Annotated in this window: 107 protein-coding genes, 1 tRNA gene, 1 other RNA gene, 1 pseudogene and 2 other annotated features (1 of these 112 running past the window's edge); of the genes and pseudogenes, 15 read left to right on the top strand and 95 right to left on the bottom strand. The window is 34.4% G+C overall.

Features of this window, described 5'->3' with window-relative positions:
* Together ltaE and T335_RS0100555 are read right to left on the bottom strand one after the other, a co-directional pair.
* Positions 1-81: the beginning of a low-specificity L-threonine aldolase gene (ltaE, locus tag T335_RS0100560; RefSeq protein ID WP_026475800.1), read on the bottom strand. 960 nt of this gene lie to the left of the window's left edge; the window shows 81 of its 1041 coding nt (coding positions 1-81); its start codon is at positions 79-81; its stop codon lies beyond the left edge, outside the window.
* 229 nt (positions 82-310) lie between these two features.
* Positions 311-1225: a hypothetical protein gene (locus T335_RS0100555; protein ID WP_034327365.1), complete on the bottom strand. Its 915-nt coding sequence runs from the start codon at positions 1223-1225 to the stop codon at positions 311-313.
* Between the two features lie 149 nt (positions 1226-1374).
* On the opposite strand from T335_RS0100555, the gene T335_RS0100550 reads away from it, so the two are divergent.
* The gene (locus T335_RS0100550; protein ID WP_026475798.1) at positions 1375-2439 is read left to right on the top strand and encodes a hypothetical protein; all 1065 of its coding nucleotides are present in this window, start codon (positions 1375-1377) and stop codon (positions 2437-2439) included.
* Positions 2411-2929, top strand: a complete 519-nt coding sequence (locus T335_RS0100545) for a hypothetical protein (RefSeq protein WP_026475797.1) — start codon at positions 2411-2413, stop codon at positions 2927-2929. Before T335_RS0100550 ends, T335_RS0100545 begins: the two co-directional genes overlap by 29 nt.
* A gap of 182 nt (positions 2930-3111) precedes the next feature.
* Here the strand turns inward: T335_RS0100545 and T335_RS0100540 are convergent, their stop codons facing one another.
* The 3 genes from T335_RS0100540 to T335_RS0100530 form a co-directional block, all read right to left on the bottom strand.
* The gene (locus T335_RS0100540) at positions 3112-4200 is read right to left on the bottom strand and encodes a hypothetical protein (protein WP_026475796.1); all 1089 of its coding nucleotides are present in this window, start codon (positions 4198-4200) and stop codon (positions 3112-3114) included.
* An 83-nt stretch (positions 4201-4283) separates the two neighbouring features.
* Positions 4284-5168, bottom strand: a complete 885-nt coding sequence (locus T335_RS0100535) for an SPL family radical SAM protein (RefSeq protein WP_026475795.1) — start codon at positions 5166-5168, stop codon at positions 4284-4286.
* Positions 5159-5533 carry a RidA family protein gene (locus T335_RS0100530; protein ID WP_026475794.1) on the bottom strand — a complete coding sequence of 125 codons (375 nt, stop codon included), beginning with the start codon at positions 5531-5533 and terminating at the stop codon, positions 5159-5161. The genes T335_RS0100535 and T335_RS0100530 overlap by 10 nt, the downstream gene beginning before the upstream one ends.
* Before the next feature lie 430 nt (positions 5534-5963).
* Here T335_RS0100530 and T335_RS0100525 point away from each other — a divergent pair, with 430 nt between their 5' ends.
* A complete protein-coding gene (locus tag T335_RS0100525) occupies positions 5964-6761 on the top strand; it encodes a hypothetical protein (RefSeq protein ID WP_026475793.1) in 798 nt (265 codons plus the stop codon).
* A gap of 123 nt (positions 6762-6884) precedes the next feature.
* Here the strand turns inward: T335_RS0100525 and orr are convergent, their stop codons facing one another.
* From orr to T335_RS0100475, 10 genes are all read right to left on the bottom strand, one after another.
* Positions 6885-7949: an ornithine racemase Orr gene (orr, locus tag T335_RS0100520; protein ID WP_026475792.1), complete on the bottom strand. Its 1065-nt coding sequence runs from the start codon at positions 7947-7949 to the stop codon at positions 6885-6887.
* A 12-nt stretch (positions 7950-7961) separates the two neighbouring features.
* The gene (locus T335_RS0100515; RefSeq protein ID WP_026475791.1) at positions 7962-9320 is read right to left on the bottom strand and encodes a GlmL-related ornithine degradation protein; all 1359 of its coding nucleotides are present in this window, start codon (positions 9318-9320) and stop codon (positions 7962-7964) included.
* Positions 9310-11520 (bottom strand): D-ornithine 4,5-aminomutase subunit OraE, encoded by a 2211-nt coding sequence (oraE, locus tag T335_RS0100510; protein WP_026475790.1) that lies wholly within the window; start codon positions 11518-11520, stop codon positions 9310-9312. Before oraE ends, T335_RS0100515 begins: the two co-directional genes overlap by 11 nt.
* Entirely contained in the window at positions 11520-11885 is a 366-nt protein-coding gene (locus tag T335_RS0100505; RefSeq protein ID WP_026475789.1) for an ornithine aminomutase subunit alpha, read from the bottom strand. The genes oraE and T335_RS0100505 overlap by 1 nt, the downstream gene beginning before the upstream one ends.
* A gap of 184 nt (positions 11886-12069) precedes the next feature.
* Positions 12070-13494, bottom strand: coding sequence for a 2-amino-4-oxopentanoate thiolase subunit OrtB (ortB, locus tag T335_RS0100500; protein ID WP_026475788.1), 1425 nt, complete (start codon positions 13492-13494; stop codon positions 12070-12072).
* Complete coding sequence (ortA, locus tag T335_RS0100495) at positions 13487-13795, bottom strand: 2-amino-4-oxopentanoate thiolase subunit OrtA (RefSeq protein ID WP_026475787.1); 309 nt, start codon at positions 13793-13795, stop codon at positions 13487-13489. The genes ortB and ortA overlap by 8 nt, the downstream gene beginning before the upstream one ends.
* Before the next feature lie 23 nt (positions 13796-13818).
* Entirely contained in the window at positions 13819-14865 is a 1047-nt protein-coding gene (gene ord, locus T335_RS0100490; RefSeq protein ID WP_026475786.1) for a 2,4-diaminopentanoate dehydrogenase, read from the bottom strand.
* A gap of 384 nt (positions 14866-15249) precedes the next feature.
* Entirely contained in the window at positions 15250-16656 is a 1407-nt protein-coding gene (locus T335_RS0100485; protein ID WP_026475785.1) for a sigma-54 interaction domain-containing protein, read from the bottom strand.
* Positions 16657-16777: 121 nt separating this feature from the next.
* Positions 16778-17566 (bottom strand): hypothetical protein, encoded by a 789-nt coding sequence (locus tag T335_RS0100480; RefSeq protein WP_026475784.1) that lies wholly within the window; start codon positions 17564-17566, stop codon positions 16778-16780.
* Positions 17567-17769: 203 nt separating this feature from the next.
* Positions 17770-18663, bottom strand: coding sequence for a copper amine oxidase N-terminal domain-containing protein (locus T335_RS0100475; RefSeq protein WP_026475783.1), 894 nt, complete (start codon positions 18661-18663; stop codon positions 17770-17772).
* 252 nt (positions 18664-18915) lie between these two features.
* Between T335_RS0100475 and T335_RS0100470 the strand changes: the two genes are divergently transcribed.
* Positions 18916-20010: a copper amine oxidase N-terminal domain-containing protein gene (locus T335_RS0100470; RefSeq protein WP_026475782.1), complete on the top strand. Its 1095-nt coding sequence runs from the start codon at positions 18916-18918 to the stop codon at positions 20008-20010.
* A gap of 79 nt (positions 20011-20089) precedes the next feature.
* Here T335_RS0100470 and T335_RS0100465 read toward each other — a convergent pair whose 3' ends face one another.
* Positions 20090-21322, bottom strand: coding sequence for a serine hydroxymethyltransferase (locus tag T335_RS0100465; RefSeq protein ID WP_026475781.1), 1233 nt, complete (start codon positions 21320-21322; stop codon positions 20090-20092).
* A 556-nt stretch (positions 21323-21878) separates the two neighbouring features.
* Here T335_RS0100465 and T335_RS0100460 point away from each other — a divergent pair.
* A complete protein-coding gene (locus T335_RS0100460) occupies positions 21879-22667 on the top strand; it encodes a threonine/serine exporter family protein (protein ID WP_026475780.1) in 789 nt (262 codons plus the stop codon).
* A complete protein-coding gene (locus T335_RS0100455) occupies positions 22664-23134 on the top strand; it encodes a threonine/serine exporter family protein (RefSeq protein WP_026475779.1) in 471 nt (156 codons plus the stop codon). Before T335_RS0100460 ends, T335_RS0100455 begins: the two co-directional genes overlap by 4 nt.
* Before the next feature lie 169 nt (positions 23135-23303).
* Here the strand turns inward: T335_RS0100455 and ptsP are convergent, their stop codons facing one another.
* From ptsP to T335_RS0100400, 11 genes are all read right to left on the bottom strand, one after another.
* The gene (gene ptsP / locus T335_RS0100450; RefSeq protein WP_026475778.1) at positions 23304-25013 is read right to left on the bottom strand and encodes a phosphoenolpyruvate--protein phosphotransferase; all 1710 of its coding nucleotides are present in this window, start codon (positions 25011-25013) and stop codon (positions 23304-23306) included.
* A 14-nt stretch (positions 25014-25027) separates the two neighbouring features.
* Positions 25028-25288, bottom strand: coding sequence for an HPr family phosphocarrier protein (locus T335_RS0100445; RefSeq protein ID WP_026475777.1), 261 nt, complete (start codon positions 25286-25288; stop codon positions 25028-25030).
* A gap of 27 nt (positions 25289-25315) precedes the next feature.
* Positions 25316-26116, bottom strand: coding sequence for a PTS sugar transporter subunit IIA (locus T335_RS0100440; RefSeq protein ID WP_169735919.1), 801 nt, complete (start codon positions 26114-26116; stop codon positions 25316-25318).
* A 255-nt stretch (positions 26117-26371) separates the two neighbouring features.
* The gene (locus tag T335_RS0100435) at positions 26372-27208 is read right to left on the bottom strand and encodes a PRD domain-containing protein (protein ID WP_026475775.1); all 837 of its coding nucleotides are present in this window, start codon (positions 27206-27208) and stop codon (positions 26372-26374) included.
* A gap of 30 nt (positions 27209-27238) precedes the next feature.
* Positions 27239-27955: a trehalose operon repressor gene (gene treR, locus T335_RS0100430; RefSeq protein WP_026475774.1), complete on the bottom strand. Its 717-nt coding sequence runs from the start codon at positions 27953-27955 to the stop codon at positions 27239-27241.
* 41 nt (positions 27956-27996) lie between these two features.
* Positions 27997-29667 carry an alpha,alpha-phosphotrehalase gene (gene treC, locus T335_RS0100425; protein ID WP_026475773.1) on the bottom strand — a complete coding sequence of 557 codons (1671 nt, stop codon included), beginning with the start codon at positions 29665-29667 and terminating at the stop codon, positions 27997-27999.
* Between the two features lie 234 nt (positions 29668-29901).
* Positions 29902-31335, bottom strand: coding sequence for a PTS system trehalose-specific EIIBC component (gene treP, locus T335_RS0100420; RefSeq protein WP_026475772.1), 1434 nt, complete (start codon positions 31333-31335; stop codon positions 29902-29904).
* Between the two features lie 435 nt (positions 31336-31770).
* Positions 31771-32217, bottom strand: coding sequence for a SoxR reducing system RseC family protein (locus T335_RS0100415; RefSeq protein WP_026475771.1), 447 nt, complete (start codon positions 32215-32217; stop codon positions 31771-31773).
* A 61-nt stretch (positions 32218-32278) separates the two neighbouring features.
* Entirely contained in the window at positions 32279-33037 is a 759-nt protein-coding gene (locus tag T335_RS0100410) for a tRNA threonylcarbamoyladenosine dehydratase (protein ID WP_026475770.1), read from the bottom strand.
* Positions 33038-33279: 242 nt separating this feature from the next.
* A non-coding RNA gene (gene ssrS / locus T335_RS21855) (6S RNA) lies at positions 33280-33458 on the bottom strand.
* Between the two features lie 37 nt (positions 33459-33495).
* Positions 33496-33804 (bottom strand): DUF2325 domain-containing protein, encoded by a 309-nt coding sequence (locus T335_RS0100400; RefSeq protein ID WP_026475768.1) that lies wholly within the window; start codon positions 33802-33804, stop codon positions 33496-33498.
* A 286-nt stretch (positions 33805-34090) separates the two neighbouring features.
* On the opposite strand from T335_RS0100400, the gene T335_RS0100395 reads away from it, so the two are divergent.
* The gene (locus tag T335_RS0100395; protein WP_026475767.1) at positions 34091-34321 is read left to right on the top strand and encodes a hypothetical protein; all 231 of its coding nucleotides are present in this window, start codon (positions 34091-34093) and stop codon (positions 34319-34321) included.
* A 175-nt stretch (positions 34322-34496) separates the two neighbouring features.
* On the top strand, positions 34497-34994 hold the full coding sequence (locus tag T335_RS0100390; protein ID WP_026475766.1) for a hypothetical protein: 498 nt from the start codon (positions 34497-34499) through the stop codon (positions 34992-34994).
* Positions 34995-35305: 311 nt separating this feature from the next.
* Here the strand turns inward: T335_RS0100390 and aspS are convergent, their stop codons facing one another.
* The 26 genes from aspS to T335_RS0100260 form a co-directional block, all read right to left on the bottom strand.
* Positions 35306-37078: an aspartate--tRNA ligase gene (aspS, locus tag T335_RS0100385; protein WP_026475765.1), complete on the bottom strand. Its 1773-nt coding sequence runs from the start codon at positions 37076-37078 to the stop codon at positions 35306-35308.
* A 170-nt stretch (positions 37079-37248) separates the two neighbouring features.
* Positions 37249-38526, bottom strand: a complete 1278-nt coding sequence (gene hisS / locus T335_RS19505) for a histidine--tRNA ligase (RefSeq protein WP_084280778.1) — start codon at positions 38524-38526, stop codon at positions 37249-37251.
* Positions 38527-38592: 66 nt separating this feature from the next.
* Positions 38593-38821, bottom strand: a binding site (T-box leader).
* A gap of 51 nt (positions 38822-38872) precedes the next feature.
* Positions 38873-40411 carry a coproporphyrinogen dehydrogenase HemZ gene (hemZ, locus tag T335_RS0100375; protein ID WP_026475764.1) on the bottom strand — a complete coding sequence of 513 codons (1539 nt, stop codon included), beginning with the start codon at positions 40409-40411 and terminating at the stop codon, positions 38873-38875.
* 17 nt (positions 40412-40428) lie between these two features.
* Positions 40429-40605: a hypothetical protein gene (locus T335_RS22130; RefSeq protein WP_156943598.1), complete on the bottom strand. Its 177-nt coding sequence runs from the start codon at positions 40603-40605 to the stop codon at positions 40429-40431.
* A gap of 59 nt (positions 40606-40664) precedes the next feature.
* Positions 40665-41285 (bottom strand): MBL fold metallo-hydrolase, encoded by a 621-nt coding sequence (locus tag T335_RS0100365; RefSeq protein WP_026475763.1) that lies wholly within the window; start codon positions 41283-41285, stop codon positions 40665-40667.
* Positions 41286-41299: 14 nt separating this feature from the next.
* A complete protein-coding gene (dtd, locus tag T335_RS0100360; RefSeq protein ID WP_026475762.1) occupies positions 41300-41749 on the bottom strand; it encodes a D-aminoacyl-tRNA deacylase in 450 nt (149 codons plus the stop codon).
* A gap of 14 nt (positions 41750-41763) precedes the next feature.
* Entirely contained in the window at positions 41764-43950 is a 2187-nt protein-coding gene (locus T335_RS0100355; protein ID WP_026475761.1) for a RelA/SpoT family protein, read from the bottom strand.
* A 56-nt stretch (positions 43951-44006) separates the two neighbouring features.
* The gene (locus tag T335_RS0100350; RefSeq protein ID WP_026475760.1) at positions 44007-44522 is read right to left on the bottom strand and encodes an adenine phosphoribosyltransferase; all 516 of its coding nucleotides are present in this window, start codon (positions 44520-44522) and stop codon (positions 44007-44009) included.
* A 255-nt stretch (positions 44523-44777) separates the two neighbouring features.
* Positions 44778-46553 carry a single-stranded-DNA-specific exonuclease RecJ gene (recJ, locus tag T335_RS0100345; RefSeq protein WP_026475759.1) on the bottom strand — a complete coding sequence of 592 codons (1776 nt, stop codon included), beginning with the start codon at positions 46551-46553 and terminating at the stop codon, positions 44778-44780.
* A gap of 136 nt (positions 46554-46689) precedes the next feature.
* On the bottom strand, positions 46690-48363 hold the full coding sequence (locus T335_RS0100340; protein ID WP_026475758.1) for an ABC1 kinase family protein: 1674 nt from the start codon (positions 48361-48363) through the stop codon (positions 46690-46692).
* 509 nt (positions 48364-48872) lie between these two features.
* Positions 48873-49769 carry a protein translocase subunit SecF gene (gene secF, locus T335_RS22460; protein ID WP_026475757.1) on the bottom strand — a complete coding sequence of 299 codons (897 nt, stop codon included), beginning with the start codon at positions 49767-49769 and terminating at the stop codon, positions 48873-48875.
* 13 nt (positions 49770-49782) lie between these two features.
* The gene (gene secD / locus T335_RS22455) at positions 49783-51039 is read right to left on the bottom strand and encodes a protein translocase subunit SecD (RefSeq protein WP_026475756.1); all 1257 of its coding nucleotides are present in this window, start codon (positions 51037-51039) and stop codon (positions 49783-49785) included.
* 105 nt (positions 51040-51144) lie between these two features.
* The gene (locus T335_RS0100325; protein WP_026475755.1) at positions 51145-51648 is read right to left on the bottom strand and encodes a gamma carbonic anhydrase family protein; all 504 of its coding nucleotides are present in this window, start codon (positions 51646-51648) and stop codon (positions 51145-51147) included.
* Positions 51648-53006, bottom strand: a complete 1359-nt coding sequence (gene scfB / locus T335_RS0100320) for a thioether cross-link-forming SCIFF peptide maturase (RefSeq protein ID WP_026475754.1) — start codon at positions 53004-53006, stop codon at positions 51648-51650. The genes T335_RS0100325 and scfB overlap by 1 nt, the downstream gene beginning before the upstream one ends.
* A gap of 124 nt (positions 53007-53130) precedes the next feature.
* Entirely contained in the window at positions 53131-53271 is a 141-nt protein-coding gene (scfA, locus tag T335_RS21845; protein WP_012063474.1) for a six-cysteine ranthipeptide SCIFF, read from the bottom strand.
* A gap of 67 nt (positions 53272-53338) precedes the next feature.
* A complete protein-coding gene (locus tag T335_RS0100310) occupies positions 53339-53740 on the bottom strand; it encodes a TIGR04086 family membrane protein (protein WP_026475753.1) in 402 nt (133 codons plus the stop codon).
* Positions 53741-53911: 171 nt separating this feature from the next.
* Positions 53912-54181, bottom strand: coding sequence for a preprotein translocase subunit YajC (yajC, locus tag T335_RS0100305; RefSeq protein WP_026475752.1), 270 nt, complete (start codon positions 54179-54181; stop codon positions 53912-53914).
* 112 nt (positions 54182-54293) lie between these two features.
* Positions 54294-55412 (bottom strand): tRNA guanosine(34) transglycosylase Tgt, encoded by a 1119-nt coding sequence (gene tgt / locus T335_RS0100300; RefSeq protein ID WP_026475751.1) that lies wholly within the window; start codon positions 55410-55412, stop codon positions 54294-54296.
* A 13-nt stretch (positions 55413-55425) separates the two neighbouring features.
* The gene (gene queA / locus T335_RS0100295) at positions 55426-56451 is read right to left on the bottom strand and encodes a tRNA preQ1(34) S-adenosylmethionine ribosyltransferase-isomerase QueA (protein WP_026475750.1); all 1026 of its coding nucleotides are present in this window, start codon (positions 56449-56451) and stop codon (positions 55426-55428) included.
* Complete coding sequence (locus tag T335_RS0100290) at positions 56451-58091, bottom strand: SpoIID/LytB domain-containing protein (protein ID WP_026475749.1); 1641 nt, start codon at positions 58089-58091, stop codon at positions 56451-56453. Before T335_RS0100290 ends, queA begins: the two co-directional genes overlap by 1 nt.
* Positions 58092-58142: 51 nt before the next feature.
* Positions 58143-58355, bottom strand: a complete 213-nt coding sequence (locus T335_RS0100285) for a DUF2905 domain-containing protein (protein ID WP_026475748.1) — start codon at positions 58353-58355, stop codon at positions 58143-58145.
* Between the two features lie 8 nt (positions 58356-58363).
* Positions 58364-59374 carry a Holliday junction branch migration DNA helicase RuvB gene (gene ruvB / locus T335_RS0100280; RefSeq protein WP_026475747.1) on the bottom strand — a complete coding sequence of 337 codons (1011 nt, stop codon included), beginning with the start codon at positions 59372-59374 and terminating at the stop codon, positions 58364-58366.
* A gap of 13 nt (positions 59375-59387) precedes the next feature.
* A complete protein-coding gene (ruvA, locus tag T335_RS0100275; protein WP_026475746.1) occupies positions 59388-59984 on the bottom strand; it encodes a Holliday junction branch migration protein RuvA in 597 nt (198 codons plus the stop codon).
* A 17-nt stretch (positions 59985-60001) separates the two neighbouring features.
* On the bottom strand, positions 60002-60496 hold the full coding sequence (gene ruvC / locus T335_RS0100270) for a crossover junction endodeoxyribonuclease RuvC (RefSeq protein ID WP_026475745.1): 495 nt from the start codon (positions 60494-60496) through the stop codon (positions 60002-60004).
* Positions 60497-60600: 104 nt separating this feature from the next.
* Positions 60601-61248, bottom strand: coding sequence for a BofC C-terminal domain-containing protein (locus T335_RS0100265; RefSeq protein ID WP_026475744.1), 648 nt, complete (start codon positions 61246-61248; stop codon positions 60601-60603).
* A 76-nt stretch (positions 61249-61324) separates the two neighbouring features.
* Positions 61325-62515 carry a hypothetical protein gene (locus T335_RS0100260; RefSeq protein ID WP_026475743.1) on the bottom strand — a complete coding sequence of 397 codons (1191 nt, stop codon included), beginning with the start codon at positions 62513-62515 and terminating at the stop codon, positions 61325-61327.
* A 572-nt stretch (positions 62516-63087) separates the two neighbouring features.
* Between T335_RS0100260 and T335_RS0100250 the strand changes: the two genes are divergently transcribed.
* On the top strand, positions 63088-63288 hold the full coding sequence (locus tag T335_RS0100250) for a DUF378 domain-containing protein (protein ID WP_026475741.1): 201 nt from the start codon (positions 63088-63090) through the stop codon (positions 63286-63288).
* Positions 63289-63336: 48 nt separating this feature from the next.
* On the opposite strand, the gene T335_RS0100245 is transcribed toward T335_RS0100250, so the two are convergent.
* A complete protein-coding gene (locus tag T335_RS0100245) occupies positions 63337-64359 on the bottom strand; it encodes a homoserine dehydrogenase (RefSeq protein WP_026475740.1) in 1023 nt (340 codons plus the stop codon).
* A 330-nt stretch (positions 64360-64689) separates the two neighbouring features.
* On the opposite strand from T335_RS0100245, the gene T335_RS0100240 reads away from it, so the two are divergent.
* Positions 64690-65262 carry a hypothetical protein gene (locus T335_RS0100240; protein ID WP_026475739.1) on the top strand — a complete coding sequence of 191 codons (573 nt, stop codon included), beginning with the start codon at positions 64690-64692 and terminating at the stop codon, positions 65260-65262.
* Between the two features lie 400 nt (positions 65263-65662).
* Here T335_RS0100240 and T335_RS0100235 read toward each other — a convergent pair.
* The 18 genes from T335_RS0100235 to T335_RS0100150 all read right to left on the bottom strand — a co-directional run bounded on the left by T335_RS0100235 (position 65663) and on the right by T335_RS0100150 (position 85052).
* A tRNA-Sec gene (locus T335_RS0100235) sits at positions 65663-65759 on the bottom strand.
* Positions 65760-65922: 163 nt separating this feature from the next.
* Positions 65923-66795, bottom strand: coding sequence for a VOC family protein (locus T335_RS0100230; protein WP_026475738.1), 873 nt, complete (start codon positions 66793-66795; stop codon positions 65923-65925).
* Between the two features lie 522 nt (positions 66796-67317).
* Positions 67318-68241 (bottom strand): prenyltransferase/squalene oxidase repeat-containing protein, encoded by a 924-nt coding sequence (locus T335_RS0100225; protein WP_026475737.1) that lies wholly within the window; start codon positions 68239-68241, stop codon positions 67318-67320.
* Between the two features lie 14 nt (positions 68242-68255).
* Positions 68256-68525, bottom strand: coding sequence for a sodium ion-translocating decarboxylase subunit beta (locus T335_RS19500; RefSeq protein ID WP_034327360.1), 270 nt, complete (start codon positions 68523-68525; stop codon positions 68256-68258).
* A gap of 24 nt (positions 68526-68549) precedes the next feature.
* Complete coding sequence (locus T335_RS0100215; protein ID WP_026475736.1) at positions 68550-68996, bottom strand: hypothetical protein; 447 nt, start codon at positions 68994-68996, stop codon at positions 68550-68552.
* A gap of 48 nt (positions 68997-69044) precedes the next feature.
* A complete protein-coding gene (locus tag T335_RS0100210) occupies positions 69045-69452 on the bottom strand; it encodes a fosfomycin resistance glutathione transferase (RefSeq protein WP_026475735.1) in 408 nt (135 codons plus the stop codon).
* A gap of 94 nt (positions 69453-69546) precedes the next feature.
* Positions 69547-70800, bottom strand: coding sequence for a DUF418 domain-containing protein (locus tag T335_RS0100205; protein WP_026475734.1), 1254 nt, complete (start codon positions 70798-70800; stop codon positions 69547-69549).
* Between the two features lie 151 nt (positions 70801-70951).
* A complete protein-coding gene (locus tag T335_RS0100200) occupies positions 70952-71875 on the bottom strand; it encodes a DUF4846 domain-containing protein (protein WP_051569046.1) in 924 nt (307 codons plus the stop codon).
* Between the two features lie 124 nt (positions 71876-71999).
* Positions 72000-73925 carry an FAD-dependent oxidoreductase gene (locus T335_RS0100195; protein ID WP_026475732.1) on the bottom strand — a complete coding sequence of 642 codons (1926 nt, stop codon included), beginning with the start codon at positions 73923-73925 and terminating at the stop codon, positions 72000-72002.
* A gap of 141 nt (positions 73926-74066) precedes the next feature.
* A complete protein-coding gene (locus T335_RS0100190; protein ID WP_026475731.1) occupies positions 74067-74861 on the bottom strand; it encodes a MerR family transcriptional regulator in 795 nt (264 codons plus the stop codon).
* A gap of 79 nt (positions 74862-74940) precedes the next feature.
* The gene (locus T335_RS21420) at positions 74941-75816 is read right to left on the bottom strand and encodes a GerMN domain-containing protein (protein ID WP_051569044.1); all 876 of its coding nucleotides are present in this window, start codon (positions 75814-75816) and stop codon (positions 74941-74943) included.
* Between the two features lie 36 nt (positions 75817-75852).
* Entirely contained in the window at positions 75853-77238 is a 1386-nt protein-coding gene (locus T335_RS0100180) for a sensor histidine kinase (protein WP_242837231.1), read from the bottom strand.
* 28 nt (positions 77239-77266) lie between these two features.
* Positions 77267-77956, bottom strand: a complete 690-nt coding sequence (locus T335_RS0100175; protein WP_026475729.1) for a response regulator transcription factor — start codon at positions 77954-77956, stop codon at positions 77267-77269.
* A 196-nt stretch (positions 77957-78152) separates the two neighbouring features.
* Positions 78153-80048: a selenocysteine-specific translation elongation factor gene (gene selB / locus T335_RS0100170; RefSeq protein ID WP_026475728.1), complete on the bottom strand. Its 1896-nt coding sequence runs from the start codon at positions 80046-80048 to the stop codon at positions 78153-78155.
* Positions 80049-80060: 12 nt separating this feature from the next.
* Positions 80061-81464: an L-seryl-tRNA(Sec) selenium transferase gene (selA, locus tag T335_RS0100165; protein WP_026475727.1), complete on the bottom strand. Its 1404-nt coding sequence runs from the start codon at positions 81462-81464 to the stop codon at positions 80061-80063.
* Between the two features lie 197 nt (positions 81465-81661).
* The gene (selD, locus tag T335_RS0100160; protein WP_156943596.1) at positions 81662-82702 is read right to left on the bottom strand and encodes a selenide, water dikinase SelD; all 1041 of its coding nucleotides are present in this window, start codon (positions 82700-82702) and stop codon (positions 81662-81664) included.
* 14 nt (positions 82703-82716) lie between these two features.
* Complete coding sequence (locus tag T335_RS19490) at positions 82717-84381, bottom strand: glycoside hydrolase family 3 protein (RefSeq protein ID WP_051569042.1); 1665 nt, start codon at positions 84379-84381, stop codon at positions 82717-82719.
* Between the two features lie 14 nt (positions 84382-84395).
* Positions 84396-85052, bottom strand: coding sequence for a helix-hairpin-helix domain-containing protein (locus tag T335_RS0100150; protein ID WP_026475725.1), 657 nt, complete (start codon positions 85050-85052; stop codon positions 84396-84398).
* Positions 85053-85220: 168 nt separating this feature from the next.
* On the opposite strand from T335_RS0100150, the gene T335_RS0100145 reads away from it, so the two are divergent.
* The gene (locus T335_RS0100145; protein ID WP_026475724.1) at positions 85221-86531 is read left to right on the top strand and encodes a D-alanyl-D-alanine carboxypeptidase family protein; all 1311 of its coding nucleotides are present in this window, start codon (positions 85221-85223) and stop codon (positions 86529-86531) included.
* An 86-nt stretch (positions 86532-86617) separates the two neighbouring features.
* On the opposite strand, the gene sdaAA is transcribed toward T335_RS0100145, so the two are convergent.
* From sdaAA to nuoE, 7 genes are all read right to left on the bottom strand, one after another.
* Complete coding sequence (gene sdaAA / locus T335_RS0100140; protein WP_026475723.1) at positions 86618-87493, bottom strand: L-serine ammonia-lyase, iron-sulfur-dependent, subunit alpha; 876 nt, start codon at positions 87491-87493, stop codon at positions 86618-86620.
* Between the two features lie 17 nt (positions 87494-87510).
* Positions 87511-88182, bottom strand: coding sequence for an L-serine ammonia-lyase, iron-sulfur-dependent subunit beta (gene sdaAB, locus T335_RS0100135; RefSeq protein WP_026475722.1), 672 nt, complete (start codon positions 88180-88182; stop codon positions 87511-87513).
* A gap of 339 nt (positions 88183-88521) precedes the next feature.
* Positions 88522-91833, bottom strand: coding sequence for a DEAD/DEAH box helicase (locus T335_RS0100130; RefSeq protein ID WP_026475721.1), 3312 nt, complete (start codon positions 91831-91833; stop codon positions 88522-88524).
* A gap of 248 nt (positions 91834-92081) precedes the next feature.
* Entirely contained in the window at positions 92082-93827 is a 1746-nt protein-coding gene (locus T335_RS0100125) for an NADH-dependent [FeFe] hydrogenase, group A6 (RefSeq protein WP_026475720.1), read from the bottom strand.
* A gap of 15 nt (positions 93828-93842) precedes the next feature.
* On the bottom strand, positions 93843-95453 hold the full coding sequence (locus T335_RS19485; protein WP_242837235.1) for an NADH-ubiquinone oxidoreductase-F iron-sulfur binding region domain-containing protein: 1611 nt from the start codon (positions 95451-95453) through the stop codon (positions 93843-93845).
* 50 nt (positions 95454-95503) lie between these two features.
* Positions 95504-95881: a (2Fe-2S) ferredoxin domain-containing protein gene (locus T335_RS0100115; RefSeq protein ID WP_026475719.1), complete on the bottom strand. Its 378-nt coding sequence runs from the start codon at positions 95879-95881 to the stop codon at positions 95504-95506.
* 21 nt (positions 95882-95902) lie between these two features.
* Complete coding sequence (gene nuoE / locus T335_RS0100110; protein WP_026475718.1) at positions 95903-96409, bottom strand: NADH-quinone oxidoreductase subunit NuoE; 507 nt, start codon at positions 96407-96409, stop codon at positions 95903-95905.
* A 168-nt stretch (positions 96410-96577) separates the two neighbouring features.
* Here nuoE and T335_RS0100105 point away from each other — a divergent pair, with 168 nt between their 5' ends.
* Positions 96578-96985: a hypothetical protein gene (locus T335_RS0100105; RefSeq protein ID WP_026475717.1), complete on the top strand. Its 408-nt coding sequence runs from the start codon at positions 96578-96580 to the stop codon at positions 96983-96985.
* A gap of 224 nt (positions 96986-97209) precedes the next feature.
* On the opposite strand, the gene T335_RS0100100 is transcribed toward T335_RS0100105, so the two are convergent.
* A complete protein-coding gene (locus T335_RS0100100; protein ID WP_026475716.1) occupies positions 97210-97638 on the bottom strand; it encodes a ferritin-like domain-containing protein in 429 nt (142 codons plus the stop codon).
* Position 97639: 1 nt separating this feature from the next.
* A complete protein-coding gene (locus T335_RS0100095) occupies positions 97640-98083 on the bottom strand; it encodes a hypothetical protein (RefSeq protein WP_026475715.1) in 444 nt (147 codons plus the stop codon).
* A gap of 638 nt (positions 98084-98721) precedes the next feature.
* On the opposite strand from T335_RS0100095, the gene T335_RS0100085 reads away from it, so the two are divergent.
* The gene (locus T335_RS0100085; RefSeq protein WP_026475713.1) at positions 98722-99156 is read left to right on the top strand and encodes a GNAT family N-acetyltransferase; all 435 of its coding nucleotides are present in this window, start codon (positions 98722-98724) and stop codon (positions 99154-99156) included.
* A gap of 264 nt (positions 99157-99420) precedes the next feature.
* On the opposite strand, the gene T335_RS0100080 is transcribed toward T335_RS0100085, so the two are convergent.
* Entirely contained in the window at positions 99421-100617 is a 1197-nt protein-coding gene (locus tag T335_RS0100080) for a hypothetical protein (protein ID WP_026475712.1), read from the bottom strand.
* Positions 100618-100641: 24 nt separating this feature from the next.
* Positions 100642-102669, bottom strand: a complete 2028-nt coding sequence (locus tag T335_RS21415) for an AAA family ATPase (RefSeq protein ID WP_051569039.1) — start codon at positions 102667-102669, stop codon at positions 100642-100644.
* Between the two features lie 93 nt (positions 102670-102762).
* Between T335_RS21415 and T335_RS21840 the strand changes: the two are divergent.
* A pseudogene (locus tag T335_RS21840) lies at positions 102763-102936 on the top strand (hypothetical protein); the annotation flags it as partial.
* A gap of 52 nt (positions 102937-102988) precedes the next feature.
* Here the strand turns inward: T335_RS21840 and T335_RS0100065 are convergent.
* The 8 genes from T335_RS0100065 to nadD all read right to left on the bottom strand — a co-directional run bounded on the left by T335_RS0100065 (position 102989) and on the right by nadD (position 110912).
* Entirely contained in the window at positions 102989-103378 is a 390-nt protein-coding gene (locus T335_RS0100065; RefSeq protein WP_026475710.1) for a RidA family protein, read from the bottom strand.
* Between the two features lie 11 nt (positions 103379-103389).
* Positions 103390-104037, bottom strand: a complete 648-nt coding sequence (locus tag T335_RS0100060; RefSeq protein WP_026475709.1) for a helix-turn-helix transcriptional regulator — start codon at positions 104035-104037, stop codon at positions 103390-103392.
* 11 nt (positions 104038-104048) lie between these two features.
* The gene (gene leuS, locus T335_RS0100055) at positions 104049-106517 is read right to left on the bottom strand and encodes a leucine--tRNA ligase (RefSeq protein ID WP_026475708.1); all 2469 of its coding nucleotides are present in this window, start codon (positions 106515-106517) and stop codon (positions 104049-104051) included.
* A 188-nt stretch (positions 106518-106705) separates the two neighbouring features.
* Positions 106706-106894 (bottom strand) — a binding site (T-box leader).
* A 46-nt stretch (positions 106895-106940) separates the two neighbouring features.
* A complete protein-coding gene (rsfS, locus tag T335_RS0100050; RefSeq protein WP_026475707.1) occupies positions 106941-107309 on the bottom strand; it encodes a ribosome silencing factor in 369 nt (122 codons plus the stop codon).
* 17 nt (positions 107310-107326) lie between these two features.
* Complete coding sequence (locus T335_RS19475) at positions 107327-108331, bottom strand: calcium/sodium antiporter (protein ID WP_051569037.1); 1005 nt, start codon at positions 108329-108331, stop codon at positions 107327-107329.
* 126 nt (positions 108332-108457) lie between these two features.
* Positions 108458-109672, bottom strand: coding sequence for an LCP family protein (locus T335_RS19470; protein WP_156943595.1), 1215 nt, complete (start codon positions 109670-109672; stop codon positions 108458-108460).
* A 6-nt stretch (positions 109673-109678) separates the two neighbouring features.
* Complete coding sequence (yqeK, locus tag T335_RS0100035; RefSeq protein WP_026475706.1) at positions 109679-110257, bottom strand: bis(5'-nucleosyl)-tetraphosphatase (symmetrical) YqeK; 579 nt, start codon at positions 110255-110257, stop codon at positions 109679-109681.
* A gap of 13 nt (positions 110258-110270) precedes the next feature.
* On the bottom strand, positions 110271-110912 hold the full coding sequence (gene nadD, locus T335_RS0100030; RefSeq protein ID WP_026475705.1) for a nicotinate-nucleotide adenylyltransferase: 642 nt from the start codon (positions 110910-110912) through the stop codon (positions 110271-110273).
* A gap of 165 nt (positions 110913-111077) precedes the next feature.
* On the opposite strand from nadD, the gene T335_RS19465 reads away from it, so the two are divergent.
* Entirely contained in the window at positions 111078-111548 is a 471-nt protein-coding gene (locus T335_RS19465) for a hypothetical protein (RefSeq protein ID WP_034327354.1), read from the top strand.
* A 150-nt stretch (positions 111549-111698) separates the two neighbouring features.
* On the opposite strand, the gene T335_RS19460 is transcribed toward T335_RS19465, so the two are convergent.
* From T335_RS19460 to T335_RS22450, 4 genes are all read right to left on the bottom strand, one after another.
* On the bottom strand, positions 111699-112520 hold the full coding sequence (locus tag T335_RS19460; RefSeq protein WP_051569035.1) for a PP2C family protein-serine/threonine phosphatase: 822 nt from the start codon (positions 112518-112520) through the stop codon (positions 111699-111701).
* Positions 112517-114067 carry a DUF6382 domain-containing protein gene (locus tag T335_RS0100015; RefSeq protein ID WP_026475704.1) on the bottom strand — a complete coding sequence of 517 codons (1551 nt, stop codon included), beginning with the start codon at positions 114065-114067 and terminating at the stop codon, positions 112517-112519. Before T335_RS0100015 ends, T335_RS19460 begins: the two co-directional genes overlap by 4 nt.
* A gap of 229 nt (positions 114068-114296) precedes the next feature.
* Positions 114297-114737, bottom strand: coding sequence for a prepilin peptidase (locus tag T335_RS0100010; RefSeq protein ID WP_026475703.1), 441 nt, complete (start codon positions 114735-114737; stop codon positions 114297-114299).
* Positions 114738-114863: 126 nt separating this feature from the next.
* Positions 114864-115343 (bottom strand): hypothetical protein (locus T335_RS22450; protein ID WP_034327350.1); only part of this gene is annotated, 480 nt, incomplete at its 5' end.

Here is a 115343-nt window from a genome sequence, read left to right as displayed (position 1 = left end):
CTTTACAATTTCCTTAAGCATCTCTTCTGTTGGATGGGTCACTGTATCACTTCTAAAATCAAATATTTGTTGAGTGTTCATAACGCCACTACCTCCTTTTATTTACGCAGTTTCCTAAAACACTATCACTTAACATTTTTTTATCAGTTGTTCTTCTCTTCTTTTATTATAATTGAAAGGGACCTTCATTTCCAATCCTTCTTAGTTATGCTGGGAAATGATATCACATGTCTCTAAACACCTATTCATAGAAAATAAAAATCTGGTATCTAAACACCAGTGTGTCTAGATACCAGATTTTTTAGTTAAGTTAGCAGTCTATTGGCCCAACAAAAGGTTCATTAACCTGTGGTGGGAATAATGATGGGAAGTCATCGCCACAAATCTGTCTAACTCTAGGTCTTTGTTCGCAGAATCCAGTACTTAGTACGCATAATTGAACCGGAACCTTAATTTTCTTTTCGCAAGTAATACATAAAGCTACAATTAGGTTCAGTGTAATTTCACCAGTTACTGGGTTAAAGTTTATGTCTCTTGAAATACTTTGAGTTGCTAATCTAGTAATAAAAGATATGTTGCAGAATTCAGTAAACTGTGGTAAGAATGCTCCAAGGAAAACTGAAGGCATACATAATTCAAAGAAGTTTGTTAGGGTTTGATTAACTGGTACTCTTCCCCTTAGAGTTGCAAACTGAATATTTCCTAATGCATCAATGTATTCAACGTCAACTTCAACTAATACTGAACCAGTAATAGAAATTTCTTGAGACCCAAATATTGGTGTTCCTAAGCCTTCTTCATCACAATCAGATGTATCAGTATAAATTAAATACTGTAGTAATCCAGCAGGACCAGGTACAACTACTGGGCAGCCCTTTTCATCTGTAACAAATTGTGCTCCAGATAGATTAGTTTTAGGCGTTATCGTTAGATTTCTTGTGTCATTTATGTTTTTAGGATTAAAAAACTTTCTACTTCTAATATCCAATACTCTAACTATTCTAGACTTTGGACCACACTTGGATGCTGGTAATGCGCCAAAAGGCACTTTAGAAGCTGGTTGTAATCCTTGTAAGTTAAATGTTACTGAATCATAAACCTTATCAACAAAGATACATTCTCCAACTATATTATCCATTCTTCCATCAAAGTAACAGCCAGTATCGGCTATACAGCATCTATCGTCTATTGCCTCTGGACTAACATCAATAGGTTTTTTAGACATATAATTCAACTCCTTTTTTTATTGATTATAAATTTAAAATTTTGCTATTACTGTAAAATATGTAATCCCCCTCTTATCTGTGCTACTTATGAGTAATTTTTATTTAAAAGTTGCATATATTTTACTAAAATTAGTTAGGAAGTGATCGTATGCCATTATCGGGAAAGCATGAATTTCTAATCCATGATTCCAAAGATAAAATCTATAACTTCTACCTAAATGAAAAAGAAGAAATATCTTGTATATCTTCAAATCACCAAAGAAAATGGACTGACAAAGAAAATGTTTTTGAAAAGCGTTGTAGTAGTCTCGATATAGAAATTGATGATAAAGATCAAATTCATATCGTAAGCTATCATTATGATGGCGATCTATATTACAACTATAAGGCTAAAGAACATTGGAAAAATATCCAACTTACAAAGCTAAAAAGATCAGAAAAAATCTTTTATCCTAAAATAAAAACCATTGGAAAAAAAATTCATATTTTTTATGATTTACAGCAAGGAAATGAAAAAGAAAGATGCGCTCTTTTCCACTATACCTTTGATGAAAAAGAAAAAACATGGATTAGTAACAATGTTTGTACAATGAGATTTAACAAATTTGTTAACCCTTATAAAGTGATGTCCTATCAAAACCAAATTATTATCCTCTACACTTCCATTGTTAATCAAAAGGAAGAGTTATTCATTGTTCATTATGACTCAGCCAATAATCAATGGGGTAAACCTCAACAGTTAACTAATAGTAATGATAGAAAACTCTACTTAGATGGTTTTATAGACTTTAATGGTTATCTACATATGGTTTGGTGCCATTATCAAGAGGAAAACGGCCTAACAGTAAAATATTTAAAATCTGATTTTAAGAATATTAATTTTAGTGAAAAAGATATCGTTACCCTTTCAACCCAATTGAATTGCTCCTTTCCCCATCTAGTCTTTATTAATAAAAAAATTTACTGCATGTGGGTACAATTTAGTCATTTAGCAGTTGTCACCAGTGGCGATTATGGGAAAAATTGGAGCAAACCAGAAGTTGAGAGCAATTCTAAAACAAAATCCTTTAAGCGCTACCGTTATAGTGTTAATAAACCAGACTTTAAAAATAATTTAATTAGCGATTTCTTGTATGGAACTGAATATCCAAGTATTGAATTTCTTGGTTTTGGAGGTGATCAATATGATGAAGTACCAACCAACGAATCATAACTTTGTCCCTAAAAATATTATTGAGAAGAAAGATTCAAAGACAGAAGTTATTGAAAAAAATGATCAAAAGGATAAAAATGACAAAATTGACAAAATCGCTGAAGAAAAGAGTTCACCTGTTAAGATGGAGCCACTACCTGTTAAGGAACCACCTTTAATAAAAAGAGATGTCTTCAAATCGGAAGAAAGTCTAGCCCCTAATATTCAAAATAATGATGTTAATTATCTACGAGAACAGCTTTCCCATTCTGAAAATCAACTGGCTACGCTGGAAATTCGATTACAGGAATCTACCGAAAAGATCCTAGCCTTAGAAGATGAACTAAAAAATTACGAAATGTATAAAAACGATATTACAAAAGTTTCCGATCTTTCAGCTAACCTATCAAAACTTACTTTAGAAAATACTAACTTGAAGACACAATTACAAAATCAAAAAGACCATGTTCAAATGTTATATTTCATTCTAATCATCTTAGCGATTCTATAGATTAATGCCAAATTAGAAATAAAATAAGGGAGACCCTTCTCTAGTTGATGGGCCTCCCTTATTATTAATTTTTAGTTTTAACTATAAATTTTATTTTCCATTTAAACGATGGGTTGAGGAATTTTAAATTTCCATAAGTTGTTAATCAATTTATCGTTATGGTATGGTATTAGGCTATTGCCTCAGTTGTGCATCACTAACTTTCTATACCAAGTTACCTCTGTTGTGGTATCTTCTGTCATTAATTCTCCTATTTCTAAGAGTTCATCTGGCATTGATATTTGAACTTTTCCTCGTTTTTCATTTGTCATCACATTATTCATTTTAGTTAGGTAGATACTTTTTAATGAAACTTCATCAAATAATAATGTAGGCTCTACTAAGACTGTATACTTAGTGTAACCATCTTTTCCCTTATTGATCTTTTCTGAAACGACAATATACTCTAGCTCCTTACCATTTCGTAACATGTTATAAAGAGTAAAGTCTACTTCTTCCTCTTTTTCTAACCATTGCCGATATAAAAAACGAATAGGCACACTACGTCCACTATTTATATAATTTTTATCGATCACTTCCTCCAACTTTATCTTCTGTTGGTTGCACTTCATTACTTCATATTCTTTATTTTTCGTTACCCCTTTAATAATTTGAGCCCTATCAAATTTAATAAAACCCATCTCTTCAAGAATTTTACTATCTATGTTTGTTAATGTACTTGCTATATCAATACTATGACAACTTGATTTTTTAGCAATTGCTTGAAGGAAACCAGCGATGTACTTTGTGTTCTGGCTATTATGATATTTTTTAGATAAATGAAGGCTATAGACAAAAAAGTACTCTCCAAAGGGTAATTCTTCATTTTCAAGGCTTAACCCCATATACCCAACGATTCCTTTCTTATCTAGAATAAAGTAAAAATAATCTTCATTAAACCAACCTCTTATCTTGTAGTGCTGTATGATCTGATCGATGTCTTTAGGTAATGAATGTTTGTACATTTTATAGGAGTAAATTAATACCTTACTGTTTTGTGGATTATCATCACTATTTGATAAGCCCTTAACCTTCTTTAGTAACGTCTCTAATTCTTTAATAATATAATCCTTATATTGAATCAAGTTGTTTTCCCTTAGTTGATCCTTTGCTAGCCCTTCTTTTAAGAGATATTCAATATAGTCATCTACTGTCATTCCTCTTCTTTTAGCTGATTTTTTAAGGGTTTCATAGATTTCATGAGAAAGTTCTAATTCAATTTTTTTATTCATGCTCCCCCCTCCTCTTAATCATCTTATTGAGGAGGAGAGAAATTTAGTACTATAATATCTATAATGGAGAATTTTACTTTGTATTAAAAAAAAGAAATTTGATTTACCTCGTATTTTTCCTTAATAGCCTTGACAATATCCTCCATTCGAAAAAGTAAACCATACCGATTACATTCTTCAACCAAAATTGTATTAAGTCGATTTTTATTAGGTGAAATACATTCATAACGATTACCAAAGGCCTGAATATATTTTGTTTTTAAACCTGGAAACTTCCGATCTAAAGCTTGGTAGAAATATGTTTGTTGGTTCTGTCTAAGGGTAACCCCAAAATAGGGACTAACATATCTTGCCCCAGCCTCTGCACTCATTCTTATCAATTGTCTAATATTTTCCGCTGAATCGTTAATGAAAGGTAATATTGGCCAAATTCTAACCCCTGTAAAAATTCCTACTTCTGAAAGTTTTTTTATAGCTAAAAATCTTTTAGAAGAAACAGTAACATTAGATTCAACTAACTTACAAAGATGATCCTCTGCTGTTGTAATTGTAAAATGTACTACTGCTGGAGAAAATTCTGCAATTTTTTTATATAAATCAATATCCCTTAATACAAGATCTGATTTAGTAGTAACACTAGCACCATAGCCATATTTAGCTAAAAGTTTTAAGGCTCCTCTAGTAAGCTCATACTTCTTTTCTTGCGGATTATAAGGATCACTCATTGCTCCTGTAGCAACGATTCCCTTCTTCTTCTTCGATATTAATTCCATTTCTAAAATAGCAATAGCATTTTCTTTCCCCCGTACTTCATCGAAGTTCTCTATTTGATAGCATTGACTTCTTGAGTCACAATAAATACAACCGTGACTACACCCTTTATAGATATTGAAGTTGTAGTTTGTAGCAAACCAATGATCTCCCTTTTGCCAAGGTGATAGTAATTTCTTTGCACTTATCAATTCCATTTGCCTACACCTGTTTTTTTATATGCAACTCCATCAATCATACAGAGACATGTTGGATTTACAAACTCGGTTGTAATCGTCGTTCTTGCAGGAAAATCACCATCAAAAAACTGGTAAAAGACATCCCTTGCTTTTCTAAAATCTTTAATATCCCTAAGATACAAATTGATTTGTACTAAATCAGTTAAGGTTGCTCCTACCGATTCTAAGGTGCTTTTTAAAGCATTAAAGCTAGCCTCCATTTGATAAACAATGTCCTCCCGATCATGACCTCCTGCATGATGGGCTAAATAAATATACTCTCCAGCAACAACACAAGCAGGGCATGTTTCATCACCACAGTGGCTGTAGGTTCTTTTGATCATCTCAACATCTCCTAACTTTTTAATTTTATTATAATTATAGCTATTATATCGAACTGATGTTCTTTTGTCAATAATTTCTATTTATTCCTTAGCAGATGTTTTTAAGATCATACTTCATCTTTTTAGATTTTACCATTTTATTTATAACTTGATTTATAACTTGATTTATAACTTGATTTATAAATTTATTTCGTAATTTGTTTTGTAATTTGTTTTGTAGTTTATTTTGTAATTTATTTTGTAATTTGTTTTGTAATTTGTTTTACGATTTGTTTTACGATTTGTTTTATGATTTGTTTGATTTATGATTTGATTTATAATCCTATTTGCCAGGTTTTTACTATTTTCAAAGGATTTTTATTATCAATCTAGAATAACTAAAGAAAAGTATAGAAAACTAAATGGTGAGCTTTTTTATAGGAGGGATTTTATGGACTTTCTTTATGAATGCATTGAATTAGTTTTTAGAAAACTACCTATTTCCAAAAATAATTTAAAAATGAAGGAAACCTTATTAACTGAGATTACAGAGAAATATCATCTTTTATTAAGGGAACAGACTCATGAAGAAACGATCAAACTCTTAAACTTGCAGTATGATTGGCTTATAGAAACCAGTAGAATAGACGGATCGTGTGGTTTATATTGGACTGTCGATAACCTGACACTATCCAATGAAGGCCTCCTCTTTGAACCTAGTCTTAAAGAATATCAGTTTGATACAACCTATCAACTTTTGAAAGAAATTTGTGGCCTTAATCTATGCTACGATAAAAAAGATGAAGACTTTATCTTTGAATCATCTAAACTATTTGTTGTTTTTGCTATGGATCAAGATAGAAACTACCTTGGATCTATTGGAGACCATTGTAATTTCTCAGACTTAGACATTCCGATAGGGTATGTTGGCCAAGACGGCTTCTATGGTAGAATTGCCAACAATTTAAAAGAATTTATTCAACTGTCTATATTTTACCCCTTTTGGTACGAGATTGTAAAAGTAGAAGGTAATATTAGCGAAAAGACTTTAACTGAGTTAGAGACAGCCTATACAAAAAACATACCAGATTTTTATGAAAAACAAGAAATATTAGCCGATTCCCTCAAAATTAATAAAAATGAAAATTCTCTTCAGCTCTTATTAAATAATTTAAAACTAGAATCAGACTTCCTCCTTTCTGATTTTAGTAATGGTTGCAGTCCTAAAAAAATAGGTAGAACTACATAACTATTAAAATAATGTAGTCTACCTATCTTTTAGATAAATGAAATTAGATTGTTTAATTCTTCTAAAAGCCATTATGGCATTTTATTTTTCTTTTTAAAAAAATATGAAGTATGGTAACTTGCCTTACTTAATACAATTTTTATAAATATATTCACTGGTCATTAGGGCCAGTAAAGAACCATAGGTTAGGTTAAAAGTTACTTCATCCCCCACCTTATATTCCCTTCGACAATGGGTGAGGTCGATAATTAAATGGTCGCTACTGCCACCTAAAATCTCGATCTCCGTATCTAGTGGAATGATGGAATGGGTGCCAAAATCTTGCTTCCCTACAGCTAGAATTGCTCTTCTTTGCTTTCCTTTGTCTTCAAACTCTGGTACGTTACCAAAGGCATCCCTTCCAATGGTTCCAATTGGAATAGAGGGCTTTTCTTTTATCTCAATAATTTCAGCCACCAGTTGGAAGGCATCATCAAAGGTATTAGGAATTCTTTCTCCATAGGCTGTCTCATAGCCCAATACAATTGATTCTCCTAACCGCAAATGGTTAATTCCTTTAAGCATCCCTTGTTTCTCTAAAAGGTAAATACTACTAGAATTACCTCCACTAATCATTTCAACGGGATATCCTAGTTCAGCTTCAATCAATTTAGCTGTTTCCAGTAACCTACCTAAGTTTTCATCATCGGGAATCACGCCACCATAACAAGTTAAGTTTGTGCCAATGCCAACTACTTTAATATTTTGTAGTTCCTTAATTCGCTTTAATGCCCTATGAAGTTCTTCGTTATCGAAGATCCCTTCCCTCAAATCACCTAAATCCATCATTAGAATTACCTTATGAGGTTGACCCAGCTCTAGAGCTGCATCGTTTAAGGCTTCAATTGTTTCTAATTCAGAGTTTAAGCTAATGTCGGCAAATTGGACGGTTTCCTTCGCTCTACTAATCATGGGAAGTCTCAATAATATTTTCTCTAAAGGAAGCTCCTTCATCTTTGCTAAATTTTCTATACGGGAATCTGCTAAATACTTGACTCCACCCTTTACAATCGTTTCAGCTATTTCTGGTTTACCACAGAAAACCTTTGTAACAGCCGCCACATCAATACCAGCATCATAACATTGTTTTACTAATACTTCTGTGTTATGCTGCAACTTATTTAAGTATACATTGATTTTTGGATTCATTTAACCCTCTCCCTACTTCATCCCTAAACTTTCCTTCATCAGGGCTACGGCCGCTTCTGGGTATCGCTTAGCTAACACTCCTAGTGAGGCCATAATGTAATGATTGTCGATTAATATTTGTGCTTCATCGGTGGGGTATAAAATATTTTGGCGATTTTTACTTAGAATCCCCTTTAATATTTCCTTCCCCTTCGGAAGCCTCGTTAATGCGCCACCTGTTCCAATAATATATTTTACATTAGAGAGGTCTTTTCCTTCTGCGATGGTGGTTTTTCCTCCTGGTCCATATAGATGCCTAATCTTCCCAGCATGTCTTTCTAAGGCAGTTAATACCGCTTCTAGGGTTAAGCGTTCTACAAATTTTATTTCATCAGGAGTCTTAGGAATTGCCCGATATGCTTCCATTAGGGCCTCAATGTTTAAAGAAAGCTCTTTTTCGAGATTTTCTTTACCAATTCTTTCAACAATGTTTCCCATATTGACATATACCCCTAAATCACCTTCTACAGTTCTCTTTGCTAGGGGTTCGGGACTAACGAGAATTCGATTAATCTCCTCGCTTCCCTCCGTTACAGAATGAAGGTCTGTGGTGGCACCACCAACATCAAAGGTAATAAGGTCTCCCACCTCTTCTTTTAGGGTTTTAGATGCCTCCATTACAGCTCCTGGTGTAGGAATAATCGGACCCTTGACCATCTCTCTAACAGCTTTCATACCTGGGGCATGGATAATATGTTCTTCAAAAACCTCTTGTATTACCTTACGGGTGGGCTCAATGTTTAATTGATCTATTTTGGGATATACATTTTCAACACAATAGAGTTTGCTATTGGTTTCTGCAAAAATCTCTTTTATTTCTTCTTGATTCTCGATGTTTCCTGCATAGATAATTGGTACATCCAACCCTAGCTCAGCGATTTTCTCTGCATTATGGATTGCAGTATCCCGCTCGCCATAATCTACCCCTCCAGCTATCAAAATAATATTTGGTTTAATTTCTTTAATCTTTTTTATATCAGTTCTTTTCATCCTGCCTGCTGTTACTTGATGGATAATGGCTCCGGCACCAAGGGCAGCTTCTTTAGCCGCTCTTACGGTCATATCATAGACAAGACCATGTACTGTCATTTTCAGCCCTCCAGCTGCACTACTGGTGGCCAACATTTCATCATACTCTAGTTGGTCTACAGCTAGCCTTTTTCTTAAATCTTCTACTGCTCCCCGTAAACCAATGTTTACATCCCCCTCTAATACTGTGGTGGGGGATTGCCCCTGTCCAATAAACCTTGGACAAGGGCTGTGGATATCTTTAAAGGCATTGACAACCGTAGTTGTACTGCCTATCTCCGCCACTAAAACATTAACCTTCATTTTGCATCTCACTTCTTTTCTTTACCAGAAATGTAGCAACGTGAATTCCCTTTGATCCTCTTCCAAAACCTGCATCTACTCCTTGTTGTACCGCTAGTTCTGGCGTTACTTGAGTCCCTCCGCAGGCGATCATGATTTTATCACGAATTCCCTTTTCTATACAAAGTTCATGGATCTTCTTCATATTCTTATAGTGGATATCGTCATGACTGATTATTGTAGATGCTAGGATTGCATCGGCATTTAATTCGATGGCAGCATCAACTAACTTTTCTAAAGCCACCGATGTACCAAGATAATGACACTCAATACCATATTTCTCAATCCCACCATGCTTAATGTCGATGATCTCCCTTAATCCAACGGAGTGTTCATCTTCTCCAACTGTACCAGCAACAATTTTCATTGGTTGCTTTTCAATTTCTTCTCTTACTTCATCTTCAGACATAACTTCTGGCTCTGGTGGAATCACTAAGTCAGCAGTATCTATGGCAAAGGCAACTCTACCCTTTAACTCGATTCTAGTACCCTCTGATGGATGCATTACTTCCTTATGGATTACTTCTACATCTTCTAAGCCCATTTTCTTACCCATTTCAATAGCTGCAAATTCTGCTACTCTTTTAGGTACTGGCAGGAATAGATTAAGCATTACATAACCGTCTCCCATCCATTCCACTTCAGGCTTAATTTTTGAAGTTTCTCTTAACTCTTTTGTTTCCTCCATACGTACATTAACATTATCAGTTTCATCTAATTCATCAATGTAGACAATTTTTTCTGGCACTTCATAGGTAGACCCCCCTATTAGTTTAGAAGGCTCATTTACAGCAGATGGGTCATATTGCCCTACATTATTATACCCAAAGTGGGCTGTTACAGGTGCCATATAGTCTTCATCTCTTTCAAATACTGTTCCTACACCAATTCCTTGGTCAATTTTCCTTGCAATTCCATCGCCATTTCTTTCTGGATAGTATCCAGAGTCAACAAAGAAACCTTCCTCTACTGCTTTAAAGTACCCACCAACTTCAAGAACTTCTTCCATGAATAGAACAGCTCTTTCCTTTAATTCTCTTACTTTATCCCTTAAGATTCCTTCATCCTTTAACTGGATCATTTCCATTAACCCATCCATACCTACCAATGCTTGTTTTGCCGTATCACATGCCTCCATGTTGTAGATATGCCAAGGTACATTTCTTCCCTCATCTGGTGTGATGGTTGACTGGATGTCTGCCCTCGTTAATCTTGAAACTAATAAGTTTAATACATGGGTAACGGTGGCTTCTCTTGTTGAAGATTCCATATACTTTGTATTCATTTGAGCCCTCATTTTGTATTCATTAAATACTTCCCTTAGGGCAACTGCATAGGGTAAGTCTAATGTCATATTGGGAGCAGGCGGTGCCGTTGGTGGTACTGTTGAAAGACAGATGTTTTCCTTCTTCATTCCCACTTTTACAGAATAAATAGAGTTTAGGGCGTGTTGTACCATTAGCTCTGGCATAACCTTCCAAGCTTCTCTAGCTGTTGCATTGGCATTGTGGGCCCCGTCAATTTGAGCGATATCTGCCCATACCATATTACTTTTTGCCTCAGCTGCATCTACAAAGGAACGAATCATATTAATATTTCTATATAATACATTGTACTGAGGATCTTGGTGGGCGCCATTAACCCCTTCTTCAGCAAACATAACAGCGATTTCTGGCCCTGCAACACCACTTATATAGGAATGGTAGTTAATTGGTCTTCCTACTTCTTCCTCAATTAGATCTAATGCTTTTCTTTGGGCTCTTACTTGTTTTCTAGTGATGGGAATACCACCAATCCCTTGAGGAGTCCCTTCAATAAGCCCGTCGAAGTGACTCTGACCAGCTGTACGAATTACCATGATATGATCGGCTCCATGCCAAGCAGCCATCCTCATTCGACGAATATCGTCTTCAAACCTTCCAGAAGCGATCTCAGTAGTGATTACTGCATCTGGTTGAGGGTCGATATCATTAAAGTATTTTGCCGATGGTAATGGCACGCTATTTTTTAATGGAGCTGAGGCATTTTGGTAGGTGAAGGGCCCCATTTGAAGATTATCTTCCTTCTTTCTCCATGTCCATCCTCTTCGCCTAGGTTTATAACTCTCTAAATCTTGTAGGATATTTTTGATATCTAATTTTTCATTAGGCTTTAGTTCCATTATTTAGCACCCCCTTGAAAAGTTTCTAGGGCTTCATCCCATAAGTTTCCTTCTGCTAATTGAAGTCCTGCTTCACGAATGTCCATTCCTTTTTTCTGAGCTAATCGATAAACTACGTTCCCTGCACCTTTTCCCATTAGTCCTCGATCCATAACACCTTCTACAATAGCCCTAGCCTCCATGCTGGAAAAACCCATACGTAATAGTACAGAACGCTCTATTGATGGTGTTGTATGTTTTTTAGCCATGTCTACCATTGGTTCTACAATTTGTTCTGCCAACTGCCAAAATTTCTGCTCTAGTTCTTGATCTGTTAGGTCTTTTAAATGTACGCTTCTTTGCTGAAAATCATCTGCTCTTTTCATTTAGCACCTCCGTCAATATATATAATCAATCCTCTTATTTTAATTATTAATTTTAATGATTAATTTAAGTACAAACTTAATATTCGATGTTACTTTATAGGGATAATATCAATACTCCCTTCTAACTAATGAAAGCGAGATTTCTACTAAATAGTTGTATAACATAATACTGCCTACAAATAGGTTACTCGATAATTTTTACATTTAAGCTATTTAGTATTGATGTAGCAAATTCTCGAGTCGTTTTACAGTCCTTTATTAAAAAAGCTAAGTCCTCTTCTGTGACTTCAGTTAAATTATTTTGAGTGACACAGTTTTTAATATAGGAGCCACGAAGTTTTTCCATCTCGATTTCTCTAGCCTTTATTAAAGATGGATGGGAAGGTAGAATGATGTTTTCTCCTTGAATTTCATCCTCAGGATTACCAAACTCAATTTTAATTCCGTTTTCCTTAGCAAAGGATAATTGAGGCTGAATATGCTTTCCTGCCCCGGTATATTCGGTTTCCTGCACCACGATAATTTGATCTTGATCCATTTCTTGTGCTAGGGCAAAGGCAGCAGCTAATGATGTATTCCCAGCTGGACCCCTTTCTAAGCCTTCCAATTGGGCTAAGGCTTCTGTCATATAGAAGACTTCCCCTTGGTTAACCAACACATAGCGATCCATATAACGCAATGGTCTTGCAGCTGATCTTGGTACATCAGAACGATCTGGCCATGTTGAGAAGGGTATACCAAAGCCAGTATGACCTGTGGTGAAGGACTTTCTGTTAAAATCTCCATCGCTGGCCATATGTAGTCCCTTTAAATTAACGCTGGCACCAACAATTTTTACTTCATCGGCTCCCGCTTTAATCAATCCTCTGGCTGTCCCTGTCAAATTTCCTCCACCTGCATTAGTGCAAACCACAACATCTGGATCCTTTCCAACCCTTTCTCTAAACTGCATTGCCAGTTCGTAGCCTAGGGTTTCTACCCCTGCAATACCAAAGGGTGTGTATAATGAAGCATTAAAATAACCCGTCTCCTCCAGCATTTTTAAAAAGGTATAAAATAGTTCTGGCCCCACAGTTAGCTGTACAACTTCTGCTCCATAGGCCTCACATTTTCTTGCCTTCTCAATAATTTCAGGTTGACCTTTGCCAGTGCTGTCATAACATTCTTGAATGATAATACATTTTAGCCCTTGCATTGCTGCTTGACTGGCAACAGCCGCCCCATAATTTCCACTGGTGGCAGCGATAACCCCCTTATAACCTAACCTTTTTGCATGATATACTGCATTAGCTGCCCTTCTAGCTTTAAAACTTCCAGAGGGATTAGAAGCTTCATCTTTTATAAAGATTCTTGCCCCCTTCCCCTCTGGTGCTATTTTTCTAGATAAAGCAGTTAAATTTTTTAATTCTAATAAAGGCGTATTCCCAACACCTGTTTCTCCTTGAATTTGTTGCATTTCTTGAAGGGTATAGCCCGTCTCCCTCATGATTTTTTCATAGTCGAAGGCTACCTTCCCATATTCAAATACACTATAATCTATCCCCACAGCTCTTTTCATTATCTCTCCCCGACGAGACATGATGGCTTCATAGGTCATTTCTCTAGTCATGGCCTTCACCTGCCCATAAGATCTCCTTTAACTGAAGACCTATTTCTAATATTTCTGGTACAAATTTTCCGAAGTCATGGTCATAATAGGGATTCGCTTCAAGTAATGTCCCTTCAACGTTTCGACCTGTAATGGTCTTTACCGCCACTCTTTCACCTATCATTGCCTCTTCCAGTAAGAATCCCTTTACCCACATTTCTAATGGAACTTTTTTCGTATCTTCTGGCAGATTAGGGGATCGTTCTTGGGGGCTTAATACAATATCATGTATTCTTACCCATGTACCCTTTTCGATTTTCATTTATGCTCTCCTACCTTTTTATATTATTTCTCTAATAAATCCCTCATGTCTCCCATAATTGCCCTTGGAACTGGTAAATCTAACATTGTTTTTAATCCTGCCCTTGCATTAATTACATGAGGGATCATATTAACACACATTGCGATTGTACCAAGTCCACCTTCTACCTCTGGTTTAATTGACATATTTACTTCTGGAGTTCCTTTTATATTGATATAATCTCCTGTGAAGGTCCCTTCCATTTCTGGTTCAATCTGTTGTGGATGAATCATATTAATCTTAACTTCACCATCTACATAGCCTTGTCCAGTCATATTGACACCAGCAACATCTCCAGCAGCAGCAAATCCATGGGGTGACTTTCTATCTACGGTAGTAACAATAGGCTTCATTTGCTGTTCAAATTTATCTACCTTCCAGCCAATAGCATCGGCGATCATTTGTATTGATTCAGCAAATCCAACGTGACCTGCCATTGTTCCTTCTTCACACCGTCTATTAAACTCATCAACTTTCATTCCTACACCCTGTTCTTCCATAACTGTATGTCCAAATGGTGATAAGCTATTAACACGTTTTGCTTCAATATGTTCTACATCAGTCATACAACCTGTTAAACATACAACCAATAGGTCCATTATTAACCCAGGGTTAATACCTGTGCCTAAAACTGTTACTCCGTTCTCTTTTGCTATTCTATCAAGTTCTGCTGCTAATTCAGGATTTTGTGCCTGAGGATAAGCCATTTCTTCAGCTGTTGAAACTACATTTACTTTTTGCTCTAAACAATATTTTATTCTTGGAAAAGCTGCCTTAGTGAATGAATCTGTTGCAGTTATACAAACATCACAACTTCTTTCCGTTAATACTTCTTCGATATTTGAATTGATTATGACTGGCTTTCGGTTTCCTCTTTCAATCCCTAACACATCATACATATCTTTTCCAACTCTAGCTTCGTTTCGATCACAAACCCCAACAATTTCTACACCCTTCTTTTGCAAAAGCATCTTTGCCATTCCACTACCCATAGCTCCAAAACCCCAAATAATCACTTTAATATTTTCCATTCTATACCCCTCCAGTTATGTATTAATTCCTTCGCCTTTATTCATTGCAATTATTTTGCCAAAACCTTGTTATTTCAATAAAATATTATAGACAAACAGTATATTTTTGTTTATTCACTATTTTCAGTATTTTATACAAATTGAAGAAATTACATTGATTTATTTTCAAAGGGTAGAGTCATTCGTTTATATTCCTATGAATAGATATTCATTTATTATTTCTGTATTTTACCACATTATTATTAACTACCATCTGCCTTATGGCCCTTTATGGCAGAATAGATAAAAAAACGCAAATTATTTTGCATATAATGCAAAATAATTTGCGTTTAATAGCCATTTTAAAACTATTACAAAGAATATAAAAGGCCCTAAGTTTAATAGCTAAATATAACGCTTTAACTTATGCTGTAGAGTTTGTCTTTTTAACCCTAGTTCTTTGGCTGCTTTCGTAATATTACCATTATATTTTTCCATCGTATTAATGATATAAGCTTTTTCTATTTCTTCTAATGTATCCTTTAAGCTACCTGTCTCCTTTAACGTTTCTTGGTTAATCACGATAGATTTAGGATCTTTTTTTTCTCTTTTAAAGAGATAATCTGGAAAGTGCTCTTCTTTTAAAATATGTTCATCCTGCACCATATTCATGGCTCCTTCAATGACATTTTTTAGTTCTCTAACATTACCAGGCCAATGGTATTCTAAAAAATGCTTTCCTATTTCCGAGGCAATCATCCAAACCTGTTTACCTAACTTATGATTAAACTCATTTATAAAAAAATCAGTTAGTAAAAGAATATCCTCTTGTCTATCCTTTAGACTAGGAATCGTTATGTTAACTACACTTAAACGATAATACAAGTCCTTACGAACCCTTCCATTTGAAATAGCTTCATTTGGTTCTTCATTGGTAGTAGCAATGATTCTAACATCTATAGGTATATCCTTTAGCCCCCCTATTCTTCTTACATAACCTTCCTGTAAAACTCGTAAAAGTTTTGCTTGAAGCTGTACTCCCATTGAGTTGATTTCATCTAACAGAATTGTCCCACCATTGGCTTGTTCAAATAATCCTGGGCGATCGACGGCTCCAGTAAAGCCCCCTTTTGTCGTACCAAATAAAATTCCCTCTAATAATGTTTCAGGTAAGGCCGCACAGTTTTGGGCAATAAAAGGTCTATTTTTTCTGTCACTATGGTAGTGAATACTCTGGGCAAAAAGTTCTTTTCCTGTCCCTGTCTCTCCATATAGCAGTACACTTGAGGATGTAGTTGCCGCTCTTCTTGCCCCATTAATGGCTTTTAAAAATCGGCTACTTTTTCCCTTTAAGCTTTCGAAGGTATAGTTTTTCATATCCTTTTTTTGATTGGGCTCAGTACTGCCTAATTGTTGCTGCAGCCTTATAATTTCTTCTGAGAGATTTTTTATTTTTGTAATATTCTTGGCTATTTCTAAAGCCCCGATTTTTTCATTCTGATAATATAAAGGAATTGTGGTATTGATTGTTGTAATTTTATTCCCTTTATTATTTAAATAGGTTTGGGATTGATTAATAATGGCTTTTTCATTCTCAAGAACCTTCAACAATGTACTTGTATCATGGTTGAGGCTAGGAAAAACCTCTAGCAGGGTTTTACCCATGACATCATCAATCTCCATCCCTTCCAACTCTGCCATACTGTTGTTATATAAAATCGTCTGTCCCTCGTTATCGATTACATGGATTCCTTCATCTATGGACTGCAAAATTTTTTGCAGTATGATTGTTAGCATCTTTTTTGACTTCATAAGGGTCCCCCTCTACTGCTTAATCCGTTAACTTTAGTATATCAGTTTTTATAAATTCCTTAAAGATAAAAACTCCCTAGTTTATGGCTAGGGAGTTGTTGAAAATCCATAACTCTAATGTCTAAAATAACCATTTCTTAAGGTCGTAGAACTTAAAGTCAACATATCGATCAGCCTTGTTATCCTCTTCATAATAAATGATCGTGCCTCTGTCATCTTCAAATGTAAAAAAAGTAGTATTTTCCAATTGAAATGCTTTTAGTTTTAGCTCCATTGGTTGTCTAACAATAGCAGGCATTTCAATATTCTTTTCTTCTCCATTAATCTTAGGATGGATCAAATGGTTCACCCATATAAAGTCTGACTCCCCAAGTTTATAGATCATTTCTGTATAGGTAGTGGCATTTTTAACAGTGGCTACAAAGATCGAAGGGTCGTTTGATATCCCCATACTAATTATTTGGTGGGGTCCAAAAAACTGCATTTCTTTAAAGGGAAATAGTTTAAATTGGGGGTGGTCTTCATTGGGCAATCTGACAGCAAACCACTTACCCGTCCACGACCCTTCTTCCTCCGGCTCTGTCCCCACTAATAAAGCCCCATCACTTTTCCATATCTTCCCTTTAGAAGGCTTGTCCCATGTATAAATTACCTGTGGTTCTTTTCCAAAATTTTTGTACAGCAATTGATTTGATTGAATATAGATGGCATAGTCACCATCTCGATAATAGAGTAGTGGCTGACTACTGTCGGTATCAAATATTCCTGTCGCCCGTTCCCATTGAGAAATTTCGTAGGATTCTTGATGGGCTACCTGTATTTCTTCAATTGTTTGAAATTGCCATAGACCTAAGCCCACTAATATACATAGAACAATAACTACTACTATAAACCACCTTTTATCCTTCATTTTAATCCCCCTTATAACATGTAGAAAAATGATATAATTTGAATTTTTTTACATTATTTACCTCAGTATAACAGTTTTTTATCCTTAAATAAAGTACAAATCATTTAGTCATTATTTTATATGTTTTGTTAATGGGTTTGAAAAAAGGCATAGCTCTAAATTAGAACCATGCCTATTTCATTTCTCTTTTAGAGAATATGTATCTAAAATTCAAAATTCAACTCAAAATCTATCTCGCCAGCATATGCTTCATATTCTAAGAAAAAGTGCTCTATTGCCTTCATAAATTCTGATTCCATTTTACTAAGATTTGTTTCTACCCTACCCTGTATTACAAAAAGTTCTGCTTCTTTCCCCTCAATCGCTAAAGCAATTAATTCTTCGGTGTCTGCAATAACAAGATTATAATAGTATAGTACCCTTCTCATATAAAACTGAGATTGCTCAAATACTTTTACATCCTTTATAGCATTAAAATCACTTTGCATTTTTTGACTATTATTTCTAAGTTTTACTAGTTCTTGTTGGATTAAAGTTTCGGATGCGTAGGTTATCATCATTAATGTGTCAATATAGCTTAACAATCCTTCTTCTAAAAGCTCAGTTGTATCTACAAACAATTCAATATAGGCATCTATCGTGGCTTCATCGATCACAACATCTGCAATAACTTTGACAATTCTATTTGCACCATCCCACTCTACAACTGCACCCAAACTCTCGGCAACGAATCTTGTTGGTACAAGAGTTCTACCATTAACAACTTTAGCAGGCACATCCATCTTTACTTCTTTACCATCTACAACTGCTGTCGTATTTCCTACAACTAATTTGATTGTAGAATTCCCTTTTGTCCCTGTAATCGTTTGGTTTGCACTATTCCAATCTACTTGTGCTCCAAGCTCTTCAAAAATTGCCCTTAAGGGTACTAAGGTTCTACCACTTTCCATCACAGGTGGTTGATCTAGTCTTAGGGTTCTACCATTTACAACTATCCCAATATTATTTGATGCAAACACGATCATTGTACTGGCACTAGCAAAAAACATAGTACAGACAATTAAAACTGCAATTAAACTTTTGATATTTTTTTTCATTATGCATTCCTCCTAGTTAATCTATTATACACTATTCAACTTTTATTCTTATTTTCCTCCATATTTTACTATTTTTTTTAAACCCCTACCTTAGCACTAATTTAATTTTACCTTTATATGGATATGATTTTTGGCAAAATATAGAACTAAATAAAGTTGGAACTTTTACTTTCATCCCACGTCTAAATATATAAACAGCTACAAAATGAAAGCTTATGAATAAAAAGGATATATTGAGAAAGGATGATATTTATGAAAAAAAATAAAATTACTGCAGGTCTTTTATCTGCTTCAATCTTAGCTTTATCAGCAGGAACAACTTTTGCATCTGAAGTGGAACTTCTACCACCAGATCAATTACATGTGATTTATGAAGCAGTACCTATTAGTGCACCTCTACATCAATCTCATTTTAATGGTGTGAGGGGAGAGGTTAAAGAGATTAAAGAGCTTAGTCATTTAGAGGATACGCTATTTGCCACTATCCAAGTTTCAGAGGATCAAATAGTCCACATGTATATTCCTAAAAACCTACATGTTATTGGAAGTGATAAAATAGAGGTAGGGGCAATTATTACAGGCTACTATGACGTTAATAAGCCAATGCTGATGATTTATCCTCCCCAATATAATATTGAAGCTGTTCATGTAGAGGGAGCAGCCGATGAGATGATCAACATTAAGGTAGATCTCTTTAATGAAGACTTAGTTAGTGCAGATCATTCTTTAAAAATTATGCCTTCAGATGAGACTGTAATTATCACCCAAGATGGGAATGTCTACGAGGGAGAGCTTATAAACCGACATTTAGCTGTAGTTTATGGTATTTCTACTAAAAGTTTACCTGCTCAAACTGCCCCCACTAAAATTATCGTTTTAACTGAAGAAGAAGTTGAGTTAGAGAATGAAGGTGTAGAACTTATTGACTATCCAGATTCATCTGAACTTATTAGAGATGACATAGCCTATGAAAACCATATACCAATTATGGGTGATGTATCTAAAATGGATTATATCGTAGAAAACAATGAAATTATTCTTCCTTCAGCCTACATTAAGGATGAAAGTACAGTAATGGTTCCTCTTCGTGGCATTGCAGAAGAATTAGGTTTAGATGTAAAATGGGACCCTGCAACAAAATCTATTACAGTAGGTTCTGATATTAATTTATCTATAGGTGGCCAATATACTTCTAATGGAGCAATTGTTGATCTTGGTACTGCACCAGAATTGTTAGATGGAACTACCTATGTTCCTCTAAGCTTCTTTAGAAAAGTGGCTCACTTCAACAATGCTTATGTCTTCGAAGGTCAGATTGTTATCGATAATGGAGAAAAAATGGAATAGATTTTATTTTTAAAAAAATCACTGGGATAATATGCCCAGTGATTTTTACTATTTTTCTCTATTTTTTTATTATATTTTTTTATTCGTATAGCTTAAACTTTGAGGTAAGCTGAGTTACCATCTGACTTGCTTCTTCTAACTTTTCAGGGGCATCAATAATTGTCGCCATGATTTCGGCAATCGTAACCATATCTTCTTCCTTCATTCCTCTTGTTGTAACGGCTGGCGTACCTATTCTAATTCCACTTGTAACAAAAGGACTTTGAGGGTCAAAAGGAATAGTATTTTTATTTACTGTAATACCCACTTCATCTAATAATTTTTCTGCATCTTTACCAGTAATATTCTTATTTCTTAAATCTATTAATAATAAATGATTATCTGTTCCTCCAGAAACTAGCTTAAAGCCCCTATTAACTAATTCTTCGCCTAATCTTTTAGCATTCTTTAGAACTTGCTCTTGATATGACTTAAATTCTGGGCTTAAGGCTTCCTTAAATGCTACAGCCTTTGCAGCGATTACATGCATTAATGGTCCTCCTTGGATCCCAGGGAAGATAGACTTATCAATTTTCTTTGCAAATTCTTCTTTACAAAGGATTGCACCACCCCTTGGTCCTCTAAGGGTTTTATGGGTAGTAGTCGTAACAAAATGGGCGTATTCGCAAGGATTCTGATGCAAACCAGTAGCCACTAACCCTGCAATATGGGCCATATCCACCATTAGATATGCTTCAACTTCATCAGCAATCTCTCTAAACTTTTTAAAGTCTATTGCTCTTGGATAAGCACTTGCACCCGCAACAATTAACTTTGGTTTTACCTCATTAGCAATTCTTCTAACTTCATCGTAGTTAATTTGATGGGTCTCTTCATCTACACCGTATTCAACAAAATTATAATATGTACCAGAAATATTAACAGGGCTTCCATGGGTTAAATGTCCACCGTGGGATAAGTTCATTCCAAGTACTGTATCCCCTGGTTCTAACACTGTAAAGTAGACACCGATATTTGCATTTGAACCAGAATGGGGTTGAACATTTGCATGTTCTGCATTAAATAATTGTTTCATTCTATCACGGGCTAAATTCTCTGCCACGTCTACCTCTTCACAACCACCGTAATATCTTTTTGCTGGATACCCTTCTGCATACTTATTAGTAAGCTGACTACCCATGGCCTCCATTACAGGAATTGATACAAAGTTTTCAGATGCAATTAATTCAATCTTTTCCCTCTGTCTTTTTGTTTCCTTTTGAATTACTTCATAAATCTCAGGATCTGCTTTAATTAATTGTTCAAAGTTCATAGGTCATTCTCCCTTCGCTTTGTCGAAATTTACCATAACTTTATTATAGTTTTTTTATCTTAAATTTACAAGTTTGACAGAAAAATTTTACAAAATATTACCTAGCTTAAACTATTACTTAGGGGCTTATATTATTTCATAATCAATCTTTATCATCTTTATATCTAGTAATGCTGATAAAGATAAAAAATTTTATTTTCAACGATTTTAATATCTTATCATCTAACAGTCTAATGATGTCAATCATGTTATATTATACACATATACCAGTTAAACATACCTAAGACTATTGAAAATAGCATTAGCTCAGTCTACTAAATACTAGTAGCTAATTAAATTAACTCTGCAATTTCCTCAATTATAAAGCTACTATTTCAAAAACGAGAAATAATAATGATAATAATAATATCTTATCGCTGGATATATACCCAATATAACAGAAAAAATATCTCTTTTTAAAAATTATTATTTAAAAATTAATTTTTTTTATTTTCCCCCCTTATATTATTCTCTAACATTTGGTATAGTATAGTAATACCATTTGGGAGGTGTTTAAATGCAACGGGTAAACCAAAAAAAGTTATTGGTTATGGCTCTCTATGCAGGTGAGATTATGCTTAAAAATGGCGGTGAAACCTATCGTGTAGAAGATACCATAATCAGACTATGTAAATCACGAAACTTCCCCTTTGTTGAGTCTTATGTTACCCCAACTGGAATTATTATCTCTGTTGACAATGAAGGTGAAGATCATAATGAAATGATTTCCTATGTTAAGCGAATTAATTCTAGAAGCATTAATTTAAATAAAATTAATGAAGTAAATGATTTCTCTCGTAAATTTGTTGAATCATCAATGTCCCTTGAAGAAGCCATGGCTAAACTTAAAGCTATCGATCAATTACCGGCCTACAACTTAAAAACCAGAGCCTTATTCGGTGGAATTGCCAGTGCTTTCGTTGCTTTATTATTTGGTTGTAATTTTTATGAATTCTTTGCAGCTTTAATGACCAGTATTCTTGTAACCATTTCACTACATCAGCTTCAAAAGAATGGTTTTAATCTATTTATTACCAATATGGCAGGGGGCTCAGTTGCTGCCCTTATGGCTATTTTATTTTCTATTCATCCTGCAATTCATGTTGACATGGTAATTATTGGAGCTATTATGATCATGGTGCCTGGGGTTGCCATAACCAATGCTGTTAGGGATACGATCTCAGGTGACTTAGTTTCCGGATTGGCGAGGGGGGCCGAAGCCTTTTTAATCGCCATATCAATTGCCTTCGGTGTTGGATTCATCTTAAAAACTTGGGTTTTTTTAGCAGGAGGTAACCTAATATGATTAGTCTTCTAGGGAACTTTATCTATGCATTCATTTGTACTATCGGTTTTGCGGTGATTTTTAACGCTCCAAAGAAATCTTTAATAAAATCTGGTATAGCAGGAGGTACAGGGTGGATCATTTACATTTTGTCCAATGAAATTTCACAATCTGCTATTGTTTCAACCTTTATTGCCTCATTAGGAATAGGACTAATTGGTGAGTTTTTTGCCACCTACTACAAAAACCCCATCACAGTATATATTATCCCAGGAATTATTCCGCTTGTTCCTGGTTATGGCCTCTATTATACCATGCTTTCAATTTTAGAGAATGATTTTCAAAAAGCCACCACCTACGGAAGTGATGCTCTTATGGTTGCAATGTCAATATCAGCAGCCTTAACCATCACCCTCTCTATAAACGCCTACAGAAAACGGGCCCTTCAAAGAAAAAAAATGGATAAAAAAGTGGACACCAATAAATAAAGAAATTCATAATTAAAAATTTAAGCCTGTTGAAAAGTCTAGCTAAAGACTTCCCAACAGGCTTGTTATTATGAAGACAATCTATCGACAGAAGAATCAACCTGACTGTATCAAGTCAATTACTCCATATGTGATAACACCATAGTATGAAAACAATATAGTATGTTAACTAAGCATTAAGTTTTAATCTATCAACATATTCTATTATTTCCTCTGAAGTTGACAAGGAGAGCATATTTTCTGCATGTTTTTTCCACTCTTCATAACTTAGAGAACTTATTAATTTCCTAGCAGGTAAGATTGATATCGGGCTCATGCTAAATTCATCTAGCCCCATCCCTAAAAATATCGGAATCAACCTTTGGTCTCCTGCCGATTCTCCACACATACCAACCCAAATCCCTTCTTTATGACCATTTTCAATTACCATTTGTATTAATCTAAGAACAGCAGGATGGAAGGGTTGATATAAATCATGAATTTTTTCATTCATTCGATCTACAGCACAAGTATATTGAATCAAGTCGTTTGTACCGATACTAAAAAAATCTACATGTTTTGCTAGCATATCACTAATGATTGCTGCAGAAGGTACTTCAATCATGATCCCCACTTCTATATCATCAGAAAAACGAATGCCTTCCTGATTAAGTTCCTCCATTACCTCCTGTAAAACTTTTTTAGCCTCTAAAAGTTCCTTTAGATTAGAGATCATCGGGAACATTATTTTTAAATTACCGTAAATACTTGCCCTAAGCATGGCCCTAAGCTGATCTTTAAAGATTTTATTTTCTTTTAAGCACAGACGAATTGCTCGATATCCCAAGAAGGGATTCATCTCTTCATCAATCTTTAAATAGGGAAGATTTTTATCTCCTCCAATGTCCAGGGTTCTAATGACAACAGGTTTAGGATTCATTGCTTCTAAAACCTTCTTATAGGCGCTAAATTGTTCCTCTTCAGTAGGCATCGTATTTCTGTTCATATATAGGAATTCTGTTCTAAATAAGCCTACCCCCTCAGCATCATTTCTTAAAAGACCATTAATATCTTCTGGGGTTCCTATATTCCCACCAAGTTCTACCTGTCTACCATCCTTTGTGATACTTGCCTTCCCCCTCATTGCTTCAAGGTCTTTCCGTTCTTTTTCATAGGCATCCTTTAACCTTTTATATTCTTCTATTTGATCTTGGGATGGGTTGATGTCGATTTTGCCAGTTTCTCCATCTAAAATTATGAAATCTCCATCGTTAATTACAGAAGTGGCATTATTTAAACCTACTACAGCAGGAATTTCTAGGGTTCTTGCCATAATAGCTGTGTGGGAGGTTCGCCCACCAATATTTGTTATAAATCCTAAGATTTTATCCTTATCCATTGTAGCTGTTTCAGATGGGGTCAGGTCGTGGGCTACTATAATTACCTCTTCATCTAAAAGGGATAAGTCAGTGGCCTTTTGGCCTGTTAAATTTCTTAAAATACGGTCAGTAACATCACGTATATCCGCTGCCCTTTCCTTCATGTATTCATTATCCATTCCTTCAAATATGGCTATAAATTCATCGGCTGTTTCCTTTAATGCAAAGGTAGCATTATAGTTGTTCTCTATTTTTTGATGGATGGTCTTTATTAATTCTGGGTCTTCTAGAATCATTAAATGGGCATCAAAAATTGCCGCCTTACTCTCCCCTAAATTAACCAATGCTTTTTCTCTAATTTTTATTATTTCTTCTTTAGATTTCTTTAAAGCTGATGAAAACCTTTCTTTTTCCTCTTCAACATTAGCTACAGTTTCCTTTTCTATCTTTATCGCTTCATTCCTAAGCACAAGGGCTTTCCCTATAGCATAACCTGGGGATGCTGCTGTTCCCTTAAGCATAATCTCACCTTCCTTTACTCACCAAAGCTAGAATTAAACAGTTCTTCAAGGGCCATCATTGCTTCTGCTTCATCTTCACCTGTAATCGTTAACATTGCCTTGTCGCCCTTCTGAAGCCCAGCACTTAAGATATTCATAATCGATTTAGCATTAACCACTTTATCTTTAAATTCAATGAATATTTCCGAAGAAAATTCACCTGCTGTTTTTGAAATAATAGCAGCTGGCCTTGCATGAATTCCAGTCTCATTTAGAATAGTAATTTCTTTTTTCACAAGATATTCCTCCCTTTTATCTTTTATCTATTTTATAATTAATTGGTCTGCCTCTCCCCGCTTTACTTCATTTCCCTCTTGGATGAGTATCTCTTGGCCATCAAAAAGGTTTGTAAAAATGATTGGCGTTATAATCGACTTTCCAGCCTTTTTAATTTTCTCTAGATCAACCTTAAGTAGAGGTTGCCCTGCCTTTATTTCTTCCCCTTCATCTACAAGGAGTTCAAAGCCTTCTCCCTTAAGACTAACAGTATCTATCCCTACATGAATGAGTATTTCCATGTTAAGATCTGATAGTAGGCCGATTGCATGCTTTGTTGCAAATACATTCATTACCTTGCCATTGACTGGTGAAACCACCTCACCATAGGTTGGATCAATTGCAAAGCCATCTCCCATCATTTTGCTTGCAAAAACCCCATCAGGAACATCAGCTAATTTAATAATTGTTCCATCTAAAGGCATAACAAAATTAAGTTTATTTGGCGATTGCTTTTCATCTAACTTTTCCTGTTCCTTATCAACATTGAAATGCTTTAAAATTTCTACCTTTAATTGATTAGATGCTGTGGCAAATACTGCTTGTAGCTCATCTCCAACCTCTAACACCTCTAATGCGCCTAATTCAATTATTGACCTTTGATGGATTTTCTCTTTATCGACAACCCTAATTCTAAGCCTTGTCATGCAGGCATCCACCTTTAGAATATTACCTTGCCCCCCAAGGGCTTCCATGATTAGGATTGCTTGTTCTTCAATTGTGGGTTTTTTTTCTATTTCTTTGCCTTCGTTTTTTGCTTTTCCAAAACCAAATAGCTTTTTTAACATCATTAATCTACTCCTTCCTTAATTTAATCAACAAAAAAAGCATGGGTAAAAGACATTAAGGGGTATAAAACTTACTCCTTAATCATTCTTCACTCATGCCTGATCGAATCAGTAACACGTAAAGTCTTATCAACAATATATTAGGTTAAAAACCTTTTCATTCATTATTAAGGAAATGGCACAATACCATCAATCTGAATTTATATTCGTCTTTACAATAATATAAAATTTAATATAATTATGCAATTTCCTCTATTAAGAAATAATATTTCTTAACTTATGCAGATGGATGGCTGTGTAGCCAATCTCTGCCTTAGGGATGGTAATTTTCATGGTATTTTCTATTATCTTTGAAATATCAAAAGCTAACTTATATTCATAGGCAAGTTCAGCCTTTAGGCTTGTATTAATTGTATCGATAATTTCTTGTTTATTTTCAGCCCTTTTAATGATCCCCCCCAGATGAATTAACAATCTTTTATAATCAAAGGAGTCCTTCTCTAATTTTATTGCTAACTTCTTCTCAATATAATCTATCAGCATATTCATTAGCCTTGAATGCTCCTGTGCTTTCAATTTGTTGTTACTTCCTCTTCCTCCATAGAAATGAAGGGCTAAGAAACCGATTTCCTCCTTTGGTATCGTTACAGCTAGTTCCTCTTCTAAAATAAGGGAAACTCTTTGGGCTAGCCCATACTCTACAGGGTACAATAGCTTTGTTTCATACAAGAATGGATTTACAATTTCAATCCCTTCTCTAATTCTTTTAATAGCAAAATTAACATGATCAATTAATCCTAGATTAATTGAAGAGCTAAAGTTAAGCCCTAATTCTGAAGAAATCATTTCATTAATCTTTTTACAAAGCTCAATAATACGAGGATCAACTGTTTCAAAGAAGGCTTCATACTTTCTATCTTGTAGATCTTTAAAGGATATGAATTTTTCCTCAATCTCTGATAAATTTTCTAATAAGTCCCCTTTTTTACGACCAAAACCTAACCCTTTTCCAACAAAAACAAAACTATTCTGCTCCCCTTTTACTAATATTACATTATTACTTAAAATTTTTGAAATGATATACTTTCCCACAGCAATCCTCCAAAACTATTAGATTTTTCCCTATAAATGTTGTCTTTTGGCAAAATCGATGAATCTAAATTTATCGGGTCGATGCCTTGATTCAGTGAATTGAAATAAGCTGCCGTTGTCTAGATAAATATAGTTTTTAACAACAACAATCATATTATAGTTGTCAAAGTCTAAATACTGCTGGTCTTCTTCTGTAGCTTGCTGAACTGTAATTTCTTTTTTAGCAAAGTTTATTCTTAGCCCAAGGTCATTCTCAATATATTGATAGATGGAATCTTTGCAAATCTCTTCTGTTAAATGGGGTACGAATTCCATATTTAAGTAATCCTTATCTAATATAATTTTTTGCCCCCCTATTTTCCTCACTCGAATCACCTTCCAAACCTTATCTTCCTTAGATACATTAAGGTGCTTCATTAAATAGTCATTGGGGTTGATTAGTGCACATTCCTTAACAATTGTTTCAGACTCTACATTAATTTTTTGTGCTAATTCCTTAAAACTAGTTAAACCAGATACAGGAAATTCAAACTTATTAATATCCAACACAAAGGAGCCCTTCCCCTTAACCTTTAGGATAAAACCATTACGCTCCAACAAATCTAGTGCCTTCCTAATGGTGTCCCTCGATACATGATACTCCTGCATTAATTCATTTTCTGAGGGTAGCTTTTCCTTTGGTTCTAGCATCCCATTCTCTATTTTATTTATGATTTTATTATATATATTAATATATTTGTGGTCCATATCCATCACCTAGATTCGTATTTTTACTTATTTTAGCACTATTAACATCTTTTTTCAAGGTGATATACGATAGATTCGTAGGGCCTAAGCAGTAGTCTATCAAGCCTTTCTGAAGAATTTTCATAATTGGAGATTAAAACTCGACAGTTAAAATCATCTAACTTTAACTGGGCTGGCAACTGAAAAATTGCATTTCTAGGATAAAAATTATTAATAACGATTAGTTTTTCATTTTCATAAGTCCTCATATAAGCATAAATATCTTCATGGTCTTCTAAAAGAGGCATATAATCTCCATAAGCAATAATATCCATATTTTTTCTAAGCTTTATCAGCTTCTGGTAATGATAAAAAACTGAGTTTGAATCCTTTAATGCTTCCTCTACATTGATCTCTTGGTAGTTATTTGCAACAGAAATCCATGGTTTGCTATTTGTAAAGCCAGCATTGTTTCCTTTGTCCCACTGCATAGGTGTTCGAGAATTATCTCGAGATTTTGATTGAAGTATTTGAATAACCTCTTCTTCTTCCATACCTTCCTCTATCAGAATTTTATAATGATTAATAGATTCAATGTCCTTATATTGGTCTATCCTATTGAAGTAGGGATTAGTCATACCAATTTCTTCCCCTTGATAAATATAAGGGGTTCCCCTTAACATATGAATAGCCGTTGCTAACATTTTAGCAGATTCCCTATGATAGGTTTCATCATCCCCAAATCTTGATACGATACGGGGTTGATCGTGATTACACCAAAAAACAGCATTCCATCCATTTCCTTTTTGCATTCCAATTTGCCAATTATTTAAAATATCCTTTAGTAATTTAAAGTCAAAATCCATTACTGTCCACTTATCACCCTTATGGTAATCTACTTTTAAATGATGGAAATTAAAGACCATATTTAGTTCATCTTCCGCTGGGTTAGAATATTTAATGCAATTTTCTATAGATGTAGATGACATTTCTCCAACTGTTACAATCTCTGGGTGTTTACCAAAGGTCTCATTATTTAGCTCCTTTAGATATTGATGTATAAAGGGACCATCGGTATAAAATCTCCTTCCATCCCCTTCATAATCATCTTTAAATTCCTTTGGCTTAGAAATTAAATTGATTACATCAAACCGAAATCCCTTTACCCCTATTTTAATCCAATAATTTACGATTTCAAATATTTCCTTTCGAAGTTCTATGTTATCCCAATTTAGATCAGCTTGGGTAGCATCAAATAAGTGAAGGTAATATTCATTAAAGTCTTTAACATATTCCCAACAGGAGCCTCCAAATTTTGATTGCCAATTGTTTGGCTCTTTTGCTTTACTAGGTTTTTTAAAAATATAGAAATCCTTGTATTTTTCATCACCCTTTAGTGCCTTCTGAAACCATTGGTGTTCTGTTGAAGTGTGATTAAAAACCATATCTAACATAATATCTATTTCTAATGCATTAGCTTGGGTAACTAGTTTTTTAAAGTCCTCCATTGTTCCAAACCTTGGGTCAATTTTACAATAATCCGCAACATCATACCCATTGTCCCTTTGAGGAGATTCATAAAAAGGAGTAAGCCAAATATAGTCGATTCCCAATAGCTTTAAATATTCTAATTTACTAATAACTCCCTGCAAATCGCCAAAACCGTCACCATTAGTATCCATAAATGATTTGGGGTAAATTTGATAAACTACACTTTTTTTAAAGTCCTTCATGATATCTACTCCTTTAGTCAAAACTGTCTTAAGTAAACAACTATATAGTTTAGGAAAATGCATCTTTAATATTAAAATACTATTCGTATAATCAAAAGTAAAAATAGTAATAGTTATAGATAAATACATACCAAGATATTATGCAGTTCCCTGATATATTTACGTTTCCTTATATATTTAAAAAAGAAGGAGCATTTAGTTCCTTCTTTTTTATTAATACCTTTTCAATGAAAATTAAGCAGTCGCCTTTCCCTTTGACTTCAAACTAGTCTTTTTCTTAGAGAATATGATTGTAAGTATGAAGGGTGCCACAACAGCAATCGCCATCGAGATGGCAAATGTCAACATATGCTTAGGTTGAATGGATAGGATTCCAGGTAGTCCCCCTACCCCTATGGAGTTTGCCATTACGCCTGTACCTACTGAGAAAATCGCCGCTAATGCAGACCCTATCATCGCTGCTAAGAAGGGATAAACATATTTTAAGTTAATACCAAACATTGCCGGCTCAGTAACTCCTAAATAACATGAAATAGCCGCTGGGATTGATACTTGCTTTTCTTCTTCATCATCTCGATTTAGATAGATCATTGCAAGAACCGCAGATCCTTGGGCAATATTTGATAAAGCGATCATCGGCCATAGATTGGTACCGCCTAACTCGCTCATCAATTGTAAATCAATGGCATTAGTCATATGATGTAACCCAGTAATTACTAGGGGTGCATATGCAAAGCCAAATATAGATGCAAATAACCAACCAAAGGATGATGTTAACCCTGAATAAACCACATTAGAAATTGCCGACCCTATAGTCCATCCTATTGGCCCTAATATAACATGGGCAACTAATACCGTTGGTACTAGAGCAAGAAAAGGTACTACAACCATTGAAATATAGCTTGGAACAATATCTCTTAATTTCAGCTCTAGGTTTGCTAATAAAAACCCTGCTAACATTGCAGGAATAACCTGAGCTTGATAACCAACCATTTGAATTTGAGTAAAACCAAAATCCCAAACAGGAGCCTGGGCTCCACCTGCCATATCATATGCATTTAATAGCTGAGGGGAAACCAAGGTGACTCCTAGAACAATTCCCAGCATTTGCGTTGTTCCCATCTTTTTAGCTATAGACCATGTGATTCCTACAGGTAGGAAAAAGAATACTGCTTCACCAATTAACCATAGAAAATGGTGTACTCCAGCCCAAAACTGCGAAACTTCAGTAAGTGCTTTTGTTCCATCTTCAAGCATTTTAATATCTCCAATTACATTACGAAAACCAAGTATTAGTCCCCCAACTACGATAGCTGGAATTAAAGGAGCAAAGATCTCTCCTAAATGTGAAATGATTCTTTGAAGTAGGTTTAAGTTTTGTCGACCAGCCTTTTTAGCTTCTTCCTTACTAACACCAACGACACCTGTTTTCTCAACAAGCTCGTTATAAAAAGTTGCTACCTCATTGCCGATAATAATCTGAAACTGCCCAGCCTGTGTAAACGTTCCCTTTACAATACCGATTCCTTCAATCTTTTTGATATCAGCCTTCTTTACGTCCTTTAAAACAAAGCGTAATCGAGTAGCACAATGGGACAAGGTAACAATGTTTTCTTTTCCACCAATATGCTTTAATAACTCCATTACTTCACTGGCATATTTCCCCACGATAAAACCTCCTATCTCCTTAATATTTGATCAGCTACTTCCACCCTCAAATGAAGAACATAAAACCTGTACGTACAAGTTTGTTATTTATATTATACTCTGTACGTACAGGTTGAGTCAAGATGCTTTTTTATTTATTTTAAATTTTTTGAATTTTAAAACTCTAAAAATATCTTATATGGAAAATAAGAACTTCCCTACTTAGTGTTAAACCAGAAATATAGATGATATTAAAAAATATCAAAGTGACTGCCTCTAAATCTAAGATTTCGCAAATCTACTTTTTACACTGGGGGAATTAGTTTTTATTTTTGAAAAAACGAATATAATTTCAGTGTTATTGTTATGCAATTGTCGTTTATATAATGCCATATAAGAAACAACAATAAAGCCAACCTTAAATTAAAAAGGCTGGCTTCATTGTTGTCAAAATTATTAATGACTGCATCCACTTTCGTTGTCTAAAATAGAAGAAGCAACTGGAAGGAATCTTTTATCCATTTTTAAATTACCTTCTCTCCTTTTTAAGAAAATAAAGGAGATTGCCATTGCCCCAAAACCAAATAAAGCTGAAAAGATATCTTTAAAGTTTTCTATACCCATAGCGTTTAGAATGAAATTACCACTAATTACACCAAACAGTAATGTTAATAGAGGGATTACATAAACCATAAAGGCAGCCGTTAATACATCTTGGTCCCTCATGTCAACGGTTACCCATTCTCCTACCTTTGCTTGGGCTTCGTTTAATACTTTGATCTCTAGTTTTGTATTTTCATCCCCCATTTTGCAGGCATGACAGTCTCCACAACTAGAGTGTCTTTGCATTAATACTTTTGCCGTTTTACCTTCTACTGAAGTTACAATACCAACTTGTTTCATCCTTTCCCCTCCTTTTAGTCCCTATTTCGTGTATTTATATATATACACATGATTCTGCTAATTAATCAGTTGTTTTAATTAAATCCCTAACAACTACCGATGCAATGATTAGCCCTACCACAGAAGGAACAAAGGCAACACTGCCAGGAATTTGATGCTTTACTGTACAGGTTCTAGTTTTATTAGTACATATACAGTTGGTTTTACAGTCATTATCTAGTTGTAGAGGTGTCATTGGCTCTTCTTTGGAGTAAACAACTTTTACCCCCTTAACGCCACGTTTTCTAAGCTCTTTTCTCATTACCTTTGCCAAAGGACAAATAGAAGTCTTAGAAATATCTGTCACCTCAAATCGAGTTGGGTCTAATTTGTTTCCTGCCCCCATACTACTGATAATAGGGAGATTCATTTTTTTACTTCTTTCTATTAAATCTAATTTCGCCGACACCATATCTATAGCATCAACAACGTAATCATAATCTGGTTGTAATAGCCTTTCAGCGCTTTCACTATTGTATAATTCTCTATACCCAACTACTTCAGCCTTTGGATTAATATCTAATATTCTTTCCTTCATCACTTCAACCTTTGCTTTACCAACTGTACTTCTGGTAGCATGCAGCTGACGATTTATATTCGTTAAACAGATGTCATCATCATCCACTAGTACAAATTTTCCTACACCTGTTCTTGCTAAAGCTTCTACAGTAAAAGTACCTACTCCACCAATACCAAAAATCGCTACCTTACTATTTTTTAATTTGTTTAATCCCTCTGTTCCGATAAGCAATTCGCTTCTTGAAAAAGAATGTAGTGCCATTCTGATCCTCCTTTAATTGTACGCTAACCTTAATAGTAACGAAAAATTTATTTACTGTCAACTCATTTGCTCACATATTTATAGCATTTAAGAAAATTTTAATTATTTAACATAGTATTGCCATCTACAGATTTCTTAGTTAATTGAAGAAATTGCATAATCGATATAAGATTTAACCATAACTTAGTATATGTGTTTACATTAAAAAAAGCCCCCTGTTTAGAAGCTTTTGAGAAGTCACTATAGGGCCCGCTGTGCCGTTTAACGATTGTTTTGAAACCTGCGCTAGCAGGGGGGTGTCCTGCTGATGGTTTCAAAAGTCCCCTCTAGAGGGGGCGTTTTCTACATCACCAAACCCAGACTCCCAATGTAAATATGTTGCCTCAAAACTAGATCGTTTCTTCGCACACAGCAGGATTTAATAATATGATAACATATAATTTGGAATATTTCAAATTTTAATTATTGGAAATTGAACAAAGATTACAATCTTTACAATTCATTAAACGCTTACTTAGATCGCTACAGGCTCTACGGGAAAACACACAAGGTATTTTATTTTGCTTTGCCTTTTGCTTCACTATTTCTGTGATATTATGTTCTATAAAATCTGTAAAAACAATAACCATATCTACCTTTTCTGGAATATCAAGTTTTCTCATACCCTTCTTTCTACCTGTCCAGTGTATGTATTCCTTAATCCCATGACTCTCTAATGTACTTGGGATATTACCCAATCGATCTGCACCTACCAATAACGCTTTCATATTTATCCGCCTCCGTATCTTCAATAATTAATATTGATAATGATTATCATTATTATATAACTAAAATGGCCATGTTGTCAATATCCTTTTTAAAGTTTTGATAATATTCTGATACCCATAAAAGGGTTGGATAAAACATTGGTGTTTGATGTTTGGGTTGGTAGTGTTTGGTAGGGATTGATATTTGTCGACTTTAAAATAGAAAAATTTAACAATAATCTATTATTCAAAATAAAAATATGGTAGTATTTATTTAAATCAGATGCTTAAAAAAGGAGTTGGAAGCATGAGTTGGTGGTTAAGTGGACCAAATTCAAAAGATGGAGCTTGGGATGTTGATATTAGAGGTAAAGATGAATATAGAAATAGAAAAAGTGGTTTTAGAATATTAATTAGGGGGTTACTTTCATTTGTTGTATTAGTTATTTTATATTTTACTTTGACATATCTTGCAGACACACTAATTGGTAATGATGAATCAAGAATGATAACTTATTTATTCATTCCATTTCGGTAGCTACTTTATTTATCGCTATTTGGAACATTGCAAATACCTATAGGGCTGTATTATTTTGTTAGGTATTTTAAGGTTGAATAAGGGCAAATAAAAAACACAAATAACAGATAAAAAATCATTAAGCTTAACATTACATTCAGTAACAATATAGATAAAATAAATTAGGAGGATGACGATGGATGCTTTAATTATCGAACCAAAACAAGGTATCGGAACAATTTCTCTTGGTATGAGCCCTAGTGAAGTAGAGCAATGTATTAAGGACTATTCAAACAAGTATTTAGAGTTAGGTTTTGATCAAAAATTTTTTAAACATGTCTTTCAAATTGATTACAGTTCAGAAAACAAAGTTAATTTTATTCAAATTATATCAGATATTAAGAATATATTTAATTGTGTATTTAAAGACATAGATATATTTAATACTAAAGCAGAGATACTTATTAAGCAGATTGAACAGATTTCGCCCTATGATTCTAATCATTGGGAGTTAGGCTACACATACGCTTTCCCCAAATTAGGACTATATCTTTGGCGACCTAGTATATTTAAGGAAGCAGATAAAAATGAAGACTGGTATAAGGCCTTATCTCTAGAAAATCAAGAAGAAGAGTTAAAATACTTGTATTTTCAGACTGTCAGTATAGAATCAAACGATTATAGAAATCTATAAGGTACTATCACCAGCTTTTTCATAAAAAACTTGATATGTACGACTAGGGTGTTACTGTTTATTTACTTATATTAATTACCTTATTGTCATCTCTTTTTACGTTTATTTTAAAAAAGTGTTTCTCCAACATAAGAAAACTAATCATAGATTTTAAACTTAATTTTTTTATAATTTAAGAAAAAGGGGCTTCTCCTAATTGACTTAGTGCCATTAGAAGAAACCCCTTGCTAATATTCTGATATTATTTACTTTATCTGTTTTATAGTACTAAATCTTGTAGTACTAAATCTTGCAGCCAAATCTTAACTCTACTACTCTTCCACTACAGTCCTAATACTTAACTCTTCCAATGCCTTTTCCTCTGCAACTGCTGGTGCGTTGGTTAATGGACAAGAAGCATTTTGAGTTTTAGGGAAGGCAATTACCTCTCTAATGTTTTCTTCTTTAGTTAGAAGCATAATTAAACGATCTAGACCAAAGGCAATTCCACCGTGGGGAGGTGTTCCATATTTGAAGGCGTTTAATAGGAAACCAAATTGATCCCATGCTTCTTCTTGAGAGAAGCCTAATGCCTTAAACATCTTTTCTTGTAGCTCAGAAGAATGGATTCTAATACTTCCTCCACCCACTTCATAACCATTAATTACCATGTCATAGGCTCTAGCCCTTACCTTCTCTGGTTCTGTCTCTAATAATGGAATATCAGCCTCTACTGGTGATGTAAAAGGATGATGCTTTGCTACAAAACGGTTGGCTTCTTCGTCATATTCAAATAATGGGAACTCTGTTACCCATAGGGCCTTATATTCATCTTTATTTAATAAGCCTAATCGCTTAGCCACTTCTCCCCTTAAATGCCCTAAAGAGTCTAATACAACACTATTTTTATCGGCTACAAATAGAATTAAGTCTCCCTCTTCTCCGTTAAAAGCCTTTAGTATAGCTGCCATTTCATCTTCATTAAAGAATTTTGCAATAGGTGAAGTAACCCCTTCATTGGTGATTTTAATCCAAGCTAACCCTTTAGCTCCGTAGGTCTTTACATAGTCTTCTAATGAAGTAATGTCTTTACGACTAAACTTATCGCCATAGCCCTTCACATTGATTCCCCTTACAGAACCTCCATTTTCTATTGCTGATGTAAATACCTTAAACCCACATCCCTTAACTAAGTCAGATACATTAACTAATTCAAAACCAAAACGAACATCTGGCTTATCAGAACCGTATCTTTCCATTGCTTCTTCATAGGTCATTTGTTGTAAAGGTAATTGAATTTCTACATCTAATACTTCCTTAAAGATTTTTTCTACTAGTCTTTCATTAATTTCAATTACGTCTTCTACATCAACAAAGGACATTTCGCAGTCTATTTGAGTAAACTCTGGTTGTCGGTCTGCCCTTAAGTCTTCATCTCTAAAACATTTTACGATTTGGAAATACCTGTCCATACCAGAAACCATTAATAACTGCTTAAATAACTGAGGAGATTGGGGTAAGGCATAGAATTTGCCTGGGTTTACTCTACTTGGTACTAGGTAGTCCCTTGCTCCTTCTGGTGTTGGCTTCGTTAATACAGGTGTTTCCACTTCAACAAAGCCTTCTTCACTTAAAAAGTTTCTTACTATTTTAGCTGTCTCGTGTCTAATCATTAAGTTTTTTTGCATTGATGGCTTTCTTAAATCTAAATAACGATATTTTAATCTTAGGTTTTCAGAAACATCATCATCATCTTTAATATAGATTGGTGGCGTTTCTGCCTTATTTAATATTTGAAGGGTTTCTGCAAAAATTTCTACTTCCCCTGTTGGCATGTTGGGGTTAATTGATTGTCTTGTAAAGACCTTTCCTTCTACAGCGATAACATATTCAGACCCTAGCCCTTCTGCAGCTGTAAAGGCTTCTTCTGAAACATCCTTATCAAATACGATCTGCATAATACCACTTCTATCTCTAAGGTCTACGAAGATTAGACCTCCTAAGTCTCTTCTCTTTTGTACCCATCCCATTAGGGTTACTTTTTCCTCCACATGCTGGCTTCTTAACGTACCAGCCATATGGGTTCTTTTTAGCTTTACTGTCATTTAAACCGCCTCCTAATCATCGCTATACTAACTTTATTTTTTAGAATAAATATTTAGTTAAATTTGTGGTTAGTAACACCTATCTATCAATATACCTATCCACTTGTTTCTAATTATTTCTAATTGTCTCTAATTGTTTTCTAATGGTTTCTACTATTTCAGTTTTTAGATTATTTTCCTTCTTTTCCTTCTTCTTCTAGCTTCGTAATTTCTCCTAATTCGCCATTATTACAGATTCCATAGGCATCAAAACGTTGCTTAATAAGGTTATTAATCTGTTTACCAAACTTTTTATTTTTAGGGAAAACACTTACAATTTTACCTTCTTCCCTTAATTGATTAGCCCAGTTTAAAACACTGTTTATATCTTCATTACCATTAAATAATAGGGCAATTTTCTCTCTCGTGTCGGGAATCTCAAAATTTCTTTCTTTTAAGATGGAGTAGATTCTTTCAAAACCAATTGAAAAACCTACTGCTGGTACATCTTCTTTTTGGAATCTACCAATCATCTTATCGTATCTTCCACCACCTGCAATAGAGCTTCCAAATTCATTGCTGACAATTTCAAAGATTTGGCCTGTATAGTAGCCCATTCCTCTAATTAAGGTTACATCAAACTCAATATTATATTGGCCTTTAGCTTGGGTTTTAACAACCTCTATTACCCTTTTTAGAGAGGTTAATACATCTTCCTCCACTTGATAATCGTGAAGTATATTTTCATCTAAGCTCTTAACTTTCTTCAATGCTTCTATAAGGGCATTTGAAAGCGCCGTTTCGTAGCCCTTTGCAATTAACTCTTTAACAACCCCATCTTCTTGGATCTTATCCATCTTGTCTAGGGTAATACAAACAGATTCAACATCTTCCTCTTTAAAACCAATACTTAAAATAACACTTTTTAATACTCTTCTATCGTTAATTTTAACAGTAAAATCTTTAAAAGTTAGGGCCTGTAGGGCTTTTGCAGTCGTTGTAATTAGCTCTATTTCAGCTATTTCAGATTTCTCTCCCATAATGTCGATATCACATTGGGTAAACTGTCTAAATCTTCCCTTTTGAGGTCTTTCTGCCCTCCATACCCATCCTGTTTGGATTGCTTTAAAAGGGTTTGGTAATACTTCACGATTATTCGTATAGAAACGGCTTAAAGGTAAAGTTAAGTCATACCTTAGACCTAAATCGCAGATATCATCTTCCTTTAAATTTTCTTGATCTAAATTAAGCTTTTCTCCTCTTTTTAAGATTTTAAAAAGTAAGCTTAAGTTTTCCCCACCTTCACTTTTAGTTAATAGCTCTAAATTTTCTATTGAAGGTGTTTCTATTTGCTCAAAACCGCTTTGCTTGTAGATGCCTAGTACTGTGTTTTTCATCCATTCTCTTAAATTCATATCAGCAGGTACAATATCAAAGGTACCCCTTACTGTTGATGTACTTATTTTCATCTAACTCAGTCCTCCATTCTCTATTATTTTCATATTTTAGGGTATAAAAAAACCCTCAGCCCCCTGGCAAGGGACGAGAGTATTATATTCCCGCGGTACCACCCTAATTGGATCAAATCCCACTTAAAACCTTTAACGCAGGTGTACGTACTTTCCTACAGACTTTAAACAATTAAAGCCTTCAGAAAATATACTCATCGGGTGTCTTCAGTCTGTTCCTTCGTATCGAGCTTTCACCATCCTCGACTCGCTTCAACGGGTAGCAAACCTACTCATCCTGATTAAACGTATGTATTCCTATTGAATTGGTAATATTATAATGCTTTTTCTATAGGTTGTCAACAGCTTATAGATAGCTTTTTTTTCTTTCTACCATTTCATCTACCCTCACAAGATATTGCTCTAGGTTTTTAATATTTGGCACCCTTTCTAGGCGGTTTTCTTTGGGATATACAAATTTAGAAACCCCTCCTGCTCCAAAGGCGACGATGGTTTGCTTTTCCTCCATAATTTGAATATTATAGATCCCTTCATAACCTGGTTTGCAGTAGCCTATATTCTCTAAATGCCCCAGCATATGCTTTTGTCGATACATGTAGTAGGGTACTAACCCCATTTCTGCTGCATAGGCTTTAGTGATCTCTAGCATCTCTAGAATTTCTTCTTCTTCATTTTTTAAATAATTTTCCTTTTCATCCTTTAGCTTAGAGGCCCGTTTGACAGCTAGGGTATGGACAGTAAGGTTGGCAGGTTGAAGCTTTTTTAGCTCTTCCATTGTATTTCTAACCATAGAAGCATCTTCCCCAGGTAACCCAATGATGATATCCATATTGATATTGTCAAACCCTACTTTTTTAGCAAGATTAAAGGCTTTCTTTAGTTCTTCTACCGTATGGTTTCTCCCGATGGTCTCTAGGGTACAATCATTCATTGTCTGGGGGTTAATACTCAAACGAGAAATCCCCTTTTCTTTTAAAAACTTCAATTGCTCTTCATCTATTGTATCGGGTCTACCACCTTCAAAGGTAAATTCCTTCAAAGCTTTTAAATTAAATGCTCCTTCTAGACACTTAAATAGTTCCTTTAGTTGGGGTATATTTAAAGTTGAAGGTGTCCCACCACCAATATAGATATTTTCTATTTCTTTTCCCTTTAATTGAAGAACCTTAGCTGTCTCTTCAATTTCCCGACATAGGGCTTCGATATATTGATCTTGCAAATGACCCCATTGCTTTAAAGGATTTGAAGGAAAGGAACAATAAACACATCGGGTTGGACAAAAGGGAATACTGATATAGATACTCACCTTATTTTCGTCAATTGGATAAATAAAGGGGTGTTCCCTTTCTGCCACCGATATTAACAACTGACTTTTCTCCTCTTGAAGGAAGTATTCCTCCTGAAGAATGGCTAATATTTCTTCCTTACCTTTGCCTTCCTCCATTAGCTCATGTACAATTTTTGTTGGTCTAATTCCGACTAAAAAGCCCCAAGGCAAGTAGGTTTTTTTTATTGATTTTAATAATTGAAAAATACCTCGTTTGACTAGATTCTTACCAATTTTCTTTATACTAAGGGGTTGTTCTGAATCATACACCTTATTTTCTGTAACTTCATATTTCTTACCCTCGTAATAAACCTTAGTAGTAACCTGTATCCTGTCACCAAGTATTTCCATATCACTAACTATTAAATCCTCTTTTAGAACCTCTTCTAAATCCTTTTTTAGATCTTTTTTTAGATCCGCTTCAATCAAGGTCGTATTCATATCTAAGGTTCCCTCGATTTCTGTTAAAACAATGATCTCTTCAAGATTATAAAAAAGTTTTAATAATTCTTTTATTTCATAGGAATAATCGTGCCCCTTACAAACAACTTTAATCATCCTTTAAACTCCCATCACTATTCTTTAAAATCCTTTCTTAGGGATTCTATTACTTTCTGACTTACGCCAAACTCTTCCGCCATTTCACTGTCGGTTAATCCGGCATCCTTCATTTCTAAAAAGTCATGTAAATGCATTTCAGTAAAGTTTCTTCTTTTAATATCTTGTATGTAGTCACCTATTCTTTTTTTCATAAAAAAACCTCCCGGAAAAGATATATCTATATTTTGCCCTCATATTCCGGGAGTATACTTTACTTGATGTATGGATTTGTCAGTTTTTCAATTCCAATTCTACTTGCTGGCCCATGGCCTGGTAGTACTGTCGTATCTTCATCTAATATCATTAACTTATTTTTAATGGATTTAATAATTTCTTCGTAGTCTCCACCTTCTAGATCAGTTCTACCTATGGAATTTGCAAATAGTGTATCACCTGTAAATAAAAGATTTTCTACTTTTACGCAGATTCCACCTTTTGTGTGGCCAGGCGTATGTATGATCTCAAGCTTTAATTCCCCAAGTTCTAGGACTTCTCCATCAACTAAAAGCTGATCTGCTTTAAATTCATGGGCTCCACCACCCATTGCAGCAGAGTGATTTATATTACTGTCTTGAATCATGATACTGTCCCCTTCATGTAGGCATACTGGGACATTATATTTATTTTTTAGGTCATTTACCCCACCAATATGATCTCCATGTCCATGGGTTAGAATAATATACTGTAGCTCAATTTCATTTTCTTCTAAAAAGTTGATTATTTTATCAGCGTCTCCACCTGGGTCAATTACTGCAGCTTTATTTGTCTTCTCATCACCAAGAATATAACAATTTACACCGTAGACCCCAGCTGGTATCTTTTCTAACAACATAAGTCTATTCCTCCTTAAAAGCCTTTTTTGCTATCAATTAGCATGGTAACTGGTCCGTCATTAATGGAATGTACCTCCATATGGGCTTGAAACACCCCTGTTTGTACTTCTATTCCCATCTCTTTACAGGTATTCACAAATTCCAAGTAAAGTTGGTCTGCAACTTCTGGTTTTCCTGCATCGGTAAAGTTTGGTCGTCTTCCCTTTCTACAGTCTCCATAAAGGGTAAACTGAGAAACCACTAACATTTTACCTCCAACATCTAATAAAGAACGGTTCATCTTACCTTCTTCATCTTCAAAAATTCTTAGGTTAGATAATTTTTCTGCCATAAACTTTACGTCTTGACTAGTATCTTCCTGACCAACACCTAAATAGATTAAAAGTCCTCCATCGATGGCACCAGTCACTTCTCCAGCTACTTCTACTCTTCCTTCTTTAATTCTTTGGGCAACTGCTCTCATATAAACCTCCTAAACTAAGTAACGACACGATGTACGTCCACTACTTCTTTTAAGCCTCTAAATTTTTGCATAATTCGATCCAACTGACTAATATTATCTATTTCAACAGTTAAGTTTAATACTGCTAATCTTTCTTTGTTTGTTCTAGCATTTAATGCGTTTACAGTCATTTTGCTATCGGTGATGACTCTCGTTATTTCAGAAAGTAGACCCTTACGGTCATAGGCACGAATTTGGATTTCAGCTTGGAAGGTTCGCTGTTTACTTTCGTCCCACTCAACCTCTATTAAACGGTCGATAGATTCCACTGCATCCATTAGATTAGGACAATCTTTGCGATGGATTGAGACTCCCCTTCCTCTGGTGATATAACCGATAATTTCATCGCCAGGCACTGGGTTACAGCAGCGGGAAAACCTAACCATAATGTTGTCGATTCCCTTAACCGTGACACCTTGTCCCTGTTTTTTACTTCTTTCCCTATTTTCATTACTCTTCTGTTGTTGAACAATTTCTTTATCATAGAGATCTGAAATATTTTCTTTTCTAACGTTTTCCTTTTTCAGTACATCTTTAATTTTAGGCATGATTTGACTAAGGGTTATTCCCCCATAGCCAACGGCAGCATATAGATCTTCTTCGCTACTTAAACCAAGTCTTTTGGCAATTGCCAGTAATAGCTTCGATTGTAAAGCATCCTGCTGTTGAAGGGCTTGTCTTCTAATCTCCCGCTCTAAAATTTCTCGACCTTTATCAATATTTTCTTCTCTTCTTTCTTTTTTAAACCACTGTCGAATTTTATTTTTGGCTTGGGAGCTCTTTACAATCTTTAACCAATCTCTACTTGGTCCATTACTGTTGGAGGAGGTTAAAATTTCTATAATATTACCATTTTTAAGTTTGTAATCTAAAGGAACAATTCTGCCATCTACTTTAGATCCTACGCATTTGTTTCCTATATCTGAATGTATACGATAAGCAAAATCTATTGGCGTAGACCCCGATGGAAGATTAATAACTTCTCCCTTTGGAGTAAAGACAAACACTTCATTAGTGAATAGGTCCATTTTTAAAGATTCCATAAATTCCTTTGGATCTTGGGTTTCCTTCTCTAATTCTATCATTTGTCCAACCCATGTTAATTTACCACTAATTCCAGCAGAATCTGCTGTTTTACCCTCTTTATATTTCCAATGGGCAGCGATACCATATTCTGAAATCTGATGCATTTCATAGGTTCTAATTTGAATTTCAACAGGCTCACCTTTTGGTCCAATAACCGTGGTATGGATCGACTGATACATATTAGGTTTTGGCATAGCAATATAATCTTTAAATCTGCCTGGTATCGGTTTCCACATAGTATGAACAATTCCCAATACACCGTAACAGTCTTTGATTGTATCTACAATTACCCTAACAGCTAAAAAGTCAAATATCTCATCAAAGGATTTCCCTTGATAAATCATCTTTCTGTAAATACTATAAAAATGTTTTGGTCTACCAGATATTTCTCCTATAACATGAAAATCTTTAAGCTTTCCTTGAAGACTTTCGATTACTTCATTGATATAAAGCTCTCGATCTTTACGTTTAATAGCCACCCGTTCAACTAAATCATAATATCCTTCTGGATCAATATAACGTAGACACAAATCTTCTAGTTCCCACTTCATTTTCGAAATACCTAGACGATGGGCTATAGGGGCATATATTTCTAGTGTTTCTGTAGCCTTTTCCTTTTTCTTGGCATCTGATTGATATTTTAGCGTTCGCATGTTATGAAGTCGGTCTGCTAATTTTATTAATATTACACGAATATCCTTCGCCATAGCTACGAACATCTTTCGTAGGTTCTCTGCTTGTCTCTCTTCCTTAGACTCAAAGGACATTCTTGTAAGCTTAGTTACACCCTCTACTAGTTGGACAATTTCTTCCCCAAACTCATTCTTTACTTGCTCATAGCCGTACTCTGTATCTTCTATCACATCATGGAGCAATGCTGCTGCAATGGTGCTGGTATCTAATTTCAACTCCACTAGAATTTTTGCAACTTCAACAGGATGAATGAAGTAGGGTTCCCCAGACTTTCTAAATTGGCCTTCATGGGCTTTTTCCGCAAAAACATAAGCACGACTGATTAATCCCACATCACACTGAGGGGCATTTTCTTTTACTAAAGCTATGAAATTTTCTAACATGTTTAATCACCCTCTCGCAGCATAGACATCCCTACATCCATGACATCACTTATCATTTACTCGTATTTTACTAAAGATTCAATTTTGTAATTCTTTAAGGTATCTCTTCCATTTAAAAAGCCCAATTCGATTAAGAAGTTTAATGACACCACTTCTCCACCTAATTCTTCGATCAATTTAGCTGCTGCTAAAACAGTACCTCCAGTAGCTAACAGATCATCAACAATTGCAACTCTTTGTCCTGGCTTAATGGCATCTTTATGTATCTCTAATGCATCTGTCCCATACTCTAGTTCATATTCATAACGAATTGTCTCTGCTGGTAACTTACCTGGTTTTCTAACAGGCACAAAGCTTGTTCCTAAAGCGTAGGCAACAGGAGTTCCAACTAAAAACCCCCTTGCTTCTGGTCCAACAACTACATCAATGTTTAAATCCTTTAATTGACTTGTAAACTCATCAATCAGATATTTAAAGGTTTCTGCGTCACTAAATAATGGTGTTATATCTTTAAAGCTGATACCCTCCTTTGGAAAGTCTGGTATCTCCCTAATTGCTTTTCTTAAATCCATCTTACTTCCTCCTCAGTTTCTTTTTCTATTCTTTATTATGATTAAAATCCTTTAGTCTCATTAATAGCTTAATATTGTAGTTAGCTCTTTTCTATTTTAATCTTAATCTTGAAATTCTTCCAGAATTATAATTATACTAGAAAACAGCTTAAGAAAAAACAAATTTTATAGAATAATTTTATTATATCTTTTAATATCAATTTTATCAATATTTGGTTAAGGATAAATATACACCCTCATTCCATATAGGTGATATTAATTTGCCCTATAATGTTGTATTACGATTTGTACACTTTTATTTCCCCTAAATTCATTAATGCCTATCGTATAGATAAAATCTAACTTGATGTTGTTACTTTTGCCATTATATAGCTGATTTAATTGGAGCTGTCCAAACTGATCGACAACTAATTTTTCAAAATCTGGTATATTACCAAAAAAGATTCCATCTATTAACCTTCCCCTTCTAGAAATCAGTTTAAGCTTCAATACATTTTTATTTGCCCCTAATATTTGGGCTGAAGCTAATTTAATCTCTTTTTCTGCAAATAGAGGCTTCGAGTTCCCCTTCCCAAAAGGTTCTAAGGTTTCCAGACTCTCTGCTAATTCTAATGAAATCCGCTCTAGTGGCAGATGGGCATCTATATAGATTTTAGGTACTAAATCTTCATCTGTTAATGTTGTAAGCTTGTTTAATCTTTCCCTCACTTCTTCTATTCTATCGGGCATTAGGGATAGTCCAGCTGCCATTGGATGGCCCCCAAACTTAGTTAATAAGTCTTTACATTTCAATAATTCTTCAAACATGTTATAACCCTCTATAGACCTAGCAGAACCCTTTACCCCTTCTTCTGCATCGGTTAAGATAATGGTGGGCACATGGTATTTGTCTTTTATACGACCAGCAATAATTCCTGCAATACTTTCGTGGATACCAGACTTATAAACTACAAAAACTTTGTCCTTAGTAACACTGGTAGTTTCAATGGTCTCTATTATTTCTTCTACTCCAGCTATCGTCATTTCTTTTCTTTCTTCATTCAGTTGATAAAGCTCTTTCGCTAAAGCTTCGGCTTCTACTAGGCTCTTTGTTAATAACAATTCTAATCCCTTTTTAGCATAATCTAGTCTTCCCGAAGCATTGATACAAGGACCAATGACGAAGCCAAGGGTATAACAACTAATTTTTTTACCCTCTAGGGCTGCAGCCTTTATTAATGCCTGTAATCCAATATTATTTGTATTATTAATTAATTCTAATCCTTTTTTTACAATGACCCTATTTTCATCTATTAAATCCACAACATCACATACTGTTGCAATAGCAACAAATTGTAATAGATCCTTTAGTAGGCTATCCATATGGGCAGTACCCATCTCTTGAAATAGTACCTGAGCCAATTTATATACAACACCAGCTCCACAAAGATATTTAAAGGGATATTGGCAATCTAACTGTTTATGATTAATAATTACATCTGCCGGAGGACAGATATAGGTTCTCTTACCTTCTTCATCTTCAACAAAGGGAACTTCATGGTGATCTGTAACAATTACCGTAAGTCCCAAGTCCTTTGCATATTGAATCTGATCAATAGCTGCAATTCCATTATCACAGGTTATGATGGTATCTACCCCAGCTTCATGGGCTGCCTCAATCATGCTAATATTAATACCGTATCCGTCTTCTATTCTATGGGGAATTTCATAATCTACCTCTGCACCACACTGGGATAGAGCTGTATATAAAACATATGTACTAATGACCCCATCAACATCATAGTCTCCGATGATCCTGATTTTCTTATTGTTTTTAATTTTTTCTTTAAGGAGGTTCACCCCTTCTTCCATACCCTTTAATAGAAAGGGACTGTGTAACTTATTAATATCTGGGTTTAGGAAATTGTAGGCATCATCTTGATTATTAATTCCCCTATTTACCATCACCTTACACAGTACTTCAGTTACTTGTAGTTCTTTTGCCATCTGTTTATAATCTATTTTAGTATTTTTCAACATCCATTTATGCACCAAAAAGCCCCCTTTAAAACAACCTCTATATAGCTTCTATATTTCTTTTGTTTAAACAAACAAATTAAAATATAGGCAGCACTGGCCGCCTATATTCTTCCTATAAAAGATTCAACAAAAATCGAGATAATCCTCTTTATTTTTTGTACCAATTATTGATAAAAATTGATATGATAACCCCTACCCCTAAAACAGTAGCAATTATAAAGGTGATTAGACCAAACAATGACATTCCATATAGACTTGGTTCTGTATCATGCCTGATCATATAGGAGGAACCGATAATAAGGGCTGATGTAATTAAACTAAGGGCCATGATATTAGTTAAACGATTAATGCTTTCATGAAGTACTTCGAAACCACTGTGATCCATTTTTAATTTTATATCATTATTTTCAATTCTTTTTATTAAACTACGTAATTGTTTTGGCAAGTATCGAATACCAAAAATAATCTCTTCTGTATAGTCTCTTATTTCGGCCAACACCTGTTGTGGGCGAAGTCGATGTAGATAAATTTCCTTAATAAAACCCTTAGTAATGCTAGACAAGCTAAATTCTGGGTGTAGATATTTTCCACTTCCCTCTAGGGTCACAATCGATTTAAATAGAATAAGTAATTGAGGTGGCAGGGTTATTTTATTGATGAAGGCTATCTCCACTAGTTCTTGTATAGCTTCTCCTAAATTTAATTTTTTTAGGGGAATATTATAATAGAGATTTACTAACATTGCCATATCTTCTTTAAGTCTTCTCATATTGGTGTCTGGTGCAATAGCATCCATCTCAATTAATGTATTTACCAATCCTTCAACATCTTTCCTTGCCCCTGATGTAAAGATATTTGTAAGCATTCTCATACTGCTTTTGTCTAGATATCCTACAACACCAAAGTCTATGAAGGCGATTTGGTTTTCATTAATTGCAAAGATATTGCCAGGGTGGGGATCTCCATGGAAAAAGCCGTGAATAAAAACCTGTTTCATAAAGGCTTCTGCACCAATATTGGCTATTTTTATTAGATCCCATCCTTTATTCTTTAAGGTTTTGGTATCCATAATTTTAACCCCATAGATCCGTTCTAGAGTTAATACTCTTTTAGTAGAATAATTCCAATAGACCTTTGGCACAACAATCTGCTTATCATCTTTGAAGTTTTCACTAAAACGTTCAGCGTTCCTAGCTTCATTAGTATAGTCCATCTCTCTTTTAATGGAATAATAAAATTCCTCCACCATCTCTTTAAGCTTTACTGGCTTGTCTTGATCCATATGTTCATCTAATAGCTTGGCTAAATTAAATAAAATATCTAAGTCCCGTTCAATAATCGCACTGATATTAGGACGTTGTATTTTAACGACAACATTTTCACCAGTTTTAAGTCTAGCCTCATAAACTTGTCCAATGGAAGCCGATGCCATTGGCTTTATGCTAAAGCTATCGAAGGCATCTTCAATTGTCATTTTCATTTCCTTTTCAAAAACTTCCCTTGCCATTTCTAAAGGAAAAGGGACAATATTATCCTGTAATTTTGCCAGTTCATTTGCTACTTCTTCCCCAAGGAGGTCTCTTCTAGTACTAAGTATTTGTCCTAACTTAATAAAGGTAGGTCCTAGTTCTTCTAAAGCATAACGAAATCGCTCGCCTTCACTTAGATTACGATCTGTTTTCTTCATTGATAAAATGAATTTAGGTATTAGTCCCTTTTCACAAAGTTTTTCAGCTACAATGTCAAAACCATACTTTACGGTGACTTCTCCTATTTTTTTATATCTTTTTAAATTTTTATATCTTGAACTGATTCTTACCAAAACCTCACCCCCAACCCCTAAAACTAAACTTATCTTTTGCTTATTAATTTCTTTATACCACAATGCACCCTATTAAACCAGTCATTTTACAGAAGACGACTATTAACTAGCCCTTTTATGTAATTCACTGTTAAATCATTATAAATTTCACCAGTAAAGTCTTTTGGATTGATATATTTAGTTCAACTTCTCTATCATGTTGAAGTCATTTACTCAAAGTTACTTTTCTACAACTTTATAACCTCAATAACTTTAATAACTTCAATAACTTTAAAAAATCATTTATAAGAACAAAGTCTTCCTTCGGAAATTTATAAGATGACTTTAGGTGAAAAACTAAGCGACTTACACAATTTAATCCATTAAATTGGTTATCTGCTTATCTTGAAACTCATTACGTAAAGTTCTCTTATTTAATAATAATTAAAGTCGAACTTTACTATTCGTTATAAAAAAAAATGGTAATATACATTCATCTGTATTATTACCATTTTCTGCTTTATATTTCATTATTTTATTTCTGGATTTGGTTGAGTAGATGGTTTTGATTTTTGTCTTTCCTTTAACATTACCCAAACTGGACTTGCAATAAAGATAGATGAATAGGTTCCACTTAATACCCCTGCAATTAATGGTAATGCAAACTCTCTAATTTGTTCTACTCCAAGAACATATAAAGCAACAATTGTAATTAAAGTTGTTAGAGATGTATTAATTGAACGAGTAACTGTTTGAGAAATACTGTTGTTTGCTAATTCTTCATAGTTGTTTTTCTTCAAGAATCTTAAGTTTTCTCTTATTCTATCAAATACTACAATGGTATCATTAATCGAGTAACCTAGAATCGTTAAGATGGCAGCTACAAAAGGACTGTTAATTGGTATTCTAAGAATTGAATAAACAGCCACAACAATTAGAATATCATGAATTAAGGCAGTAATTGCCGCTAAACCAAATCTTAATTCAAATCTGAAGGTAATATAGGCTAGCATCCCTAAAGCAGAAATAATCATAGCTAGTAATGCACTTCTCTGAATTTCTCTACCTACAGATGCACTAAATTGGTCTGCAAACAATAAATCTTCTCGAACATTAAGATCATATTTTTCGTTAAACTTCTCAAATATTTCTAATCTCTCTTGGTTATTATAACTTTCAATCGTTCTTATTTGAACGATAGTTCTATCTGGACCAATAAAAGCAATGTTTGCATTTGAATCAAATTGGTTGGTAATTTCACGGACTTCTTCTACATTAACCTCTTGGTGTAGTTGAATTTCCATCATTGTACCACCAGTAAAGTCAATCCCCATATTAAAGCCTCTTACTAGGCCTAAAATTAATCCTAAAGCTATTATTAAAGCAGAAATCGAAAACCAAATTTTTCTATTTTCAATTATTTTCATCTTGTTCCCCCCCTTATGCTCCAAATAATTTACTATTCTTTGTAAGGTCCATTCCTATAAATAATTTTAAAAGGAATCTAGTTACAACAACAGCAGTAAACATACTTGCTAAAATACCAATGATTAGCATTAGAGCAAATCCTTTTATTTGACCTACACCAAATTGATATAATACAATACCTGCTATAAGGGTAGTAATATTTGAATCAAGAATTGTTCTAAAGGCTCTTTTAAAACCAGCGTCAATCCCGGCTCTTACAGACTTACCAGCTCTAATTTCTTCTTTTAATCTTTCGAAGATAATTACATTGGCATCTACTGCCATACCTACTGATAAAATTAATGCTGCAATACCTGGTAAGGTCAACGTTGCATTAAAGGCAACAAAAATACCTAAAACAATTAAAATATAAATGGTTAATGCAATATTAGCAACTAACCCAGGAATTCTATAGTAGAATAACATAAATAAGAATACAATGATAAGTCCAATTTGGGCTGCTTGAACACTTCTGTTTAATGCATTTACTCCAAGTGTCGCTGTAACAGTTGAACTTCTTACTTCATTTAAATCTACAGGTAGTCCACCGGCTCTAATTAAAGCGGCAAGTTGAACAGCACTATCTCTTGTGAAACCACCTTCAATATGCGGTTTTCCTCCTGTAATTCTTTCTCTAACTGCTGGTGCTGAAATGGTTTCATTATCTAAAGTAATTAACAATCTGTTTTCTTCTGAACCATAAGGGTTTTCTGCTAAACGTCCTGTTACGTCAGCAAAAATTCTAGCTCCCTCTGTGTCAAATTCTAAATTAACTACATATTGTCCCTCTACCATAGCAGCTTCTGCTCTTCTAATGTTAGTTCCAGTAAGAACAACCTCTTCATTATCACCTGCCACAAATCTAAGCTGAGCAGTTCTACCAATTTGGTCGATTGCCTGTTGAGCATCTTGTACCCCTGGTAACTCTACTCTAATACGCTTGTCCCCTTCTCTTACAATGGTAGGCTCTGTTAAACCAAATGCATCTACCCTACGTCTAAAAACTTCAATTGTTTGAAGCATAATTGAGTCTAATTCGTCTCCTGTAGCATTTGTATCGGCTTCATAGACTACGAAAACCCCACCTTGTAAATCTAATCCTTGCTTAACCGATTGACTTATAGGACGAATTTCTCTGTCTCCTAATTGTAAGCCATTAAAAGCAGTAAATGCTGATAAACCAACAATCGCCAGTACTAACAATAATATAATGGCATTTTTCATCTTCATCTTTTGTATTCCCCCTCACCTAATATCATAAATTTAATTATATATCTTTCACACTAAACAGTCAACAAAAGTAAATACTCCATTAAAATCCACCTTTACCAGTGACTATTCTTTATGGTCTCTACCCATTTCTACATAGTGTTCAGCTGAAATTTTTAATTTCTCTATTTCTTCATCAGTTAAATCTCTTATAACTTTTGCTGGTGACCCTAAAGCAAGAACTCCTGAAGGTATTTTTTTACCTTGAGGAACAAGACTTCCTGCTCCAATAATGGTGTTTTCTCCAATTTCTGCTCCATCAAGAACAATTGCTCCCATTCCAATTAAGGCATTGTTACCTATTTTAGTCCCATGAATGATGCAACTATGACCTACAGTTACATTGTTTCCAATTATGGTTGGATCAACATCTGATACATGAATTACTGTATTATCTTGGATATTGGTATTTTCCCCAATTGTAATGCTGTTTACATCGCCCCTAAGAACAGCCTTATACCAAATACTAGAATTAGCACCGATGGAAATTTCACCAATTAAGTCAGCTGTTTCTGCAATAAAACAACTTTCATCAACTACAGGCTTTTTATTCTTAAGCTTCTTCAACATTATTCTTCCTCCTCTGCTAATTTTGCCTGGATCATTAAGGCAGATTCGATTCTTTTCTTTTCCATCTCACATCCAATATCATATGGAATGTTAATATCGTTATTGAAATGATAAGCGTTGGCATGACATCCACCACTACAGTAGAACTTTGCCCAACATTGACTACATTTATCCTTATTGTATACGTGGGCATCAGCAAAGGTATAGTACATTGCTTTATTTAATGATTGATCCATCACATTTCCAATCATGAAGTCTGGGTTACCAACAAATTGGTGGCATGGATATAGTTCGCCCTCTGGTGTTACTGCTAAATACTCTGCCCCTGCTCCGCAACCAACAATACGTTTGATTACACAAGGCCCCTGTTGAAGATCAATCATAAAATGGAAGAATAAAAATGGATTTCCTTCCTTCGTTCTTTTCACGTATTCCTCTGCTAAGGCTTCATAGTGGTCAAATACAGTTGGTAAATCTTCTTCTCTAATGGCATAATCGTGCTCTGGTGCTGCAACAACTGGCTCAACCGAAACATTTTTAAAGCCTAAGTCTGCAAGATGAAGCACATCATTTGAAAAGTCTAAGTTATATTTAGTAAAGGTTCCACGAACATAATAGTTTTTGTGACCCCTCATTTCTGCCATCTTTAATAGTTTTGGTACAATCACATCATAGGTACCTTGTCCATTAACTGTGTATCTCATATGATCATTTATCTCTTCTCGTCCATCAATACTGAGGACTACATTATGCATTTCATCATTGATAAATTTCATATTTTCATCATTCAATAATACACCATTGGTGGTCATTGTAAAACGAATCTCTTTATTAAATTCCTTTTCTCTCTCCCTTCCATACGCAACGATTTCCTTCACAACATCAAAATTCATTAGAGGTTCGCCACCAAAGAAATCTACTTCTAAATTTCTTCGTTTTCCGGAGTTTTCTAATAGAAAATCAATAGCCTTTTTACCTACTTCAAAACTCATAAAGGATCTTTGTCCTTTGAAATCTCCTTGAGATGCAAAGCAATATTTACATCTTATATTGCAATCGTGGGCAATATGTAGGCATAGGGCCTTAACAACAGGCTTCTTATTTTTAAAACTAGGATGGTCTAAATATCTTTCTTCAGTAAATAGAAGACCTCCTTCTTCTAAAGCTTTAATTTCTGATAATGCCTCTTTGATGTCTTCTTCTTTAAAATCTCCTGTTAGTAATGCCACGATTTCTTCATTATTCTTCTCTGGATAAAAATCTAAAATACGATAAACTAATGGGTCTACTACATGAACTGCACCGCTATTGACATCTATTACAATATTTTTGTTTCCTTGATTAAATTTATGTATCATGCTACGTTTGTACTCCTTCCATAAAATGCTCCACCACTACCATTTTATATAATTTTTATGAAACAATCAAGAAAAAACAGCAGTGAAACACACTGCTGCCCTTCTCTATGTATCTTTTTAAAATTTATTTGTTTTCACATTCTTGATTTGCTACAGTACAGGATGTTTTACATGCAGATTGACAAGATGTTTGGCATTCGCCACATCCGCCCTTTGCAGCACTGTTGGCTAATGTTGCTCCACTAAGTGTTTTAATGTGCTTCATGTGTTAGTCCCCTTTCCGATATAATTTCTTAAAAATTATACCATAAAATACCCTGTAAAAAAAGCCATTATTTTATATTAATACCAATCATACCACCAATACTTCCAGTAGCTATACTAATTAGTAATTTATAGGAAACATATTTGTCTACTACGTAATCTGTAACGAACATTTTACTTAGAATTACTAACAACAACATAAAGACCAATCCGATTACTGCTCCATGTAACCATCCCTTAGCCCCAATATTAGCTACAACATAAATGGCTGCATAGGCAACTCCTAAAATTGATATGACTGATGATACTAATGGAATACTCCCTTCTCCTATACTGGAATAGGTAATGATGATCCCACTTAGTAAAAATAACATTAACGCTAAGACATATCCCCTTACTAGTCCTCTACCATATGTCCATATATTAAAAGGACCACTATTTTTAACAACCTTCTTTTTAGCTCCCTTCATCCCTTCACCCCCACAGCAATCTTATTTTATAGATATGCTAAGGAATGGGAAATATGACAGAGAAAAACATTAAAAATGTCTCAATCCCTTATACTATCTTAGGGATTGAGACATCTAACTTTTCCTCAATTGAGGAAATTTCTTAATTAATTTAAAATAATTATGTACTACTTAGCTTTCCTTACCAACCTTACTACCAACTGCCCATCTAGCAACAACAAGCTTCGCTTTATCTGCACCAACTTCAATGGTAATCTGATCATCTTTAACTTTAGTAATTTTCCCATAGATACCACCTATGGTAATTACATCATCCCCAACATTAATGCTATTACGCATTTCTCTTACTTTCTTTTCCTTTTTTTGTTGAGGTCTAATAATCATAAAATATAAAACTGCTAACATACCTAAAGGTATTATTAAACCATAAAATTGTTCCATCTTTCATCCTCCTTTTACTCAGATAATTTGTCCTCTTCTTTAAACTTATTCAACATTCTCTAAAAATATCCTTTAGAATAAATATTAAAATTTTCTTTAATTTGTATTAATTTTAAAGATCATAACCATATTTTTCAAAAAATGATTTTCTATAGTCTAATAATCGATCTTCACGGATTGCTTGTCTAACTTCTTCCATCATCTTAATTAGGAAGTGGAGATTATGGGTAGTCATTAATCGTAAACCAAGAATCTCATTAGCCTTAAATAGATGCCTTAAGTAGGCCTTAGAGTAGGTCTTACATGTGTAACAATCACATTCTGGATCTAATGGCTCGAAGGCTTCTGTATGGCTGGCGTTTTTAATTACCACCTTTCCACGGCTGGTCATGGCGGTTCCATTTCGACCTATCCTAGTAGGTAATACGCAGTCAAACATATCTATCCCTCTAATTACCCCTTCTATTAAGGCATCGGGACTACCTACTCCCATTAAATACCTTGGCTTATCCTTAGGCATTAATGGGGCAGTATAATCTAACACCTCATACATAATTGGTTTTGGCTCTCCAACACTTAGTCCCCCCACTGCATACCCAGGGAAATCTAATTCAAGTAGTTCTTCTGCACTTTGACGTCGAAGATCTTCAAACATTCCCCCTTGAATAATACCGAATAACCCTTGGTTTTCAGTGTTGGTATGGGCTTCTTTACATCTCTTTGCCCAACGGGTGGTTCTTTCTAATGACTTTTTCACATATTCCTTATCAGCTGGATAAGGAGGACATTCGTCGAAGGCCATCATAATATCAGAGCCTAAAGCCGTTTGTATCTCTACAGCTTTTTCTGGACTAATAAAGTGTTTAGAGCCGTCTAAGTGGGATCTAAACTCTACTCCTTCTTCAGTAATCTTCCTTAAATCTCCTAAGCTAAATACTTGAAACCCACCGCTATCAGTTAATATAGGCTTATGCCAATTCATGAATTTATGTAACCCACCAGCTTTTTTAATCAGTTGGTGTCCTGGTCTTAAGTATAGATGATATGTATTACTTAAAATAATCTGGGCTTCCATATTTAATAGTTCTTCTGGGGTCATGGCCTTTACTGTGGCTTGCGTCCCTACAGGCATAAAAATTGGTGTTTCGATTACTCCATGGGGAGTATGGATTTTACCAAGTCTAGCCCCACTTTGCTTACATGTTTTAATTAATTCGTATCTAATTGCCATCCTTCTCACCTTTCTACTTTATCAGCATAGCATCTCCAAAGCTGAAAAAACGATATTTTTCTTCTACTGCAACTTTATAGGCGTGTAACACATTTTCTTTCCCTGCTAAAGCCGCCACCAGCATAATTAAAGTGGATTCTGGCAGGTGGAAATTTGTTATTAGACTATCTAAAACCTTAAATTTATGACCAGGATAGATAAAAATGTCTGTCCAACCTGTGGAGGCCTTAACACGACCATCATCTGTGGCAGCTGATTCTAAAGTTCTACAGCAGGTTGTTCCTACTGCAATCACGCTACCACCCTTTTCTTTGACATTATTAATTTCCTTTGCCGCTTCTTCTTCGATCACATAATATTCTTCGTGCATTTTATGCTCTAGGGCATTTTCCACCTTAACAGGTCTAAAAGTTCCTAACCCTACATGGAGGGTGACAAACACAATCTTAACTCCTTTTTTCTTAATGGATTCAAGAAGTTCTTCGGTAAAGTGTAACCCTGCTGTAGGGGCAGCCGCCGAACCTTGATGTTTATTATATACTGTTTGGTATCTTTCTTGCTCTTCTAATTCTTCTGTGATATAGGGAGGTAGCGGCATTTTCCCCAGTTGGTCTAGAACCGCTTCGAAAACACCCTCATATTTAAATTCAACGATGCGGGAACCTTCTTCGCCGATTCCAATAACCTCTGCCTTTAACGACCCATCGCCAAAGGTAAATTGAGAGCCGATTTTGGCCCTCTTCCCAGGCTTAACCAATACTTCCCATTGATCTAGTTCTATTCTCTTTAATAATAGAAACTCCATTTTTCCACCGGTATCTATCTTTTCGCCAATTAGTCTTGCTGGCATGACCCTAGTATTATTTAATACTAAGCAATCACCTTCGTTAAGAAAATCTAAAATATTATAAAAATGCTGATGTTCTATTTCACCAGTTCTTTTATCCAATACCATTAATCGAGAATGATCCCGCTTTTCTAATGGTGTTTGGGCGATTAGTTCCTCTGGCAAATGAAAATCAAAATCTGCTGTCCTCATTATCTAGATTCCACCTTTACTCCTGTATAATAATACATTAATATTGCTTCAAAGTTATGGCCCAATTCTGCCATTTTTCTAGCACCATGTTGACTCATACCTAAACCGTGCCCCCAGCCTTTTCCTTCAAATGCAAAAACCTCTGGTCCCGATTCTACTTGTTTATAGTTTTGCCCATTAAACAATTTGATATTAGTTGAATTATTAATGACTTTTAGGCCGTCTGCTGTCATCACAGAAGAACCCTTCGGATTAACTAGGCCCTCTGAGGTTGCAGATTTAACTGCTACGCTTCCTCCACCTTGTAAGGCAACGTCAAACCATGTGCTTCTAAGTCCAAAAACGATTCGTCCCCGTTCCTTCGATAGATCATGGCTACCTGTTGTTCCTGTTACTGTTAAGGTTAAAACCCGACCGTTAACGGACTTTTCCGTTACCCTAATATTAACTGGCTCTCCTATATTGATACCATTTTTCTGTAATGCTTCTTTTATTTCAGCCTTCGTAAAAGTTTCAACCCAATTACCATTTGGGGCGTCAAGGGAATAATCATCCTTGACTCCTCTAATATAGGGTAGGGCAGCTGTCCATACATTTTCACTATTTTCAGTATGCCCACCACTGTTGGAATGGTAGAAGGGGGAAATCGGTTGGCCATTATGGGTTAAAATTAGGGTCTTTGTTTCATCTACTGCCTGATTTGTTCTTGCATGCTCAATATCATAGCCAGCATAGGCTTGTGAACTTGTGGTGTTACATAAATCGAAACCAATATTCCTATACTTGCCCATTGTTGTTATAGCAAACCCCCTTGCCGTTACTGCTTGGGCCTTTAGGGCTTCCATCGGCCACGATGCCGACATTTCCCTCGGTACCACACCATATAGATACTCATCTAAAGGGAGTTTATTAACAATCACCATATCATTACCGCTTACTCGCTTTGCTGTTATTTCACCTCTATATTTTTTGCCCTCGACATCAACTAATGGAACAGGTCCTTTATCTGGTATCTCTTGAAAATAAATATTAGCCGTAGAATCAAACATAAATAAAGGTTGTCCTTGTTGATCCATCACCTGTACCCGTGTAGATGAAGGAGGAATTACAGTTGCCTCTTGCCCTGTATGGGTCTTTATTTCACTAACTCTTTTTTCACTAGTGGCTTGATCAATATATAAACCAACAAACACCTTCCAACCACCTTCATATACTAAATAGGGTTTTTCTTGAAGGCCTAGTGTCTCTATTAATTTTCTTGCATCCTCTAAACTTGCATGTTGACCACCAATTTGAACATGGTAAGGGCCCTGTAGGGGATTTTGACCTACTTGCTCTTGTATTGGACCAGTATATTCTACAAAGTTATTACCACTACCTAAGTAATACCCATCTTTCCTTAGGATCACTTCAGTATTAGGAAAGAGTACCAACTGGGTTTTATTACTTCCATTATGTTGATTTACTTGAAATCCATTGGCTGCTTTAATGTTTAAGGTAGACTTAGCTGTGGCATTAAAAAATAGTCCTATTTCTATTGTTTCTGGTAATTTTGATTGATTGCCATAACTCGGTTGGGTGATGGGACTTAAAATGCCTATCATTAATAATATTGCAAAAAACATCTTAACTCTTTTCATCTCGTAATCACTCCTAAACTGTAGATGGTTCAGATCCTTTTAGAATGGTAGCTATTTCCTAAAAATTAAATTGAGAATTAATGTAAGTACTAGACTAATGATTATACCAGATACAACTGGAAAATAGAAGGTTACGTTTCCCTTTTGAAAAAACAAATCACCTGGTAATTTACCTAGTCCAAACCTTGCTCCTATTGTCAATAGCCCCCCTATGAAGGCTAAAGCTATCCCACCAATAATTAATAACTTTCCTATGTTATCCATATATTAATCTACTCCCCGTATGGAATATTAAAGTGTTTATAGGCTTTTTCGGTAACGACACGCCCCCTTGGTGTTCTATTTAGAAAACCAAGTTGCAAAAGATATGGCTCATATACATCCTCTATCGTGTTCCTTTCTTCACCCGTCGATGCTGATAAAGTATCTAGCCCAACCGGTCCCCCCTTAAAGTTTTGAATCATGGTTTTAATCATTTTCTTATCAACACTGTCTAAGCCTAAGTAATCTATTTCTAATAATTCTAATGCTTGACAGGCAATTTCTTTCGTGATCACCCCATTAGCTTTTACTTGGGCATAATCCCTAACCCGCTTTAATAATCGATTTGCTATTCTTGGGGTCCCCCTTGACCTTGTGGCGATCTCTTTAGCGCCTAATTCTTCAATTTCCACCTTCAAAATATTAGCAGAACGAACTACAATATCGGTTAACTGTTCTGTATTATATAACTCTAACTTACAAATTACACCAAAACGATCCCTCAAAGGAGAAGTTAATAGCCCTGCCCTTGTGGTAGCACCAATTAGTGTAAATTTAGACAGATCAAGGCGAATTGACCTAGCACTAGGACCCTTCCCAATAATAATATCTAAAGCATAATCCTCCATGGCAGGATAAAGAATCTCCTCAACAGCACGATTTAGACGATGGATCTCATCAATAAAAAGGACATCATTTTCCTGAAGATTTGTTAGGATAGCCGCTAGGTCTCCTGCTCTTTCAATAGCGGGACCAGAGGTTATACGAATATTCACATTCATTTCGTTGGCAATAATATGAGAAAGGGTAGTTTTCCCTAACCCAGGAGGCCCATATAGTAAAACATGGTCAAGGGCTTCTTTCCGGAGTCTTGCTGCCTCGATAAATATTTTAAGTCTTTCCTTTACGTTTTCTTGCCCCATATAATCGTCTAAATATTGAGGTCTTAAACCACCTTCTACATCATGGTCTTCTTCCCTTTGTTGACTTGATATAATTCGGTCTTCTGCTTCGTTAAACATCCTCTATCACCTCTTATCTAACCAGCCATTTAAGTGCCTTTTTAATTAATTCTTCTGTAGAATCCTGCTCATTATAAATTGCTTTAATTGCCTTTTCTCCTTCTATACGGCTATACCCTAAAGACATTAGAGCATCTAACACTTCATGATCCGTTCCTGCATCAGCCAATTTCAACAGTTCTGGTTCCATTGTCAATGTTTCTAATGGTGTAATTTTAACTTTATCTTTTAGCTCTAAAACAATTCTTTCTGCAGTTTTTTTCCCAACACCAGGAGATTTAGCAATGGCATTAATATCCTTATTAATGATATAGGCTCCTAATTGTTGAGGTGTGTAGGTAGATAAAATAGCGGCCCCCACCTTAGGCCCAATTTTCGAAACAGATATTAAATGTTTAAAGTATTCTAATTCATGACGGGTTGTAAAACCATATAGACTCATCTCATCTTCTCTTACTACTAAGTATGTATAGATTAAGGTTTCATCACCTTTTCGTATTTGTCCTGCACTATTCATAGTACTATTAATACGATAACCAATGCCATTATTCTCTAGTATAATTTTATCTAAAATAATTTCTGACACAACGCCCTTTATGTATTCGTACATGTTAATCCCTCCAATAGCTACTTAACTCTAAAGAGTTCTTTAAAATTACCTGAATGGGCGTGACAAATGGCTACCCCCAAGGCATCAGCAACATCATCTGGCTTCGGAACCTTTTCAAGGTTTAACAAGGCTTTAATCATTTGCTGTACCTGATTCTTTTCTGCCCTTCCATAACCCACTACCCCTTGCTTTACTTGTAGTGGTGTATATTCAAACACTGGAATATTTTGAAGAGCTGCTGATAAAACCGCTACTCCTCTAGCTTGTCCTACTTGAATGGCTGTTTTTGCATTAGTATTAAAGAAAAGTTCTTCTATTGCAATCGCATCTGGTCGATAGGTAGTTATTATTTCGATAAGACCTTCGTATATTTCCTTTAGACGCATATCAGTAGACATGGTACTGGGGGTTTTGATAGCACCGTAGTGTATTGGTTTAAATCGATTTCCTTCATAATTGATAATTCCGTAACCCATAATTGCGATGCCTGGGTCAATTCCTAAAATAATCATAGTTGTCCCCCTGTATATTTTGATATATTTACTTTATTAAGTTTAACATAATACCTCTTAAAATGCGACATGGAAAAAGAAAAAAGCCCTCTATTTAGAAGGCTTTATCCACTATAATCTTCCAACAAGTTATCTACTGCCTCTCTTGACGGTAGAGGAATTCCATTAATCAAGCGATCTTGATCAATTTTTGGAAGTGTAGAAATGGGGATACGGGTCTTTTCTACTATATTTTTATTACCCCTCTCATCAAATTGATATACTGTAATATATCCATCTTCTTGAGAAACCCAAAAATGTTTAGGGCAAAACTGGTCTTTACTCTGGAAAACAATTACTTCTTCATGGGAAAAACCCACCTGGTTCCATCCCTCAAAATTTGTCACAATAAAATCATTAAATTCTGTCCTATTTAACCCTAACATATCACTTAAGGGTTCCATTACCTCATCTATTATACTTTGACACTTTTCATATCTCGTACGAAAGATGATTCTTGTATCCTCACTAATTATTACCCGTTGGCTAGCAACATGTTGATCATCATTATTTGATTCTTGCTCTTTCTCAGCAAAATTGTCTGTACCTAATTCTACATCTACATCAAAGGGAACTTCTTCTCCTATATGTATTGGTGGTTTACTATCTCTATCTGAAGATACATAGTAACCTACCAAAAATCCTGCTGCCCCAATGCATAACCATACAACAAAGAGTCCAACGAAATATTTAGTATTTCTTCTTCGTCTCACGATTAAAACCTCCTTAATCTCTCTGGAGGTTATTTTAACCATTTTATAATATTTTATACATAGGGGTAGGTTTGTATCATCTATCTTCCGTCAAGCTGTTTATGTATTCAAAAAAGTCTACTTCTTCAGCTTCCGCATATTCATATATAATAGAGCCCTTTTTTTCATAGGTTTCTATTAGTTCAATTTCTTTATCAGTTAAAGGGTCTTTTAATAAATCCTTAATGGCCTCTAAGTCATCTTGATGATAATAACAAGCAATTAATTGATTAAAGTGATTAATAAAGTAGATGGCCTTTATATCTCCACCGATATGATATAGATATCTTAATACATGATTGTTATTTTTATGAAATGCAACATACATGATCCCTTGATGGAATTTATACCTAATAAACTGATGGGCAGGGTCCTTTAGTGTTTGATCAATTTTCTCTAAATTACCCTTAATACGATATAAATTTATGTATTCTGGATTTTGAATTTCAACCGCTACTTCCTCTGGAGGGATCAACTGTCTTCTTAAAATTTTGGCATCTTTAATTCTGTAGGTTCCACTAGTTTTTGTCACTGTAACCCTCCACTTAAGACGGTAATAACTGCCTTTTACTTCTACAATCGTGTAGGTAATATATTGATCTTGTTGTATTGTATTCTTAATATTGTTTTTTAGTAATACTCCAGCCTTCTTTAGAGGCATATAATTGCTAATATCCTTTTGGGATAAATGAGTATAATCTAATAAATAGTCCATCCCTTCAAAATCCTTTGCAATTGTCCTCATAATGAAGAAATTGATTAGTTGGGGAGGTTGTACAATTTCTTCAAAAATTTTTTCATTTAACCGTCTAATCTCTTCACTTTTGAGATTAACAAAGGCTTTTAAAATAAATTGATAACCTTCTGGTCTTGGAAGAGGCTTTCTAAATCTTTTATTATCTTTAGCAAATCTTTGAATAAGAAAAAAAGCTTCTTTTCTAGTGAGGGGAATTGCCTCACCACCAAGATTCCCCATAAATTGTCCTGTATACCGATCAGTCTCTTCAATAGAAGCTGTCTTTGTACTGATATAGTCATAGATTCCATGTTCTTCTGCATCTAATAGAAACCACTGAACAAAATGATTATCTTCTCCAACCCAATGAAGTTTAAGGGCGACAACTCCCATTAATCGTGTTTTGGTACCAATAGCCGAATGAAAAAGATATCTACCTTTACTGTTAGTTTTTCCACCCTTTAAAACTGTTAATTTTCTATTTTCTGACATTAAGATCCTCCTTATATAGTCTGTAGGGAATATTTGAAAGGAGTAATATGAAAAAAGTATACTTAATAGAAATTAATCCCTTGTTATTATTAACAGAACTATTCTTTTTCATAAATAGTATTTATTTGTTTAAATTAATCCCTGTTGTAATTCCTGCCTACGCTGGCCGAGAATACAAAGGTATTTTTAGCCTCAAAGAAGTATTTTTTTATCCGAAGGAATATTTTTTTAGCTTTTTTTGTTTTTTATTGGGATTGATCTTTCTCTCTGGTATCCTTGTAAGAACCTTTTTATTTGCATTTTATCAATGGAAATTGGTAGGTTTTATTTTAAAGTTCTTCTTCACTTCCTGGAGTCTTTCAATTTTTGGTACTACAGTCTACATGTCTTTTCATTATATGGCTATTGAAGGATTAATTATTGGTCTCTTCACTTGTGGGTCTTATTTATTATTTTATTCAACACGAAAAGTACAAATCAATATGTAATCGGAGAGTATTATTTTTTTAAAAACAACCATACTATAATTGATACACCAATACAGATACATTAAAAAAAGGAGTTGATTTAGTATGGATAGACTGGCTCTTATCTTAGTCATTATTGGTGCTTTAAATTGGGGCTTAATTGGTTTATTCCGCTTTGACTTAGTTGCCTCATTATTTGGAGGACAAGAAGCTCTTTTAAGTAGAATTGTATATACCTTAGTTGGGGTAGCAGGTGCATATTGTATCAGCTTATTGTTTAGAGAAAGAACAACTGAAAGAGAATAATCAATAAATATTACCCTTGTCTCTTAAGGGTAATATTATTTTTTGTATCTATTTTCTATAGATGTTAATTAAGTCTTTAAAAGCAGCTGCCGCTGCTCCTCTAGGATCAGATTTACCGCCTATTGCAGCGATTTCTCCCATTAAGTCTGTATCAAATAATATTCCTTTATTTTTGTAATTAACTTGTGCTAAAAGATGTTCCGAAGATAATTCCACCGGTGCAACCTCTATTTGGATATCTCCATCTAACCGATATGCTCTACCTATGAGCTTAATTGTTCCGTTGGACTCTTTGGCATTAAATACATTTTGAAGCGTAACATCCTCTATCCCTTTTATTATGATATCCCCTAGCTGCTTTTTTGATCCCATGAGGGCCTTTGCTAGTATTAAAATTTTACATGCTGTATCAAAGCCACTAGTATCAAGATGATGGTTTTTCTCTGCTATTCCTGCCTCTATGGCCTCTTGTAGACAGGTTTCAAAGGATCTCTCTTCATCCATCATTTTTGATAATATATAATTTGTTGTTCCATTCAAAATTCCTACGATAGATTTAATTTCACAACCCGCCAAACTTCCTTCACCAATATCAATTGTTGGCAATGCTGCAGCTGTCGTTCCACTAAATTTAAAGCTTTTTTTATTTAACCTACAACCTTCCATTAACTCATCAAATGCTAATACTAATGGACCCTTAGCTAATGTGATGATATCCATTTTTTTCTTTATGGCTTCTTTTAGATGATCTAATGCTGCTCCTCCATCTTCTATAACTGTTGGTGAAGCTTCAATTAATACATCTGCCTTGGTCCTCATAATTCCGTAGATTCCTCGATATTCTTCTTTTGCTAATCCTGTGCTTTTTATTAGTTCTGAACCATATTTCCCTGTTAGAAGAAGATCCAGTTCAATCCCCTCATCTTTTACTATTCCCCATTGACTTCCTACTGCTGCCACTACTTTATATTTTATTCCATACTTTTCTTTGGATTCTTTTCTTTTTTCTTTCAGAATTTTAATAAATTCTATCCCTACTTTTCCAAGGCCAGATATTGCTATTTTAATCACATAGCTTCCCCCTTACATTTCTTTACTCATAGGGTTATCATACCCACTTCTATTTCGTATGTCAAATTATCTAAACATAAAAATAACAAGAAGATAAGGGAATCATTTAGTCTTTTGGCGTATTTATGCTCGAACTAATCCTGTAGATTCATCCCATATCTTCTTGTTGGTATTATTTTGGTTTTATTTTTAGATTATATGTCTGTTATTAAATGGTAAATGTTTTGTTGTGGTTATTTTGAAATATTTGACTATTTAAAAGCTAACGAGATATAATTTAAATGAGGAAATTATAATAAAATAAGAACACTTTAAGGAGGCGTGTTTGATTTGAATAAAAATATAATTAAGAAGTTAAAAGAAAGAGTAACCATACATTTAATTTCCATACTATCAATTATTCTATTACTAGTTTTTAGTTTCCAAACTTATCATACTAATTTGAGATTAAAAAATGATTTAGGTCGACATTTTTACTTTGAGACAACAACGCTATTAGATACAACACCCCTCCACATTCACCATTACCTTAAAGATACCTATAAACAAGCCATTGAACCTGAAATATTAAAAATATATGCAAATGAATTAGAGAAAGTGCATTATAGTTTTATGGGACATTTTCCAAAGGCTATCGAAAAAGTACCTGACTTAAGGTATTTCTCATTAAGTATAAAAAATGATATCGAAGATTTAGCCATTGCAATTGAACAAAATGAAGGTGATATTGTTATTGATGACCTTATCTCTAATATAGTGAAAAATACTGGTAATAGTATTAATGCAATGTCAATGTTAGAAGATAAGTTTGGTGTCCAATTAAACTATAGAAGCTGGTTTCAAGTATATGAAAAGCAAGAATTTATTGAGATTATCGAAAAAAATTTATTGTTGGGGAATTAAACAGTATCCTCAGAATTTATAAATGCTTATATTAAGAGAAGGCGATTACCTTCTCTTAATTCTTTTTAAAGTCAAAACTGCATTAGAAAATAATTAACAATAGACTTGGGATCACTATGCTTCAGCCAAAGACCGCTTAATAAAACCTTAAGGGTTTTAATCTTTTTAGCCAGCAGGAGTTCAACCTACCATTGATTCCTGACGGATTTAGGTAGTTTTCAAAATATCAGGGTTATGACTCGAAAGCCATTGTTTTTGGTTGTGAATAAAATACCTTTAACGCTACGTATAATTAAGAAACTTAATAATTATGGGTAGTTTTTTTGTAATCAAAGAAAAAAGGCGCTACCTTTAATGATTTGTAAAAATCATTTTAAGATAGCCCCTAGATTTGAGATATTGGCGGGAGTACGTGGGAATCGAACCCACCCAAGAGGCTATTAACCCCTCGAACTGGTTTTGAAGACCAGAGGGCACACCAGCACCCATCTACTCCCTTATGTTATGTTACTGATTGTTGACACTAGAACATTATAGCATACATGTTTTTTGATATCAACTTAAATTATGTTTATTTTCCAAGATAAAAGCTTATGTTCTATCAAACTTTCTTATAACGAATAGCGTTTTACCGTCTTTCTATTTAAACTTAATTATTAACTATTGTCTATTCGCTTCACATACCATAAGTTTTATTTTATTTTTTGAGGGATCTTCTACTGTTACAATTCCATTTTCCATTTGTATTAAATATCCAAGTTCCTTCAAGTGATTAACTGTTTTTTCCCTTGTTCCCTCGTTAGGAAACATAAGGGTGAAAAATCCCAATCCCACACTATTATCTTTAGGTGCTGGTGCTCCTAAACCCTTCCAGACATTAACAGCTACATGGTGGTGATATCCACCAGTGGAAAAAAAGATTGCTTGATCTGGATAACTCATCACAATATCAAAGCCTAATCCCTTCCGATAAAATTCCTCTGCAGCCTTCAACTCTGCAACACTTAAATGAATATGTCCCAGTAATGTCTCTTGGGGCATCCCTAGCCACTCTTCCTCCTCTGCCTTCGAAAGAAGGGCCTCCATATCTAATGCTTTTCCTTCTGCAACAATGAGCCCATTTTCCCATACCCATGTAGAGTCTGGAGTATCTGTATAAATTTCTATACCATTGCCGTCTGGATCTTGTAAATAAATGGCTTCACTTATTCCATGATGGGAGGCACCCTGTAATGGATAGCCTTCTGCAATTAATTTTTTTAATATTGCACCTAAGTCAGACGGTTGAGGTAGTAAAATCGCTATATGGTACAACCCTGTTGTTCTCTCTTCCTTTGGAAGGACTCCCTTAGGCTGGTGAATGGTGATTAATGGCTTCTTCCCATCTGCTGTTAGAAGCACCTTATCTTCACCCTTCTCTAATATGCTAAAACCTAAGATATCCTGGTAAAATCTAAGGGACCTTTCGATTTTACTTACCTTTATTTCAATTTGACCTACAAATAGATTAGGTTGACGATGGTATTTTGACATAATAAACACCTTCCTTTATTAGAAAGCCTAGTTTTATTATATATACCTTCCTTCACCTTTAATTAAACTAGATAATTTTTTCAAAAAATAATGGTAGTCCATTCAAGCTACCATTGGTATGACAAGGGAATTTATTTCTCTATCATAATTTTACACATTATCTGCTATTATCCATTTTGTAATTTTTTTACACTATAACTAATATTTGAGGAAATTGCATAATACCATAAACCTGAATTTATATTCGTTTTATGCAAAGGTGAAAGCTGAGTCGTGCATTGTGAAAAGCAGATGGCCGAAATCTTAGATTTCGAGGCAGTCGCTTTGTTATAAACTTTAATACTAATTACAAATGTTTATAATATTAAACTGTTAGTATGAAAGTTTCTAACATCATTTATATTACTCATTGAACACTAATCAGCGAAGTTTTCATTTTGCATTAATATAAATTTAATATTAATTATACAATTTCCTCATTTAAGTACGCTTTACCTAAAAAGTATTAAATCAAGATATTTTTTATTTTTCCAACCTGTGGAATTTATCAAGGCTCATTAGAGCCTTTAAGGTTAATTCACCAATCCACTCATGATAAGCTATTTTTAAATCTGTTAAATAAAATTCTTCTCCCCATGGAGGAAAAACTTTACCTTCTTTTTCTAATTCCTTAATTGTATAGTTTAGGTGGTTATTTACTTTTTCTTCTAAAACACCAAAAGGATTGGCCATAGAGTCCTTTACAAAATCCAGTGGCTTAGGGACATAATCCCACCACTTCTCATCGTCATATACAATTAATTGATCTACCGCTTCAGCAATTTTTACCTCTAGCCTTTTACGATGTTGGTCTGGTAAAGTTTCATATAGCTTAATATAACAGTATATTTCATGTTCAGACTGAAAGCTTTCCTTCTTTTCTATAGATTTTAAAGCATATTCTACAAGATCATCTACATCTAGTTTTTCTACATATTCTTTGTACTTATATAAATAGGCAATGATTTCAGCAGAAGGGTTTCCCCAACTTCTATCAATTACTGTCATCCCTTCTTCATGGTTGTATTGCCACCACGGAGCATGGGGAAAATCATTAACCTCCTTTGGAACTGCAAACCAGCCATTCCTCTTATCATCAAAAGATTTTTCTAGATATCCTAGGGCCTTTTTAATCATTACCTTAGCTTCTGGATGATCATCTATTTCAGATAAATGTCTTACGCCAACAGACGTTGCCATTGGTGAAGAGTAGGGCAGCCTAAAGTCTGATTCTAGCCCATGACCAAAGCCACCGTCATCATTCTGAAACTTCTTTAAATCTTGAATTATGCTATCCCCTGAAGCTTCCTCAAAATAATGTTTAAAGAGAGTTTTTTCTAATGGTCTCCCAAATTCCATTATTGATTCTTTAGCTTGAATAAATACATCCTTTTTCAATCTCTTCATATATTCCCCTCCTTCTAAATTTCTTTTCTAGTCATAATTAAGTAGATGATTCCCCCTATAGCAATAAAGGCTACAATATACGCCATGAAGTTAAAAGAAGTCTTTCCTGCTAAAAAAATTGCTGTTGGACCATCTGCTCCCCCTATAATTCCGATAGAAGATGCTTCTTTTTTCCCTAAAAGGATATTGAAAAATAACCTTGGTAGAAAAACATTCATAACTGTAATAATTGAAGTAATTACCGTAAGGGACAGCACTATCTTTTTCATAAGTTCCTTATTCAATCACTATTCCCCCTTAAAAATAGACTAATTTAATTTTCCACCTAACTTCCATTCTCTATTACGCTTCACCATTAAAAGGGAAATGCGTCCATTTTCATGGCCACTTTCGTCATAGGTATATAACTCTACTACTTTTTCCCTTTGGTTAAAAACCAGCAGCCAATCTAGTAATGAAGGGCCTCCAGTAGAAGATCCCTTAACTTCACTTCTCTGTATAAAAGTCTGAAGTTCATCCCAACTTATTGTTTCCCGCCTTAAGCTGTATTTTGAGTCTTTCTCTAGGCGATTCCACTCATCCTCATCTAATATCCTAGTGGGGTCACCATTCTCCCTTGCATCACTGATGATACTATTGGCTACAACATAGGGCTCCATCACCCTCATTTCAATATAGGTATAACCAAAGGCAGCAAATATAAAAGCTATTACTGTTAAAATACCAATCCATTTATTTGATAATTTTCTACCCATTTGATTCTCCTCTTTCTGTTCACTTCTTGTCATTTGCCATTTCATTTTCTATTTAATTTCAAAAGTATTCCAATCATTTTCCTTTGCCCACTTTAGCCGATCCTCAATCGTATTATAGTGCAATTCTAATTTATGGCCATCGGGGTCTAAAAAATAGAAGGAATCTCCCTCAGAAGTATTTTCCTTAAAGGTCTTAACCCCAGCAATTTCAAGTTCATTCTTCAACTGTTGAAAATCAGTTGAAAGCACATTAAAAGCAACGTGGGTATAATCTTGATTAGGTTCCTTTCTGGCCTTCTCATCAAGATTAAGGGCAATCCAAATGTTTCCAGCCAATAGATATGCGCCTTTATCCCATTGGGCAACCAGCTTCAGTTTTAATAAGTCTACATAAAAATGTATTGACTTATTTAGATCTTTGACAGCAAATGTAATATGGTTTATTCCATTGATCATATTATTCCTCCTAAAACCTCGTTATTTTATATAAAATTACATTATCTATATCCAATTTATTTTCATTTGAAGATGCAGTTTCTTCATAATTAAATTATATCGAACCCTTATAAGTCAAATACCGCCATAGCCATTCAAAGGGACCATATTGAAATTTCTTTAACCAGGCTTTACTGAATAACATTTGCCCAAAGTAGATAGATAGTGTCAGTAAAATAATTGATGTTATGCTAATCCTCTGAGCAAGACCTATTCCATAACCATAGAAAATTAAAGAACATAGAATACATTGAATAAGATAATTTGTTAAAGCCATCTGCCCCATATAACTTAAAGGCTGAAGGTATTTTCTAAAGTTAACTTTTTGATATAATAGCACAAGGCTAGTCATGTAAAATAAAGATAAGAAAATGGTGGCCATCTCTTTAAATAAGTGTATCACCCCATTATTTACCACAGGATTCAGTTTAATGATATTGAGCTGAATAAGGACATAGGCTATAGTGGAAAGCCATCCTACTACCCCGGTAATCTTCCAACTTTTACCTATAATGGCCTTATGTTCTTGTAAACTAGCATGTATTTTTCTCTTACCCACATATAAACCGATTAAAAACATCCCTAGAATTTTAGGAGCGATCCCAATTAAGTTAGCAAGTATTATCGGTAATTCCTTAGTTACTCTATAGCCTACAATTTCTCCATAGGACCCATTAGTATAAATTTCGATAGATTCTTCTGCCATTAGCTGCATACTAAGATTAGTTTCTTGAAATATCCCAGAGTTTGATAATTCAATGAAGTCATTTAAGATTACAAAACCGGCAATCATTAATAATGAAAAGGTCAATAGTATAATGATCCAATTTCTAACAGTCTTTACTTTACTATTTTTAAAAAGAATTAATATAAAGGCTACTAGTCCATAGGTGTGTAAAATATCACCATACCATACAAAAACGAAATGAAGAACCCCAAACAAAAATAAAATAATAGAACGACGTAAAAAAAGCTTCTTGGGTGAATTCGTTTTCGCCTCAGCCCTTTCAATAAATATGTAAAAACCTAAACCAAACAAAAATGAAAAAATGGTGTAGAACTTTCCTTCAGCAAAAACTTGGATTAACATTGCTGCAATTCTATTAGACAATAAATCTAATTCTAATGGATTTGAAAGGGGCAGATAGGAAGCGATCTTTCCATAGGCTGTAGCATACAGTGTTGAATTAAACATCACCATATTAACTAATAGCACACCAAAAAGGGCAAATCCCCTAACAATATCTAATTCTTTAATTCTCTCTTTGGTCGAAACAGGTTTCGCCAATTCTCCATTAATTTCTGTCATTTCTTTTCCTCCTTACTTATTTAATGAATTTCATACTCCCATAACTATGATTTTATATGTTTATTATGTGGGTTTTCGTTTTGCATTTATATAAATTATCTATAAAGTCTCCACAATTAAATAATTTAACTTCCTTTCTTTTTCCCTTTATTTACTCTGGGAATCTTTTCAAGTCTTCCCTCTTAAAAGTCCATTCGGGGGTAACAATCTTATCACCAGATTGATCTAGGGAGTACCATGGACTCAACCTTTCATCTATAGGATTAACTAAAATCTGAGTTTCTTGGGCTGGCATATAACTCTGGGCCAATAAAAATAGTCTTTCTCCTGTTCCTTCATTAATCGCCATATCTACAACAATAACTGCATGGCCAGGGCTTCCTCCTTGTATCAAAATATCTCCTATTTCCATTTCATTGAAATCTACTGTCTCTAACTCTGCTTCCAATGAAATTGTACCAGCATAGGCAAAAATAATATCCATATATCTTCTAAAATCTTGATAGGTGTTAGAAGCTTCTGTTCTTTTTTGCCAGTAGCTTCGGTTTCCCTCCACAACAATCCGATAACCCTCCATCCATTTACTATAATCTACTCTAAAGCCATTGGTAAAATTAAAATGAATTCGATGGTAATCCCCTATTTCATACAAATACTCTCCCCTAAGACGGATAATTGCATCTGCACATTGCTGTAGGTCACGGTCTCCGATCTCCATATCAATAACTGCCATATAAACATTGCTTTTTGTTTTCTCAACGCCATTGTAGTATAATACTGGCGAACCATGGGGCTTTAAAGGTAGCCCCCGTAAATAAGCACCAAAGGAACCCTCCTCTACAGCTACCCTCACAAAATTTAATGGAGGTAATATTCTTGTCTCTATATGAGCTCCATCCTCTATGATAAAGTTCTCTTCTTGGTCTATTTCAGCCTTTGGTGCTTCAACCACTATCTCCTCTTTTTTATCTTTAGTATCCTGATCCTTCAAAGAATCTCCACTACATCCAACCATTAATAAAAGTATAGATAGTAGAGTTATACAGTTAATAAACTTTTTATTTTCTCTTTTCATTTTTTTCTCCTTTATATAGTAATCACTAAAGCTAACTCTATCTTACCCTATAAACTGTTTTTTGTAAATTAATTACAGATATGAAAAAAAGACTGGTTCTTTCCAGTCTTTTCTTCTTGCTTATTTATTCTTTTTTCAAGGCGCTAATAGCGGCATACTCTCCACCAAGGCGACCTGAAGTAAAGGCGTATCCTATTCCAACTCCATTTCCTACATAAGTGTCGTTATAAAGAACCCCAGCTGCCTCTACTCCAACAGCATATAACCCCTTAATTGGCACACGCTCATCATTTAACACTTGGAAATTACGATTTACAATAATTCCTCCAATTGAGCCTAAATTATTTACTTCTGCAATAATAGCATAATAGGGCCCTTCTCCTAGTGGCAATAAGTAATCAGGAGATTTACCGAACTCCATATCAACACCTGTTGAAGTTGCTTCTTCATAGTTTCTAACTGTATCAACAAAAACAGCTACATCCATTCCTGCAGCAATGGCTAATTCTTCAAGGGTATTTCCCTTAAATCCATGACCATTTTCCACCATGGAATCAAATACTTCATCAGCATTAATCCAAGGATTCTCTAAAGTAAATTTTTCTCTAAAATCTGCATAGAATTCTGGTGGCATTCCTGGAAGGCTTGGTGCTTTTACTCCTGCCATTCCTTCTGCCATTAGGGTGTTAAGTTGAGTCTGAGAAATAATTACATAATGGTGAGAACCATGAAAAGCACTGGTATTGGCTGCCGCTACTGCTTTTAATGTGGCGGCTTCATCCCTAAATCTAGCCCCAGATGTACCAACATTAATAAAATTTGGAAGATAAGTTAGCATTAGGGGATAACTTGCTTCAAAGGAATCATATTGAGTTTTTAATTTTGTTGTCGCCCTTGCTAAGGTTTGATGAAGCATTTGTCCTCCAATATTATCAGGAACCCTTGCCCCTGCTTCCCAAGCCATTTTAATTCCTTCTCCAACATTTTGTCCCAAACCACCATTAACACCTTCAAAACCAAAGTACTCTTTTACCATCTCTGCATTAGCTGCATATCCTCCTGTTGCCATAACAACACTTTTAGCCGTTATTTCTAACCTAGTTCCATCGGCCTTTTCTGCAACTACTCCGATTACTTCGCCATCGGAATTTGTTATTAATTGTTGAGCTGTTGTTTCTGTTATGACTTTTCCACCCTGTTTTTCTACGGAATCTGCCAACATCTCCCTTAAGGTAGCTTCTCTAGTATCATAAGCTGGTAAAGCATGCATTTGTTCTCCAGAGAAATTAAGGAATTGAGTAACATAACCTTTGTCCTTTAACCAATCATAAACTTTTCCTGACTCAGTTACATACTTCCTAATGACAGAAGCATCCACTCTCCAATGGTTATCTTCTATCCAGTCACTAATTTCCTTTTCTTGATCTATTACCAGTCCATTTTCAACAGCTACAGAGGAGTTATAGAATTTTCCTGCCCATGATAGGTTACTTGCCCCACCAATTACAGCAGTTTTTTCAAGAATAATCACCTTTGCCCCTTCATCTGCAGCTGCAATAGCAGCTGATACTCCCGAAGCCCCTGCTCCTATTACAACAACGTCGGTTTCTAATTTTTCTACAACACCCTCTCCAGGTCTTTTAAAGGTATTGGCTTTTAATGCTTCAACATCTCCGCCAGCTTTATTAACAGCATCTTCAAGGGTCTCTAATAATCCTTTACTTGAAGCCGTTGCCCCCGAAACAACATCAACGGCAAGGGTTTGCCCCGCTAATACCTGTCCTTTAATTCTGTCAAAGGCAGCATCACCTAGACCTGCGGTTTCTGAATGACTGATAATTTCTATATCGGTTATTTCTGTTTCACTAAAGGTAACTTCGACAAGTATTGGTCCACCAAAACCCTTTCCTTCAACCTGATAGACCCCTTCTGTATATCCTCCTATAGAGGGGGTTGTTAATTCTTGAGTACATCCACTTAACAGGGATATTAACATCAACATACAAATTGAATAAATAAACATCCTGTTGATCGTTCTTTTCTTGCTCATTCTTGTTCCTCCTATTTCTATTATTGAATAGCTCCTAACCTACCTTTATTCTAGGATAAGCTGGACTATAGAAATAGTTTAAACCTTGGTCCTACTCCAAGGTCAATAAGTTTGTTAAAAAACGAACTAAAAAAAATGAGTTTAGCCTGAAATTGGGATGTTTACTTCTATGTAATAGTGATTTTCCCCATCTGTTTTTTCTGGAAGTATAATCTTCCCTATAATATCTCCTGTAATGCTATACTGATGTTCCTTTATGTAATCCAGCATAAAATCTAAGGATTCCTTCGTAATATTCTCCTTTTCAGAAAGGAAAATAACAGATGAAAGATAGGTATTTGGCTGTATGTATTCAACATTATCGTTGACTTCAATCCCATGGTCTAATACCTCATTTTCTAAAATAGCTAGCCCCCAGCTATACCGAAAGAGATCATTTACTTCTTCTATTCTAAAACAATAAAATGTAAAAGGTAGGGTATCCATCCATTTAGTTACAATTTTTCTTAAGGCAGGGTCTTTTAATAGGGTATTTTTATCGGTTTGTTTTAAACGATAGATCCCTGAAATTTCTTTTATTTTACATCGATTGATTGATTCTTCTATAGCCTTTATCTCTTGGTTAATTTCAGTAATTTTATTTAAAAGCAGCGTCTTTCTTCGAACTACTTCAGCTAAATTTTTTTGTATACCTTCCATTTTATCTAAAATACCATTGATAGAAGAAACCTTTGTAAGTTCTGCAGTATCTTGAAGGGGGATTTGAATACTTCTATACCAGCGACTAATTAAGAGATTACGTGCATCTAAATCATTAAAAAATCGGTAATTTTTACTATTTTTAGTTGGTTTTATGATTCCATGTTTTTCATAAAGCCTAAGGGTATCGGCAGTAACCCCTAACATATCTGAGAATTCTCCTATGGAATATTTCATGTTAACCCTCCTTTGCGTCTAATGAACATAAAACCACCAAAGGTTATCCCTCTAAGTGGTTTCATTTTATTTACCCTCCTTAAAAGGGCTCAAAGACCAATTTCCATTCACCTAAATCATTTTTATATTGAAATGCTTTTTCCTTGTATTCTACCACATCTCCATTTTTTAATTTCTCATGATAGTCTAAAGAGATGATCCCCCCATCTTCTGTTTTCGTGATAATATATGAATCAATAGTAAATGCCTCAACATCAGCTTTATAAGATCGTATATACTGATAGAATATTGAGTAATCTAAATTGTATTCAAGGGGACGATAGATTTCATCGAATGCCCATCGATAATTCTCATCAGCTATATTGGTAAGATAGCTTTGTAATACTTCTATAGGTGTTGGGAATGGTTTGTTAATTATCCTTTCATTTCGGATATAGGGCTCCTTTAAGGATAAATTAGACTGATATTTATCAATTCGTTCTCCTTCTATTAAAATCTGTACCTCTTTAATATTTTCTAATTCTGTTAGGGTATTGACGATCGAATAGATGGTAGTTGTTTCTGCCATTTCTCCACCTCTGAAATTAGTTACAAACTCCCGTGAAAAATTTACATAACTGGTGCCATTAACAGTTAAAACTGAGAAAAACCTCGTTTGTGGAGGTATGGTAGGAGAAAGGGTTCTATTTCTGGGTCCATTAATTAATTCCCTTAAAAGGGCTTCCTCCTTAGATTCTACCGTTCGTTCAACCGCCCGTTGCTCTCTACTTAAATATTCATTTTCAGCATTAGCAAAATAAATATTAACCAATTCAACTGTCCTTTCACGATTTGGGGCTATTTCCAAGGGAGCTTTTCCAATATCATCATCTAAATATTGGATACCAACACATCGGGTCATTAATATAACAAAAAGAAAAATCAGAAAAAGTGTTAGCCAAATATTCTTTCTCATATGGCACCCCCTTAAATTGATATTATTATACTACAGTTATGGATTCAATTGCATTGGTAACTTTATGGAGAAGGATGTACCTACATTTACCTTACTTTCTACCTCTAAAGACCCTTGATGTAGACTAATAATTTGATGGGATATTGATAAACCTAAACCTGTACCACCTGTCTTTCTTGACCTAGCACTATCTACTCTATAAAACCGCTCAAAGATATAGGGTAAACTTTCTTCAGGTATACCAATTCCATTATCGTCGATTCTAATAACTACATATTTTCCTTCTTTCAATATACTGACTACAACCTTGCCACCATCGTCAGTATACTTTACAGCGTTATAGATGATATTCATTAAAGCTTGATATATTTTACCTTTATCTAAATAGATCTGGATTTTTTCCCATTGATTAACTAGTACTTTTATATTCTTTTTATCAGCCAATGGTTTGATACTATGGACTACCTTTTCAACTAGATAATTAACATAGGTTAGTTCGAAGTCTAATTGTAGCTTTTCCTCATTCATATCAACCATAGTTAATAAACTTTCAATAATCTCATTTAATCGATCTATTTCACTATCAATATCTTGTAAAAATTCTCTATAGACCTCAATCGGCGTATCTGGTTGAGTTAGAATCGACTCTGAAAGTAACTTCATTGAACTTAAGGGGGTTTTTAGCTCATGGGATACGTTAGCGACAAAATCCTGTCTTTGTTTTTCGATATGGCTTAACTTTGTACTCATATAGTTATAGGCTTTACCTAATTGCCCTATTTCATCGTTTCCTTCCAGTTCTACCTTCTCATTTAGCTTCCCAAGGGCCGTCTTTTGCATTGCTTCAGTTAATTGTTTAATGGGCCCCGATATTAAATTTGAAAAAAGCAAACTGATTGTTGCAATTAAAACCAGCGTCATAAAGGATATAATGAGAAGAAAATTTTTAATATTATTTAGTCGGTGATAAGTCCCTTCAAGAGATACAGATAAAAATACCGACCCTAAAATTTTCTCATAATAAGTAATCGGTACCCCTATATACATTGTTTTACCATATTTGCTTAGTTCATAGATATTAGCAATATTTTCTCCCTTAAGGGCTCTATCCACCTCTAATAAATCCACATACTGATTTTTGTAGTCATGTAGGGAGTCGTACATTACTTGATTCCCTCTATCAACTACAAGAATTCGACCATCAATTAGGCGACTTACTTCCTCCATCATTTGACTTAAAAGAAGTTGATCGAAGGCCTCTTCCTCTTCATTAATTGACAGCCTTATTCTATTAGATAAAATATTGGCTTGGGCTATATAACTTACTTCCCGTTCTGCAATATAGTTGTTTTTTATTGTTTCATAAACAAAGATATTAATGATGATCAAAGCAATAATAAGTAATAATAAATAGGTGGACAAAAGCTTCCACCTAATACTTATAAATTTGCTACTTGTTCCTAAAATAATACCCTACCCCCCATTTTGTCAAAATATATTCTGGATGACTGGAGTTTTTTTCTATTTTTTCCCTTAAGCGCCTTACATGCACGTCAACTGTTCTAAGGTCTCCAAAATATTCATAACCCCAAATTATTTCTAGAAGTTCTTCTCTTGCATAAACTTTGCCTGGGTTGGAAGCTAATAGTAGAAGAAGGTCAAATTCCTTTGCAGTAAGGTTAATTTCAACGTCTCTTATGGATACTTTTCTACCTAATGTATTCATTTTAAAATCATCTATTTTAATAATCCTATCTACGGTACTATTGTCATTATTTTGGAACCTCCTTGATACAGCTTTAATCCTTGCCTTAAGCTCCAATATGTTAAAAGGCTTAGTCAAATAATCGTCGGCACCGTATTCTAACCCCAAAATTTTGCTCATATCTTCACCTTTAGCCGTAAGCATTATGATTGGCGTTTGCTGGTCTTCACGAATCCTTTGACAGACCTGTAATCCATCAATCTTTGGTAACATTAAATCTAATAGGATCAAATCTATCTTTTCGTTTCTGGCTTTTTCGAGGGCTTCTTCACCATCAACCGCAGTAATTACTTCATAACCGTCCTGTTCTAAGCTATATTTTAACCCCTTTACTAATATTGGCTCATCATCAACAATTAAAATTCTATTTGCCATTACAATCACCTCTTAATTATTATTATTCCAAAAATAAGGTATTTTAACTGCTCTTTGGGTTGTCCGTTTCTTTCTCTACCTACCATTATATACAATATTTAACTCTATGGAAAGGAGAAAGATTACCTTATAAAGACAGTGACTAATGAGCCACTGTCTTTAAATAGTTTTTGCCATGAATACTTAAATAAGATCATTAATAAAGAACTCTGGTATCCTCATTCCGCTTAGTAATCTTATTATTATCAAAGTACTCCAATATAGCAACTGCATATTTACGGCTAGTATCTAACATATCTCTAAATTCTGCTAAAGTGATACTACCCTTTTCTTTTATAAAGGTGATTAAATTATCCTGTGCCTTTTTTAATGCTTCTCGATCTATGATGATTTCAGCATTTAGCCTAATCAACTCATTACCAATTAGAATCTCAACAACTTGATCTATTTCTTGTTTTTTAAAGTTAAGTTCCTTTATCACATCTTCAATTTTAGGAGGACTATAGGGTTCTCTTAAAAAGGCTTCGATTATTTTGTCTTTAATTTTATGTTGAGTTTCGTTCATTTGAATTTCAAAATGATAGAGGGCTACAAACTTCTCACTAACTTTTATCACTTCATCTTTTTGTAATACTTCAATTAAAGCATCAATAACCTTTGCTTTTTTCTTAGGAAAAACTTTACTTTTCAATTCTTCCTTAAGTATTCCTTTTCTTAATGGGTTCTCTTGATGATATATTGAAAGTAGCTCTATAATCTGTTTTTTAAGTTTCTCGTAATATTTAATATGGATAATATAGTCATCTTCCAATTGTAATACACGATTTTTCTCAACAAGGGGTTCAAGAAGCCCATGGATTTCAGACGATTGTTGCCCAGTCATCTTAGCTAACAATGATACATCTGGAAAATCACTACTAATACTTTCAATTTTTTTCTCTAAAATTTCTTCTGGCGTTCCCTTTTCCTTCATTTTTAGCTCTTGTATAACCTCTTCATTAAAACGTCTATGCTTTTTAGGATTTGAATCAATCACCACAAATCCCCCTATGGTCTCCATAGGAGAATAGAAGCGAACAACAATATGGTCTCCTTTTTTTACAGCAGTTTCTTCCTCTAATCTTAATTGAACTAACCCAGTATCCCCCGGCCCTAATTCTTCTTGATCTAGCAGGGCTACCCTTGCAAGTATTTCAGTAGAACCATGATACAACCTTACCCTATCTCTATTTTGCAACTTTCTTGGATAGTTTTTTAAGACTTGTATCTTACCGTCCAACATCATCGTTGTTTCCATAGAGTTTACCTGAACTAATATTTGACCTCTTTCAATATCTTCTTTCTTCACATTAGCTAAGTTAATTGCCACCCTTTGGCCTGCATAGGCAGTCTCAACAGATTTACCATGGACCTGTATATTACGAATCCTTACCTTTACATGGTCAGGTAGAATCTCTAAAGTTTCTTCAACAGTTATTTTCCCTTCAATTAGGGTTCCAGTCACTACTGTACCAAAACCAGTAATCGTAAATACCCTATCTATAGCCATCCTTGCTGGAGATTGTATGTCTCTACTTTCGGTTTCTTCAGTAAGGCAATCTATTTTCTCTACCAACTCTTGAATTCCTGTTCCTTTAATTGAGTCTACCATCAGAATTTCTGCTTCTGCCAAAAATGTTCCCTGCACTTTTTCCCTAATATCCTCTTTAATTAACTCTAGCCAATCTGAATCAACCAAACTAACCTTAGTTAACACGATAACTCCCTTTTTTATCTTCAACTGTGAAAGAATATCTAAATGCTCTCTAGTCTGAGGCATAACCCCTTCATCGGCAGCAATAACTAGCATAACAATATCCATACCACCTACACCAGCCAACATATTACGAATAAATTTTTCGTGGCCAGGTACGTCTATTATCCCTGCCCTTTTCCCACTAGGAAGGTCAAAATGGGTAAATCCTAAATCAATTGAAATTCCACGTTTCTTTTCCTCTTTTAGACGATCAGTATCTCTTCCAGTTAAGGCTCTAATTAAAGTTGTCTTCCCATGATCTATATGTCCTGCCGTCCCGATTATGATGTGTTTCACTAGATTCCCTCCTTAACTTAAAACCCTTTTTAAGGCTTCACAAATAAAGCTATAGTCCCTTTCTTTTATTGTACGAAGATCAATAATTAATTTATCATCTTGAATTCGTGTAATAATGGGGGTTGGCTGCATTCTTAATTTCTCTTCCAGCTGGTTCACCGTTAGCTTTCGAGAAGTTAGTTGTAGTACTTTTGTTGGTAACTTTTCAAGGGGTAAAGAGCCCCCTCCTACTTGAGAAAAATCATCCATCATTTCAATAGACAAATCTAACTTTTCCTTCAATAGGTCATTCATTAATTCAACAGCTTTCTGGCGAATAGGTTCAATTCCTTCTGTAATCATTCTTAAGGTAGGGAGCTTTTTAATTGCCTCATCTTCATTTAAGTAAAACTTAAGGGTAGCTTCCAATGCTGCCATTGTTAGTTTATCAACTCTAAAGGCTCTAGTTAATGGATTTTGCTTCATTTTATCTATCCAGTATTTTTTCCCAATAATGATTCCTGCTTGGGGTCCTCCCAGCAACTTATCTCCACTGAAGGTAATAATATCAACACCAGCTTCAACGCTATCCTGTACAGTTGGCTCGTAGCTTAATCCATATTTCTGAAGATTGATTAACACGCCGCTACCTAAATCTTCTACTACTGGAATATTGATTTTCTTCCCCAATTCAACCAGCTCTTTAAGGGAAACCTCATGGGTAAAACCAAGGATTTTATAATTACTGGTATGAACCTTTAATAAAGCAGCGGTGTCTTCACTAATGGCATTTTCGTAATCCCTTAGGTGGGTTTTGTTTGTGGCGCCTACATCAACCAATTTAGCCCCACTTTGCTCCATTACCTCTGGAATTCGAAAGGAACCTCCTATTTCTACTAGTTCTCCCCTCGAAACAATTACTTCCTTATTTTTAGCCATTGTCCCCAATACTAACAATACAGCGGCTGCATTGTTGTTAACCACCATAGCATCTTCTGCTCCTGTTATATTTTTAATAATATCGACAACGTGACTATAGCGACTTCCCCGTTTTCCTGTATTAACATTAATCTCTAAAGTAGAGTAGCCCGAAGCTACCGACCAAACCGTTTCCTTTATTTCATCACTTAATAGTGCTCTACCTAAGTTTGTATGTAAAACAACACCTGTTCCATTAATTACTTCCCTTAAATTCATTTCCATAAACTCGTAACAAGACTTTACGATAAATTTAACAAGTCCTTCTACATCAATCCGATAATCCTGTAGCTTGTCCTCCTTCATACTGAGGACCTTATTTCTTTCTCTTTGAATACTCTCTCTAATTTTTGACAATACAACACGTCTAGGGATCTCCCCCAATATATTAATCACTTCTTCATGATTTAGCAGCTCATCAACTGAAGGTAGTGTGCTAAGTAATTTTCCCTTATTCATTCAGTTCACTCCTCATAAAAATCTTCCTCTAAATTATAGCATATTTTACTAATTAGTATACTATAAGATGTTCTTGCTCTAACGTGCATAAATTAACCTAGTGGAATTTACCACCAGGCTTCTTTCAATTTAGAGTTAACGTTAAAATTTATAAGACTAATTTTAAAGAGTTAAGCATCCCCCTATTAGTTCTTAAACTATTTAACAAATAGCGTAAACTCCCTTTTTTCTACTACTTTACCCACTATAGCGTATTGATTCTTATTAACTTTCCTTAAGGCCTCAATTGCTTCGTCTGCATCATCTTGATGGATGGCAATTAACAATCCACCAGAGGTTTGTGGATCATACAGCAAGTCTTCAATTACTTCTTTGATCGGTTCTAGCCTTTTTACCTCATGGTCTATATGCTTTTTATTTGCATACATTCCTGCGGGTATAATTCCCATTTCAGCTAACTCCTTTGCACCTTCTAAAATTGGTACATTACTACTATCAATTTCGATACTTACACCACTGCCTTTAGCCATTTCATAGGCATGACCTAAAAACCCAAAGCCGGTAATATCAGTACATGCAGAAATCCTTAAGTGGTCTAGGGCTTCTATGGCATATTTGTTTAGTGTCACCATTGTCTCTACTGCGTTTTGATATTGTTCTTGGGTGGCAATGTCAGCCTTTATAGCTGTATTTAATACGCCTAAGCCTAGGGGTTTTGTTAAAATTAAAAGATCCCCTATTTTTGCAGTTGCATTTGCTAAAACTTTAGTTGGATGTATAAGCCCAGTTACAGATAATCCATATTTGGGTTCTTGGTCTTCAACGGTATGACCCCCTACTAGAAGGGCACCTGCTTCAACTATTTTATCTGCTCCACCCCTTAAAATTTCTCCTAACATTTCCATTGGTAAGCAACTTGGAAAACAAACAATATTCATGGCTGTAAGGGGTTTTCCTCCCATGGCATAGACATCACTTAGAGAATTTGCTGCAGCAATTTGGCCATAAGTATATGGATCATCGACAACTGGTGTAAAGAAATCTAAAGTTTGTATTATGGCTGTTTCGTCATTCAATTGGTATACAGCCGCATCATCAGAAGTATCTAATCCTACAAGAAGTCTATCACTGTTCATCTTTGGTAAATGGCACAGTACCTGTGCCAGGACATCAGGCCCTATTTTGGCAGCTCAGCCAGCGCTGGTTGTCATTTGAGTTAATCTATTTTCTTTTGTCATAAACCTGCCCCCTATCAATGAGTATTTACAGGTACTGGGTTAATCCCATCTATTGGAGTCAAACCCTTCATACCTTCCAGCAGACTAATCATTGCCTGCATTTGATGGCTATATATTGCTATATGGCTATGAATTTCCCCTATATATATTTCCTCATAGGGTTCTGCCAAAGAAACTAATATAAATTTCTCATTACTTTTTAAATCATTTATCACTTCTCGTATCTGTGGATTTAGATACCCCTTTTCCGATAAAAAGATCACTCTATCAAAATTGGGTAATAGCGTTTTTATCCCTGCAAGACTATAATCTCTTATATTAATTACCCGATAGTTTTCATAATATGCCTCTATTAACTTTTCTATCGGAAGACTTATCTCAGTTATAGGATCAGAGTAATTTCTTCTGCTATCTACTAAAAATAATATTATTCCCTCTTGAAAGGGAAATAAACTATTCTTATTATTAATAACCGTAAGGGCTGCATCACTAACAGCTTTACCATGTTTTTTAGTTTCTGCCAATAGTTCTTCATAGTTTTCTTTTTCTAGTGAATTATCAACAAATAAACCGTAACGATATTTTAAGGCTAAAATTCTAAAAACAGATTCATCAATCCGCTTTTCTGAAATTCGCCCTTCTTCAACAGCCTTTAATAGCCCTGTTATTGTTTGATTAATCTTTGTTGAAGATGTCACCAACAATAGAATGTCTACCCCTGCTTCTACTGCCTTAATAGCCGCTTCTTCTGGGGGATACAGGGTGGTTATGGCCTTCATAGAGCCTATATCATCTGTTATAATGACGCCATTATAACCTAAACGGTTCCTTAATTCTCCTTGTATAATCTTGGTTGAAAGGGTAGCAGGAGCATCTTCATCTAAAACTGGTACTTTGATATGGGCAGTCATAATCATCTCTACCCCTTTACCAATTAAGACTTCAAAGGGCTTCATGTCATTTTCCCTAACCTCTTTAATAGAATATTTGTTTATAGGCAACTGCAAATGGGAGTCTTGATCTACGTTTCCATGTCCCGGGAAATGTTTGATGCTAGAAATCACTGCCTCATTCCGTTGACCCACTATAAAACTTTGGGCCATCTCTGCAACAGGATTTGGATCATTGCCATAGGCCCTTAATCCGATTACAGGATTACGAAAGTCACTATTTACATCTACAACAGGAGCAAAATTGAGATTAATCCCTAAATATTTTAACATCCTTCCTGTTAGTTCCCCCTGTTGATAGGCCAAATCTAAGCTATTGGTTGCCCCTAAGGCCATATTTCCTGGAAAAGGATAGAATAAGCTGTCTAACCTGGATACATTTCCACCTTCTTGGTCAATGGAGATAAAGGGCTTACTGACATGGTGTTCTTGGCCTAAACTAGTTATTTTATCTGTTATATTTTGGATTGATTCTAAGCTCTGAATGTTGTTGTTAAAAAGAATATATCCTCCAATTTTTTTATTAATAATATAGTCTTCCAATTGATTTTCATGGAAACTAACCATTAACATCTGCCCTATTTTTTCTTCTAGTGTCATTTCTGAAAGGTAACCCATTAGTTCATTTTCAAAACTCTGTTGTTGAAGATCGATATAATTAAAAGTGATGAAACTACTAAACACACCAGTTAACAACACTAATAACCAACTAATAATCTTCTGAATCATTTCAATCACCCACTCTATTGTACTGAAATTTTTTCCTTAATCTCTTCAAATTTTTTGTCGCCTATCCCACTTACATTTTTAATCTCTTCAATAGATTTGAAGGCTCCCTTTTCTTGTCGATATACAATTATTCTCTCGGCTAGAGCCTCTCCTATTCCCGATAACTGTGTTAACTCCCCTTTACTGGCACTATTGATATTAATTTTCCCTGAATTACGTGAGGAATTATTAATATTAGTAGGATTAGCACTATTACTAATATTACCTGTTGCTACTGGCTGATGGGCAGACACTTCCCCTTCTTTATAGATAATAATCGCATCTTCATCAAAGATCTTCATGGCAAGATTAACCTGCTGTTGATCTGCTTCCTCTGTAAAACCTCCAGCAGCTTCTACTGCATCAATTACTCTTGCACCTTCTTTTAACTCGTATACCCCTGGGGAGATTACTTCCCCCTTCACGTGAACCATAATCATCTTTTCAGATTGAGAAGGATTCTCCCCATTATCTGCCTTGTCTATATTCCATTCTACATCAGATTCTTCTTCTTTTCCACTTACCTCATACATTCTACCTTGATCCTTTTGATGACTCCAAAAGGATATCCCTAACATGGCTACCCCGATCATGATAAAAATGATGTATTTTTGTTTTATTGTAACCTGCATGCTCCCACTCCTTAAGACTATTTCTTTACATTGGTAATCTTACTAACTATTTCTATCAATAGATTTAATTTCCCTTTTTTAGTTTTTTTATTTATCTTAATTTTTGTTGTTTTTTTTGGTATACTATAATGAGGGACTGAAATATGTAGAAAGATAAGGGGAATAGATATGAAGAAAACGATACTTACTTTTTTGTCACTTGTGATTTTAATTTCGATGTTGTCCGTCGGCAGCGCCTTTGCTACACCACAGCTTACGGCCCCAAATGCAATTTTGATGGACTACCAAACAGGAGAAATTTTGTATGAGCATAATGCTAGAGAAGTTACCTTTCCTGCCAGCACTACAAAAGTTCTTACTGCTATTTTGGTAATGGAAAACGCAAACCTAAGTGACGTTGTAACAGTAGGCAACAATATTACTGTTGGTGGAGCTAGTATGTATCTACTTCCTGGAGAATCTTTTACCGTTGAAGAACTTTTACATGCACTATTAATTCGTTCTGCTAATGATGTTGCAGAGGTTCTTGCCATTCATGTATCTGGATCAGTAGAAGAGTTTGTTAAACTCATGAACACAAGAGCAAAAGAGCTTGGGGCCACTGATACTAATTTCACAAATCCCCATGGCATGCCTGACCCAGAGCATGTAACGACAGCCTATGATTTAGCCCTTATCGGGAGATATGCCATGAGTTTTCCTCTTTATCGGGAAATCATCGCCACAGTTAATATTGTATTTGACGAAACAGAGCAAACACCTGAAAAAAGATATTATCGTAACTCTAACCGCTTTTTATGGGGAACTGGTGGTGGTAATCGAATTCTTTACAACGGCAGAAACGTTGATATTAAATATGATTTAATTGAGGGAGGAAAAACTGGCTACACCGTAGCAGCTCAACAATGTTTAGTTAGTTCTGCTATGAAAGAGGATCATCGACTGATTTCTGTAGTACTGGGTGCTCAAGGAGCAAATATCTATCTCGACACAAGAACGCTAATAGATTATGGTTATGAAAACTTTAAAAGTGTACCCATCGTCGAAGCTAATCTGCTTGAAACAGAAGTACCAGTAACCAAAGGTTTAGTTGATACCCTTTCTTTATATACAGAATCAAACTTATACACAGTCTTACCCATTGACCAAGATCCATCTGCTATCACAAGAGAGGTAGTCATAGAAGAAAAAATCACTGCTCCAATTAATACTGGCGATTCCTTTGGGAAAATTATCTATTCTCTTGGTGATAAAATTTTAGGAGAAGTTAATTTAATTGCTACAGTGGACATTGAAGTAAGGCCATCTTTAATAAAGTCTAGTAAACCCGTTAAATATTTAATAATTTTTGCTGGCGTTTTTATCCTGTGGAAACTCTTAGTTCTATACATAAGAGTTCAAAGAAAACGAAGAAGATTTGGTAACTTTGGCAGGAGATCTTCTTTAAGCTTCAGTAAAAGTCTTTATAAAAGAAGATAGCAGAACTAAAATATACAACATAAATAAATCAAATTAAAAACCAGTATCCTAATCAAAAATACTTTTTGCCAGGATACTGGTTTTGTTTATTCTCCTAAAATTTCTTTTTTGATCCTTTGACCTGTTGGTGTACCTGCTAAACCACCGATTGCACTTTCCCTAAGTTCGAAGGGTAGAGTTCGTCCAACACGATACATTGCATCTACTACCTCATCAAAGGGAATAATACTTTCTACTCCTGCCAAAGCCATTTCAGCAGAAATTAAAGCATTTGCTGCACCAATTGCATTTCTTTTTTCACAAGGAGCTTCTACTAACCCTGCTATTGGGTCACATACTAAGCCTAATACATTTTTTAGACAGGCTGCTGCACCGTGTAGGGCTGCTTCTGGAGTGCCACCCATCATTTCAACAATTGCAGCCGCCGCCATTGCTGCAGCTGAACCTGTCTCAGCTTGACAACCACCCTCTGCCCCAGCTACAGTTGCATTTCGTGAAATAATAAAGCCTACACCACTGGCAGTTAATAATCCTTCCACTAAACGCTCATCATCTAAAGAGAACTCTTCGGCTATCGTCAAGAGGGTACCTGGTACAATACCACTGGAACCGGCTGTTGGGGCCGCAACGATTCTTCCCATAGCTGCATTTACTTCTAATACAGCCATAGAGCGACTAATGGCTTTGCTCATTAAAGAGCCACAAACTGATCTTGTCTTATCATTTCGTTCTGTAATTTTCTTAGCATCGCCACCAATTAGCCCACTAACTGATTTAATATCTTCTGTTAAGCCTCTTTCAACAGCTTGTTTCATAATATCTAAACTAATTTTTAATTTATTTTTTATTTCCGCTTCACTTAGTCCCGTTAATTCCATTTCTTTTTGAATCATTACTTCATAAATTTTAAGGTTTTTTTCTTTACAAAGTGTAATTAATTCTTGTCCATTTGTAAATGTCATCGAGCTACACCTCCTTTTTATTTAATACTTACAATAAATACGTTAGTAACATAATCTATCCCTTTTATATCTTCCACCATCTCACGATTTAACTCGCTATCGGTTTCAATAATCATGAAGGCATTTTTCCCCTTATGGTGACGATATACCTTCATAAATGCGATATTTATTTCGTGTTCTCCTAATATAGAGGTTACTCGCCCAACAATACCAGGTTTGTCATCATGGGGTATAATTAATGTTGAATATTCCCCTGTAAACATTAATTTAACACCATCTATTTCGGTAATTTTGATATTTCCCCCACCTATAGATGCTCCTAATACTGTCATCTCTTCTTGATTACTTTTAGTAATATTAATTCTAACGGTATTAGGATGTAGATTGTCTCCTAAATCTGCTTCAATAAATTGATATTTTAACCCCTTTGCATCTGCTAGCTCAAAAGAATCTCTAATTCTTTCATCATCTGCTTCAAACCCTAGTATTCCACCAAGAAGAGCCTTATCTGTTCCATGGCCTTTATAGGTCTTTGCAAAGGAACCATGTAATAAAAATGTTACTGCTTCGACGTCTCCCTTTGCAAGTTTATGGGCTACAAAACCAAGCTTACAAGCACCTGCCGTATGAGAGCTAGAGGGTCCAATCATATTTGGCCCAACTATTTCAAATATACTAAAATCCTTCATAGGATTCGACTCCTTTCTTTTACCTAACATTCTATTTTAATGAATAATTATTAATTTATCTAAATATCAATATTACCAAAAAAACAATGAGATTTCTACTATTATTTCATTAAAAACCAAATTTATATATATTGTAAATATTATAAAAATATTCAATTGAGTAAATTTTTATAAATTTTTAATGTATGATTAAAAACACGCATATAATATATGTATTTTATTACATTTGATAAAGTATTCTTGTTTTTCAAGGTAATGCAATTTACTTAATTAACAACCCCAGTAGTAGTATATGCAATCTATACTGTTTTACTGAGGTTGTAGGTAATACTTAAAATATTATTTTATTTCAAAAATATCTCTTATTTCTTCTTCCGTTAGTTTTGTAATGAGGGTTTCTCCTGGTTGGATTACTGCGTCAATTAAAAGTTTCTTTTTTTCTTGTAGAGCAGTTATTTTTTCTTCTATTGTACCTTTTGTAATCAGTTTAATCACATGAACTGCCTTTTCTTGACCAATTCTATAGGCTCGATCGGTGGCCTGCTCTTCTACTGCAGGATTCCACCAAGGATCAAAATGGATAACAATGTCAGCAGAAGTTAAGTTTAGACCTGTTCCACCAGTCTTTAGGGAAATTAAAAAAACCTCTCCTTCTCCTTCATTAAAGTCCCTTATGATTTCTCCTCTGTCTTTTACATCAGTTGAACCATCTAGGTATTGATACCTTATTCCTTCATCTTTTAGGGTATCACCAATTATTTTTAACATACTGGTAAATTGAGAAAACAATAAGATTCTATGACCCGATTCAATCCGTTCCTTAACCATTTCTACTAATAATGAAAACTTGCCACTTTCACCATAATAGTTTTCTATATAAAGGGCTGGATGACAACAAATTTGCCGTAAACGAGTAAGTCCAGCTAATATTTTTATATGACTTCTTTGAAAGCCGTTATATTTCATCTCTTCATTAATTTCACCACGAATTTTATCTAAGGTAGCTAAATAAATCTTTTTTTGCTCTTTGGTTAAATCTGCATAAATTATCTGCTCTATTTTAGGTGGAAGTTCTTCAAGAACCTCTGACTTCATTCTTCTTAGAATAAATGGCTTAACATGCTTTGTTAACTCTCTATAAGCGCTTTCCTTTTGATCTTTAATAATTGGTGTCTCAAATTTTTCCCTAAAGCTACTGTAACTACCAAGGTATTTAGGAAGGATGAAATCAAATATGGACCACAACTCTGTTAATGTATTTTCTATCGGTGTCCCTGTTAAAGCAAACCTGCTTTTAGCTTTTATTTCTTTAACCGACTTTGCATTTTTAGATTGTGGATTTTTTATATGTTGAGCTTCATCAATAATAAAATAATTAAATGTTATATCTGAATACTTTTCAACATCCTTCTGGATTAAAGGGTAAGAAGTAATGATTAAATCATAATGTTCAATACTTTTGATCATATTGTCCCGTTCAGTTGGTGTACCATAAATGACTAATGTTTTTACTTCTGGGGCAAACTTCTCTATTTCTTCGTACCAGTTTCTTAATAGAGATGAAGGCACTACTACTAAAGAGGGGGTTTCGACTCCCTCCTCTTTATCCGAAAGAATTGCACTAATCATTTGAAGGGTTTTTCCTAATCCCATATCATCAGCAAGAATTCCACCAAGGCCTAATGTACTAAAGGTTTTAATCCAATTAAACCCTCTTTTTTGATACCCTCGCATTAATTCTCCTATTCTCTGGGGTAGTTGAAAGTTGGTTGTTTCAGCCCTTTTAATTGAGTAAATGTATTGACTAAAAGTTTCATCCCTTTTGATCTCTTGATTACCATCAATCAAATCATCGATTAGGATCCCTCTATACTTGGGTAACTGAATCTTACCTGCTTCTATTTCATCATCCTGAAGGGCTAATTGTCTTATTGTGTCTCTAAACTTGTGTAACTCTTTATTTTCTAATGAAAGTATCGTGCCATCCTTTAGGCGATAGTACTTTTTTCTTGTTTCTAATGCTGCTAAAACCTCTTTAATCTCTTTGTTAGAGATGTCATTAATCTCGAAAGTAAATTCTAGTAGGTCATCTTCACGAAGACGAATGCCCCCCATCCATGTTATGGCTTCTCTAATTTTTATTTTATTAAAGGAGTCTGAGTAGTAAATATCTGCTAGACCTTTTAATTGATTTAATTCTGAAGTAACTAACCTATAAACTTGTTCTTCATCTTCTAAATATACTTCCGTATTCTTAACTTTAAACTCTAGATTTTCAAAGAATTTAATAACCTTTTCTTCCTGTTCTATTTGTCTTACAAAAACTTCTTGACTTTCTTTTACCATTTTATCCTTTAAGAAGGGATTTATAATGGCATCACCATAATGGAATAATACCTTTGCAATGATTTTATTACCTAAGGAATCTAAGTAAACTTTTGTCGTTAGTTGATTTTTTTCTATTAGTTCTGTTATGCTTTTACAAACCTTTACCTTCTCAGACTTGCTGATTTTTGGAAAAACATCAGTAAAAAAATGCTGTTGTAGGGTTTTAGGAATTAGTATTTTTTGATCTTTAACTTCTTCCATGGTTTTTAGTATAGGAATGATACTATCTTGTTCTTCTTTAGAGATCTTAACTATTTTATTATTTATATAGATATATTCTCCACTAGTTAAAAGTGAAGTATAGGTCGCCTTTAATTCTACCTTCAACTGTAGCTCTCCATTTTCTTCCTCTAAATATACCTGGCATGGTAAGCTTCCCTCTATAATTGGAATCTTTCCATATTGATACCCATTAACCTCGCCATTAACATATCTTCCCTCTAATATATTTAAAATTTCTTTTATCCCTTTAGTTGAAGGTGTTATATCCTTTCCTCTGAAAATACAACTGCTAATAGCATAGTGTTCCTCTAATATCATATTCTCATAATTATTTAATTCCCTTAAGTAATTGATGAGGAGTTGGTCTTCCTCTAGAAAATAATGAAGTGTAGGATTATAGGTAAATAGTTTTCCAAAGGTTAGCGGACTCTCCTCCTCCATACAGTTTAAAAATTCCTTAACATCTTTAACACGATAAAGCTTATTTTCTCCAATCTTTAGTGCAAAAGAAATATGACAGGGAAGGCCCGTATTCCCAAACATGCTCCCCATTCTTATAAAGCAATCTACTTCTAATTTTAAAGGGTTTTTTAATTGATGATCTAAAATTGAAGCATCTTTAAAATAGTGTAATAGGGTTTGCATCCCTACTAGCCTTGCCTTCTCTCGTTCTTTTTCTTCTTTCTCTTTTTCTAGTTTTTTTCTTTTACTGACTAAATAAGTATCCTTATCTTGATTAGAATTACTACTTTTTTTCATTTTGCTAATAGACAGTAACATGGCAACGATATGTTTACAATAGCCCCTATACCCTTTGAAGGCAGGACAACTACACTGGGCATCCATAAAGTCATAATCTTCGTCCAGCTCCACCGAAACCTTATACTCCGATTCTCCAATCACTTTCCCTAAAAACTGATTATTGACAGAATCATATTTAACGCCTTTGACCCTTCCTGCATTAAAATAATCCTTACCTCTTTTATATATGGTGCTGTTTACACCTATCTCTCTAAACAGATCTTGATCTATATTAAGCATATGAAATCCCTTCTTTATAGATTATTTCTGGTACTTCTCCATCCTTTCATTATAACATTCCCCACTATCCTTTTCCATCCAGTATCACCATAAATTCAATTCTAAAACCTAATTCATTTTTAAGTCCAGATTCATCTCTAAGTTCAGATTCATTTCCTCTTGCTAATAGTTTTAAAGGCTTTCCTATTAAAAGATAAGAAAAAAGACTACTTAATCACAAAATTTCATAAGTAGTCTTAAATCGATGATTATATTCTCTCTTTAGCCTCAAAACTTGTATGAAGTAACTTATGGGCTAACTCCCCATAGGGCTCCCCTAAGTAGTTTTCATAGAGTTTTAAAACTTCTTCATTTAAATGGGACTTTCGAATCTTCTTCCTTCGATCTTCTTGATAGATGGCCTGTTGCCGTTTTTTGACAATTTCATCATTTCCATAATGATAGGGCTGACCTCCGCCCCCAATACAGCCCCCAGGGCAAGCCATAATTTCAATAGCATGATACTTTGATTTGCCGCTTCTAATTTCTTCTAAAAGCTGACGAGCATTTCCTAACCCATGGGCTATCCCTATTTTAATCTCTTCGCCATTTATAGGTACAACAGCTTCTCTTAATCCATCTATTCCTCTTAATGCATGGAACTCCACTTCCTCCAATTCATCTCCTGTAGTCCATTCATACACAGTCCTAATAGCTGCTTCAATTACCCCACCGGTAGTACCGAAAATTACAGATGCACCTGTTGATTCACCTAACGGATGGTCATAATCTTCATCAGGAAGCTTATCAAAGTCGATACCTGCTTCCTTTAACATATCCCCTAGTTCTCGGGTGGTAATAACAATATCAACGTTATTATGATCATCAATAGAAAGTTCTGTTCTGGCTGCCTCAGCCTTCTTAGCAACACAGGGCATGATAGACACGACAGTAATCTTGTTTGGGTCGATTTTATTCTTTTCAGCAAAATAAGTTTTGATAATTGTTCCCGTCATAATATGGGGTGACTTACAAGTTGATGGGACATCTACTAAATCTGGAAATTGATGCTCGATAAAACTTACCCATGCAGGACAACAACTGGTTAGCATTGGCAGTCTACCTCCAGTTTCCATTCTATGGATCAGTTCTTTTGCTTCTTCAACTATGGTAACATCTGCTCCAAAATCTGTATCAAAAACTTGGTCGAATCCTAATCGTCTTAATGCTGCCGCCAACTTCCCCGTTACGATGGTACCCGCCTCCATACCAAAGAGTTCTCCTAGAGCTACTCTGATGGCTGGAGCAGTCTGAACCACCACATATTTTTCTGGATCATTTAAAGCTTCCCAAACCTTTGGTACATGATTAACCTCTGTTAATGCGGCTGTTGGGCAAACTGCAACGCATTGACCACAGTAGGTACAAGATGTCTCCTTCATAGGTAGGTTAAAGGCGGGGCCTACGATTGTTTCAAAACCCCTATTAAGGGCAGACAATATTCCACAGGTCTGAACTTCATTACAGGCTGTTTCACATCTTCTGCACAAAATACATTTATTTTGATGTTTAACCACTGCTTGACTAGAACTATCTATATGAAATTCGTTCATTTCGCCAGAGTAATTAATTTCTCTAATATTTAACTCTTGGGCCAAGGCTTGCAACTCGCATCTTAAATTTCTAGGGCAGATTAAACAATCGGTAGGATGATTAGACAATAAGAGTTCTACTGCCATCCTCCTACTGGTTATAGCCCTTAAGGTATCAGTTCTTATCACCATGCCATCATTAACTGGTGTTGCACAGGCAGGGGCTAGATTAGGTCGTTTCTCAACTTCCACCATACAAACTCGACAGGATGCTGTTCGATTAACCATTTTAAGATCATGTAAATCTAAATGACATAATGTAGGGATTTTGATCCCTGCTTCGACAGCAGCATTTAAAATGGTATATTCCCTTGGTACTTCAACTTCTTTATCATTAATTGTTACTTTTACACTATCCTTCAATACTTACACCCCTTACTAGGATTTATTTGAAAGCCCTTTGCAGACTCCAGCAGGGCAGTTTTTATTGATGATATGTTCCAAATATTCATCTCTAAAGTGATTTAGTGTACTTAAAACTGGATTAGGAGAGGTCTGCCCCAACCCACAAAGGGATGATTCTTTAATCATCTGCCCCAGATTTACCAAACGCTCCAGATCTTCCTCTGTTCCTTCTCCCTTTGTTATTTTTGTTAGAATCTCATGCAGTCTTTTATTACCGATTCGACATGGTGTACATTTTCCACAGGATTCTTCTTCTGTAAATTCTAAATAAAACTTAGCGATATTTACCATGCAATCTTCCTCATCCATAACGATCATCCCGCCAGATCCCATCATAGACCCAATAGATGTTAAACTATCATAATCAATGGCAATATCAAGATTTTCGGCTGTAATACAGCCCCCCGATGGCCCCCCCGTTTGAACTGCCTTTAATTTATGATCACCTCTAATACCTCCACCTATTTCATAGATAATATCCCTTAGTTTGATCCCCATCGGAACTTCTACCAGACCCACATTGTTTACTTTTCCTGCTAAGGCAAATACCTTTGTCCCTTTACTTTTTTCAGAGCCAATGCTACTAAACCATTCTGGACCCTTTAATATGATTGGAGGAATGTTGGCAAAGGTTTCTACATTATTAACACATGTTGGTCTGTTCCATAATCCACTTTCTGCTGGAAAGGGAGGTTTAGCATTGGGTTCTCCCCTACCCCCTTCAACAGAGTTAATTAAGGCTGTTTCTTCTCCACAAACAAAAGCTCCTGCACCATACTTTAACTCTATATCAAAATTAAAATCTGTATCAAAAAGTCCTTTACCCAGTACCCCCATCTCTCTAGCTTGGTCTATTGCCACATTTAATCGATGAATCGCTAAAGGATATTCCGCTCGGATATAAATAAATCCTTTATCTGCCCCAATGGCATAGCCTGCGATAGCCATCGCCTCTAATACACTATGGGGGTCACCTTCTAAAATACTTCGATCCATGAAGGCACCTGGGTCCCCTTCATCAGCATTACAGATAATATACTTTTTATCATGTTTGTTACGGTAGGTTAGTTCCCATTTATAGCCTGTTGGGAACCCTCCACCGCCCCTCCCCCTCAAACTACTTTTCTTCACCAGTTCTATCACTTCCACAGGAGTCATCGTAGTTAAGACTGTCCCTAACGCTAAGTATCCGTCTACTGCTATGTACTCTTCAATATCTTCTGGATTAATTAATCCACAGTTTCTTAGAGCAATTCTCATCTGCTTTTTGTAAAAATTCATATCATGTTGTTTCTCAACTTTTTCATGTTTTGCTGGCTCGCTATAGAGTAAATCTTCAACCCTTCTACCCTTAATCACATGCTCTTCAATAATTCTTTTTGCATCTTTAGGTTTCACTTCCACATAAAATATATCATCGGGCTGAACCTTTATAATTGGTCCTTTTTCACAAAAACCAAAGCAGCCTGTTTTGACTACTTCCACCTCTTCTTTATAACCATATTTATCTAAAACTAAGTCTAATGCCTTAACTAATTTATCACTATCTTGAGATTGACATCCTGTACCTCCACAGACTAGCATATGTAAGCGTCTACTGTTCACCATTTTCCCTCCAAATACTTTTTTTGAATTTATTCATGAAAGGCTCTTCCAATAATTAAGTCCTGTAAGACTTCTCCCTTAATAATATGTTTTTCTATAATTTCCTTACCTTTAGCTGGGGTTACTTTACCGTACAAGACAGGCTCCTGTTGAGGGATCTTTACCTGCACTATTGGTTCTGCATGACAGTTACCATCACAACCCACTTGAGTAACATACACTCCCTTTAAATCCCTTTCATTTACTTCAGCTAAAATTGAATTTAAGGTTTCTCTTGCCCCTGAACTAATGCCACAAGTCCCCATACCTACTAAAATTCTCACCTCTTCAACTTCTCCCCCAGATCTTATATTTATTCGTTTTTTGGCCTTTTCTCGAATTTCCTTTAACTCCTCTAGCGATTTCATCAAACACCCCTCCCCTAGCATTTAATATTTTGATAAAATTTTATCAATTTCTTCAACTTTCACTCGTCCATAAACTTGATCATCAATAACAATTACAGGAGCTAAGCCACAGGCTCCGATACATCTCACTCCATTAAGGGTAAATTTACCGTCTTCTGTTGTTTCACCAGAAGAAATTTTTAATTTTTCACTGATGGCCTCTAGTAAATGACCACATCCCTTAACAAAACATGCTGTACCAGTACATACATTGATTAAATATTCGCCACGGGGCTTGTCATTAAAATAATTATAGAAACTTACTACTCCATAAACCTTGGCCCCACTAATGCCTAGTGCTCTAGCAACATAAAGCTGTACATCCCTAGGTAGATAACCAAAGATTTCTTGAGCCTTATGTAATACTTGAATTAGGGTACCTTCTGTTTCAGGTAGGTCGTCTATATATTTTTTTAGCTTTTGATATTTTTCGTTTGGTAGCTTTTCTTCTTGATTGTTTTTTTCCTGTAAAATTAAAGGTTCCAACATAAGCTTCGTCCTCTCTATCTTTTATCCAGCTTTATCCATAGTATTTCTAGTTTATTTTTAAATGAAGAGGGTTTTTTTATTCATTAAACTTAAAAAAATTACACCTATTTTTCAAATCTTCATACTATGTTACTGCAAAAGGGAAACATTGAAGGGAGGTGAACGATAATGGCTGAAATCACCAATGTAAGTGGTAACTACAGCCTCGACTTTTTAATGATTCCAAGTGAGCACATAGCTGAATTTAACAACTTCATGTCTCAATATGGAAACCTTGATGATTATGATCTTTATCGCCAGATCTTAAACACTAAAAGTAAATTATCCCCTAATTTAATCAATCAGCACATCAGAAACCTTGATGCCCTAGCCCAGATGGAGGGTCTTGTAAACCCTTCAGCAAAGAGGAAGATCCCCTTAGTAAAAGAACTGTTAAACGCCGATATAGACTCTATAGGGGAATCAAATGTTGAAACCCAATTCTGGGGAGGCTCTAGTTTATTACTATGGTTTCTACTTTTAGCTGCAATATGGCGTAGACCTTTTTATGGGGGCTTTGGCGGAGGCTTCTTTTAATTGATGATAGATATTTAATACTAATTTAATACTAATTTAATACTGATCTAAACCTATCAGGACAAATAAATAATGTTAAAACTCGTTTTAATTATTGTTTGGAGTAAAATATTAATAAATGAGGAAATTGCATTATACCATAAATCTGAATTTATAAATAAAACCCTTAATTTACACTAATTTTTTAATGTAAATTAAGGGTTTCACATATGTATATGGGCTAACTAACCTATAAATCGATTAAGGATTCCTTCTAGCATTCTTGCATGGCGAGCTTCATCTTTAGAGGATTCATTAAAATAATCTCTCGCTGTTAGGAGATTTAACTCTTCCGCCTGATCTGCAGCCTTCTTCTTCTCTTGATTTGCGAAGGTTTCACCTTCTAGCATACGCTTAATATTTTCAAAAATATCTTCTTCGATCATTCCATTTAGTTCTGCAAATCGTGCTGCATGTTCTGCCTCTTCCCATGCAATTGTCTTTAAAACTTCTGCAATTTCTGGATAACCTTGTCTTTGGGCTAGTCTTGCCATTGCTAAATAGATTCCTACCTCACTGGTTTCACCAGTAAAGTTTTGTTTTACTGGTCTTTCTAAGGGTGTTCCCTTCGTTTCTCCAATTACATTTTCTATTGTAAGTTCTCTTTTTTCCATATTAGTTTCCTCCCTTTTTATTCTTAAATGCTACAAGTAATCTGTCGGCAATGTCTGGGTTTACCTTGTGCATATCACTCAAATAAACTAAACTACTACCACCATATTCTTGACTTTCACCTAATAAACCTACCTCCATAGAGCTTCTAATAATGTTAATTACACAATCTTCATCATGATAAAGCTGACAGTTTCGACACTGGTTTAAAATAAAACCTATTGTTTCAATTAGATCTTCTTCCTCATAAACCTTTGTATCTGTATAGGGAATCCCTTCCATTCCTCCGTCAATAAATTGTGTATTCTCCTTTAGTGCTGTTATTAAAGATTTCTTGCAATAACCTACAAGACAGATTTCTCTATTGCAACTGCCACAGGCATTTTCAGTAAAACAACACTTTGTAATTTCATTAATTAATGCATTATAATTGATTTCATTCCCCATTTGTTTCTCCCTCTCCTTTAGATCTTTCACCTCATATCCGTAGGAATATTTACCCTGTTATTTTGTTATTAAACAAATTAAATAGTATTTTTTATTTTTATTGACCAGAAATTGTGTAAAATTATATGATTCTTTTGCTAAAGTTAACCATAGGTTTTTGATATATTTGGAAGTTTTATGATATAATGATAAAGTCAGAGCAACCATTATAAAGGAGAGGTGAATTAATTTGAAAGATCAAACCTTTATATTATTGATTCTTATGTTTTTGGCGTATCTAATCTTTAGACTTTTCAATTTTAATAAAAAATCCCTTATGGCTCATGCTTTGAATACTGATGATGTTAAAAAAGCAAATGTAGTGGAGATTACATTTACTTCTTTTCATTTATTAGCTGCAATAACATACTATATTTTATTGTCGAATAATATAATGTCATTTCACACTGGTATTGTATTCTTTATTGTAATTACAGGTCAATCATTGATCATGATATTGAAGAGATTTTATCTGAAATAGAGGGTTTGTAATAAAGGTTGATTTATAATTTCTAGTAATTAAAGGTATTCAATACCTCAATATTGAATTAACCATATATGCACGAAATAATGACTAAAACATAAAAAGGGGTATGAAGATGCTAACACTAAAGGAAATCAATGTAGAAAATTTTTGGGATATAATCAGTTTGGATGTAGCAGAGTATCAAAGTGACCTTCTAGTTTCTAATGCTGTTTCTATAGCCCAATCTAAAGTTCAACCTGAATGTATACCTTTAGCAATTTATAACAATGAAACACCTGTTGGCTTTTTAATGTACTGTATTGATGGAGATGATAATGAGTATTGGCTTTACCGAATTATGATTGACAAAAATCATCAGTCAAAGGGCTATGGCAGAAAAGCAATGGATCAACTATTAGAGATTATCAAACAAGATAAATCAAGAAACAAAGTCTTTCTTGGGGTTGATATTGCCGGTGTTGCATCTATAAAACTTTATGAAAGTATAGGTTTTAAGTTTAATGGACAAGTCTTTGGAAAAGAACATATTATGGTGTTGGAGTATTAAAAGCCTACAAAAAGGCGCTGTCTTAAAATGATTTTTACAATCATTAAGACAGTGCCTTTTTTCTCTTATTTTGAAAACTACCTAAATCCGTCAGCAACCATTGATAGGTCTAACTCCTGGGATGTAAGCAATTATCAAAACTCCCTTTGCTCAAACAGTTGATAAGTCTAATCTTACATCTTTTCGTTCTTTTATTTTTGACCTGACTAATCATTTACTTAAGTTTTAAAAATCAGGTTTTCTATTACTGTCTAAAGATAACCTTTACTTTTTGCTAAGCGACATATGAGCGCTAGAAAAAAAACTAACATCCCATTTCATTCTATCAACAATATCCTTATGTAGCTTACCAAGAGACCTTTTTGGGATATCTTCATCACTTGAGTAATTATAGATTAGATTAAAAACCTCTTCCTCACTCACTTTCGTTGATTCCCCATTATTAAGTGTCTCTACTATATCTTCTATCACACTTTTAGTATATGTTTTCCCTCTATATAATAAATCTGCCACAATATCGTTATGGTATTCGTAGATGGCACTGATAGCAAAGACTTTATTATTTATACTGATTTTACCATCAGGATCATGATTTATTTGTAATTTAACTTTAACGGCTTCTTTCTCTCCCTCAAACGTATCAAGGTCTTTTATTTCATATGTAAAGAATGCATTATTTCCATACCCTTCATAATAAGGGTGTAGCCCCTTTTGTTTCTTTAAAAAATCAGTATTAGATTTTTTCTTATTACAAATACTACAACTTGGTATTAAATTATAAAACGATAAAGAAAATATGGGATACAGCGATTTACAATAAAAATGATCAAATTCTGGTCTTACAATTTCCTTATCTCGTGAGATTACTGTAAAAATATATGAGCGATTACAATATGGACAAACAGTTATATCTAATCTTGTAGCCAAATCATACCCATTCCATTTACTAGACTTATTATTTATAACTGATTCGTAATTAAAAATAATACTTAATAAATCACATACAAACTTTTTTTCATCATTTGTAACGAAAAAAATCTCATCAAAGTTCCATTCCAGTCCATCATATATTCTCTCCAATCGATATGGCTCTGACTTAAGTATTTGCTTTAATTTTTTATTGTTATTTTTAAGAAGATATTTGAAAAATTTATGGTATAAATCTATTTTAGAAATAAAATAGTTGTTAAATTTCCTATTGTCAAAATCAATAACTGTATCATGTTTTATATTAATTACTTTATGTGCACTACCTCTTATGCAGTTTAATTCTGCAATATATCGCCTTTTATCTACTCCTAAATTAACTTTAAGTTCATTTAGAGTACATTGAAGTCTAGCATTTTTTATAGTCACAATTATATTTATAAAGAATTTTATTCCATTTACTATATAAGGCAATACTTCATTTATATGCTCTTCTACTACATCCTCGATTAAAAGCTTTGGTATATGTATCATTCTATAACTCTCCAGTCTCTTACTTTAATCTAATTCACTTAATTCCTCTTCTATTTCTTCCTTGATTCTCAATAAATACTGTTTTCTAGCTTCTTTATTATGCTTTGTTTTGTCTTCTAAAACTTGTAAAAGTTTACCTTTTACAATTGGCTCTCCAATATAATTAATAATCTTATAAATTTCCTTAATACGTGCTTCACTAATTTGATTATTGGGTTTATCTAGTTGATCTAAGTCCCTAATTACATCGTTAATTTTGCCTTTTGCAAATTTACCGATAGTGCCTTTCTCCATAAAGAATGCTTCCTTGAATAAAGTATGGATATTTTGTCCGAATGTAGGTATTAATTGATCTTTTTTAACTTTACAATTCTCTTCGTCTTTTTCCATAAATATCACATTATGGCTGGGTAAGTCTGATACAAGAAACGGTGTATTTGAAGATATAATAAGCTGTATACTATAATCTTTATACACATTGCCTAAAAATTCAATAAGCCTATCTATTAACTGTGTTTGCCAAGCAGGATGTAAGTAAATTTCTGGCTCATCCATTAAAATTAATATATGAGAGGTTTTTTTATTAATTTTTATAAATGAATTTGTTTCCATATTGGTTATAGCCCAATATAATCTAGAATAAATTTTCAACATCGCTTCTTCACCGGAAGAAATAATTCTTCTGCTACTATTCTTTTCTTGTATAAAATTAAAATCATAAAATCTTAATGATGGAAGATTCATATATTTTTTAATAAATATTATCATGGGTTTTATATTATTTTGTATATCTAAAATATAACTTGATGAATCACCCATAGTGTGTAAATTTAATTTGTTTTTATGCAAATACCTTGCTATAAAAAGATACGAAAGCAATATTTTTTTATTCTCCTTTATCTCTGCTGGCATTAAATCATATTTTTTCTTTCTAAGAATACTTGTATAACTTTTATATAGAGATTCTAAAAAATCTATGAATATATCACTAAAATTCTGATATGTAATATCCTCATCTACCGTATACGACCTTAAAAATTCTAAAAAATAAATAACTCTATTATTCATGTAGAAGTATTCATTAAATAATGATACTAGTATATTTTTATATGTTTTTATCTTAAAAATTAACATATCTCTAGTATTTTCTTTAGATAACTCTTCTATCGTATAAATTGATTCTTCAACATTTTTTAAACCTTGTATAAGAGCTGTTCTAGATTTATCGATTAATAGATTATCTGCTTGAGTTATACCATAATAGTCATTGAATGGTTTGCTAGTTAAAATAATTCCTGTTGGCCTATTTTCTGCATCTTTATATAAGTCTGATATAGATATTTTTAAATACCTTAGATTAGGTACTATTATATCATCTATATGATTACGAATTTTTTTATTATCTAGCATTATAATGCTTTGTATTATATCCATTAAAAATATTTTTTGAATCTGTGTTGACTTATCTCCTGAAAAATACTTATTTTGCTTCATCAAGTTAAGCGTAGATATATTTTGGACAATATACTCAGGATATTCCCTTTCACTTTCTTCTGCATTATAGATTAGATTTGAATAAAACAATACGTTTAATTGCCCTATCTCGCTAATAATTCCTCTAGTATTGTTCATCAATGCTTGATATTTATCTTTATCCCACTTGTACCACGTAATATTGTATTGTGAACATATAGGCTCTTCAATGTTACTATATAGGCCAATAAATTTAAATCCAATCCTAAATATAACTACCTTATTTGATACGAAATCAAAAATGTTATTTTTTATATAATTTAGGACAGTACTCTTACCCGTACCATTTTTACCTACAATTGCTGTTATATTAGTTATATTAGAACCAAAGAAATTTTTTATGAAATCTTCATTTTCTTTAATTTCAACTATTAACTTGTTTTTTTCAAATGTAGCGTTAAATCTATACTTACCGCTAAAGTTAAATCCTTCTTCATTGATAAGTTTATATTTCCCTACCCATAGGTAGCACAATTCCATTTCTGAGTTATTCTTTAAAATCTCAACTATATTTGCCATTACATGATCCTCCCAGTTATACCATAAGTACTCATATCTTTTAAGTAATTCTACAATAACTTCTAAAAACCTTTTTAGTCAAAGGGCTATGGCAGAAAAGCAATGGATCAACTATTAGAGATTATCAAACAAGATAAATCAAGAAACAAAGTCTTTCTTGGGGTTGATATTGCCGGTGTTGCATCTATAAAACTTTATGAAAGTATAGGTTTTAAGTTTAATGGACAAGTCTTTGGAAAAGAACATATTATGGTGTTGGAGTATTAAAAGCCTATAAAAAAACCACCCCTTTATGGAGTGGTTTTTATTACCTTCAAAATTAAATCATCTTCTCTACTACTGCAATAGCCTCAATCTCAACCCTAACATCCTTAGGTAGTCTCGCTACTTCTACGCATGCTCTTGCTGGCTTGTTATCACTAAAGTAAGTAGCGTATACTTCATTGATGGCAGCAAATTCATTCATGTCCTTAATAAATACTCCAGTTTTAACAACGTGGTTTAGGGTTAAACCAGCTTCTTCTAAAATCCCCTTAAGGTTTTCTAGACATTGCTTTGTTTGTTCTTTAATGTCTTCTGACACTAACTCCATTGTTTCTGGTACAAAAGGAATTTGACCTGAAATGAATAGCATATTACCCACCTTTACAGCTTGAGAGTATGGTCCTATAGCTGCTGGTGCCTTTGATGTGTTAATTACTTCCCTCATCCTTCTTCCTCCTATCCGTTTACTCTTATTTCATCTAAATAATTATAGATGGTATAGCGGGAAACACAAAGAATTTTTGCAACATAATCAATGGCTCCCTTTATAAGAAAGGCTCCTTGCCCATCTAACGTTTTAACAATATTTACCTTTTCTTCCTTGTTCATATAAGCAACTGGTTTTCCAAAGTTTTCTAAGGTTTCAGATACAATATTCATCAATACATCATTAACGTTATTATGAACAAATTCTCCCATGTTCATCTCTACCTTTGAGTCTGTTTGTATTAATTCTTCAAGGGATTTTTGTGCTACAACGAATTCTGATATATCAATATTGATACAAAGGCAACCTATAACAACCCCCTGTTCATCTTTAATGAACATCGTGCTAGATTTTAAAACCTTTCCATCGGAACTTTTGTTCTTATAGTTTAAGATATTATCTACATTGTTTCCTTGCCTAGCTGCCTTTAAGCCTACATCCATCATAGGGCTACCAATAGATCTACCTGTAACATGACCATTATATATCGAAATAATTGATTTTTTTGATTCATTAATTTCGTGTAAAACAACTTCACAGTTTCTACCGATGGTTCTAGCGATACCTTCAACCATTGGTATCATGGATTTTAAAATCGGATGTAATGATCTTGCCATTTTACTCCCCCTTACTTTATAACTATATTCACTAACTTTTTCGGAACTGCAATTACCTTCACAACAGTCCCTCCATCAATTAATGATTGAATCTTCTCACTTTCCATAGCAAGTTTTTCAAGTTCTTCTTTAGATAGATCAGCAGGTATAACTATCTTATCTTTTACTTTACCATTAATTTGAACAACTACTTCTACTTCATCCTTAACAACTGCCTTAGGATCGTATTTTGGCCAGTTAATATTGTGAACGCTGCCCTCACCATTAGTGATTGCCCATAATTCCTCTGTCATATGGGGAGCAAAAGGAGCTAAAAGTACGATTACGGTAGAAATTCCTTCTTTATAGAGTTCGCCATTAATGGCATCTTTACTGTTTTCTTTGTATTTATAAAGATCATTTACCAGTTCCATTACAGCACTAATGGCAGTGTTAAAGTTAAATCTACCTTCTATATCTTCTGATACCCTTTTAATTGTATTGTGTATCATATATTTTATATGCTTATCTTCTTTTGAGAAGGAGGTTACAGTCGAAGCAAACATATTATTTTCATGGGCTTCAATTGCTAATCTCCATACTCTATTTAAGAAACGATAGCAACCTTCTACTCCTTGATCATTCCATTCCAAATCCCTTTCAGGTGGGGCTGCAAATAATACGAATAACCTTGCAGTATCTGCTCCATATTTCTCAATGATTTCAGCAGGGCTAACAACATTACCTTTAGACTTAGACATCTTAGCCCCATCCTTTAATACCATCCCTTGGGTTAAGAGATTTTTAAAGGGTTCTCCTACATCTATTAACTCAAGGTCTTTAATTACCTTAGTATAGAACCTTGCATAAAGTAGATGGAGAATAGCATGCTCTACCCCACCAATATATTGATCTACCGGTAACCAATAGTTACCTGCCTCTTTCTTAAAAGGAAGATCTGAATTTTTAGGATCGGCATATCTTAAGAAATACCAAGATGAATCAACAAAGGTGTCCATTGTATCGGTTTCTCTTCTACCCATCTTACCACACTTAGGGCATGCTGCCTCCATAAAGGTCTTACTAGTAGCTAATGGAGATAATCCTTTTCCAGTAAACTCTATGTCTGTCGGAAGTTCTAATGGAAGTTCTTCCTCGGGTACTGCTACTGCTCCACAATCATCACAGTAGATAATTGGAATAGGGGTTCCCCAATATCTTTGTCTTGATAGCAACCAATCCCTTAGACGATAGCTTACTGTTCTGTTTCCTACCGCCATTTCTTCGATCTTCTCACTAATCTTAGCATAGGCTTCTTTGTTGGAAAGTCCATTAAACTCTTGAGAGTTGATCATGATGCCATCACCATCGTAGGCTTCGTTTTCTAATGTAAACTCACCTTCAAAGTCAGCTGGCTGAATGACAGGTGTAATTTTAATACTATATTTTCGAGCAAAATCCATATCCCTTTGGTCATGGGCTGGTACTGCCATAATGGCACCTGTTCCATAATCAATTAAAACATAATTTGCAATATAGATTGGAATTCTTTCACCAGAAACTGGATTAATACAGTATTGACCAATAAATATTCCTTCTTTTTCCATTTCTGTTGATGTTCTTTCAATATCTGACATATGTTGAAGTTTTTCAATTAATCCATTAACTGCTTCTTCATACTCAGTACCTTCCACCATTTCAGCTACATATGGATGCTCTGGTGCCAGTACCATATAGGTTGCTCCATAAATGGTGTCTGGTCTTGTAGTAAATACCTTTAATTTTTTATTAGTATTTTCGATAGGGAACTGGATTTCAGCCCCTTCACTTTTACCAATCCAATTTTTCTGCATTGTTTTAACCTTTTCTGGCCAACCATCTAGTGTATCTATATCCTTAAGTAATTCTTCAGCGTAATCTGTGATTTTAAAGTACCATTGATTTAATAGTTTTTTACCAACTTTACTATCACATCTTTCACAGTGACCTCCTACAACCTGCTCATTTGCTAGAACGGTTTCACAGTCGGGACACCAGTTTACTCTTGACTCCTTTTTATAGGCTAAACCCTTCTTATAAAATTGAAGAAAAAGCCATTGGGTCCACTTATAATAGTCTGGGTTACAAGTTGCCACTTCTCGATCCCAGTCGTAACTTAAGCCTAATACGCTTAACTGATCCTTCATTTCTTCAATATTCTTCTTTGTCCAGATGTCAGGGTGAATACCGTGGTTAATGGCAGCATTTTCTGCTGGCAGACCAAAGGCATCCCAACCCATTGGGTGTAGTACATTTAAACCAAGCATTTTCTTGTATCTTGCCACTACATCCCCAATAGAGTAGTTTCTTACATGTCCCATATGAATTTTCCCAGAAGGATAAGGGAACATTTCTAGTACATAATACTTTTCTTGGTCATTTTCAACTGTTTTAAAAGCATTCTCATCTTGCCATTTTTTTTGCCATTTAGTTTCAATTTCTTTAAATTGATAAGTTGACATATTTTCCTCCTCCAAACCTTTATAATATACACAGTTTTTTTAGTAAATCTTTTGGATACTTTAATAATTAACTTTCTGTTATGCATTTTGAAGATATGACTTATCTAAAGAGCATTTAGTATAAATAATTTGCTATGCATAATAAGCAATATAAAATAAAAAAGTATAATAAAAAAACTTTCTAGTCAGATAGGGACGAGTAAAAACCCGCGGTACCACCCTAATTGACAGAAAGTCCACTTTCATGGTTGATATAGGAAACCCCTCCTATAAGTGTACAATAAAGACAAGTTCAGTAATTAGCAATATCGATTTTCACCAACCATCGACTCTCTTTAAAAGCTTAATTTACCTACTACTTCTTTCACTTATAACCTATACAATTATATTTCCTCAAAATTAATTCTCTTAATTATTTATACATTATATATTATTTTTAATAATATTGTCAATATCTATCACAGTGGCATCCTTCCAAATTCTTTCTATATTGTAGAAAGCTCGGTCTTCTTGATGGAAGAGATGAATTACAAAATCACCATAATCCATTAGAATCCATCCTCCTGTATGGTAACCTTCCTTATGTCGCACAGAAACATCTAGTTCTGCTAGACGATCTTCTACTTCATCAGCTATTGATTTTACCTGTCTTGCCGACGATGCACTTGCAATAATAAAATAATCGCATATGGACGATATTTTAGATATTTCTAGTACCATTATATCTTCACCAAGCTTATCATCTATGCTTTTAACTGCTTTATAAACTAAGTCTAGTGTTGTGTTTTCCATATAACTCCTCCTATGTCCTACAAGAATAATCTTGCCAAAATAAATAAATATATGCAGTAAATACCGAAAATAGTAAAGCCTATGGGTCGACTGATCTTCCCTATAATGAAACCACCTGCCGTTAATATTAGCATCAAAATTAATGTAACAGGTAGATCTAAATAAAGGGTTTGAGGGATATTATAAATAGTTGCTCCTAACATGACATTTTGATAGCTAATTACAATCCCTTGACTGGCAATCTTAGAAGACAGGCCAAGAACCATTACCATATTCAATACATTTGCTCCTATTATATTCCCAACAGATATTCCTTGTTCCTTTTTAATGACAGAAGTAATGGCAGTAGTCAACTCTGGCAAAGAAGTTCCTAAAGCAATCAAAGTTAAACTAACCACCTGCTCTGGAATACCTATAATTTGAGCTAAAGATACACCATTTGATACTAGTAATCTGGCCCCAACTGTAATGCAGACTGTTCCCAAAATAAACTTACCTATATATTGCGTAGAATTGCCTTTATCAATGGGAACTCCTATGATCTTCTGCTTTCTTCTTTTCTTATTTCTTCTAGCAAATTCTAAAATATTGATTAAGATATATACAGCAAATAAACCTAAAAAGATATTTCCTTCCATTGGTGTGATAATACGATTTAAGGCTAGATAATAGAGTATTCCTCCTGTAATCAGCATAAATGTACTCTTTACAGTAAAGCTTATTTTCTGGATTTCAACAGGAGAAATAATGGCAGTTACCCCCAGTATCAAGCCCATATTACACACCATAGAGCCAACGACATTACCAATAGCTACATCATAAAAATGTTGATAGGTAGCAATGGCTGAAACCAAAAGCTCTGGTAGAGTTGTGGCGATACTAACAATAGTGGCACCAATTAACACATTTGGAATTCCTGTAACTTTTGCTAGCCAAACAGCTGACTCAACAAACCAGTCTCCGCCCTTAATAATAATAGCCAAACCGGCAACAAAAAATATTACGACACCTATAGTCCCCATATGATCCCCCTAATTAGCTATATTTTATCAATATAATCATTTCAGGATTAACCCCGATAGATGATCCACATTGTTATAAATATATTGATTAGGTTTAAATATATTCCACTGGGGACTAATATTTGTCTATTGAGCTAAGTCTCGCCCAACGATTACACGTATATCAATATTTTGATTTTCTTCCTCTAGTTTAATTACATCTGAGATCCCTAATGTCTTTGCTACTTCCTTTGCCTTCTTCTCAAATCTGCTATTATATTCGATGTATGATTCTTCTACATTTGAAGTAGCATGGTTACCAATACCTTGAACGATAAATTTATCTTTTTCTAATAAATCCTTATATTTTTGAGCCATACCAGCTACACCACTACCATTTAATACTTCTATTTCTGGTACGATATCTTTTTCATCTAATAAATAAGTATTTCTAATTTTCTTTACATCTGCTTCATCATAAATCATATATGATACCCCACCAATTGTCTGAGGCCTACCTGATAAAGTTACCTTTGCAATCTCTTCATTTGCTAAGCCTGCAGCTTTTGACCCCATAGATAGCATCTGACTTTTAGGGATATTGGTATTTACATTTCTATAAAAAATATCAATTAATTGGGGTATTTTAGTGATAGAAGAAGGTGATAATACCTTATCCTTTAATGCGGTAACAAAGTTTTGTTGCGCTTGGATACGCCCAAGATCTTGGTTAGCATAACCCTTTCTAAAACGCAGGAAATGTACTGCATTTTTACCATCTAAGGTTTGTACCCCTTTTGGTATATTAATATGTAAGTTATCTGCATTATCAGAATATCTCATATTAATCGGCACATCAACTTCTACGCCGCCTAAGGCGTCAACTAGTTCCTCTACAGCTTGATAATTAATTCGTACATAATGATGTATCTTAATTTCAAATAAATTTTCAACAGTTTCAACTAATAGGTCTGCTCCGCCATAGGCATGGGCATGGTTAATTTTGTCTAGTGATCGTCTTCCTGGTATTTCAACCCTTGTATCCCGTGGAATTGAAACTATTGCTGGGTTATTTCCAGAAGAATCCATACTGACTAACATAATCGAGTCAGCTCTTCCCCTTGTGCTGGCATTTTTATCAGCTGCATCTACCCCCATAACAAGAATGTTAATTCTTTCATTTTTATTGCCAAAGGGATTTGGGAATCCAAAGCCTCCTCTTCCGCCATCATCGTTTCCATCCGCCCTAATTTGATTAATAAAATTACCTCCTAATATAATTAGAGCTGCCATAACTAATATAAATAAACCAAACTTCTTTTTATTCACTTTTTTATTTTCTTTTCTTCTAACTCTGCTCATGGTCACCTAGTCCTTTACTATTTTTAGTATTTCATTCCTAGCATACACTGTATTAGGATGAAGTAGACCTTCAATGCTTAAAACATATATAATCGTATTATTTAATGCTTTCAAGAGTCCCTTATCTAAATCTTCTTCCACCAACAGTCTTAATTCATCGACTCCTGGGTAGTTTCTCCCTACCTCAATAAAGTCGGCTAAGTATATTATTTTTTCTAATCTACTCATATTACTACGGCCAGTTGTATGATTTTCTATAGCATTTAATATATTTTTATTGTTAATATTAAATTCTTTTTTTGCAATATGAGCCGCTACCTTCCCATGTAATAGTTGATAAGCTTCAAATAATTCTTTATCTACTTCAATCTTATATTTTTCTATATAATCCTTTAACTCTTTTTCTGTAAAATCCTTTGCATAGTCATGTAGCAGGGCTGCAATTTGTGCATGTAAAGGATCTTCTCCATATTTTTCTGCTAAATAAATGGCTGCATCCACAACTCCTAATGTATGAGTATATCGCTTTGGGTTTATCACCGTTTTAAGTCTTGCATGGATATAATCAACCAGTTCTCTGTCCATTTTTTCACCTCTTTTAATCTAAATACAAGCCATGCTTCTTAATATATTTGCCTACACCATCTGGTACTAGATATTTTATATATCTGCCTTCTTTTACCCTCTTTCTAATGTCAGTTGAAGAGATTTCTAAGTTAGGAATCTTAATTTTAATAACCTTGCTTCTATACTGCTTTTCTAAGTACTGTATTTTATCCTCTAAAGTTGAATAGTCATAGCCAGCCCTTGTAACAACAACAAAGTTTATGATTTTCAATAATTCTTCATGATTTTTCCATGTATCTAACTCTAGAATAACATCTGTACCTGTAATAAAATAATAGCTTGTTCCTACAGGATTTTCTTCCATTAACTGTTTAATCGTATCAATTGTATAGGATGGTCCTTGTCGGTGAATCTCCATTGGTGATACACAAAAGTTTTGATTGTCTATTGCGGCAATTTCGGACATAATTAGACGGTGATAACCGTCGGTCACCTTAATATCTAATTTATGGGGAGATACTCTATTAGGGATAATAATCACCTTGTCTAATGACAATTCCTCCATAGCAGTCTGGGCTATAAACAAATGACCATTATGAATTGGATCAAAGGATCCTCCTAATATGCCGTAGCGATTTTGATTCTTTTCGGTCTTTTTAACTTGACTAAGCATCCTTAACTACACCTCTTTTTTTATACCTAGCTGCTACATTATACTATATTTTATCAAATAAATGAATTTAATTAAAGACAAATAAAATAAATTCATATTCTGTCGATAATTGTCGATACTAAATTTTATAGAAAAATCACATTTATGATTGGAGTGTTCCACAAAATGAATCCACTTTTCTATAATTGGCTTACGGGATTTATCATTCCTTGGATAGCAGGAATCTATTTAGCTAAAAAAAACCCTCTAATTCTGCTGGTCGTTGCTCCTTTAGGTAGTGCAATCGCCCATATATTCAATCGATTAGGTCTATCTCTGGGGTTTTGGAGGGTTCAGCCTTTTGAATACAGTGCTTTTTCTACACTGCCCATGGATATTGGCGTTTATAGTATCCTTGCCAGTTTTCTGGTTTATGTTATTATTGAAAATCAAGAGAAAACACATTATTTTATTTTTTCTTTTAGTTTAATTACCACCATCATGGAATATGCATGGTTGGTATTAAATTTCGTAGTCTATGATAACTATTGGAACATCTTCCACACCTTTTTATCTTATTTATTAGCTTATTACCTAGTTTACGGTTATTACTTGCTACTAAAAAAATATGAAGTTTTTTCAAAAACTGTAAGATAATTTAATGTTTAAACTAAAAATATTTAAACCTCTTTGTGATAATAGAATCGATAATCATTCTATCACCATAAAGAGGTTTCTACAAATAAGATTACATTAATCAACTCTATTTATAGGGATGATTAGTTAACAGTAACTTTTAGAAGGTATTTAATTTTCAATGCTACTTCGTATTCGCTGGAAAATTGAGGCTTCCGTTTTTCCCCCAACATAGATTACAGACAAATTATCATGGGCGCCTCTTTCATAAACCAATCTTGTTAGTTCCTTAAGGGCTTTTTTTACATTATACTTATATTTATTGATCATTAATACGATCTCTGCATCTTCTAATTGGTTATAAAAACCATCACTACTAATTAAAAAATTTTCTCCTAACCTTTGCTTTCCCCAGTGGTAAAACAATTCTATTTTCGATGTAACACCTAAACATCTAGTAATTAAGTTCCTCTTAGGATGGCATTTGGCTTCTTCAATAGAAATAGTTCCCTTCTTTACTAAATCTCCTACATAGGAATGATCTTCTGTTAGTTGATTTATGGTTAAATTGTATATTTTGTGTATCCTACAATCCCCAATATGAAAGATGTAATAGTTCTCCTTATACAAAAGTAAAATCGACAAAGTTGTCCCCATTTTTTTATTAATTTCTTTACTTATACTTAAAATTTCATGATTAATCTCTCTAACTAGTTCTTCTAAGTTAGTTACCATTATGTCTATAGGTTCTTCATACTCCACTAATAAGCCAGGTAGAGAACCTTCCCACCACTGATTAATCTTTTTAATGGTAAAACTACTGGCGTAGCCTCCAGCTTCAAGTCCCCCCATGCCATCAGCAACGGCAAATAAACCGAATTGCTGTCCATCTATTTCTCCTACCCTTGCAAGAATATGATCTTGATTAACCTTCTTTATTTCGCCAGCTTCACTGATGGCCTCCACCACTAAAATCTTATGTTTAGATTTCAATAACTTTCAGCTCCATAATTTTGAGGTAGGGTAAAGAGATAATCTAAATTGGCAAAGGAAATCTGATCACCATCTTTTAATGAATAATCTATGTTGCTATTAATTCGCTCTCCATTTATATAAGTACCATTTCTGGAGTTTAAGTCCTTAAGATAATATTGTCCATTCTGATGATGAATTTCTGCATGGACCCTACTAATGGTTTTATTAGCAATTAAGTAATCTACTTGATCCTTTAATTTCCCTATAACTAAGGGATTACTATTAATATTAACTTTTTCTCCCTGCCCCCCCTGTAGGGCGACTAACTGAGGAAGGTTAGTATTGATTTCTATTATTTCTGTATCAAAGGTCTCTTCAAACAGCTCCTCCTTAAAACCATCTGAGGGCTTATTACTTATACTTTTATTATTAAACTGAGAATTGATCTTAGTCGAAGGAATATTTAATTCTTGAGGTGTACTATTAATTTCTTTTTTGTCCATTTTTAGGGATCTTGCTTTTATTTTATTATTTATTTCATTGTTAATTTTATTGTGATTTTTCTCCACTTGAACTGTCACTAAATTCTCTTCCACTAATAGCTTTTTAAATAGTAAAATATTAATTACTGCTGCTAGTAAAACAATGCCAATTAGAGAGACACCATCAATATTACCTGTGGTGGAATCAAATAATATATTAGTCTCTAACCATAATAGTGCAACTACAATTAAAATTAAAACCTCAGCTAGTAGGAGGGTCAATTTAGTTTTTGTTGAATACACTAATTTTTCTTCTTGAATAATTGCTGAGACCTCATCAACTAATTTCATCTCTAATTCTGATTTACTAATTACTGATTTTTCTATTGATTTTACAGTTTGATTTTCTTTTGGTTTTACAATTTGATCTTTATTTTTATTTATTTGTTCTTTATTTTTATTTATTTTTCCTCCATCAGTCTTATCTGTGTTATCCTTTAGACCTTCTAGTTGGATCTGTCTTAAAAAACTTAAAAACTCCTTTAAATTAAAAGTTTCTTTATTTAATTCGTATAAGATTTTTAGAAGCAGTTGATGATCCCCTTCTTTTTCTGATTCAGTTGCCCAAACAAGTCTATTAATCAGCTGTCGAAGGGATAAAATGATATTTCCCTCCTCCTTTTTGCAGGGTACATATAATAAACTTATTTCTAATGTTTCTGGGTGAATAAAAATAAAATCTTCATCAATGATAAAGCTCTCATGGTGTAATAGATAATTGCCTGCTTCTAAAATTCCTTTTATAATATCAATTAATATTCCAATTAGTTGCCCCTTTGTTAGCTTCCTTCTTAACAGAAATTGACCTACCTGAAGTTTGGAAGTAATATCATAATATAAATATCGATAGGCATCTTTAATCCGTAGGTTAAAGGGGAGTAAAGAAGGAATATTATTATTAATCATCATCTCCACCTGAAATTCTTGAATTATATCTTCCTTTTCTAGTTTTAGAACTAAATAGCTTCCCTTGGCATCCCTCTCGTAGGAGGTATGGAAAGGAATTTTTGATTCTTTTTCCATAGAAGGCTCCTTTCTGTAATACTTGAGGAAATTGCATAATACCATAACTCTTTATTTATATTCGTTTTATGCAAATATAAAAACTAAGTCGCGCATTGTGAAATGAGTAATTTCCTTTACATTTCAATGGATTACACGTTGAACACTAAGCAGCGAAGTTTTTATTTTACATTAATATAAATCTAATATTAATTATGCAATTTCCTCACTTACTTTAATACTTACTTTTCTATAGACTACCCCTTACAAACATTAGCATTGCACTAATAAATAAAAAGGGAGCAAAGGGCAGTAATGTTTTTTTATTTGCCTTTCCAGACACTAATAAAACTAAACCAACAATTCCACTTAAGGCTGTGGCGATAAAGGTCATATTTAATAAACTCCATACCCCCATATAAAGCCCTAAGCTACTTAAAAGTTTTACATCTCCCATTCCTAAACCGCCCCTAGTCATACGAGAAACACCAAAAGCTAACCCCCCCATAATGCAGGATGCTATAATAGCATTGACCAAACTATGGTTTTTATTTAAAAGCAATAGGATGAGTCCCACTATACTTCCTAAGATAAGTAATTGATTGGGAATAATTAACCTTTTATAATCCCACAAGGCTACAGAGCCTAGATATAGGAGCAAACAAATATTAAACAGTAAACTTAAATTCATTAAAAACCTCCTAATAAAATAAATATATGGATCAAATTGAAAACCTCAACCGAATCTTCTTTAAATCTAACTAAATTATTCAATTGAATGTGTCCACTAGCAATTAAACCCTTCCTTTAATCATTCTTATGGATTCATAATTCGATGTTCATAATCGTCTAAATTATGAAGCCCAAATCTACTTAAGTAGTCTAATATATTTTCATTAGGAACATAATTTAATAACTGGGAGGTCGGATATAATTCTCCATCAGCTGTAGATTGATAATGTTGATAGTAATAATATATAGAGCCATTTTGTTCTCTAGTATATCCTCTAAAAAACTGATTTTTAAAGGTATCTGAAAGATCAGTACGTTCTTTCCCTTTTCTCCATACTGTTACATCAATAGGTGTCCCATCAGAATTAAATCCAATTATATTTAATTTTCTATTAGAATCGAAAATAATCTCTCTTAAAGGGTGTATTTCTCTTTCTAACCATCCCTCAGAAGTAAGTTTCTGTGACCTAATCTCAACTATAAAATGGTCTGTAGAGTCGCTATTATAGTACATCCAAAAGGTATGAAGGTTCTTAGGGGCCTGTCTGTTGATTGTGTAGTTGTT

It is taken from the genome of Alkaliphilus transvaalensis ATCC 700919 (assembly GCF_000621485.1).
Lineage (GTDB): Bacteria > Bacillota > Clostridia > Peptostreptococcales > Natronincolaceae > Alkaliphilus > Alkaliphilus transvaalensis.
The sequence above is the reverse complement of the archived record's forward strand: the minus strand, read 5'-3'. Positions and strand labels throughout refer to the sequence as shown.

What these genes read in the sequence shown, in the direction of transcription:
- ruvB (WP_026475747.1), bottom strand. Translation starts at nt 59,374, where the DNA reads ATGTTTAACGAAGCAGAAGACCGAATTATATCAAGTCAACAAAGGGAA.
- T335_RS0100115 (WP_026475719.1), bottom strand. Translation starts at nt 95,881, where the DNA reads ATGAAATCGCTAGAGGAGTTAAAGGAAATTCGAGAAAAGGCCAAAAAA.
- T335_RS0100190 (WP_026475731.1), bottom strand. Translation starts at nt 74,861, where the DNA reads ATGAAATATTCCATAGGAGAATTCTCAGATATGTTAGGGGTTACTGCC.
- T335_RS0100395 (WP_026475767.1), top strand. Translation starts at nt 34,091, where the DNA reads ATGAGTTGGTGGTTAAGTGGACCAAATTCAAAAGATGGAGCTTGGGAT.
- T335_RS0100470 (WP_026475782.1), top strand. Translation starts at nt 18,916, where the DNA reads ATGAAAAAAAATAAAATTACTGCAGGTCTTTTATCTGCTTCAATCTTA.
- T335_RS0100310 (WP_026475753.1), bottom strand. Translation starts at nt 53,740, where the DNA reads ATGAAGGGAGCTAAAAAGAAGGTTGTTAAAAATAGTGGTCCTTTTAAT.
- nadD (WP_026475705.1), bottom strand. Translation starts at nt 110,912, where the DNA reads ATGCTTAGTCAAGTTAAAAAGACCGAAAAGAATCAAAATCGCTACGGC.
- T335_RS0100440 (WP_169735919.1), bottom strand. Translation starts at nt 26,116, where the DNA reads ATGTTAAAAAAGCTATTTGGTTTTGGAAAAGCAAAAAACGAAGGCAAA.
- T335_RS0100390 (WP_026475766.1), top strand. Translation starts at nt 34,497, where the DNA reads ATGGATGCTTTAATTATCGAACCAAAACAAGGTATCGGAACAATTTCT.
- T335_RS0100365 (WP_026475763.1), bottom strand. Translation starts at nt 41,285, where the DNA reads ATGTTGTTAGAAAAGATACCAGCTGGGGTCTACGGTGTAAATTGTTAT.
- T335_RS0100400 (WP_026475768.1), bottom strand. Translation starts at nt 33,804, where the DNA reads ATGAAAGCGTTATTGGTAGGTGCAGATCGATTGGGTAATATCCCAAGT.
- T335_RS0100465 (WP_026475781.1), bottom strand. Translation starts at nt 21,322, where the DNA reads ATGAACTTTGAACAATTAATTAAAGCAGATCCTGAGATTTATGAAGTA.
- T335_RS0100455 (WP_026475779.1), top strand. Translation starts at nt 22,664, where the DNA reads ATGATTAGTCTTCTAGGGAACTTTATCTATGCATTCATTTGTACTATC.
- T335_RS0100515 (WP_026475791.1), bottom strand. Translation starts at nt 9,320, where the DNA reads ATGAAGGTTAATGTTTTAGTGGCGGAGATAGGCAGTACAACTACGGTT.
- dtd (WP_026475762.1), bottom strand. Translation starts at nt 41,749, where the DNA reads ATGAGAGCAGTTGCCCAAAGAATTAAAGAAGGAAGAGTAGAAGTAGCT.
- T335_RS0100475 (WP_026475783.1), bottom strand. Translation starts at nt 18,663, where the DNA reads ATGAAAAAAAATATCAAAAGTTTAATTGCAGTTTTAATTGTCTGTACT.
- T335_RS19490 (WP_051569042.1), bottom strand. Translation starts at nt 84,381, where the DNA reads ATGATTCAGAAGATTATTAGTTGGTTATTAGTGTTGTTAACTGGTGTG.
- T335_RS0100175 (WP_026475729.1), bottom strand. Translation starts at nt 77,956, where the DNA reads ATGGCAAATAGAATTTTAATTGTTGATGATGAGCCAATATTAGTAAAG.
- nuoE (WP_026475718.1), bottom strand. Translation starts at nt 96,409, where the DNA reads ATGTTGGAACCTTTAATTTTACAGGAAAAAAACAATCAAGAAGAAAAG.
- T335_RS0100085 (WP_026475713.1), top strand. Translation starts at nt 98,722, where the DNA reads ATGCTAACACTAAAGGAAATCAATGTAGAAAATTTTTGGGATATAATC.
- hisS (WP_084280778.1), bottom strand. Translation starts at nt 38,526, where the DNA reads ATGAAAATAAGTACATCAACAGTAAGGGGTACCTTTGATATTGTACCT.
- T335_RS0100525 (WP_026475793.1), top strand. Translation starts at nt 5,964, where the DNA reads ATGGACTTTCTTTATGAATGCATTGAATTAGTTTTTAGAAAACTACCT.
- T335_RS0100080 (WP_026475712.1), bottom strand. Translation starts at nt 100,617, where the DNA reads ATGATACATATACCAAAGCTTTTAATCGAGGATGTAGTAGAAGAGCAT.
- T335_RS0100350 (WP_026475760.1), bottom strand. Translation starts at nt 44,522, where the DNA reads ATGGATTTAAGAAAAGCAATTAGGGAGATACCAGACTTTCCAAAGGAG.
- T335_RS0100290 (WP_026475749.1), bottom strand. Translation starts at nt 58,091, where the DNA reads ATGAAAAGAGTTAAGATGTTTTTTGCAATATTATTAATGATAGGCATT.
- oraE (WP_026475790.1), bottom strand. Translation starts at nt 11,520, where the DNA reads ATGGAACTAAAGCCTAATGAAAAATTAGATATCAAAAATATCCTACAA.
- T335_RS21415 (WP_051569039.1), bottom strand. Translation starts at nt 102,669, where the DNA reads ATGGCAAATATAGTTGAGATTTTAAAGAATAACTCAGAAATGGAATTG.
- T335_RS0100555 (WP_034327365.1), bottom strand. Translation starts at nt 1,225, where the DNA reads ATGTCTAAAAAACCTATTGATGTTAGTCCAGAGGCAATAGACGATAGA.
- T335_RS19475 (WP_051569037.1), bottom strand. Translation starts at nt 108,331, where the DNA reads ATGGGGACTATAGGTGTCGTAATATTTTTTGTTGCCGGTTTGGCTATT.
- T335_RS0100015 (WP_026475704.1), bottom strand. Translation starts at nt 114,067, where the DNA reads ATGGAAAAAGAATCAAAAATTCCTTTCCATACCTCCTACGAGAGGGAT.
- rsfS (WP_026475707.1), bottom strand. Translation starts at nt 107,309, where the DNA reads ATGGAAAACACAACACTAGACTTAGTTTATAAAGCAGTTAAAAGCATA.
- T335_RS0100225 (WP_026475737.1), bottom strand. Translation starts at nt 68,241, where the DNA reads ATGAAGAGATTGAAAAAGGATGTATTTATTCAAGCTAAAGAATCAATA.
- T335_RS19465 (WP_034327354.1), top strand. Translation starts at nt 111,078, where the DNA reads ATGAATCCACTTTTCTATAATTGGCTTACGGGATTTATCATTCCTTGG.
- T335_RS0100105 (WP_026475717.1), top strand. Translation starts at nt 96,578, where the DNA reads ATGGCTGAAATCACCAATGTAAGTGGTAACTACAGCCTCGACTTTTTA.
- yqeK (WP_026475706.1), bottom strand. Translation starts at nt 110,257, where the DNA reads ATGGACAGAGAACTGGTTGATTATATCCATGCAAGACTTAAAACGGTG.
- T335_RS0100260 (WP_026475743.1), bottom strand. Translation starts at nt 62,515, where the DNA reads ATGTCAGAAAATAGAAAATTAACAGTTTTAAAGGGTGGAAAAACTAAC.
- T335_RS0100415 (WP_026475771.1), bottom strand. Translation starts at nt 32,217, where the DNA reads ATGAAACAAGTTGGTATTGTAACTTCAGTAGAAGGTAAAACGGCAAAA.
- sdaAB (WP_026475722.1), bottom strand. Translation starts at nt 88,182, where the DNA reads ATGAAGGATTTTAGTATATTTGAAATAGTTGGGCCAAATATGATTGGA.
- T335_RS0100210 (WP_026475735.1), bottom strand. Translation starts at nt 69,452, where the DNA reads ATGATCAATGGAATAAACCATATTACATTTGCTGTCAAAGATCTAAAT.
- hemZ (WP_026475764.1), bottom strand. Translation starts at nt 40,411, where the DNA reads ATGATTAAAGTTGTTTGTAAGGGGCACGATTATTCCTATGAAATAAAA.
- sdaAA (WP_026475723.1), bottom strand. Translation starts at nt 87,493, where the DNA reads ATGACATTTACAAATGGACAAGAATTAATTACACTTTGTAAAGAAAAA.
- T335_RS0100195 (WP_026475732.1), bottom strand. Translation starts at nt 73,925, where the DNA reads ATGAGCAAGAAAAGAACGATCAACAGGATGTTTATTTATTCAATTTGT.
- T335_RS22130 (WP_156943598.1), bottom strand. Translation starts at nt 40,605, where the DNA reads ATGAAAAAAAGAATAGGTGACTACATACAAGATATTAAAAGAAGAAAC.
- T335_RS0100230 (WP_026475738.1), bottom strand. Translation starts at nt 66,795, where the DNA reads ATGTCAAAATACCATCGTCAACCTAATCTATTTGTAGGTCAAATTGAA.
- secF (WP_026475757.1), bottom strand. Translation starts at nt 49,769, where the DNA reads ATGAAAATAATTGAAAATAGAAAAATTTGGTTTTCGATTTCTGCTTTA.
- T335_RS0100150 (WP_026475725.1), bottom strand. Translation starts at nt 85,052, where the DNA reads ATGCAGGTTACAATAAAACAAAAATACATCATTTTTATCATGATCGGG.
- T335_RS0100065 (WP_026475710.1), bottom strand. Translation starts at nt 103,378, where the DNA reads ATGAGGGAAGTAATTAACACATCAAAGGCACCAGCAGCTATAGGACCA.
- T335_RS0100550 (WP_026475798.1), top strand. Translation starts at nt 1,375, where the DNA reads ATGCCATTATCGGGAAAGCATGAATTTCTAATCCATGATTCCAAAGAT.
- T335_RS19485 (WP_242837235.1), bottom strand. Translation starts at nt 95,453, where the DNA reads ATGCTAGTCTGTGGAGGTACAGGATGTCAATCTCAAGATAGTGATAAA.
- ortA (WP_026475787.1), bottom strand. Translation starts at nt 13,795, where the DNA reads ATGAAAATCGAAAAGGGTACATGGGTAAGAATACATGATATTGTATTA.
- T335_RS0100540 (WP_026475796.1), bottom strand. Translation starts at nt 4,200, where the DNA reads ATGAATAAAAAAATTGAATTAGAACTTTCTCATGAAATCTATGAAACC.
- T335_RS0100285 (WP_026475748.1), bottom strand. Translation starts at nt 58,355, where the DNA reads ATGGATAACATAGGAAAGTTATTAATTATTGGTGGGATAGCTTTAGCC.
- T335_RS0100205 (WP_026475734.1), bottom strand. Translation starts at nt 70,800, where the DNA reads ATGACAGAAATTAATGGAGAATTGGCGAAACCTGTTTCGACCAAAGAG.
- selA (WP_026475727.1), bottom strand. Translation starts at nt 81,464, where the DNA reads ATGAATAAGGGAAAATTACTTAGCACACTACCTTCAGTTGATGAGCTG.
- T335_RS0100215 (WP_026475736.1), bottom strand. Translation starts at nt 68,996, where the DNA reads ATGGGTAGAAAATTATCAAATAAATGGATTGGTATTTTAACAGTAATA.
- yajC (WP_026475752.1), bottom strand. Translation starts at nt 54,181, where the DNA reads ATGGAACAATTTTATGGTTTAATAATACCTTTAGGTATGTTAGCAGTT.
- T335_RS0100505 (WP_026475789.1), bottom strand. Translation starts at nt 11,885, where the DNA reads ATGAAAAGAGCAGATGATTTTCAGCAAAGAAGCGTACATTTAAAAGAC.
- treR (WP_026475774.1), bottom strand. Translation starts at nt 27,955, where the DNA reads ATGGACCACAAATATATTAATATATATAATAAAATCATAAATAAAATA.
- T335_RS21420 (WP_051569044.1), bottom strand. Translation starts at nt 75,816, where the DNA reads ATGAGAAAGAATATTTGGCTAACACTTTTTCTGATTTTTCTTTTTGTT.
- queA (WP_026475750.1), bottom strand. Translation starts at nt 56,451, where the DNA reads ATGAGGACAGCAGATTTTGATTTTCATTTGCCAGAGGAACTAATCGCC.
- T335_RS0100485 (WP_026475785.1), bottom strand. Translation starts at nt 16,656, where the DNA reads ATGAAGTCAAAAAAGATGCTAACAATCATACTGCAAAAAATTTTGCAG.
- T335_RS0100545 (WP_026475797.1), top strand. Translation starts at nt 2,411, where the DNA reads ATGATGAAGTACCAACCAACGAATCATAACTTTGTCCCTAAAAATATT.
- T335_RS19470 (WP_156943595.1), bottom strand. Translation starts at nt 109,672, where the DNA reads ATGAGCAGAGTTAGAAGAAAAGAAAATAAAAAAGTGAATAAAAAGAAG.
- scfB (WP_026475754.1), bottom strand. Translation starts at nt 53,006, where the DNA reads ATGATACATAAATTTAATCAAGGAAACAAAAATATTGTAATAGATGTC.
- T335_RS0100200 (WP_051569046.1), bottom strand. Translation starts at nt 71,875, where the DNA reads ATGAAAAGAGAAAATAAAAAGTTTATTAACTGTATAACTCTACTATCT.
- ord (WP_026475786.1), bottom strand. Translation starts at nt 14,865, where the DNA reads ATGGAAAATATTAAAGTGATTATTTGGGGTTTTGGAGCTATGGGTAGT.
- T335_RS0100010 (WP_026475703.1), bottom strand. Translation starts at nt 114,737, where the DNA reads ATGAATTTAAGTTTACTGTTTAATATTTGTTTGCTCCTATATCTAGGC.
- T335_RS0100535 (WP_026475795.1), bottom strand. Translation starts at nt 5,168, where the DNA reads ATGGAATTGATAAGTGCAAAGAAATTACTATCACCTTGGCAAAAGGGA.
- secD (WP_026475756.1), bottom strand. Translation starts at nt 51,039, where the DNA reads ATGAAGATGAAAAATGCCATTATATTATTGTTAGTACTGGCGATTGTT.
- ruvC (WP_026475745.1), bottom strand. Translation starts at nt 60,496, where the DNA reads ATGATTATTTTAGGAATTGACCCAGGCATCGCAATTATGGGTTACGGA.
- T335_RS0100145 (WP_026475724.1), top strand. Translation starts at nt 85,221, where the DNA reads ATGAAGAAAACGATACTTACTTTTTTGTCACTTGTGATTTTAATTTCG.
- T335_RS0100325 (WP_026475755.1), bottom strand. Translation starts at nt 51,648, where the DNA reads ATGTTGAAGAAGCTTAAGAATAAAAAGCCTGTAGTTGATGAAAGTTGT.
- ortB (WP_026475788.1), bottom strand. Translation starts at nt 13,494, where the DNA reads ATGACTAGAGAAATGACCTATGAAGCCATCATGTCTCGTCGGGGAGAG.
- T335_RS0100095 (WP_026475715.1), bottom strand. Translation starts at nt 98,083, where the DNA reads ATGGGGAATGAAATCAATTATAATGCATTAATTAATGAAATTACAAAG.
- T335_RS0100355 (WP_026475761.1), bottom strand. Translation starts at nt 43,950, where the DNA reads ATGTTAGAAAATTTCATAGCTTTAGTAAAAGAAAATGCCCCTCAGTGT.
- orr (WP_026475792.1), bottom strand. Translation starts at nt 7,949, where the DNA reads ATGAATCCAAAAATCAATGTATACTTAAATAAGTTGCAGCATAACACA.
- T335_RS0100410 (WP_026475770.1), bottom strand. Translation starts at nt 33,037, where the DNA reads ATGGCACTACATTCTTTTTCAAGAAGCGAATTGCTTATCGGAACAGAG.
- T335_RS0100250 (WP_026475741.1), top strand. Translation starts at nt 63,088, where the DNA reads ATGGATAGACTGGCTCTTATCTTAGTCATTATTGGTGCTTTAAATTGG.
- tgt (WP_026475751.1), bottom strand. Translation starts at nt 55,412, where the DNA reads ATGGCAATTAGATACGAATTAATTAAAACATGTAAGCAAAGTGGGGCT.
- scfA (WP_012063474.1), bottom strand. Translation starts at nt 53,271, where the DNA reads ATGAAGCACATTAAAACACTTAGTGGAGCAACATTAGCCAACAGTGCT.
- ptsP (WP_026475778.1), bottom strand. Translation starts at nt 25,013, where the DNA reads ATGCTTAAGGGAACAGCAGCATCCCCAGGTTATGCTATAGGGAAAGCC.
- T335_RS0100060 (WP_026475709.1), bottom strand. Translation starts at nt 104,037, where the DNA reads ATGGCAAGATCATTACATCCGATTTTAAAATCCATGATACCAATGGTT.
- treC (WP_026475773.1), bottom strand. Translation starts at nt 29,667, where the DNA reads ATGAAGGACTTTAAAAAAAGTGTAGTTTATCAAATTTACCCCAAATCA.
- T335_RS0100100 (WP_026475716.1), bottom strand. Translation starts at nt 97,638, where the DNA reads ATGGAAAAAAGAGAACTTACAATAGAAAATGTAATTGGAGAAACGAAG.
- T335_RS0100130 (WP_026475721.1), bottom strand. Translation starts at nt 91,833, where the DNA reads ATGCTTAATATAGATCAAGATCTGTTTAGAGAGATAGGTGTAAACAGC.
- aspS (WP_026475765.1), bottom strand. Translation starts at nt 37,078, where the DNA reads ATGACAGTAAAGCTAAAAAGAACCCATATGGCTGGTACGTTAAGAAGC.
- T335_RS0100530 (WP_026475794.1), bottom strand. Translation starts at nt 5,533, where the DNA reads ATGATCAAAAGAACCTACAGCCACTGTGGTGATGAAACATGCCCTGCT.
- T335_RS0100480 (WP_026475784.1), bottom strand. Translation starts at nt 17,566, where the DNA reads ATGAAGGATAAAAGGTGGTTTATAGTAGTAGTTATTGTTCTATGTATA.
- ruvA (WP_026475746.1), bottom strand. Translation starts at nt 59,984, where the DNA reads ATGTACGAATACATAAAGGGCGTTGTGTCAGAAATTATTTTAGATAAA.
- T335_RS0100460 (WP_026475780.1), top strand. Translation starts at nt 21,879, where the DNA reads ATGCAACGGGTAAACCAAAAAAAGTTATTGGTTATGGCTCTCTATGCA.
- leuS (WP_026475708.1), bottom strand. Translation starts at nt 106,517, where the DNA reads ATGTCAACTTATCAATTTAAAGAAATTGAAACTAAATGGCAAAAAAAA.